This window comes from Streptomyces sp. NPDC026500 (genome assembly GCF_055567635.1).
In genome coordinates, this window is the sequence record NZ_JBVHQB010000020.1 from 54,690 (window position 1) to 170,032 (window position 115,343).

The 115,343-nt window shown below is 70.5% G+C and carries 86 protein-coding genes, 1 tRNA gene, 1 other RNA gene and 1 pseudogene (2 of these 89 cut by a window edge); 32 read left to right on the forward strand and 57 right to left on the reverse strand.

The window, feature by feature from the left end; translation table 11 throughout:
• From ACZ4N5_RS30995 to ACZ4N5_RS31010, 4 genes are all read right to left on the reverse strand, one after another.
• Positions 1-128, reverse strand: partial view of a YlbL family protein gene (locus ACZ4N5_RS30995; RefSeq protein ID WP_467760349.1) — the 5' end (the start) only. Its footprint begins 661 nt before the window's first position; 128 of the gene's 789 nt are visible here — the first part of the coding sequence; it begins with the start codon at positions 126-128; its stop codon lies beyond the left edge, outside the window.
• 204 nt (positions 129-332) lie between these two features.
• The gene (locus tag ACZ4N5_RS31000; RefSeq protein WP_261708962.1) at positions 333-974 is read right to left on the reverse strand and encodes an IclR family transcriptional regulator; all 642 of its coding nucleotides are present in this window, start codon (positions 972-974) and stop codon (positions 333-335) included.
• A gap of 590 nt (positions 975-1,564) precedes the next feature.
• Positions 1,565-3,367 (reverse strand): DEAD/DEAH box helicase, encoded by a 1,803-nt coding sequence (locus ACZ4N5_RS31005; RefSeq protein WP_467760350.1) that lies wholly within the window; start codon positions 3,365-3,367, stop codon positions 1,565-1,567.
• Positions 3,368-3,702: 335 nt separating this feature from the next.
• Positions 3,703-5,139 carry an MFS transporter gene (locus ACZ4N5_RS31010; RefSeq protein WP_467760351.1) on the reverse strand — a complete coding sequence of 479 codons (1,437 nt, stop codon included), beginning with the start codon at positions 5,137-5,139 and terminating at the stop codon, positions 3,703-3,705.
• Positions 5,140-5,413: 274 nt separating this feature from the next.
• Between ACZ4N5_RS31010 and ACZ4N5_RS31015 the strand changes: the two genes are divergently transcribed.
• A tRNA-Cys gene (locus ACZ4N5_RS31015) sits at positions 5,414-5,485 on the forward strand.
• A gap of 98 nt (positions 5,486-5,583) precedes the next feature.
• Here ACZ4N5_RS31015 and ACZ4N5_RS31020 read toward each other — a convergent pair.
• The 8 genes from ACZ4N5_RS31020 to ACZ4N5_RS31055 all read right to left on the reverse strand — a co-directional run bounded on the left by ACZ4N5_RS31020 (position 5,584) and on the right by ACZ4N5_RS31055 (position 15,773).
• Positions 5,584-6,750: an SUKH-4 family immunity protein gene (locus ACZ4N5_RS31020; RefSeq protein ID WP_467760352.1), complete on the reverse strand. Its 1,167-nt coding sequence runs from the start codon at positions 6,748-6,750 to the stop codon at positions 5,584-5,586.
• A gap of 224 nt (positions 6,751-6,974) precedes the next feature.
• Positions 6,975-7,160, reverse strand: a complete 186-nt coding sequence (locus tag ACZ4N5_RS31025; RefSeq protein ID WP_467760353.1) for a hypothetical protein — start codon at positions 7,158-7,160, stop codon at positions 6,975-6,977.
• A complete protein-coding gene (locus ACZ4N5_RS31030) occupies positions 7,157-9,463 on the reverse strand; it encodes a xanthine dehydrogenase family protein molybdopterin-binding subunit (RefSeq protein ID WP_467760354.1) in 2,307 nt (768 codons plus the stop codon). The genes ACZ4N5_RS31025 and ACZ4N5_RS31030 overlap by 4 nt, the downstream gene beginning before the upstream one ends.
• Positions 9,460-10,929 carry a (2Fe-2S)-binding protein gene (locus tag ACZ4N5_RS31035; protein ID WP_467760355.1) on the reverse strand — a complete coding sequence of 490 codons (1,470 nt, stop codon included), beginning with the start codon at positions 10,927-10,929 and terminating at the stop codon, positions 9,460-9,462. Before ACZ4N5_RS31035 ends, ACZ4N5_RS31030 begins: the two co-directional genes overlap by 4 nt.
• On the reverse strand, positions 10,926-11,819 hold the full coding sequence (locus ACZ4N5_RS31040) for an FAD binding domain-containing protein (protein WP_356781042.1): 894 nt from the start codon (positions 11,817-11,819) through the stop codon (positions 10,926-10,928). The genes ACZ4N5_RS31035 and ACZ4N5_RS31040 overlap by 4 nt, the downstream gene beginning before the upstream one ends.
• Positions 11,820-12,100: 281 nt before the next feature.
• On the reverse strand, positions 12,101-13,759 hold the full coding sequence (locus tag ACZ4N5_RS31045; RefSeq protein ID WP_467760356.1) for a beta-N-acetylhexosaminidase: 1,659 nt from the start codon (positions 13,757-13,759) through the stop codon (positions 12,101-12,103).
• A 1,058-nt stretch (positions 13,760-14,817) separates the two neighbouring features.
• Complete coding sequence (locus ACZ4N5_RS31050) at positions 14,818-15,114, reverse strand: DUF3039 domain-containing protein (RefSeq protein ID WP_103554931.1); 297 nt, start codon at positions 15,112-15,114, stop codon at positions 14,818-14,820.
• A gap of 86 nt (positions 15,115-15,200) precedes the next feature.
• Positions 15,201-15,773, reverse strand: coding sequence for a YqgE/AlgH family protein (locus ACZ4N5_RS31055; protein WP_467760357.1), 573 nt, complete (start codon positions 15,771-15,773; stop codon positions 15,201-15,203).
• 280 nt (positions 15,774-16,053) lie between these two features.
• Here ACZ4N5_RS31055 and murA point away from each other — a divergent pair, with 280 nt between their 5' ends.
• Positions 16,054-17,394, forward strand: a complete 1,341-nt coding sequence (murA, locus tag ACZ4N5_RS31060; RefSeq protein ID WP_328555266.1) for a UDP-N-acetylglucosamine 1-carboxyvinyltransferase — start codon at positions 16,054-16,056, stop codon at positions 17,392-17,394.
• 273 nt (positions 17,395-17,667) lie between these two features.
• Here murA and ACZ4N5_RS31065 read toward each other — a convergent pair whose 3' ends face one another.
• The 9 genes from ACZ4N5_RS31065 to ACZ4N5_RS31105 all read right to left on the reverse strand — a co-directional run bounded on the left by ACZ4N5_RS31065 (position 17,668) and on the right by ACZ4N5_RS31105 (position 28,804).
• Positions 17,668-17,949 carry an HU family DNA-binding protein gene (locus ACZ4N5_RS31065; protein WP_103549419.1) on the reverse strand — a complete coding sequence of 94 codons (282 nt, stop codon included), beginning with the start codon at positions 17,947-17,949 and terminating at the stop codon, positions 17,668-17,670.
• 373 nt (positions 17,950-18,322) lie between these two features.
• On the reverse strand, positions 18,323-19,747 hold the full coding sequence (locus ACZ4N5_RS31070) for an NAD-dependent malic enzyme (RefSeq protein WP_467760358.1): 1,425 nt from the start codon (positions 19,745-19,747) through the stop codon (positions 18,323-18,325).
• 484 nt (positions 19,748-20,231) lie between these two features.
• Positions 20,232-22,622, reverse strand: a complete 2,391-nt coding sequence (locus ACZ4N5_RS31075; protein ID WP_467760359.1) for a HelD family protein — start codon at positions 22,620-22,622, stop codon at positions 20,232-20,234.
• Between the two features lie 83 nt (positions 22,623-22,705).
• Positions 22,706-23,488, reverse strand: a complete 783-nt coding sequence (locus ACZ4N5_RS31080) for an anti-sigma factor family protein (protein WP_467760360.1) — start codon at positions 23,486-23,488, stop codon at positions 22,706-22,708.
• Positions 23,489-23,526: 38 nt separating this feature from the next.
• Positions 23,527-24,057 carry a sigma-70 family RNA polymerase sigma factor gene (locus tag ACZ4N5_RS31085; RefSeq protein ID WP_467760361.1) on the reverse strand — a complete coding sequence of 177 codons (531 nt, stop codon included), beginning with the start codon at positions 24,055-24,057 and terminating at the stop codon, positions 23,527-23,529.
• A 225-nt stretch (positions 24,058-24,282) separates the two neighbouring features.
• Positions 24,283-24,870, reverse strand: coding sequence for a CGNR zinc finger domain-containing protein (locus tag ACZ4N5_RS31090; RefSeq protein ID WP_467760362.1), 588 nt, complete (start codon positions 24,868-24,870; stop codon positions 24,283-24,285).
• A gap of 550 nt (positions 24,871-25,420) precedes the next feature.
• Entirely contained in the window at positions 25,421-26,572 is a 1,152-nt protein-coding gene (locus ACZ4N5_RS31095) for a uroporphyrinogen-III synthase (protein ID WP_467760433.1), read from the reverse strand.
• Between the two features lie 123 nt (positions 26,573-26,695).
• Positions 26,696-28,078 (reverse strand): nitrate/nitrite transporter, encoded by a 1,383-nt coding sequence (locus ACZ4N5_RS31100; protein WP_467760363.1) that lies wholly within the window; start codon positions 28,076-28,078, stop codon positions 26,696-26,698.
• Positions 28,079-28,348: 270 nt separating this feature from the next.
• Complete coding sequence (locus tag ACZ4N5_RS31105; protein WP_467760364.1) at positions 28,349-28,804, reverse strand: SgcJ/EcaC family oxidoreductase; 456 nt, start codon at positions 28,802-28,804, stop codon at positions 28,349-28,351.
• Positions 28,805-28,996: 192 nt separating this feature from the next.
• On the opposite strand from ACZ4N5_RS31105, the gene ACZ4N5_RS31110 reads away from it, so the two are divergent.
• Positions 28,997-30,043, forward strand: coding sequence for a sigma-70 family RNA polymerase sigma factor (locus ACZ4N5_RS31110; protein ID WP_467760365.1), 1,047 nt, complete (start codon positions 28,997-28,999; stop codon positions 30,041-30,043).
• A 6-nt stretch (positions 30,044-30,049) separates the two neighbouring features.
• Here ACZ4N5_RS31110 and ACZ4N5_RS31115 read toward each other — a convergent pair whose 3' ends face one another.
• Positions 30,050-31,279: a hypothetical protein gene (locus ACZ4N5_RS31115; protein ID WP_467760366.1), complete on the reverse strand. Its 1,230-nt coding sequence runs from the start codon at positions 31,277-31,279 to the stop codon at positions 30,050-30,052.
• Between the two features lie 335 nt (positions 31,280-31,614).
• Here ACZ4N5_RS31115 and ACZ4N5_RS31120 point away from each other — a divergent pair, with 335 nt between their 5' ends.
• Positions 31,615-32,058, forward strand: coding sequence for a hypothetical protein (locus ACZ4N5_RS31120; RefSeq protein ID WP_467760367.1), 444 nt, complete (start codon positions 31,615-31,617; stop codon positions 32,056-32,058).
• Here the strand turns inward: ACZ4N5_RS31120 and ACZ4N5_RS31125 are convergent.
• The 16 genes from ACZ4N5_RS31125 to ACZ4N5_RS31200 all read right to left on the reverse strand — a co-directional run bounded on the left by ACZ4N5_RS31125 (position 32,041) and on the right by ACZ4N5_RS31200 (position 48,203).
• Entirely contained in the window at positions 32,041-32,643 is a 603-nt protein-coding gene (locus ACZ4N5_RS31125) for a hypothetical protein (protein ID WP_467760368.1), read from the reverse strand. The genes ACZ4N5_RS31120 and ACZ4N5_RS31125 overlap by 18 nt on opposite strands.
• Positions 32,644-32,648: 5 nt before the next feature.
• Positions 32,649-34,040 (reverse strand): hypothetical protein, encoded by a 1,392-nt coding sequence (locus ACZ4N5_RS31130; RefSeq protein WP_467760369.1) that lies wholly within the window; start codon positions 34,038-34,040, stop codon positions 32,649-32,651.
• On the reverse strand, positions 34,037-34,339 hold the full coding sequence (locus ACZ4N5_RS31135) for a hypothetical protein (RefSeq protein ID WP_467760370.1): 303 nt from the start codon (positions 34,337-34,339) through the stop codon (positions 34,037-34,039). The genes ACZ4N5_RS31130 and ACZ4N5_RS31135 overlap by 4 nt, the downstream gene beginning before the upstream one ends.
• Positions 34,332-34,961 (reverse strand): hypothetical protein, encoded by a 630-nt coding sequence (locus ACZ4N5_RS31140; protein WP_467760371.1) that lies wholly within the window; start codon positions 34,959-34,961, stop codon positions 34,332-34,334. The genes ACZ4N5_RS31135 and ACZ4N5_RS31140 overlap by 8 nt, the downstream gene beginning before the upstream one ends.
• Positions 34,962-34,996: 35 nt before the next feature.
• Positions 34,997-36,079 (reverse strand): hypothetical protein, encoded by a 1,083-nt coding sequence (locus ACZ4N5_RS31145; protein WP_467760372.1) that lies wholly within the window; start codon positions 36,077-36,079, stop codon positions 34,997-34,999.
• The gene (locus tag ACZ4N5_RS31150) at positions 36,025-36,681 is read right to left on the reverse strand and encodes a hypothetical protein (RefSeq protein WP_467760373.1); all 657 of its coding nucleotides are present in this window, start codon (positions 36,679-36,681) and stop codon (positions 36,025-36,027) included. The genes ACZ4N5_RS31145 and ACZ4N5_RS31150 overlap by 55 nt, the downstream gene beginning before the upstream one ends.
• Before the next feature lie 285 nt (positions 36,682-36,966).
• Positions 36,967-37,656 (reverse strand): hypothetical protein, encoded by a 690-nt coding sequence (locus ACZ4N5_RS31155; protein ID WP_467760374.1) that lies wholly within the window; start codon positions 37,654-37,656, stop codon positions 36,967-36,969.
• A 19-nt stretch (positions 37,657-37,675) separates the two neighbouring features.
• Positions 37,676-38,299, reverse strand: a complete 624-nt coding sequence (locus tag ACZ4N5_RS31160; protein ID WP_467760375.1) for a hypothetical protein — start codon at positions 38,297-38,299, stop codon at positions 37,676-37,678.
• 89 nt (positions 38,300-38,388) lie between these two features.
• On the reverse strand, positions 38,389-39,729 hold the full coding sequence (locus tag ACZ4N5_RS31165) for a zinc ribbon domain-containing protein (protein ID WP_467760376.1): 1,341 nt from the start codon (positions 39,727-39,729) through the stop codon (positions 38,389-38,391).
• Positions 39,726-40,043, reverse strand: coding sequence for a hypothetical protein (locus ACZ4N5_RS31170; RefSeq protein WP_467760377.1), 318 nt, complete (start codon positions 40,041-40,043; stop codon positions 39,726-39,728). The genes ACZ4N5_RS31165 and ACZ4N5_RS31170 overlap by 4 nt, the downstream gene beginning before the upstream one ends.
• Before the next feature lie 44 nt (positions 40,044-40,087).
• Positions 40,088-41,134, reverse strand: a complete 1,047-nt coding sequence (locus ACZ4N5_RS31175) for a hypothetical protein (RefSeq protein ID WP_467760378.1) — start codon at positions 41,132-41,134, stop codon at positions 40,088-40,090.
• A complete protein-coding gene (locus tag ACZ4N5_RS31180) occupies positions 41,122-41,778 on the reverse strand; it encodes a hypothetical protein (protein ID WP_467760379.1) in 657 nt (218 codons plus the stop codon). Before ACZ4N5_RS31180 ends, ACZ4N5_RS31175 begins: the two co-directional genes overlap by 13 nt.
• A gap of 381 nt (positions 41,779-42,159) precedes the next feature.
• On the reverse strand, positions 42,160-43,539 hold the full coding sequence (locus tag ACZ4N5_RS31185; RefSeq protein WP_467760380.1) for an acyltransferase family protein: 1,380 nt from the start codon (positions 43,537-43,539) through the stop codon (positions 42,160-42,162).
• The gene (locus ACZ4N5_RS31190; protein ID WP_467760381.1) at positions 43,536-45,767 is read right to left on the reverse strand and encodes a glycosyltransferase; all 2,232 of its coding nucleotides are present in this window, start codon (positions 45,765-45,767) and stop codon (positions 43,536-43,538) included. Before ACZ4N5_RS31190 ends, ACZ4N5_RS31185 begins: the two co-directional genes overlap by 4 nt.
• A 112-nt stretch (positions 45,768-45,879) precedes the next feature.
• On the reverse strand, positions 45,880-46,899 hold the full coding sequence (locus ACZ4N5_RS31195) for a hypothetical protein (protein WP_467760382.1): 1,020 nt from the start codon (positions 46,897-46,899) through the stop codon (positions 45,880-45,882).
• 311 nt (positions 46,900-47,210) lie between these two features.
• Positions 47,211-48,203, reverse strand: coding sequence for a LysR family transcriptional regulator (locus tag ACZ4N5_RS31200; protein WP_467760383.1), 993 nt, complete (start codon positions 48,201-48,203; stop codon positions 47,211-47,213).
• 83 nt (positions 48,204-48,286) lie between these two features.
• On the opposite strand from ACZ4N5_RS31200, the gene ACZ4N5_RS31205 reads away from it, so the two are divergent.
• From ACZ4N5_RS31205 to ACZ4N5_RS31240, 8 genes and pseudogenes are all read left to right on the forward strand, one after another.
• Positions 48,287-49,702, forward strand: a complete 1,416-nt coding sequence (locus ACZ4N5_RS31205) for an MFS transporter (RefSeq protein WP_467760384.1) — start codon at positions 48,287-48,289, stop codon at positions 49,700-49,702.
• Between the two features lie 283 nt (positions 49,703-49,985).
• Positions 49,986-51,281 carry an ABC transporter substrate-binding protein gene (locus ACZ4N5_RS31210; RefSeq protein WP_467760385.1) on the forward strand — a complete coding sequence of 432 codons (1,296 nt, stop codon included), beginning with the start codon at positions 49,986-49,988 and terminating at the stop codon, positions 51,279-51,281.
• Complete coding sequence (locus ACZ4N5_RS31215; RefSeq protein ID WP_467760386.1) at positions 51,278-52,246, forward strand: carbohydrate ABC transporter permease; 969 nt, start codon at positions 51,278-51,280, stop codon at positions 52,244-52,246. Before ACZ4N5_RS31210 ends, ACZ4N5_RS31215 begins: the two co-directional genes overlap by 4 nt.
• Entirely contained in the window at positions 52,243-53,064 is an 822-nt protein-coding gene (locus tag ACZ4N5_RS31220) for a carbohydrate ABC transporter permease (protein ID WP_467760387.1), read from the forward strand. The genes ACZ4N5_RS31215 and ACZ4N5_RS31220 overlap by 4 nt, the downstream gene beginning before the upstream one ends.
• An 11-nt stretch (positions 53,065-53,075) precedes the next feature.
• Complete coding sequence (yicI, locus tag ACZ4N5_RS31225; RefSeq protein WP_467760388.1) at positions 53,076-55,331, forward strand: alpha-xylosidase; 2,256 nt, start codon at positions 53,076-53,078, stop codon at positions 55,329-55,331.
• The gene (locus ACZ4N5_RS31230) at positions 55,331-56,344 is read left to right on the forward strand and encodes a LacI family DNA-binding transcriptional regulator (RefSeq protein WP_467760389.1); all 1,014 of its coding nucleotides are present in this window, start codon (positions 55,331-55,333) and stop codon (positions 56,342-56,344) included. Before yicI ends, ACZ4N5_RS31230 begins: the two co-directional genes overlap by 1 nt.
• 11 nt (positions 56,345-56,355) lie before the next feature.
• A pseudogene (locus ACZ4N5_RS31235) lies at positions 56,356-58,545 on the forward strand (glycoside hydrolase family 3 C-terminal domain-containing protein); the annotation flags it as partial.
• A 66-nt stretch (positions 58,546-58,611) separates the two neighbouring features.
• Positions 58,612-59,283, forward strand: coding sequence for a fibronectin type III-like domain-contianing protein (locus ACZ4N5_RS31240; protein WP_467760434.1), 672 nt, complete (start codon positions 58,612-58,614; stop codon positions 59,281-59,283).
• Positions 59,284-59,385: 102 nt separating this feature from the next.
• Here ACZ4N5_RS31240 and ssrA read toward each other — a convergent pair.
• The 5 genes from ssrA to ftsE form a co-directional block, all read right to left on the reverse strand.
• Positions 59,386-59,774, reverse strand: a transfer-messenger RNA (tmRNA) gene (gene ssrA, locus ACZ4N5_RS31245).
• 161 nt (positions 59,775-59,935) lie between these two features.
• On the reverse strand, positions 59,936-60,469 hold the full coding sequence (smpB, locus tag ACZ4N5_RS31250) for an SsrA-binding protein SmpB (RefSeq protein ID WP_467760435.1): 534 nt from the start codon (positions 60,467-60,469) through the stop codon (positions 59,936-59,938).
• Between the two features lie 81 nt (positions 60,470-60,550).
• Positions 60,551-61,717, reverse strand: a complete 1,167-nt coding sequence (locus ACZ4N5_RS31255; RefSeq protein ID WP_467760390.1) for a S41 family peptidase — start codon at positions 61,715-61,717, stop codon at positions 60,551-60,553.
• Between the two features lie 67 nt (positions 61,718-61,784).
• On the reverse strand, positions 61,785-62,705 hold the full coding sequence (ftsX, locus tag ACZ4N5_RS31260) for a permease-like cell division protein FtsX (RefSeq protein WP_467760391.1): 921 nt from the start codon (positions 62,703-62,705) through the stop codon (positions 61,785-61,787).
• Positions 62,706-62,738: 33 nt separating this feature from the next.
• Positions 62,739-63,428: a cell division ATP-binding protein FtsE gene (ftsE, locus tag ACZ4N5_RS31265; protein ID WP_328555238.1), complete on the reverse strand. Its 690-nt coding sequence runs from the start codon at positions 63,426-63,428 to the stop codon at positions 62,739-62,741.
• A gap of 301 nt (positions 63,429-63,729) precedes the next feature.
• Between ftsE and ACZ4N5_RS31270 the strand changes: the two genes are divergently transcribed.
• A complete protein-coding gene (locus tag ACZ4N5_RS31270; RefSeq protein ID WP_028805018.1) occupies positions 63,730-63,921 on the forward strand; it encodes a hypothetical protein in 192 nt (63 codons plus the stop codon).
• Positions 63,922-64,017: 96 nt separating this feature from the next.
• On the opposite strand, the gene ACZ4N5_RS31275 is transcribed toward ACZ4N5_RS31270, so the two are convergent.
• From ACZ4N5_RS31275 to ACZ4N5_RS31290, 4 genes are all read right to left on the reverse strand, one after another.
• Complete coding sequence (locus ACZ4N5_RS31275) at positions 64,018-64,605, reverse strand: hypothetical protein (RefSeq protein WP_467760392.1); 588 nt, start codon at positions 64,603-64,605, stop codon at positions 64,018-64,020.
• A 336-nt stretch (positions 64,606-64,941) separates the two neighbouring features.
• Positions 64,942-66,048, reverse strand: a complete 1,107-nt coding sequence (gene prfB, locus ACZ4N5_RS31280; RefSeq protein WP_467760393.1) for a peptide chain release factor 2 — start codon at positions 66,046-66,048, stop codon at positions 64,942-64,944.
• 79 nt (positions 66,049-66,127) lie between these two features.
• Complete coding sequence (locus tag ACZ4N5_RS31285) at positions 66,128-67,372, reverse strand: serine/threonine-protein kinase (protein WP_467760394.1); 1,245 nt, start codon at positions 67,370-67,372, stop codon at positions 66,128-66,130.
• A gap of 105 nt (positions 67,373-67,477) precedes the next feature.
• The gene (locus ACZ4N5_RS31290; protein ID WP_467760395.1) at positions 67,478-69,124 is read right to left on the reverse strand and encodes a serine/threonine-protein kinase; all 1,647 of its coding nucleotides are present in this window, start codon (positions 69,122-69,124) and stop codon (positions 67,478-67,480) included.
• Between the two features lie 497 nt (positions 69,125-69,621).
• Here ACZ4N5_RS31290 and ACZ4N5_RS31295 point away from each other — a divergent pair, with 497 nt between their 5' ends.
• The 9 genes from ACZ4N5_RS31295 (at position 69,622) to ACZ4N5_RS31335 (ending at position 87,958) form a co-directional block, all read left to right on the forward strand.
• Positions 69,622-73,623 carry an FHA domain-containing protein gene (locus ACZ4N5_RS31295; protein ID WP_467760396.1) on the forward strand — a complete coding sequence of 1,334 codons (4,002 nt, stop codon included), beginning with the start codon at positions 69,622-69,624 and terminating at the stop codon, positions 73,621-73,623.
• A gap of 548 nt (positions 73,624-74,171) precedes the next feature.
• Entirely contained in the window at positions 74,172-75,581 is a 1,410-nt protein-coding gene (locus ACZ4N5_RS31300) for an ABC transporter substrate-binding protein (RefSeq protein WP_467760397.1), read from the forward strand.
• A gap of 7 nt (positions 75,582-75,588) precedes the next feature.
• Complete coding sequence (locus ACZ4N5_RS31305) at positions 75,589-76,929, forward strand: carbohydrate ABC transporter permease (protein ID WP_467760398.1); 1,341 nt, start codon at positions 75,589-75,591, stop codon at positions 76,927-76,929.
• On the forward strand, positions 76,926-77,837 hold the full coding sequence (locus ACZ4N5_RS31310; RefSeq protein ID WP_467760399.1) for a carbohydrate ABC transporter permease: 912 nt from the start codon (positions 76,926-76,928) through the stop codon (positions 77,835-77,837). Before ACZ4N5_RS31305 ends, ACZ4N5_RS31310 begins: the two co-directional genes overlap by 4 nt.
• A gap of 151 nt (positions 77,838-77,988) precedes the next feature.
• Complete coding sequence (locus tag ACZ4N5_RS31315) at positions 77,989-80,298, forward strand: bifunctional glycosyltransferase/CDP-glycerol:glycerophosphate glycerophosphotransferase (protein WP_467760400.1); 2,310 nt, start codon at positions 77,989-77,991, stop codon at positions 80,296-80,298.
• A 124-nt stretch (positions 80,299-80,422) separates the two neighbouring features.
• Positions 80,423-82,582, forward strand: a complete 2,160-nt coding sequence (locus ACZ4N5_RS31320) for a bifunctional glycosyltransferase/CDP-glycerol:glycerophosphate glycerophosphotransferase (RefSeq protein ID WP_467760401.1) — start codon at positions 80,423-80,425, stop codon at positions 82,580-82,582.
• Between the two features lies 1 nt (position 82,583).
• Positions 82,584-84,806, forward strand: a complete 2,223-nt coding sequence (locus ACZ4N5_RS31325) for a bifunctional glycosyltransferase/CDP-glycerol:glycerophosphate glycerophosphotransferase (RefSeq protein WP_467760402.1) — start codon at positions 82,584-82,586, stop codon at positions 84,804-84,806.
• A 122-nt stretch (positions 84,807-84,928) separates the two neighbouring features.
• Positions 84,929-86,185 carry a hypothetical protein gene (locus ACZ4N5_RS31330; RefSeq protein WP_467760436.1) on the forward strand — a complete coding sequence of 419 codons (1,257 nt, stop codon included), beginning with the start codon at positions 84,929-84,931 and terminating at the stop codon, positions 86,183-86,185.
• A gap of 84 nt (positions 86,186-86,269) precedes the next feature.
• Positions 86,270-87,958 carry a hypothetical protein gene (locus tag ACZ4N5_RS31335; protein ID WP_467760403.1) on the forward strand — a complete coding sequence of 563 codons (1,689 nt, stop codon included), beginning with the start codon at positions 86,270-86,272 and terminating at the stop codon, positions 87,956-87,958.
• A gap of 19 nt (positions 87,959-87,977) precedes the next feature.
• Here ACZ4N5_RS31335 and ACZ4N5_RS31340 read toward each other — a convergent pair whose 3' ends face one another.
• The gene (locus ACZ4N5_RS31340; RefSeq protein ID WP_467760404.1) at positions 87,978-88,391 is read right to left on the reverse strand and encodes an organic hydroperoxide resistance protein; all 414 of its coding nucleotides are present in this window, start codon (positions 88,389-88,391) and stop codon (positions 87,978-87,980) included.
• A 125-nt stretch (positions 88,392-88,516) separates the two neighbouring features.
• Between ACZ4N5_RS31340 and ACZ4N5_RS31345 the strand changes: the two genes are divergently transcribed.
• Positions 88,517-89,014: a MarR family winged helix-turn-helix transcriptional regulator gene (locus ACZ4N5_RS31345; RefSeq protein WP_467760405.1), complete on the forward strand. Its 498-nt coding sequence runs from the start codon at positions 88,517-88,519 to the stop codon at positions 89,012-89,014.
• Here ACZ4N5_RS31345 and ACZ4N5_RS31350 read toward each other — a convergent pair.
• Entirely contained in the window at positions 88,908-90,497 is a 1,590-nt protein-coding gene (locus ACZ4N5_RS31350; protein ID WP_467760406.1) for a glycosyltransferase family 39 protein, read from the reverse strand. The two genes, ACZ4N5_RS31345 and ACZ4N5_RS31350, sit on opposite strands and share 107 nt — an antisense overlap.
• A gap of 93 nt (positions 90,498-90,590) precedes the next feature.
• Between ACZ4N5_RS31350 and ACZ4N5_RS31355 the strand changes: the two genes are divergently transcribed.
• The 5 genes from ACZ4N5_RS31355 (at position 90,591) to ACZ4N5_RS31375 (ending at position 96,362) form a co-directional block, all read left to right on the forward strand.
• Positions 90,591-91,859, forward strand: coding sequence for a glycosyltransferase 87 family protein (locus ACZ4N5_RS31355; RefSeq protein ID WP_467760407.1), 1,269 nt, complete (start codon positions 90,591-90,593; stop codon positions 91,857-91,859).
• 55 nt (positions 91,860-91,914) lie between these two features.
• On the forward strand, positions 91,915-93,510 hold the full coding sequence (locus ACZ4N5_RS31360; RefSeq protein WP_467760437.1) for a glycosyltransferase family 2 protein: 1,596 nt from the start codon (positions 91,915-91,917) through the stop codon (positions 93,508-93,510).
• A gap of 119 nt (positions 93,511-93,629) precedes the next feature.
• Positions 93,630-94,622 carry a UDP-glucose 4-epimerase GalE gene (galE, locus tag ACZ4N5_RS31365; protein WP_467760408.1) on the forward strand — a complete coding sequence of 331 codons (993 nt, stop codon included), beginning with the start codon at positions 93,630-93,632 and terminating at the stop codon, positions 94,620-94,622.
• Between the two features lie 81 nt (positions 94,623-94,703).
• Positions 94,704-95,648, forward strand: coding sequence for an ADP-ribosylglycohydrolase family protein (locus ACZ4N5_RS31370; protein WP_467760409.1), 945 nt, complete (start codon positions 94,704-94,706; stop codon positions 95,646-95,648).
• A gap of 45 nt (positions 95,649-95,693) precedes the next feature.
• Positions 95,694-96,362, forward strand: coding sequence for a class I SAM-dependent methyltransferase (locus tag ACZ4N5_RS31375; RefSeq protein ID WP_467760410.1), 669 nt, complete (start codon positions 95,694-95,696; stop codon positions 96,360-96,362).
• An 82-nt stretch (positions 96,363-96,444) separates the two neighbouring features.
• On the opposite strand, the gene ACZ4N5_RS31380 is transcribed toward ACZ4N5_RS31375, so the two are convergent.
• A complete protein-coding gene (locus tag ACZ4N5_RS31380; RefSeq protein ID WP_467760411.1) occupies positions 96,445-97,113 on the reverse strand; it encodes a TetR/AcrR family transcriptional regulator in 669 nt (222 codons plus the stop codon).
• A gap of 162 nt (positions 97,114-97,275) precedes the next feature.
• Here ACZ4N5_RS31380 and ACZ4N5_RS31385 point away from each other — a divergent pair, with 162 nt between their 5' ends.
• Together ACZ4N5_RS31385 and ACZ4N5_RS31390 are read left to right on the forward strand one after the other, a co-directional pair.
• Complete coding sequence (locus ACZ4N5_RS31385; RefSeq protein WP_467760412.1) at positions 97,276-98,196, forward strand: ABC transporter permease; 921 nt, start codon at positions 97,276-97,278, stop codon at positions 98,194-98,196.
• 16 nt (positions 98,197-98,212) lie between these two features.
• The gene (locus ACZ4N5_RS31390; RefSeq protein WP_467760438.1) at positions 98,213-99,031 is read left to right on the forward strand and encodes an ABC transporter ATP-binding protein; all 819 of its coding nucleotides are present in this window, start codon (positions 98,213-98,215) and stop codon (positions 99,029-99,031) included.
• A gap of 79 nt (positions 99,032-99,110) precedes the next feature.
• On the opposite strand, the gene ACZ4N5_RS31395 is transcribed toward ACZ4N5_RS31390, so the two are convergent.
• The 4 genes from ACZ4N5_RS31395 to ACZ4N5_RS31410 form a co-directional block, all read right to left on the reverse strand.
• Positions 99,111-100,262, reverse strand: a complete 1,152-nt coding sequence (locus tag ACZ4N5_RS31395; RefSeq protein ID WP_467760413.1) for a glycosyltransferase — start codon at positions 100,260-100,262, stop codon at positions 99,111-99,113.
• Entirely contained in the window at positions 100,259-103,087 is a 2,829-nt protein-coding gene (locus tag ACZ4N5_RS31400) for a bifunctional glycosyltransferase/CDP-glycerol:glycerophosphate glycerophosphotransferase (RefSeq protein ID WP_467760439.1), read from the reverse strand. Before ACZ4N5_RS31400 ends, ACZ4N5_RS31395 begins: the two co-directional genes overlap by 4 nt.
• A 244-nt stretch (positions 103,088-103,331) precedes the next feature.
• Positions 103,332-103,835, reverse strand: coding sequence for a GtrA family protein (locus ACZ4N5_RS31405; protein WP_467760414.1), 504 nt, complete (start codon positions 103,833-103,835; stop codon positions 103,332-103,334).
• Positions 103,836-104,092: 257 nt separating this feature from the next.
• Positions 104,093-109,030 carry an NAD-glutamate dehydrogenase gene (locus ACZ4N5_RS31410; protein ID WP_467760415.1) on the reverse strand — a complete coding sequence of 1,646 codons (4,938 nt, stop codon included), beginning with the start codon at positions 109,028-109,030 and terminating at the stop codon, positions 104,093-104,095.
• A gap of 626 nt (positions 109,031-109,656) precedes the next feature.
• Between ACZ4N5_RS31410 and ACZ4N5_RS31415 the strand changes: the two genes are divergently transcribed.
• Positions 109,657-110,223 (forward strand): DJ-1/PfpI family protein, encoded by a 567-nt coding sequence (locus ACZ4N5_RS31415; protein WP_355854875.1) that lies wholly within the window; start codon positions 109,657-109,659, stop codon positions 110,221-110,223.
• Positions 110,224-110,388: 165 nt separating this feature from the next.
• Here ACZ4N5_RS31415 and ACZ4N5_RS31420 read toward each other — a convergent pair whose 3' ends face one another.
• Both ACZ4N5_RS31420 and ACZ4N5_RS31425 read right to left on the reverse strand, forming a co-directional pair.
• On the reverse strand, positions 110,389-111,054 hold the full coding sequence (locus ACZ4N5_RS31420; protein ID WP_467760416.1) for an HAD family hydrolase: 666 nt from the start codon (positions 111,052-111,054) through the stop codon (positions 110,389-110,391).
• A gap of 57 nt (positions 111,055-111,111) precedes the next feature.
• On the reverse strand, positions 111,112-111,627 hold the full coding sequence (locus tag ACZ4N5_RS31425) for a DUF6912 family protein (RefSeq protein ID WP_467760417.1): 516 nt from the start codon (positions 111,625-111,627) through the stop codon (positions 111,112-111,114).
• Between the two features lie 987 nt (positions 111,628-112,614).
• On the opposite strand from ACZ4N5_RS31425, the gene ACZ4N5_RS31430 reads away from it, so the two are divergent.
• Positions 112,615-112,881, forward strand: coding sequence for an Rv3235 family protein (locus ACZ4N5_RS31430; protein ID WP_467760418.1), 267 nt, complete (start codon positions 112,615-112,617; stop codon positions 112,879-112,881).
• A 115-nt stretch (positions 112,882-112,996) separates the two neighbouring features.
• On the opposite strand, the gene secA is transcribed toward ACZ4N5_RS31430, so the two are convergent.
• Positions 112,997-115,343, reverse strand: the 3' portion of a protein-coding gene (gene secA, locus ACZ4N5_RS31435; protein ID WP_467760419.1) for a preprotein translocase subunit SecA. It continues 497 nt past the right edge of the window; the window shows 2,347 of its 2,844 coding nt (coding positions 498-2,844); its start codon lies off the right edge, out of view; it ends in the stop codon at positions 112,997-112,999.

Sequence of the window (115,343 nt, forward strand, 5' to 3'; positions counted from 1 at the left end):
ACGTTCGCCGTCAGGCCGGGCTGCGCCAGGGAGAAGGGCAGCGGCGCGAACACCGCCGTGGCGAGCAGAGCCACGACGGGGAGGGCGCAGACGGCGACGGCCTTGGGGCGCGTGAGGCGAGAGAGCACGGGCTCAATCTAACGTCACCGCCCGGCGAGACCTCCGTACAGGTCCCGCGGAAGGGTCCTGCACCGGGCCGGGTGCCACGAGGTGCCGGGGGCGGGCCATGGGAGCGGAGGCGTACGGGCCGACCACCGGAGGCTGGGGACCGGAGGCCGGACGCGGACGCGCCAGGGATCGGAGCCACGCGTGGTCGGCGACCTCGGGGCGGGTCAGCGCAAGGCGTCCGCGACCTCTCGGGCCGCGTCGACCACGCGCGGGCCCACCCGCTCCGGTACGGCGTCGGCCAGCATGACGACACCCACGCTGCCCTCGACCCCCGTCACCCCGATCAGCGGCGCCGCGGCCCCGCTCGCGCCCGCCTCCAACTCCCCGTGGGTGAGCGTGTATCCGGGCTCTCCCACCGGTGCCTGCCGGGCGGCGAGGATCGCGCGGCCCGCGGCCCCCCGGTCCAGGGCGTGCCGGAAACCGGCGCGGTAGGCCACGTGGTAGTCCGTCCACGTCGGCTCGACGACGGCGACGGCGAGCGCCTCCGTCCCGTCGACCAGCGTCAGATGAGCTGTCGCCCCTATGTCCTCGGCCAGGGCTCGCAGCGCGGGCAGCGCGGCCTCCCGCACCAGGGGATGCACCTGGCGGCCCAGGCGCAGCACGCCGAGCCCGACCCGGGCACGGCCGCCCAGATCACGGCGTACGAGGGCGTGCTGCTCCAGCGTGGCGAGCAACCGGTACACCACGGTCCGGTTGACGCCCAGTTTGTTCGAGAGTTCGGTGACGGTCAGCCCGTGATCCGTATCGGCGAGCAACTTGAGGACACGCAGTCCCCGGTCGAGCGTCTGAGAGGTCTCCGCGGTCACGACGCCCACTCCTTAGTGGTGAGGTCGACGGCCCCCTCACGGCGGATGCGGCACCGAGTCCCTTCGGCGACGCGCTTCAGAGGCCGCCGGTCGGCTGGCGGCCCGGGCTCTTCCCGGGCGCAGTCGCTTCACGGCTGCGCTCCGCGGCGGCGCTGCCACGGGGCGTGTGCGTAGCGGGACAGTAGCGAGCCGGTCCGCTCAGCGGAAGTCTCCGTCCAGAATCCGGGCATCCGCTGGTACGGACTGATTCCGTTTGTCCCAGAACGTGGGGCGCGCGCCACGCGGCGTACACCGCCCGTGCACGCAGCGCACAGGCCGCCGCGCGCGCCTCCCGGGACAGAACGCGCCCCCTCGGTACGGCTTCGGCACCCCGTGCCACGGGTTCCGGATACCACCGGTTCCGGAGGTAACCGGTTCCCCATGTCACCCCGACCGATGGACGCCTGTGCCTGCGCGCCGGTTCCCGAAATCACCGACTTCCTGAAACCACCGCATTGCCGCATTGGGATGTCCCCACGTCCGGACATCGCCACGTCCGGAAGTCACCACGTCCGGACATCACCCGGTCCGCAAGCCACTCCGTTCGAACGTCACCGCATCCGGGTGGCCCACTCCTGGACCTTGGCGATCCGCTGCCGGAGCTGTCCGGCCGTCGCCTCCGCGCTCGGCGGGCCGCCGCAGACGCGGCGCAGCTCGGTGTGGATCACGCCGTGCGGCTTGCCGCTCTGGTGGACGTACGCGCCGACCATGGTGTTGAGCTGCTTGCGCAGTTCCAGCATCTCCTTGTGGGAGACCACGGGACGGCGCTCGGCGGGAAGTTCGAGGAGATCCGCCTCCTCGTCCGGCTTCCTGCGGCTGTGCGCGATCTGCCGGGCCTGCCGCTTCTGGAGCAGCAGTTGGACCTGGTCGGGTTCGAGGAGCCCGGGGATGCCGAGGTAGTCCTGTTCCTCCGCGCTTCCCGGGTGGGCCTGCATGCCGAACTCGGCACCGTCGTACAGGACCCGGTCGAAGACGGCCTCGGACTCCAGCGCCTCGAAGGAGAACTGCTCCTGCTCGCCGGTGTCCTCGTCCTGCTCCTTGTTCGCCTCCTCCATCTCCTGCTCGGATTCGGCGTACGGGTCCTCCTCGCCCTCCTTCTTGGGCTTGTCGAGGGCGTGGTCGCGCTCGACCTCCATCTCGTTGGCGAAGGTGAGGAGGTCGGGGACGGTCGGCAGGAACACGGACGCGGTCTCGCCGCGCCTGCGGGACCGTACGAAACGGCCGACGGCCTGGGCGAAGAAGAGGGGGGTCGAGATGGTGGTGGCGTACACACCGACGGCCAGGCGCGGCACGTCGACGCCTTCGGACACCATGCGGACGGCGACCATCCACCGGTCCTCGCTCGCGGCGAAGTCGTCGATGCGGTTCGAGGCCCCGGTGTCGTCGGACAGCACGAGCGTCGCCTTGGTGCCGGTGATCTCGCGGATCAGCTTGGCGTAGGCGCGGGCCGATTCCTGGTCGGAGGCGATGACGAGCGCCCCGGCGTCCGGGATGCCCTTGCGGACCTCGGTGAGCCGCTGGTCGGCGGCGCGCAGCACGCTCGGCATCCACTCGCCGCGCGGGTCGAGCGCGGTGCGCCAGGCCTGGCTGATGGCGTCCTTGGTCATCGGCTCGCCGAGCCGGGCGGCGATCTCGTCCCCCGCCTTGGTGCGCCAGCGCATGTTGCCGCTGTAGGAGAGGAAGATGACGGGCCGCACGACGTGGTCGGCCAGGGCGTTCCCGTACCCGTACGTGTAGTCGGCCGAAGAGCGCCGGATCCCGTCCTTCCCCTCCTCGTACGTGACGAAGGGGATGGGGTTGGTGTCGGACCGGAAGGGCGTACCCGTGAGCGCGAGCCGGCGGGTGGCCGGCTCGAACGCCTCCAGACAGGCCTCGCCCCACGACTTGCTGTCACCGGCGTGGTGGATCTCGTCGAGGATGACGAGGGTCTTGCGCTGCTCGGAGCGGTTGCGGTGCAGCATCGGCCGCACACCGACACCGGCGTACGTCACGGCGACGCCCTGGTACTCCTTGCTGAGCGGCCCGGCGCTGTACTCGGGATCGAGCTTGATCCCTATCCGCGCGGCCGCCTCGGCCCACTGCTTCTTCAGGTGCTCGGTCGGCGCGACGACGGTCACCTGCTGCACGATGTGGTGGTGCAGCAGCCAGGACGCGAGGGTCAGCGCGAACGTCGTCTTGCCGGCGCCGGGGGTGGCTACAGCGAGGAAGTCGCGCGGCTGCTCCTGGATGTACCTCTCCATCGCCCCCTGCTGCCAGGCACGCAGCTTGTTGGCGGTGCCCCAGGGGGCTCGGCCGGGGAAGGCGGGCGAGAGGTGATGCGAGTGCGTGGAGGCGCTGGCGGCGGTGGTAGTCACGGTCTCCGGTCTGGGTGTCGATTGGGAGCGTCCGGGTCCGCGCGGCGCGTCAGATGTGGCGTGACGGGAGGCCTGCGGGCGGCTCGGCTACGTATGACAACCGGGCCACCCTACCGGCGCCCGGCTCACGACGACGCGCGGACGAGGCCGCGGCACCCGTGGATGGGACTGACGTCACAGACCGCGCGGTGGCCCCGCGACCACCCCGGTTCCCCCTGTGTCCCCGCCGTCCCGTCGATGACCAGCCCGTACGCGGCGGCCCTGATCAAGGCCGCCCGGAACAGGACTGCCGGGGGCGCCCGCCGGAAACGGCGCGGTCGGAACGCCTTCCGTGCTCACCGTTCCCGGAGCCGGGTCGTCACCCAGGCCCCCACCAGCGCCACCCCCGCCATCGGCAGGAACACCACGGCGAAGGCGGCCGGATGGGAGCTGTGGGCGGCGGACGTCGTGGCGGTGGCCGTGTGGGCCACCGCGCCGCCGCCCAGGGCCGCGAAGGCGGCTCCGCCCACGGCGAGCAGCAGCACGTTGGACAGGGCGTCGGAGATCTGCAGGGCGGCCGAGTTGGCGCCGGCCTCCTCGGGGGCCGAGAGATGGAGCAGCAGCACGCTGGTCGAGGCGATCACCAGGCCCATCCCGAAGCAGCCGAACGCCCAGGCGACGGCGACGGTCCACACCGGCACGGCGGGGATCAGCACGCTCGGCGCGGCGGCGACGGCCGCCGCGACCAGCAGCATGCCGAGAAACATCAGGCGTTCCCGGTACGGCTCCACGCGCGGCCGCGCCTGCACCCAGGACCCCAGCGCCCAGGTCCCGCCGCCGGCCGCGAGCGAGAGCCCGGCGAGCGTCGGCGACAGCCCCCGCTGGGTGACCAGCATCAGCGGCACGAAGGACTCGGCGGCGATGAAGGCGCCGGCGGAGACCCCGCGCAGCAGCACCACGGACGGCAGCCCCCGCGCCGCCCGCCAGGTGCCGCGGGGCAGCAGCCCGCGCACGGCCGGGACGAGCAGGGCGGCACCGACGGCGGCGGGTACGAGGGAGAGCGGGCGCAGATCCTGGGCGGCGTACTGGATCAGCCCCGCGCCCAGCGCGATCGCGAACGCCAGCCGGATGCGCCGCCGGTCCAGCGGAGCGCGGTCGCCCGCTCCCGCGTGTCCCGACGCCCGCCGCCGTATCTGCGGCAGCGCGAGCGTGAGGGGAACGCCGACGAGCGCCGGAATCCCGATGAACACCCAGCGCCAGCCGAGGTGCTCGGTGACCGCGCCCGCGGCGAGGGGGCCGACCACGGACGGCACCACCCAGGCCGCCGCGAACGCCGCCATGATCGCCGGCCGCAGCCGCGCCGGATAGGCCCGCCCGACCACGACGTACAGCGCGACGATGACGAGCCCGCCACCGAACCCCTGGACGGCCCGACCGAGGATGAACACCCACATGCCGCCGGCCGTCCCGGACAGCAGCAGCCCCGCGGCGAACGCGCCGATGCCCGAGGCCAGCGAGACCAGCGGCCCGTCGCGGTCGGACCACTGACCGGCGAGCACCATCCCGAGCAGGCTCGTCGTGAAGTACCCGGAGAACGCGAACGCGTACAGGGCGACCCCGCCGAGCTCGCGTGCGGCGACGGGCATCGCCGTCCCCACGGCCGTCGCCTCGAACGCGATCACCAGCACCACGGACACGATGCCGATGCTGAGCGCCCGGTACGGCCGGCTCAGCACTCCACCCTCCGCCTCGGCCGGAACCGTGGCCACATCGCGCGCTTCCACTACTGTCATGCCCGTCAGCGTAAGGTGCGCACCCCGCCGTGACTCCTGTCCGAAGACGGTGATCACCCGGTCCTTTGGCCCTAGGACCACTCCCCCGAGCCCCCGCACGAGCCCGCCTGAAACCCCCGCACGGCCCCATCCCGATTCCGGCCGCCCCGTGGTTCATGAACGGCGTGTGGCAGTCGCGTTGCAGCGCCCCCGGAACCCTTGAGCCCGCTCCCGCACCCCGCCTACGGTCGACCCATCAGGTTCGGAACGAGTGAGCCGTGCCGCACCTGAGTCCAGCCGTGTGCCCGAGTGGTTCAGGGACTCGCCTGCAAAGCGAGTTACGCGGGTTCGATTCCCGCCACGGCTTCTGACTGTCCGACCAGGCAGAACAACAGGGCGGCACTCCTCCGGGAGTGCCGCCCTCTTGTCGTCCGTCTCAGCTCCCGTCCGAGTGGGGCCGGGGCGTCATGCATACAGCATGCCGCCCGCTTGGTCCTCGAATATCTCCGGCCAGTAGCGGCGGCCGTCGTCGCCCGGGAGGGTCGGGGTCCGGTCGCAGGCGGCGGGGTCGACTGTGGCGAGGGTCTCGGTCAGGGTGGCGGCGAGCTGTTCGTAGGAGTCGCTGAGGCCGTGGGCCGCGTCGACGGTCTTCTCGCGGTGGAGGAGCCAGAGGGTGAACGCCAGCGTGGAGATGTCCGCGTTGAGCGGGCGCAGGGTGAGGTCCGGCTCGCTCCAGGCGAGCACCGCGCCCGTGGTGCCGTCCACGACCAGGCTCGTGTCCTCCAGGAGGTAGCCGAGGCGTATCAGGCGGTCTGCGGCGGCCGGGAGCAGGCCGGCGGAGAACTCGTCGGGGCGCTCGTCCGCGTAGTACTCGGTGAGGGCCGGCAGCGGCACCTCCGTGTCCAGCTGGAAGAGGAAGCCGTCCTCGGGCAGGCCGGACTCCCGCAGGAAGCGGCGGGTCGGCTCGTGCGTCAGCGCGGGCGGGAAGTCGACGTCCTCGAAGCGCATGATCTCGCCCGCGCCGAACTCCTCGTCCAGCAGCCGCTTCGGCAGGCCGAGGACGAGCCCGTCACCCGGTCCGGCGATCCGGGCGAGCGGGCGGATCAGCGACGCCATCCGCCAGTACGGCGGTACGTCCTCGCCCGCGGCGTCCTCGAACACGGCGCTCAGCCGGTCCGACACCTCCGCGACCGCCTTCGGACCGAACGGGCCCGGCCGGCCCCGGGACATGGTCAGTTCCTCGGTGGCCGCCGCGAAGCGCAGCAGTGCCTCCAGGGAGGGCGCCAGGGGCGAGAGGTCCAGTTGGGCGGGGTTCCGCTGGACGTAGGTCGAGGAGACCTCGCCCGTCGTCCCGTCCAGCACGATCGACTCCAGGTCCCGGTCCAGGCTGCGCAGCGCCCCGATGACGAGCTGGTCGCGCAGTTCCTCGGCGAGCTTTTCGGCGTCGCCCGCCAGGTCGGCGACGGTGCGCAGGCCGTGCTCCCGCAGCGCGCCGAATCCGAGCAGTGTGCCCTCGCACGTCAGTCCGGGGCCGGTGAGCCGGTCCCGGGTGCCCGCGTGTGTGACGTACGGATGCAGCTCGTCGCCAGTCAGTGTGATCACGCCGCCGACATCGGTGTCCGTCGTACTCATGGCTCCCCCGCACATGTGAACGCATCGTGCTCCCCCGCAGGGAACGGCCGGTCGTCCCACGGCAGTTCCCCACTGAGCCAGAACCATACGCCGCCCCACTGACAACGCCGGGAACACGCGGGAACGGGCCCCCCACGGAACGGAGACGGTGTGACGGGCGCGCGGTGACCGGGCGCGCGGTGACCGGGCGCGCGGTGACGGGGCGCGTGGTGACGCGGCGCGCGTCAGGTGAAGTAGACGCCGCCCAGGACGACGACCACGGCCGCCAGGACGAACAGCAGCACCCAGATCAGCAGCTTCCCCACGCTGGGCGGGGGTTCGTAGCGCGGCTGTCCGGCCTCGGCGCCGGGGATCGACGGCTCGGCGCCGTTCGGCGAGGGTTCGCCCGTCGTCGGCTCCTGCGTGCTCACGAGGCCGTCACCACCGCCGCCTGCGGGCGGATCGGCAGACGGTTGACCGGCCGGCCGGTGGCCGCCCGTACGGCGGACGCGATGGCCGCGGGCGAGGTCACGACCGGCACCGCGCTGACGGCCTTGGCGCCGAAGGGGGCGACGACGTCGCGCTCCTCGACCAGTTTGACGATGCGGATGTCGGGCGCGTCCAGGGCGGTCGGCAGGGCGTAGCCGGTGAGGTCGGGGTGCCGGACCAGGCCGCGGGCCGTCCGAAGGTTCTCGGTCAGCGCGGCGCCGACGCCCTGGGTGACGCCCGCCTCGATGCGGGCCGTCAGCTGTGCCGGGTTGAGGATCCGGCCGACGTCCTGGGCGAGCGCCAGCTCCACGACCCGTACGGAGCCCAGTTCGATGTCGACGTCCACCACCGCGCGGATGGCGCAGAAGGCGAGGCCCACGAAGGCGTCGCCCTGGCCGGCCTCGTCCAGTGGTTCGGTCGGGTGCGGGCGGCACTGCGCGGTCGCCCACAGCTCCTTGCCGTCCATCGCCTCGGTGACCGTGGTCGACAGCACACCGTCGTACGACGTGATCTTGCCGTCGGTGATCTGGAGCAGCTCGGTGGACATGCCGAACTTGTGCGCCAGCGGTTGCAGCAGTTGCGTACGGACCATCTTGGCCGCGCGCTCCACCGCTCCGCCGGACACCCAGGTGTGCCGGCCGCGGCAGCTCGGACCCGCCGGGGGCTGGTCGGTGTCGACCGGGGCCACGTGCACCTCGTCGATACCGAGCGTCTCCTGGACGATCTGCCGGGCGAGCGTGGTGAAGCCCTGGCCGGTCTCCACGGCCGCGCAGAGCACCGTGGCAACGCCGTCGTGGACCTTCACGGTGGCCGTCGAGACCTCGTCGGCGCCCTCGGCGCCGAGCATGTGCACCATGCCGAGCGCGTAGCCGACACCGCGGCGTACGGCACCGGGTTCGCCCGCGCCCTCGGGGCCGCCGGGCAGCAGCCACTCGTCCTCGGGCGTGTCCTTGGGGAGGGCCGGCAGCGGGTAGTCGCGTACGGCCTGGAGCAGCTCGGCGACGGGCGCCGGGCAGGTCACCGTCTGGCCGGTCGGCAGGACGTCTCCCGTGGCCATGGCGTTGCGCAGACGCAGTTCCGCGGGGTCGACGCCGAGTTTCTTGGCGAGTTTGTCCATCTGGGCCTCGTAGGCGGCGCAGACCTGGAGGGCGCCCTCACCGCGCACATGCCCCGAGGGCGGGTTGTTGGTGCGCACGGCCCAGCCCTCGATGAAGGCGTTCGGGACGACGTACGGGCCGCAGGCGAAGGAGACCGCGGCGGCCAGGGACTCGCCGGAGGTGTCGGCGTAGGCGCCCGCGTCGAGCAGGATCTGTGCCTCGACCTTGACCAGCATGCCGTCGGCGTCGGCGTGGTGCCGGTAGCGCAGCAGGGTCGGGTGCCGGTGGGCGTGGCCGAGGAAGGACTCCTCGCGCGTAGCGGTGAGTTTCACCGGGCAGCCGGTCGTCAGGGCGAGCAGGCCGAGCGCGAGCTGGAAGCCCTGGTCCTCGCGGTCCGCGGAGGCTCCGGGGACGCCGGTGACGACGACCTTCACGCGCGCGGGTTCGAGGCCGTAACAGGCGGCGGCCGCGTCGCGGTCGCTGTGCGGGTCGGTGGAGGCGATGTAGAGCTCGACGCCGCCGTCGGGGCGGGGCACGGCGAGTCCGGCCTCGGCGCCGATGGGGGCGGGGTCCTGGCGGCCGATCCGGTACAGGCCCTCGACGACGATCTCGCCGACCGCGTCCGGGTCTCCGTGGCGCAGCGGGATGTGGCGGATCAGGTTGCCGTCGGGGTGCAGGGGTTCGGCCTCGAAGGCCTGCTCCGGGTCGGTGACCGGTTCGAGCACCTCGTACTCGACGATGACGGCGGCGGCGGCCATCCGCGCGGTGTCCGGGTGGTCGGCGGCGACGGCCGCGATGGGCTCCCCATGGTGGCGTACGACCTCGGAGGCGAACACCGGGCGGTCGGCTCTGCCGCGGCCGTGCATCGGGGTGCCGGGCACGTCCTCGTGGGTGATGACGGCGCGTACGCCGGGCATCTCGCGCGCGTGGCTGGTGTCGATGGACAGGATGCGCGCGTGCGGGTGGGGCGAGCGGAGCACGGCGGCCCACAGCAGGCCCTCGGCCCACAGGTCGGCGGCGTAGGGGAACGTGCCCTCCGTCTTGGCGCGGTCCTCGGTGGCGGGCAGCGAGACGCCGAGTCCGTGCGGCAGGGGCTCGGGGCCTGGCTCGTGCGCCGCCGGTGTCGCGGTCGCGGCTTGGTTGGTCACGCCTGGCCTCCGTCCTGGCCGTACGGCTGTTCGTGCTGTGCCGGGGAACCGTAGGCGGCGTTGTCCTCGTACGCGGACGGGTGGACGCCACCGGCACCGGGGCCGGCCTGGTGCGGGATGCGGGCCTCGTCCGCGTCGGGGACGGCTTCGGCCGCGGCGGCGGAGTGCGCCTCGCGTTCGGCGACGACCTCGCGCACCGCGTCCAGGACGCCGCGGTAGCCGGAGCAGCGGCACAGGTTGCCGCACAGGGCCTGGCGGGTCTCCAGCTCGCTCGGCGCGGGGTTGCCCTCCAGCAGGTCGTGCAGGGTCATCGCCATGCCGGGGACGCAGAAACCGCACTGCACGGCGCCGCACTTGGCGAGTGCCCGCTGGACGTCGGAGGGCTGTCCGTCGGCGGCCAGGCCCTCGACCGTGCGGACCTCGCTGCCGGCGGCGGTGACGCCGGGTACCAGGCACGACGCCACGAGCCGGCCGTCCACCTGGACGTTGCAGGCGCCGCACTCGCCCTGCGAGCAGCCGTCCTTGGCGCCCGCGAGGCCGAGCCGCTCGCGCAGCACGTAGAGCAGTGACTCGCCGATCCAGGCGTCGGTGACCGGCCGGTCGGCGCCGTTGACGCGCAGGACGTAGGAGGCGAGGGGGTGTTCGTCGTGGGCGGCCGGGGCGAAGTGGTCCGCGTCCGGCTCTTCGTCGCCCGTCCCGTCGGCCTCGTGTGCCGGATCGAACTCGGACACCTCGCGTGTCCCTGCGGTCACCGGTTCGGGGTCGGCGACGGGCTCAGGGGCCTCGTCGGCCGGCTGTATGGGCCGCTGGGCGGCCCGCGCGGGCGAATCGGGCTCCGGGTGCCCCGCGCGCTCCGCGGGGGCCTCAGCGACCGTTTCGCGCGCGTCGGCGGTCCAGGGCTGTCCGATCTCGTTGGCCCAGGGTGCGGACGCGCCGCCGGGGAGCGTGGCGGGCGGCGTGCCGCCCCACTGCTCGACGAGTGCCGAAGTGGTGAACTCGCCCGATTCGTCCGGAAGGTCGCCCCCGGCCACCGGAATCGACCACTGCCCCGTCACGTCGTGCCCGGGACCGTGCCCTTGGCCCTGTCCGGCGCCGTCACGGGCGGCGTCGTCGAATTCCCACTGTCCGGTGGACCCGGGGTGGTACGAGAAGCGGTCGTCGTGGGAGCCGGGTCCCGGCTGTGCGGCGTTCGGATCCGGCCACGGGGCGCTGCCGCCCTGCCCGGCCCACCTTCCGCCGGCCGTCGGGTCCGCCGCCTCGGGCGGGGCGGGCGTCACGGCGATCTGCGGGGGCACATAGCCGTGTCCGGGCGCCGCGAGCGGCTCCCGGGCGGCGAGGAGGGCCTCGATGCCCCCTTCGGGGAGTTTGACGAAGGCGGTGGCGCCGTCGTCGTAGTCGCCCTGGGGCAGCGGATCCCAGCGGCTGCCGCTCCGCGGAGCGGCCTCTTCGTGCTGGTCGTCGGTCACGACAGTGCCCTCCCAAGTGCTCGTCGGGCCAGCGCGGCGACGGTGCGCCGCAGATGCAGTACGGCGGGCGGAAGCGGTGTCAGGGATCCGTCCTCGGCGGGGACGGGGTCGGGGATGCAGGCCGCGGCCACGTACTCGCCGAACGCGGCCAGCGCCTCCGGGACGATGGCGCGGTTGTTGTCCCAGTCGATCAGCTGGGCCACCCACGCCTCGGCGTCCAGGGGCCGCAGCGGCATCGGCGCTATGGCGCCGACGGCGCACCGCACGCCGCGCCGGGCCGGGTCGAGGACGACCGCCACGGAGGCGATGGCGCGTCCGGGTCCGGTGCGTCCGGTGGCCTTCAGGAACACCTGCGGGGCGTGCAGCAGCGGCACACGCACGTAGCCGATGAGCTCTCCGCCGCGGAGCATGTCCACGCCGGCGAGCAGGTGCGACACGGGGATCTCGCGGCGGGCTCCGCCCGGCCCCGCGATGATCAACGTGGCTTCCAGGGCGGCCAGTACGGGCAGCGCGTCCCCCGTGGGGGCGGCCGAGGCGATGTTGCCGCCGAGGGTGCCGGCGTTGCGGATCTGCGGCGGTCCGGCCGCCCGCGCGGCGGCGGCGAGCGCCGGGATGAGGGCGGCGAAGTCGGGGCGGCCCATACGGGCGTGCGTGAGGCCCGCGCCGAGCAGCGCGTGGCCGTCCTGGTACTGCCAGCCGCGGATCTCGCTGATCCGGCCGAGGCCGACGAGCGCGGCCGGCCTCAGCTGTCCGGAGTTGACCGCGGCCATCAGATCCGTGCCGCCCGCCACCGGAACGGCCGTGGGCATGGCGGACAGCGCCGCCACCGCCTCGTCCAGCGAGACGGGCAGCGTCACGGCCTGCGCCGTCTGCAGTGCGTGCGTGGTCAAACCGGTTGCCCCTTCCCGCTGCCCCACCTGGTCCCACCTGTGCTGCCGTACGGTACGTGCTGACAGGGCGGACGTGGCAACTCTGGCACATCTTCCCCGGCCCTCGACGCGGGGGTCCGCTAGGAGGCATTCGCCCCTCTCACCAGGGAGATGGCCGGTTTTCGCACGGCATCACCGGTGGGCGCGACTTGTCACCCTTCGGTGACCCTTGGGGGTCTTTTTTCCTTGGGGGGCAACGGTGCCAGGGCACTGGCCCCGTTGCCCACCGGTCGTGAGCCGTCTCACACGTTCGGGGGCGCTCCCTCGATCGGGCGTCCGAGCACCCCGGGTCGCCGCTGCCACGGCCGCGGTCCCGTGGGCGGGCGGTAGGCGACTCCGAGGGCGTCGAGTCGCTCGTAGTGGGCGCCCATCCGCCGCTCGAATCCGGCGAAGTCCCGCTCCGCCGGGGCCGGCAGCCGGCTCCAGGCGACCTCGGCGAAGGCGGCGAGCCTCGGGAACGCCTGGTAGTCGACGCGCGAGTGGTCCTCCATCACCTCGGTCCACACGTTGGCCTGGGTGCCCAGCACATGCCGTGCCTCCGCCTCGGTGAGCTGCGGCGGAACCGGCTCGAAGCGGTAGACGTCCTCCAGAGTGCGTACATAGGCGATCGGCACCGGTTCGTCCTCGCCCTCGGCCTGCCGGTAGTCCAAGTACACGTGCTGCTCGGGGCACATGACGACGTCGTGGCCCGCGCGCGCGGCCGTGACGCCGCCCTGGTAGCCGCGCCACGACGACACCGCGGCGCCCGGCGCGAGACCGCCCTCCAGGATCTCGTCCCAGCCGATCAGCCGACGCCCGCGCGCGGACAGCCAGTTGTCGAAGTGCCGGATGAACCAGGACTGCAACGCGTCCTCGTCGGCGAGCCCGAGTTCCCTGATGCGGGCCTGGGCGGTGGCCGACCGCTTCCACTGGTCCTTGGCGCACTCGTCGCCCCCGATGTGGAAGAAACCCGAGAACTCCGGGAAGCGCGCGGGGTCCGCCGGGAACAGGTCGAGGAGTTCCTCGAACACCCCCTCGTAGAAGCGCAGGGTGTTGTCAGTGGGGGCGAGTACGTTTTTGGAGACGCCCCAGTTGTCCCAGACGGTCAGGGAGGTCGTGTCGATGACGTCGGTGTTGCCCAGTTCCGGATACGCGGCGATGGCTGCCTGCGAGTGGCCGGGGATGTCGATTTCGGGGACGACGGCGATATGCCGTTCGGCCGCGTACGCGACGATCTCGCGGATGTCGTCCTGTGTGTAGAAGCCTCCGTGCGGCTTCTCCTCCCACAGTGGCGAGGCCCGGTGGCCGAATTTGGTGCGCGCCCGCCAGGAACCGATCTCCGTCAGCCTCGGATAGCGCTTGATCTGAACACGCCATCCCTGATCGTCGGTGAGATGGAAGTGGAAGACGTTGAGTTTGTGAGCGGCCAGCAGGTCGAGGTAGCGCAGGACGCCTTCCTTGGGCATGAAGTGCCGGGAGACATCGAGCATCAGGCCGCGCCAGCGGAATCGGGGTGCGTCCTCGATGGTCCGGTGCTCGATTTCGTACGTCGACCGCGGATGGATCGGGGCGCGGCGAAAAGCGTCGGGGCCGAGCAGTTGACGCAGTGTCTGCGCGCCCCAGAAGACCCCGGCCGCGTCGCCGCCGCGGATCTCGACGCCGTCGTCGCCGACGCCGAGCCGGTACGCCTCGGGTTCCAGGGTGTCGTCGAGGAGCAGGCGTACGGCGCCCGGAGCGTCCTGCGGCCCAGGTCGCAGCGGTAGTCCGAGTGCGGCGCCGAGCGCCGAGCGCAGCCAGCGCTCGGCGGTGTCCGTGCCGGGCACGGCCCACAAGGTGGTGTCCGCGTCCAGCGCGAACCGCCCGTGCGTGGCGCGTTCGACGACGAGGGGCGCCGGAATCAGGCCCGTATCCATCATGTCCATCCGTCCTTCAGTCCTTTACCGCCGCCGAGGCCGGAGACGAGTCGCTGCTGTACGCGTACGAAGAAGATCGGCACTTGAATCGTCATCACCGTGGAGGCCGCCGCCATACCGTCCGGTCGGGCTCCACCGGCTTACGGAAGACGCGGAGGGCCGCCGGGCGGGGCACCGCCGGATGGCGCTGAAGAGGAAGGACTTGGGGAACGGGAAGCCGTTCCCGGCCGGGGCGAAGGAAAACATCCCGGCGGTCACGAACCCGGTGAGGACGAGCGGGAAAGGCATCCGCCGGAGGAATCGCGTGCGGCTCGCTCCCTCGATGTCCGCGGCAGCCTCCGACGCGTCCCGGACGGCCTTGGCGAACCCCGTGGCACCCGGATCGCGAAAGGGCGGCCGGAAGGTCGTACGCGGCCGGGTGGGCGAGCCCGTCGTGTTCGGCCGGCCGAAGTCCCGCGGAAGGAAGAACGGGAGCGACAAGAGGGAGATCACCGGCGCCTCGAAGGGCATCGCCCGGGCCGCCGGGAACATGATCCGTGAGGTGAAGGGGACGCGGAAGCGGAATCGTCTCACCGCTTTCCCCGAAAGAAGCCCGACGAGCGCCGGGACGACCACCGCGGAGCCCGCCGCGAGAAGACAGTTGAGCAAGTGTCGGCCGAATTCCCGCCGCCCGAACAGGCTCCGGAAGGAATCCGGGGAGGGCGGAAGCGTGCGGCGTCGGGGCTCGGTGGACTCCGTCCGCCCGGCCGCTTCGAAGGCGCCGAGCACCATCCGGCAGATGAGCGGTCGCCGTCCGGGCCGCGAGGGGTCCGAGCGCAGCGAGCTTCATCGAGCGTCCTCCAGCGAGGGGTGCGTTGCAGCATGCGCAATGGCCGTTTCGTACGGCACACCACCCCGGAGGCTACGGAGTACATGGACACGCTCGCAACAAGCGCAAGACTTCGCCGCGAGCAGCACGCCGACCGCCCTCCGCCCCTTCGCGTACGACAAGGCCGCGGCGCCCCTCACCAGGGGCGTCGCGGCCATGTTCGATCTACGCGGCGTACCGCGCCGGGGGAAGCCCGGCGTTACTTCTTGTCGCCGCCCTTGCCCTGGTCGCCACCGGCGCCCATGGACTCGAAGATCTCCTTGCACATGGGGCACACGGGGTACTTCTTCGGGTCGCGGCCCGGTACCCACACCTTGCCGCACAGCGCCACGACGGGCGTGCCGTCCAGCGCGCTCGCCATGATCTTGTCCTTCTGGACGTAATGGGCGAAGCGCTCGTGGTCCCCGTCGCCGTGCGACACCTGCGGCGTCGGCTCTACGAGGGTCCCCGTCCCCGTGCCTCGCTGGGGCTGGGTCTCAGGCTCAAGAGTGCTCATGGAGCCAAGGGTACTGGGGCTCGCACCCATCAGTTGAGGGAAGGGTCGCGTGCCGCTGGGGGACGGGTCGGGGGCCGGGGCGCCGGTCAGTTGAGGGACGGGTCGTCGGGGTACGTCGCCACCATGGCCAGTTCGCTGCGCTGGCGGCGCAGCACCTCGCGCCACAGGCGTTCCGGTGACGGGGAGGAGACGTCTCCGGGTTCGGATTCGACGACGTACCAGGCGCCCTCGACCAGTTCGTTCTCCAGCTGGCCGGGCCCCCAGCCCGCGTATCCGGCGAAGATGCGCAGGGAGCCCAGAGCCGAGGCGAGGAGCTCCGGCGGGGCCTCCAGGTCCACGAGACCGATCGCGCCGTGCACACGCCGCCAGCCGAGTGGCGCGCGCTCCCCGGCGATGCCGCCGGGGACGACCGCCACCCCCAGCGCCGAGTCCAGCGAGACGGGGCCGCCCTGGAAGACGACACCCGGTTCCCCGGCCAGTCCGGCCCAGTTCTCCAGGATGTCGCCGACACCCACCGGGGTCGGACGGTTGAGGACGACACCGAGGGAGCCCTCCTCGTCGTGGTCGAGGAGCAGCACCACCGCACGGTCGAAGTTCGGGTCCGCCAGGGCGGGCGTGGCCACGAGCAGCCGCCCTGTGAGCGAGGACACCTCGGTCATGCCAGACATGATCCCGCACATTCCCTTCATGTGGGGAGCCAATACGCGTACGGGAGTGAATGCAGCTCAGGGCGCAACGAAGCGTTGCCCGCGCACACCGGAGCCGATGACCCCGTGTGCCCGAATCGGAACGGTTCGTGTTGTGGCCAAGCTATGACGCAGCTGAGTCCTCTTTGGGCTTACTGCGCCGGGGTGGGCGGCCATTACCCTTGCTGTTCGGCACCCGTACGACCGGCCGGCCGACGACCACACCTGCCCAACTCATCGGAACGCGAGATACATGACCGTCAACGACGATGTCCTGCTTGTCCATGGCGGAACCCCGCTTGAGGGCGAGATCCGTGTCCGCGGTGCGAAGAATCTCGTACCGAAAGCCATGGTCGCCGCCCTGCTGGGCAGCGGACCGAGCCGGCTGCGCAATGTCCCCGACATCCGCGACGTACGTGTCGTACGCGGACTGCTGCAGTTGCACGGTGTGACCGTCCGCCCGGGTGAGGAGCCCGGTGAGCTGATCCTCGATCCCTCGCACGTCGAGAGCGCGAACGTCGCCGACATCGATGCCCACGCGGGCTCGTCGCGCATCCCGATCCTCTTCTGCGGCCCGCTGCTGCACCGGCTGGGCCACGCCTTCATCCCGGGCCTCGGCGGCTGTGACATCGGCGGCCGGCCGATCGACTTCCACTTCGAGGTGCTGCGGCAGTTCGGCGCGAAGATCGAGAAGCGGGAGGACGGCCAGTACCTGGAGGCCCCGCAGCGACTGCGCGGCACCAAGATCCAGCTGCCGTACCCGTCCGTGGGCGCGACCGAGCAGGTGCTGCTGACCGCGGTGCTCGCGGAGGGTGTCACGGAGCTCTCGAACGCGGCTGTGGAGCCGGAGATCGAGGACCTGATCTGCGTCCTGCAGAAGATGGGCGCCATCATCGCGATGGACACCGACCGGACGATCCGCATCACCGGTGTGGACTCGCTCGGCGGCTACACCCACGCGGCCCTCCCGGACCGCCTGGAGGCCGCCTCCTGGGCTTCCGCGGCTCTGGCGACCGAGGGAAACATCTACGTCCGCGGCGCCCAGCAGCGCTCGATGATGACGTTCCTGAACACCTACCGCAAGGTGGGCGGTGCCTTCGAGATCGACGACGAGGGCATCCGCTTCTGGCACCCGGGCTCGCAGCTCAAGTCCATCGCCCTGGAGACGGACGTCCACCCCGGCTTCCAGACGGACTGGCAGCAGCCGCTGGTCGTGGCCCTGACGCAGGCCACCGGCCTGTCGATCATCCACGAGACGGTGTACGAGTCCCGGCTGGGCTTCACGTCCGCGCTGAACCAGATGGGCGCGCACATCCAGCTCTACCGTGAGTGCCTCGGCGGCTCCAACTGCCGCTTCGGCCAGCGCAACTTCCTGCACTCCGCGGTCGTTTCGGGCCCGACGAAGCTCCAGGGCGCCGATCTGGTCATCCCCGACCTGCGCGGCGGCTTCTCGTACCTGATCGCGGCGCTGGCGGCGCAAGGCACGTCCCGCGTCCACGGCATCGAGCTGATCAACCGCGGCTACGAGAACTTCATGGAGAAGCTCGTGGAGCTCGGCGCGAAGGTCGAACTGCCGGGCAAGGCGCTCGGCTGACCCCAACCCCTCCGCTCCAGCGGCCGCTTTCCGGCTGGAGGTCCGGGGGCCCGCGGCGAGCCGCTGATGTCACAGCCCCCGGATGGACACAGCGTGGAGAAGCCCGTCGAGCTCGGCGCGAAGGTCGAACTGCCGGGCAAGGCGCCCGGCTGGACCTGGACGGCGTGGCAGACGTACGTACGACGATGGGGCGGCCCCCCTGAAAGGGGCCGCCCCATTGGCGTTGCTGCGCCTTGTACGCGTCCCGCGTGGGCGGGAACGTACAGGGCGGGCTTACTTGCCCTTGGCGGCTTCCTTGAGCTTGCTGCCCGCGGAGACCTTCACGCTGAAGCCGGCCGGGATCTGGATCGGGTCGCCGGTCTGCGGGTTGCGCGCGGTGCGAGCGGCACGGTGGGTGCGCTCGAAGGTCAGGAAGCCGGGGATGGTGACCTTCTCGTCGCCCTTGGCGACGATCTCGCCGACGGTCTCGGCGAAAGCGGCCAGAACGGCGTCGGCGTCCTTGCGGGTCACCTCGGCACGGTCGGCCAGCGCGGCCACCAGCTCACTGCGGTTCATGTTGTTACTCCCGTGTTCTTCTTGCTGTTGAGGCGTGCCACGCGGCGGAGCCGCATATCGGGCACAGTGAAGCCGATGCTGCCAGGGTCCTCGGTCGGCCCCCGGACCCGGGTCCGTAGCCAGACCGTCGCGCCCGAAGACGCATCCTGCCCCCACCTGCGGCGGGAAAGCCAATCCGGCACCCCTGGGAGTCACACGAACACCCTTGGGGGTCACACGAAGCAGCCCTGCGAGGCCTGAGCCTGGCCGCCACCCTAGAGGCGGCCACTGGCCCCGCGTTCCGCGACGCGCCGGGTTCCGGGCGGTCGTGGCGCCCGTCACAGACGGCACGACGGCCGCTGTGACGCGGGCGGAGGGCCCGGCTCGACCCGTGCTACACGGTCGTGTTGACCGCGCTCGCCGCCTTCGCCGCGTCGCGCACCGCTCCGGCGACCGCGCCCGCGACCTTGTCGTTGAAGACGCTGGGGATGATGTAGTTCGGGTTGAGCTCGTCCTCGGTCACCACGTTCGCGAGCGCGGTCGCGGCGGCCAGCATCATCTCCGTGTTGACGGTACGCGACTGGGCGTCCAGAAGGCCACGGAAGACGCCCGGGAACACCAGGACGTTGTTGATCTGGTTGGGGAAGTCGGAGCGGCCGGTGGCCACAACTGCGGCCGTCAGGCGGGCGATTGCCGGGTCGACCTCGGGGTCGGGGTTCGCGAGCGCGAACACGATGGCGTTCTCGGCCATCGCGGCCACGTCGTCGCCGTCGATCACGTTCGGGGCGGAGACGCCGATGAACACGTCGGCGTCGTGCACCGCTTCCTTCAACGTGCCCGTGAGACCTTCGGGGTTGGTGTTGTCGGCGATCCAGCGCAGCGGCGAGTCCGCGGCGGCGTCGACCAGGTCGGCGCGGTCCGCGTGCACGACACCGTGGATGTCGGCGACGACGGCGTTCTTCACACCCGCGGCGATCAGCAGTTTGAGGATGGCCGTACCGGCCGCTCCCGCACCCGACATCACGACCCGGATGTCGCTGATCGCCTTGCCCGCGACGCGAAGTGCGTTGGTCAGGGCGGCGAGGACGACGATGGCCGTGCCGTGCTGGTCGTCGTGGAAGACGGGGATGTCGAGGGCCTCGCGCAGCCGGGCCTCGATCTCGAAGCAGCGCGGCGCGGAGATGTCCTCCAGGTTGATGCCCGCGAAGCCCGGGGCGATCGCCTTCACGATCTCGACGATCGCGTCGGTGTCCTGGGTGTCCAGGCACAGCGGCCAGGCGTCGATGCCGGCGAAGCGCTTGAAGAGGGCCGCCTTGCCCTCCATGACGGGCAGCGCGGCCATCGGGCCGATGTTGCCGAGGCCCAGCACGGCGGAGCCGTCCGTCACGACCGCAACGGAATTGCGCTTGATCGTGAGGCGGCGGGCGTCCTCGGGGTTCTCGGCGATCGCCATGCACACACGGGCCACACCCGGGGTGTAGATCATCGAGAGGTCGTCACGGTTGCGGATCGGGTGCTTGGACTGCATCTCGATCTTGCCGCCGAGGTGCATGAGGAACGTACGGTCGGAGACCTTTCCGAGCGTCACGCCCTCGATGTGCCGCAGCTGCTCGACGATCTCGTCGGCGTGCGCGGTGGAGGTCGCCGCGATGGTGACGTCGATCCGGAGCTTCTCGTGGCCGGAGGCGGTCACGTCGAGGCCGGTCACCGAGCCTCCGTGGGACTCCACGGCCGTGGTGAGCTGGGAGACCGCGGTTCCGCTCGCGGGCACCTCCAGCCGGACCGTCATCGAGTAGGAGACGCTGGGCGCCGTTGCCATGGCCGACTTCCTCTGCTTTCACCGTGTGTCACTGCTTTGTGCCGTCCGATCGTCGCACCTACCCCTGAGTACGTGGTAGCCGCCCCGGATTGCGAACGTTTTGTTCGCCAGGGCCCGCCGTTTCGGAAAACCGATTCCACTCTACGAGACGGGGTCGGGCGACGAAAGAGGCCCACGTCACGGGTGACGTGGGCCTCTTCAGGTCCTTCGGTGAAGGACGACGTTCAATGACACCGACCCGCCATGCTCGCCTCGCGGCAAGTGGTCGCTCGTAGCGACGAAGGTTGGGCCCGGGGGCTTGGATCGGGCCGGTGCCACGTCAAAGGTAACAAAGGATTCCCGTAAGGCAATTCCCGTCCCGGGAGTTCTTTTCGGCCGGGACGGGCTGCGGGGCGGACGGGGCACGGCGGTCCGTGGACCGGACGTCCGGCTGCCCGTGGACCGGACGGGGGACGGGTACGGCGTCCGTCCCACGGGAGGTCCGTCAGTCGAGCAGGAGGTCGGGGACTCCGTTCGGGTCGGGGTCGTCGCGGTCGCTGGAGACGACGGTCAGCTGCTGCGTGGCCCGGGTCAGGGCGACGTACAGGACACGCAGTCCGGCGGGCGACTCGTCCGCGATCTCCGCGGGCGATACGACCACCGTCGCGTCGTACTCCAGCCCCTTGGCCTCCAGGCTTCCCAGGGCCACCACACGGTCCCCGAGCCCGGCGAGCCAGCGGGCGGCCTCCTCGCGCCGGTTCATGGCGACGACGACGCCCACGGTGCCGTCGACCCGGTCGAGGAGATGGGCGGCCTCGGCGCGCACGGTCTGCGCCAGGGAGTCCCGTACGACCGCGAACCGCGGCTCGACGCCCGTGGACCGCACCGCGGACGGCGACTCGGAGCCCGGCATGGCGAGGGCGAGGACCTTGGCGGCCAGCTCGGCGATCTCCGCCGGGTTGCGGTAGTTGACGGTGAGGGTGAAGCGGCGCCTGGGACGGGTGCCGAGCGCCTCGTCACGGGCCTCCGCCGCCTCGTCGGGGTCGGACCAGGAGGACTGGGCCGGGTCGCCCACGACCGTCCAGGTGGCGTGCCGGCCGCGTCGGCCGACCATCCGCCACTGCATGGGCGTGAGGTCCTGCGCCTCGTCGACGATGACGTGCGCGTACTCGGTCCGCTCCTGCGCCAGCCGCTCGGCGCGTTCGCGTTGCGTCTCCTCGCGCTGGGGCATGAGCTCCTCGAGACCCGTGAGGTGGGCCAGCGGGTCCAGCTCGCGCCGCTTCCTGGGCCGGGCGGGCGCCCCGACGATCGCCTCGAGCTCGTCGAGCATCGCCACGTCGTGCACCGAGAACCCGTCCCGCTTGAGCGAGCGCGCCACCCGGCGGACCTCGCCGGGGTTGAGGATCCGGCGCGCCCAGCGCCCGAGCCGCCGCTCGTCGGCCATGGCGGCCAGCACCCCGCGCGGGGTCAGCTCCGGCCACCAGGCGTCCAGGAACGCCAGGAAGCTGTCCTCGGAGGTGACGTCCTCGTCGAACGACGACCGCAGCTCGGCGGACAGCTCCGGGTCCGAGTGCCGGGTCCCGGCGCCCGACCGGGCCCACAGCGCGTCGAGCAGCAGCCTGCGGGCACGCGGCCGCAGCAGGTTGACCGGCGCGGTCCCGCTGAGCGCGTTGTGCTTGATCCGGTCCAGCTCGGCGGACTCCAGCTCCAGCCGACGCCCGAAGGCGACGACCCGCAGCCGGGTGGGGGGACCCGTGGGGGCCGCGTCCGGCTCCCCGAAGGCGAGCTGGCCGGAATTGCCCCCGGCCGCCCCGGCCGGCGCCTCCAGCGCCCCGCGCGCCGCCTTCCGCAGCACTCTCAGCATCCGGTGCGAGCCCTTGGCGCGGGCCACCGCCGGGGAGTCGTACAGCGTGGCGCCCACGCCGTCGACGAGCGAACCGATCGCGCGGATCGCGACCTGCCCCTCCTCGCCGAGCGAGGGCAGCACGCCCTCGGTGTAGGCGACGAGCAGCGGGGTCGGCGAGACGATCAGGATGCCGCCCGCGTACCGGCGGCGGTCCTGGTAGAGGAGGTAGGCGGCCCGGTGCAGGGCCACCGCCGTCTTGCCGGTGCCGGGCCCGCCCTCGACATAGGTCACGGACGCGGCGGGCGCGCGGATCACCATGTCCTGCTCGGCCTGGATGGACGCCACGATGTCCCGCATGGTGTGACTGCGGGCCTGCCCGAGCGCGGCCATGAGCGCGCCGTCGCCGATGACGGGGAGCTCACGGCCGTCGAGCGAGGCCGTCACCTCCGGGCGCATCAGGTCGTCCTCGACACCGAGGACCCTGCGGCCCTTGGAGCGGATGACCCGGCGGCGTACGACCCGGCCGGGGTCGACCGGGGTGGAGCGGTAGAACGGGGCCGCGGCGGGCGCCCGCCAGTCGATCACCAGCGGCGCGTAGTCGGCGTCCAGGACGCCGATACGGCCGATGTGGAGCGTCTCCGCGATGTCGGCCGTGTTGTCCTCGCGGACGGCGCCCTCGGCGGGTTCCACCGCCGTGTAGGCGCCGTCGGGACCCTTCGTGCCGTCCTTCCCGCGGAGCAGGTCGATACGGCCGAAGAGAAAGTCCTCGAACTCGTTGTTGAGACGGTTGAGGTGGATTCCTGCGCGGAACACCTGGGCATCCCGCTCCGCGAGCGCCCCTGGTGTTCCGACGTGACCGCGCTGGGCGGCGTCGTGCATCAGGAACTCGGCCTCGTGGATCTTCTCCTCGAGGCGCCGGTAGACCCGGTCCAGATGTTCTTGTTCGACGCTGATCTCACGGTCCCGTACGGAGTCGTCCTTGACGGATTCGTCCGGTACGGATGAGTGGACCGAGCCGAGCGCGGTTTCCTGCTGAGCCTGAGCGGCCACCGGGCCCCCTTCTGACGTGCTGGGCAGCCGTCAACCGTACGCGAAGGGAGGCCCGCCGGGCTACGTCCGCGCCCGGAACCCGCTCACGCGTTCACCTCGACCAGCCGCTTCCCCTCGAAGGTCATGACCTCGAAGTGATCGATCTGGTTCGGTGTGAAGGCCGCGCCGCCGTGCACGTACAGGGGCTGCTTGGCCTCCGCGTTGTTCGTGTTGGGCAGGCCGTAACCCCGATCCGGGACCGCCCAGGAGGTCACCGTCTCACGCTCGCCGTTCTTGCCGACGGCGATCAGGGAGCACTTCAGCGGGCCCTTGACGTTCTTGAGCTGGAGGACGGCGTGGGTGCCCCAGTCCTTCGGCTCGATGGCGACGACGGCGTTGACCTTGGTCTTCGGGTCCGTGGCCTCCGTCTTGTCCGTCATGACGTCGAAGGCGGCCTTGGCCGGGCTGGTGGCGTGCGCCTGCGGCATGTTCGTGCCGGTGTCGCTGCCGCCGTTGACCGCCATGACGGTCAGCGGACCGCCGATGATCAGCGCGGCCGCGGCCGCCACCAGGTACATGCCGCGGCGGCGCTTCTGGGCGCGCCGCGCCGAGACCTCGTCGACCAGCCGCTCCGCGAGCCGTGGGCTCGGGCGGGCCGAGAGGGACTCCGCGATGGCCGGACTGCCCTGCGAGGCGGGCAGGTCGGCGAGGGCGGCGAGCATCGGCTCCATCCCGGCGAGCTCGTCGAGCTGCTGGGCGCACCACTCGCAGCTGGCGAGATGCTCCTCGAAGGCTGTCGCCTCCGCGTCGTCGAGAATGCCGAGGGCGTAGGCGCCGACAGTCTCGTGAATGTCCCCGGACCCTTGCTGTCCTCTTGGACCTTGCATGGCTCCCGGACCACCTGTTCCGTAACCCCCGTACGTGTTCATGCCGTCACCCCCCGCTCCTCCAGCGCAAGCTTCATCGACCGCAGGGCGTAGAAAACCCGTGAGCGCACAGTGCCGCTGGGAATGCCGAGCGTTTCGGCCGCCTCGTTGACGGTACGCCCTTTGAAGTATGTTTCGACCAGTACTTCCCTGTGAGCAGGGGTCAGGTCGTCCAGCGCGTCCGACAGTGTCATCAGCCACAACGCCTTGTCGATCTCGTCCTCCGCGGGGATGACCTCCAGCGGCGACGGGTCGACCTCCTGCGGCCGGGCCTGCCGACTGCGGTGGCCGTCGATGACGATGCGTCGGGCGACCGTCACCAGCCAGGGGCGTACCGAACCGGTCGCTCGATTGAGCTGGCCGGCGTTCTTCCAGGCACGGATGAGTGTTTCCTGCACAACGTCCTCGGCGCGCTGCCGGTCTCCGGCGACCAGGCGCAGCACATAGGCCAGCAACGGCCCGGCATGCTCCCGGTACAACGCACGCATCAGCTCCTCGTCGGGTTCGGTCGACGAAGCCTGCTGAGACATGCGATGTCGGGCCCTTGGCCTGTGTTCATCAGCCACGGCTGAATCCTTGCGCACGCCTACCTCCGGTGTCCGGGGGTTCCCCCAGTCGGTCGCTCATCACCGGGTACGTGTGTAGGTACGCGGGTGTTCAAAGTGTTCAGGGTTTTTTCTGTTGAAGATGTGTAGACAACGAAAAGAATGCGTATTGATCACCTCGGGTTACTGGAAGATCACGTACGGGTGTGATCAGGCGCGCGCCAGAGCCGCCCGCCGCCGGTGCCGGGCAACTCGCTCCCGATTGCCGCACACCTCACTGGAACACCAGCGTCGGCGTCGGCCGCGCGATGTGTCGAGGTAGACGATCGGACAGTTGTCACCCTCACACTGTCTCAGACTCGCCCGCGCCGGCGGATCGGTGAGCAGATCGAGGGCGTCCCGGGCCACCACGGAGAGCAGTTCGGCACAGTTTGGCGGGGTGTGCAGCCCGCGGCGCAGCGAGCCGTCGTCGGCGCGGACGGCCCAGGGGGCGGGCGGCGCGGCGAGGGCAACGGCGTTGACACGGCAGAGCGCGCTGTCCGCGGGCCGCCCGTCCAGCTCGCCGCGCACCAACTGGGCGATATGTCCGCGCAGTTCCTGGAAGCCGAGCAGCCAGGTGGCGTCCACGGCGGCCAGCTGGGTGCCCACGGGCACCAGCCCGGACGCGATGACCCAGGCGCTCAACCGGGCGGCCGAGTCGAGGCGTTCCTCGGGATGGGTGGTCGCCGTCAGGTCCAGGCAGATCCGCCCGGAGTCGAACCGCAGCTCGTACGAGGCTGTGGCCATGCCCGATGCCATGCGCCTGTCACCGCCTTGGGGTCACCTGCCGTCGTACCCCCTACAGTGCATGCCCCGACGCCCCGCCGGAAGACTCAGCACCGGCCCCGTACCGGACGTGTACCGGACATGCACCGGGCGGGAGTTCAGGACGGTGCCGTCGACGTCGCGGCGGACCGCGTGGGGGACGGCCGCGCCATCACCGATCCAGCCGCCGTACGGGGCGGGTTCGACGGCACCCGGGTGGATCGAGGGCGCGTGGATGGTTCGAGGACGCTTGGACGGCTCCGGGACTCTTGGGCGGCCGGAAACTCGGTGCCGGCCCTGCTGCTGACGCTCACGGCGGCGGCCGCCTCGCCCGTGTCCTGTGCCCGTACCGGTGCCGGTGCCGGTGCCGGTGCCGGTGCCGGTGCCGGTGCCGGTGTTGGTGCCGGTGTTGGTGCCGGTGCCGGTGCCGGTGTTGGTGCCGGTGTTGGTGCCGGTGCCGGTGCCGGTGTTGGTGCCGGTGTTGGTGCCGGTGTTGGTGCCTGTGCCGGTGTTGGTGTTGGTGCCCGTGTTGGTGTTGGTGGTCTCAGTCGTCGGCGTACTTGGAGTCCGCGGCCGGGTCGAGCGCGAGCCGGTAGCCCCGCTTGACGACCGTCTGGATCAGCTTGGGGGCGCCAAGTGCCGTACGCAGCCTGGCCATCGCGGTCTCCACGGCGTGCTCGTCGCGGCCGGATCCGGGCAGCGCGCGCAGCAGTTCGGCCCGCGCCACCACCCAGCCGGGCCGCCTCACGAGGGCCCGCAGCAGCGACATCCCGGCGGGCGGCACGGGCCGCAGCGACCCGTCCACGAGCACGGCGTGCCCCCGGATCTCCACGCGGTGCCCGGCGACGGGCAACGCCCGTGCCCGGCCGGGCAGTTCCTGGCAGAGAAGCTGTACGAGGGGGCCGAGCCGGAATCGTTCGGGCTGGACGGTGTCGATACCGTGGGCCTGCAACGGCAGCGCGGTGACCGGGCCGACGCAGGCGGGCAGGACGTCGTGGTGCAGTGCGGCGAGGAGTTCGGTCTGCAGACCCCGGTCCTCGGCCCTGGACAGCAGGGAGGCGGCGGCGGGCGCGCTGGTGAAGGTGAGCGCGTCCAGGCCGCGGGTGAGGGCCGCGTCGAGCAGCCGGTCGACGGGCCCGATGTCCTCCGGCGGCATCCACCGGTACACGGGCACGGGAACGACCTCGGCGCCGGCGGCCCGCAGCGACTCGACGAACCCGGGCAGCGGTTCGCCGTGCAGCTGTACGGCGATACGGCGGCCGTCGACGCCTTCTTCGAGCAGCCGATCGAGCACCTCGGCCATCGACTCGGAGGACGGCGACCACTCCTCGGTCAGCCCCTGGGCGCGGATGGCGCCCTTGACCTTGGGCCCGCGGGCGAGCAACTCCACGCCCCGCAGCCCTGCGAGCAGTTCCTCGCCGAGGCCCCATCCGTCGGCGGCCTCGACCCATCCGCGGAATCCGATGGCGGTGGTGGCCACCACCACGTCCGGCGCGTTGTCGACCAATTCCTTGGTGGCGGTGAGCAGTTCGCTGTCGTCGGCGAGCGGCACGATCCGCAGGGCCGGCGCGTGCACGACGGTGGCCCCGCGCCGCTGGAGCAGCGCGCCGAGCTCGTCGGCCCGGCGCGCGGCGGTCACCCCCACGGTGAACCCGGAGAGAGGACCGTGGTCGGATCGCTGCTGTTCGTCGTACATGGCTCTCGTCTCGCGCTCGTCGAGTCGTCGTACGGGGTCAGTGCTGTCGTACGTCCGCGGCTGATCCGAGCCTGTCAACGGACCGTGACAGGCTCGGATCAAGGCGATGTCGGGCGTGTTACGTCACACCTCGGCGTAGCTGAGCTGGGACTTCGCCTCGGCGCTGGCACTCGCTCGGGTCTCGGCGCCGGCCGGGCGGCGAAGGTATACGGCCCAGGTGACCCCGAAGGCGACCGCGTAGAAGACGAGGAAGGTGACGAAGGCGCCGGTGCCGGAGCCGGAGTCGAGGAACGACTGCCGGAAGGCGAGGTTGATGCCGACCCCGCCGAGCGCGCCCACCGCACCGATGAGCCCCATGGCGGCACCGGAGAGCCGGCGTCCGTATCGGGCGGCCTCTTCCCCTTCGAGCCCCGCGTCCAGGGCCTTCTTCTGGAAGATGCCGGGGATCATCTTGTACGTCGACCCGTTGCCGAGCCCGCTGAGCACGAAGAGCACCACGAAGACGCTGACGAACAGCGGCAGCGACTTCTCGCTGCTGGCGACCACGAGGATCCCGGTCGCGGCGGCCATCCCCACGAAGTTCCACAGGGTGATCCTGGCGCCGCCGTAGCGGTCGGCGAGCCAGCCGCCGACGGGCCGGATCAGCGAACCGAGCAGCGGGCCGATGAAGGTGAGGTAGGCGGCCTGGAGCGGCGTACGTCCGAACTCGACCTGGAGCACCTGCCCGAAGGCGAAGGCGTAGCCGATGAACGACCCGAACGTCCCGATGTACAGGAACGCCATGATCCAGGTGTGCGCGTCCCTCGCGGCGTCCAGGGCGGCGCCGGTGTCGTTCTTCACGGAGGCGATGTTGTCCATGAAGAGGGCGGCGAGGACGGCGGCCACCACGATGAGCGGGATGTAGATCCCGAGGAGCACCCGCGGCCCGCCGCTCGCCCCGATGATGGCGAGCGCGACCAACTGGATGACGGGGACGCCGATGTTGCCGCCGCCCGCGTTGAGGCCGAGCGCCCAGCCCTTCTTCCGCAGCGGGAAGAAGGCGTTGATGTTGGTCATGCTGGAGGCGAAGTTGCCGCCGCCGATACCGGCCAGCAGACCCACCACGAGGAAGGTGGTGAACGAGGTGCCCGGCTCCATCACCACGAACGCGGCGACCGTCGGCACGAGCAGCAGACTCGCGGACACGATGGTCCAGTTCCGGCCACCGAAGAGCGCGACGGCGAAGGTGTAGGGCACCCGCACGACCGCGCCGACCAGCGTCACCATCGAGGTGAGCAGGAACTTGTCGGCCGGGGTGAGCCCGTACTCCGGTCCCATGAACAGGACCATCACCGACCACAGGGTCCAGACGGAGAACCCGATGTGCTCGGACAGCACGGAGAACAGCAGGTTCCGCCGGGCGACCTTCTCCCCCTTCTCCGCCCAGAAGGCCTCGTCCTCCGGATCCCACTCCTCGATCCAGCGACCGCCCCGCGCAGGGGCCGTACTCGTGGCTGGGGCAGTCATCTCACGCCTCCGTTGGTTCTCCGGGCTTACTGGGCTGCTGTTTCCCGAAGGTAGGGAGGACGCGTTTCCGGCCCTGTGGCTGTTAGTGACCGGAAGGGAACGTTGCTCTCACCCGGTCCCGGACCCGACGGTGAGGACGGGGCGGAACCGGGTGAGGGGCGCCCGGGGCGGGGCGAAACCGGGTGAGGGCGCGTCCGCGGCGGGGCGGGACCGGGCCAGGGCGTCCGGGGCGGGGCCGGACGGGCCAGGTGGGGCCGGTCGGCGCGTCCGTCAGACGGCGGCGTTGTGGTACGAGGTGATGGCCCAGGTCCCGGCGGCGGGATCCCGGACGAGCACCCAGGTCGCACGGTGGTGCCGGTCGGCGGGCACTTCACTCTCACCGGCAAGCAGAATCCCGGCCTCGCTGATGACGACGGCGGTGTCGGGATGCGGGAAGCGGATCCGCCGGGGCTCGTCGAGCGGCCGGGAACCCTTCAGCGGTCCCGCGAACCCGGCCGCGATGTAAGCACGGATCTCCTCCCGCCCGTCGTTGAAGACGCCCGGCATCACGACCGTCGCGTCCTCGGTGTACAGCTCGGCGAACGCGTCGGCGTCGTAGTCCGCCCAGGCGGAGTAGAGACGGTCGAGGACGGCGCGGATGTCCTGGCTGTTCTCGGTGCTGTTGTCAGTGCTGTTGTCAGTGCTGTTGTCGGTGGCGCTGTCAGTGGCGCTGTCGGTGGCGTTCATGGTGATCCTTCTCCTCGGACTGGTTCGGTGCCGGTACGTACCTCCGCGGACGCCGGAACTCATCGGTGCCGGGACGATGAGTTCGGACGGGCCCGGAGGTAGGTACCGGTGAATGACGGGATTCGAAGTGCCGGGACCCGAGGGAACCGAACCGCCGGGGAACGGTGCCGCCGAGAAGCCGAGGAGCAGACCATGGAGACGCGCGACGACGACGGCCCCGACCGCCCCGACGGCCTCGACGGCCTCGACGGCCGCGACGGTTTCGAGGAACGGACGGCCCCCTACCGCCGCGAGCTGCTGACCCACTGCTACCGGATGCTCGGTTCGGTGCACGAGGCCGAGGACCTGGTGCAGGAGACGATGCTTCGGGCCTGGCTCGCGTACGACCGCTACGACGCCGACCGGGCGTCCCTGCGCACCTGGCTGTACCGCATCGCCACCAACACATGTCTGACCGCGCTGCGCGGCCGCGCCCGCAGACCCCTGCCGTCGGGCCTGGTCGGCGCGCTGGAGGATCCGGGGGCGCCGATGACACTGGGGGCGGAGGTGCCGTGGCTGGAACCGTTCCCGGATCGGGGCGCGACCGGGCTCGCCCTCGGCGTCGGGGCCACGACCGGGGATCCCGCGGGCGTGGTCGTCGCCCGGGGCAGCCTGCGCCTCGCGCTGATCGCCGCGATGCAGCTGCTGCCCCCGCGCCAGCGGGCGGTCCTCATCCTGCGCGACGTACTGGCCTGGCCGGCGACCGAGGTGGCCGAAGCCCTCGGCACGTCGACCGCCTCAGTGAACAGCGCGCTCCAGCGGGCCCGCGCACGACTCGGTGAGGCCGGCCTGACGGAGGACGAGGTGACGGAACCGCCGGACCATGAGCAGCGCGCGGTGATCGACCGCTATCTGCGCGCCTTCGAGGACGCCGACCTCGACGCCCTGCGCACCCTGCTCACCCAGGACGTCGTCCTGGAGATGCCCCCGGTCCTCAACTGGTACGTCGGCCCCGACGCCTATGTCGCCTTCATCGCCCGCGTCTTCGCGATGCGCGGCAAGGACTGGCGCCTGCGGCCCACCTCGGCGAACGGACAACCCGCACTGGCGGCATACGTCCGCGCCCCCGGCGACGACAAGCACCGCCTCCACACCCTGCAGGTCTTCACGGCGGACCAGGGCGCGGTGAGCCACACGGTGGTCTTCCGACTCCCCACGGTTTTCGCGGCATTCGGGCTGCCTGAGATCTGGGAGACGTAGACGCGCCTACTGCCGCGGACTCCGGGGCGGGTTGCCCGGCTGGTCGGCATACGGATTGCCGAGCCCATCTGCGGCGGTGGTGGGGGGCTGCCGACTGTAGGGGCCGGGAAGTTGGGATCCGTAGGAACCGGGGGCCGGGGGGTGGGGGTGCGGCTGCGGCTGCGGCTGCGGCTGCGGGTGCGGGTGCGGGTGCGGGTGAGCCTGGTCCGGGGCTTGGGGCTGAACCGGGGCTTGGGGCTGAGCCGGGGCTTGGGCCGGGCCGGCGTACGGGGCCTGGCTCGGGTGTGGGGCCTGGCCGGAGTACGGCGTTTGACCGGGGTGCGGGGCCTGACCAGGGTGCGGAGCCTGACCGGGGTGCGGGGTTTGGCCGGGGTGCGGGGCCTGACCAGGGTGCGGGACCTGGCCGGCGTACGGGGCCTGGCCGGGGTTCGGAGCCTGGGGAGCGTACGGGGCCTGACCAGGGAGCGGGACTTGGCCGGCGTACGGGGTCTGACCGGGGTGCGGGGCCTGGCCGGGGTTCGGAGCCTGGGGAGCGTACGGGGCCTGACCAGGGTTCGGGACCTGGCCGGCGTACGGGGTCTGACCGGCGTACGGGGCCTGACCGGCGTACGGGGTGTACGGGCCGGCCGGCTGTCCGCCGTAGCCCGCCGTCGGCGGCAGATACCGCACCCGCCCGCCCTCCTCCGTCACGGGCGCGAACCCCGCCGCCCGCAGCAACGCCGCGAACTTGGCGTTCCGCTTGCGTGTGACGACCAGACCGACAGCGAGGACGACCATCAGCGCGGCCCACAGGACACCGGCCACCGTGAAAGCGCCGGAGCCCCCGCCCGCCCGTACCCCGAGGGCGGCGCACCCGACGGTGAGACCGACCGCCGCGTACACCATCCGCTTCTCGGCGTTCTTGCCGGTGAGGTCGAAGTTGATACGGGCCTTGAGGAGCTCCAGCGCGTCAGGGACGACAGGCGGCAACGACACCCCGTCGCCGGCCTGCGGATACTGCGCCCAGTTCTGCGCGGCACGCGCCTGGGCCTGCGGGCCCGGGTCGGGCACGATGAGCATCGTGAGCGCGTTGTTGCGGCCGCTGCCCTGGCGTACGTCCGCGTACTCGTAGCCGAACTGCTGGGCGATGAAGGCGAGTCGGGCGAGCTTCTTCACCGAGGCCATGGGGCTTGTGAGCTGCACCGCTTGCCCCGCGGCCATCAACCGGAACATCTGCCGGATCTGCCGTTTACTCACGCCGCCCCCAACTCCCCACCGAACCAGCCTGTTCACACCAGCAACGGCCCCACCTTTTCACGCACCCCTCCTCCACAGAACAGGGAGGCAACCCGATTTACTGGGTCTTGAAGCGATTTTGACGGGGCGGCGGAACGAGGACGGCTGGCCCCAGAGACAGTCACCGACATGGACCGCCTCCGTAGCGCCGACTATCGTCAATCGCACTTCGCAAAGGAACGGGAGACTCCATGTCCGCTGGATCAGGACCCGGACGGCCCGCGGCGAGGAGCCCTCGACACTCGAAGGTCCAAAATGCCGCGTTCACTGCAGGACTCATTCTCGTTCTGTCGACCATGACCCTCGGAGCCTTCGCGGGCGTTTCCCTGACCACCAGCCTGGCGGACGATTCCTTCCTCTCCCACGCGGTGCCAGAAGACGGACGCAGCGGTCTCGTGATCGGCGGCATTGGTATGGGCGGCCTGACCGGGCTATTCCTCCCTCTGATCCTTTTTGGTCTCGTGCGGGGGACGGAGGAGAAGCCACGACTTCGGCCCTCCGAGGCTTTCCGAAAGGTCCTGGCCATTCTTGTCTTTGGTGTGTATCTGCTGGCCGTGTCCGTAATCGTCGCCCAACTCGGCTGGGTCCTCCCCGAAGGCCTGACCGTACTCTTGAGCGTCTTCATCATCGGCTTCAGCTGGATGCCTCTGGCCCTGATCCCATGGGAGAGATTCGGGCTTACCGATGTGGGGGCACGGCTTGGCTCACGGAGCGGGTCGGACTCACACAAGCCTGATTGATTCAGCCAAGGCATCGGCCACTGTCGCCATTTCATCGCCGAGCCCGAGAGAAGTCCAGAGCAGACGGGATTCCAACGCCGCCGGGTGCAGGCGAGGCAGGATGTAGTGGGCCACGCCTTCCAGTACTTCACCGCCTGAGGATTCAGGGGCACTCGGCTCCAGACGATGGACCCGTATCGCAGATCCCAGAGGAAGATCGACTTCCGAGATCGCGGGCTTCCCGAAGAAGGGCCCTTCAGCCAGCTCAGCCTCCTTCCGGAAGGCTTCCAGGCACAGCAGTTCCGGGGAGACATGCAGTTCTCTCACGGTATAGCTTGCCAACACGGAGCCACCCGGGGGGACCAGCAGCGCTGCGCAGAGTGCCTGCTGGCGGATCGCAGCGGCCCAGTACCACAGCACATCCTCAGCGAACGCGTCGTGCCGATCGGACGGAGCATCCGCGCCGAGGTGCTCTTGGGCGACGGAACGAGCCCAGACCTGCGGACGGACAGTGTCGAGGTCGAAGACCAGCCAACTCTCGGGCGCGGGCAACTCGATCCTGCACTCACGCCAGTTTCGGCCCGAGGCCTCCACACGAGATGCCACGGCAGTCACCGTCCCGCAAGAGCGGCGTCAGAGCCGGTGACATCAATCTGCGGCTCACCCTCGAACAGTCCCTTGAAACTGTACGAGTCGGAACTCGCCCCGGTGCCAGTGGCGGCGAGGGCCCAGGAGTTGTAGTGCATTGCCTGCTTGAAAGCATCGGGCGTTCCAATGAAGTCAAGGTCCGCCGAGCTGACGTTCCTCATGCGGCCGAGCTCGTCCACCATGCCCGGCCCTACATACATGCTGGCCAGGCCACGCGCTCCACCGGCGTGCCAGGCATTGCGGACCGCTGAGACGTTGTCACCCACCTTGAAGACATCGCGCCAATTGCTCCGGATGGTGCCGAGGTCATCCACAAAGGAACGTGGTAGCCCCTTGAAAGCGGCTCCGAGGCTGACGTCCGGCCGCACCGAGCGAGCAACGGCTCCGGCGCGCGCGCCCACCATCTCCTCGACGAGAGCTCGACGGGCCACTGAGGTGAGCCCGGGATTCCAACCACGCACGTACTGTGTCGCCGCCGTCCAGACCTTGCTGCGTCCGACTGTGGCCGCGAGCTTCGATCCCGCCGAGAAGACGCGCCCGATACCGAATGTCGCCAGCCCGAGGACGTCCAAGGCCACGTCCTGCCACGATCCATCGCCGTTGATCAAGAGCAGCACATGGCAAATGAGCGACAGAGCGGTCATGGCGAGCGCGATGGTGCCGAGGACACCGGCGATCGCCTGTCCAATGATGGGGATCCACCCGACCAGGAGCGACACCACTCCGCATACGGCTGCGACGGCCCCGGCGATTTTACTGATGAAGGTCAGCGAATCGCGCAGATCGTCCAACCAGCTGTCGTTGAGGCCATCGCCCTCTGCCACGTCATGGATACGCTTCGCCGCCGTGTCGCCCGCGCTCTTGTGGCGGGACTTCAGCTTAGCCAGCTTGCCGCGCAGCCCATCCAACCCGTCTTGCAGGTCGGTCACTTTCTTGTCGAGTTTGTCCTGGCCGTCATCGTCCGTGCCCTCGGGCGCGTTGTCGGCTCGGGACTTCGCCGATGCCAAGTCCGCCGCTTGCGTTTCGGCCTGCCCGAGAAGCCCGTCCGCCTCCTTCTGGATCGTCTCGAGATCTGTGTAGTACTCCTTGAGTGCGGCACCGGCCTCTTCATAGCGACCGTACGCCTTGCTAACCGTCTTCGCGGTGTCGCTGGCCTTCTCGGCGAATTCCCGCCCCGCCTTCGAATCCCAGCTTTTCTGATCTCCGACTCGACGCAGTGCGGCTGCGGTGTCGGAGATCGTCTTGGCCGTAGTGGTGAAACGGCGCGCCAGCGACTTCAGGTCGTGCACGTCGCCGGGAACAGGGTCACTGCTCTCGTCCAGCGCTTCCCAACGGTAATCGGCCGGACGGCTCACTTCTTCTGCCCCTTGCCGACCAGAGCGTTGTAGAGCGCGGTGTCGAGTTCGACGTACGCCTTGGACGCTTCCTTGGCGATCGTCCCCAGCGCCTCGATGTCCTTGATCATCTTATTGCGGTTGTCGTCCCAGTCATCGGAAAAGTCCTGCAGCCTCTCGTGCAAGAGCTTGTGCCCGACGACGCGCAGGTCGTAGGACTCCATGAGTTTGTCGAGCCCCTCGAACTCCGTTGCCACCGTTCGCAGTCCGGTTCCGACTTCGTGCAGATCGGTGGTGGACACTCTGAGACGCTCACTCATCCGGGGTCCCCTTCACGTCGTCGTTCCGCGGTTGCCAGCGCAGAGTGCCTGCGATCGCGTCGAAGAGCTCTACCATCGCGTCCGCGATCGGCTCCATCGGAGTGCTGAACGTGAGCATCAAGGACTGGTCACCCCCGGGCACCGGCACGAAGTACTCAACGATGGTGTCGTCGAACTCCGATCCCAATTTCCTTGATTCACGCGTTCGTTCGGTACGTCGCCGCCTGGCGGCCTGTCCTGCCGCTGGCAGCCTCACAGGTGCCACTTCACCCTTTCCGGCGAGGGCGGCGACGGCATCGAGGCTGTCGAACCGTTGATGAACGCAGGAGACGAGGAGTGAGGCGGACAACGGGATGCCGGCAGCCTCCAAGAACGACAGGTAAAGCACCACGCCGCCTTGGTCGACTCCCGTAAGAGCAGCACCCATCAGCTGCTCCTCGGCCTGCCGACGCAGAACAGGCTGATCGTCAACACCAGCGAACTGCCGCCGGATCAGCGCGCTCACAGACGCCTCCCGATGCTCCTGCGACTGAAGCGGGATGCGATACCAGTCCTCGGGCGTGATCAAACCGAATACGCCACTGCCGCTGGCAGGCTGGGGTGGTGTCAATTTTCCGCTCACTCCGCTTCTGTCCACCACTGGGGCACACCTGTCTCTCAGCGGTTGACGGACTGGATCTCCTGCACGACGACGTCCTGATCCGCCCCGAAGGTGCCGTCCGGCAGGTTCCGCTCGTCGGGCACACCGGTGCCCGTCCAGTGGATCTTCCAGGTGATGGTCGCCCGTAGCTTGTACGAGCCATCCCCGGAGGAACGGAGGTACTTCACCCCGCAGGGAGGCGTCTGTTTGGCCTTGCCCCTCGCGTACGCCTCACCGATGTGATCGCCGGTTATCTCGCAGACGCCCGAAGCGGGATACGTCTGCGCATCCGCCGTCCCCGGCTCGATCTTCAGCGAGACCGGCTCCGCCGTCGTCGTCGCCGTCACACCGAGCAGCGGCACCGACGCGGTCACCGACACGGGCTTGAACTTCGCCGTGTCCAACCACGCCCACGTCGGCAGATTCACCTTCGTCGTACCCGCAGGAGCCAGGTCCACCTTCGTCGACGGCACCCGTATCTCCGCGTACGCCAACTGCGCCAACATCTCCGGAGTAATCGCCTCCGGAACATCCGCCGGCGGAGCAACGCCCTTGTCGACCCAGAAAATGTCCTTCGTGCAGTCCAGCGCACGCGGGTCGCCCTCGCGGCCTTCAGCGACGTACGAGTCCCACCAGTACCCCTTGTCGGCCTTGTCCTTGTTGAAATCCTTGTACGGGTGCCCGTTCACATATTTGTCGCGCTGCTCCGCATCCCACTGATACCCCGTCGAATCGACTCCCCAGATCGACTCCTTGTACTTCTGCAGCTGATCCGGCGTGTACTTCGGGGCGTAATAGCAGGCAGGAGGAGTCCAACTGCCTGACGCAGCCGTCACCGCGCCGACAGAGTCACCCGACCCGTTCTTCGAACGATCGAAGACCACAACACCCGCAGTCGCGGAGACATCCTGGCCCTTCTGGCCACCGTCTACCTGCGTCTCGGAACCCGTGCCCTTACCACCCGGGACAATGTCCGCCCAGACGTCCGAGGCGCTTCCGAGCACCAGAACGCCCGCCAGCAGAGCGGCACGAACGGTGTTCCTCGCTACGGCTGACACTGAGCCGCCCCCCTTGTGGAGATGATCTGCGACGTCCGCCATACACCCTCGGAGCTCTTGTCCAAGCGCGTGTTGTAAAGGACATAGCTGTTCTTGGTGACCGGCGTCTTGTTGATCTTGTTGGTCTTCTTGTCCTTGCTGTAGCCCTTGCTCTCGTCCGCACAGAACGTGAGTGAAGCCGAAGATTTGCTCTCAAGGGTCACGGTGCGCTTGAAGTACCGCGCCTCACCGGTGAGTGTGGAACCCGTGTCCTTGAACTGCTGGACCCAGGTCAGCGCGGCTTCGAGAGCCTTTCCCGTGTTGTAGTACCCGAGCGCCTCACCCTTGGGATCCGTCCCGGCGATCGCTGCGTCAACGGCTCGCATGCGCTCCGCGTTGTCGGCGAGAACCGCGTCCTTGATGGAGTCGCCGGTCTTCGATCCTTCGAAGGTCAGCGTGAGGTCCGACGGCAACTCGATCTTCGGTCGCCCCGCGGATTGCGTCGCGCTCGGGCCGGGCGCAGCCGACGTCGCGCTCCCGGTGTCCGCGCCGGCGATCTTGTCATTGGCCTTCGGCTCGTCGCCACCCCCGCCGCACGCGGTCAGAAGCAGCGCGGCTGTCGCTCCGGCAGCGGCTGTGGCAAGCAGGCGGGGACGGCGGTTCACGGCAGACTCCTGTGCGGCGTGGGGTGCGGAAGGGCAGCAACACGCTATCGGGGGCCCGTGCGACGACACCAGAGCGAATGGTGCCAAGCGAGTAACAGACCATGGACAAAGCGGCCCATAGCTCGGCCAACTGGCGCCCGAAAACCTTCCATTGAGTGACGCTCATCGGCGAGAGGGTTCACCGAGTTGGCGTCCGCAAAGCGCTGACTTCAACAGCTCCGACGAACTGATCGTCATGTTCTCGCCAGTCGTGCCCTCTTGAGCAACTGGTCTCCATGTCCACGGTCAAGACGCCTCACGGGTGGACGCGACCAACGGACTGTCGAAGGTGGCCAGGGTCGCGATGTGGCGGAGGATCGCACGGTACTGCTCACGGCGTCCGACCGCCGTCGTGCTCAGCGTGAACACAGCCAGTCGCTTGCAGTCCGGATGCGGCAGGTGAGCGCGGAACTGGACCAAGGGCACCTGCGGGAGACCGTCGGCGGCCCTGGGGGCATGAACGGTTTCACTGAATGTGGCAGGTCCACAGGGAAGTTCGACATATTCGATGCGCGCCTGCGGGTCGAGTTCGCTCACCGCACGGGCAGCCGTCACGGCTCGCGGTGACACCGCCGTTGCCCGCCAGGAGACGGTGAAGAACGACAACAGCGGCCGGCCGCTGTTCGTCGCACCCTCATCGACGTCATCCCGGTGCAGTCCGATCGAGCAATGGACAGTTCCTGCTTCCCTGAGGGCACCGAGCAGTTGCTGCCCCTGTGCGAACTGAGCGATGAACTGCTGCCGGGCCATCTCGTCGGGAGCCGCCTGAAGAACGGGCGCGAGGGCGGTGCGCAGATCACAGGCACCTGGGGAGTCGGGTGCGGGAATCAGCGCGTCGAGGGGCACAGCGGTGAAGCCCGCGGGTTCCGCGAACCAGATATCGGCGTCAGGGTCTTCGGCCGAGTAGGCGACGGTGAAGCAGGGGGCGGTGGTCATCGTGTCCTGTCGGGGCGAGTCAGTACGTACGCGGGTGCGGGTGCACCACGTCGGGAACGTGGGCGCCGGAACGGCGGGCACGTTCGAGGGCTGCCGGGCTTGCGTTCCAGTCGGTGGGCTCGATGCCCCGCCGGCCCGTGGCCGTGCGCTGATAAAGCAGATGCAGCCTCTTGGGTGCCTCGCCCTTGCGGCTGGCGGCCGCGATGACGGCGATGAAGCGGGGATCACCGGCGAACCAGAGCGGCTCGATCTGCGCTTTCAGCTCCGGTTTCGTACGAGCGGTGCCGAAGCGTCGCATCCACCAGAAGGTACGCATGCCGGAAAGGAAGAGCAGAGGGATCTGTTCCTCCGGCGCCTCAGGATTGGGCAACTCCAGCCACATTTCGTCCTCTTGTACCCCCGGATGCTTGTTCCGGCCTCGGGGAACGCCGGCGAGGAGCTGCCAGGGGTATTGCCGGAGGACGCGTTGGATGTAGATGGAGGGGCGGATGTAGGCGAGTTGGAGGACGGCTCGGAACGCTGAATAGAGAAGGACCGGAATGAATAGGAAACCGTAGCCAGGGCTCAGAAACGAGACAAGCACTCCTAGTGAGCCGATCCAGACTGCGGTCCAACCCAGTAGTCGAGCAACAATCATGATCATGTGTTGCATCCAAGTCCGTCGGGTCGGTGGATGATCCCAAGCGGTCGGGTACTTGGTGGGGTCCATAGAGTGAGAGCCTCCTGCTCGGGCTAGAAGACGTGACGGGCAATATCGAAAAGGGCTCCGCCATCAAGAGCCAGCCGTAGTCCATCGATGCCCGCCACGGAGCCGTCTTTGATTCCGTCATCGTCCGTGTCTACGGCGGTCATGGCCAAACCGAAGCCCGCGGTCGTCACGCCGACTGAAGCAGACGTGACCTCGACGGCTCTGGTGATTTGGGCTGCTCGGGCACCTCGAATCGTGAAGCCGAGCAAGGAGTTGTCCAGGTCGGAGATGGCCTGCGCATGCTCCATCGTCCCGCCTCCGAACCGGGCCACGCGTTGACCGATTGTGAGGGCCTCTCCTGCTTCGCCAGTAGCCCTCAGTGCGGTTGCCGCGCCCTTCCCAGCCGCACCAAGGCCAGGCAGTGCACCGAGGACATCTCCCCCGACAGTGACGAAGTTGCTCCAGAAATCCGTGTCGAGCTCACCTTTGGTGAACCCGTCCTTGAGCGATGCCCACACGGTTGGATCCTGGGTGATCCGGACCGACAACGACGTCGCGCTCAACGCCGCAGCGGCAAGCAGCAGTGCTGCGGCAACTGTCCCGCCGGACACGACAAACAGCGCAACCAGACCGATTACCGCTGCCACCGTGCTCAAGATGTCCGGCAGATTCTCAGTGAGCCAGTCGAGTGCTGAGTCGAACCAGCCCGGCTCGTGTGGGGTCAGTTTGTTCGTGGCGTCGCGGATCTTGCCCGCTCGATGCTGAGCCTGGTGCTCGTGCTCGTCCGCGAGTTCGCGCGCCTTGCCACGGATCTTGCGAAGGGCATCCTCGGCGTCGTCCACCGCCGTGTTCGCCTTGGTCAGTGCCTTCTGCGCCTCGTCATGTCCGGCACCCTTCCCATGAAGGTCAGGGCTGTCACCCGCCTTCGACGCGTGACCCTTCGCCCGGTCCACGGCGGCCTGCGCGTCCGTCGCGTCCTGTTCGAGTCGCTTCGCCCGCCGCTGGAAGTCGTCGAGTTCGCCTTCCCACCGGCCGAGTTGTCCGGCCGCTTTGCGGATGGAGTGGGCGGCGTTCTTCAGGTTCAGGGGAAGCGGGCCGCCGTCCAACTGCTCGCGGAAGGCGACGGCCGCGTCACCCTTCCAGTAGCTGCCGTCCATCAGCCTGGTGACGAGCTCATGCGTCTCTTCGAGAACCTTGGCGCACCTCGTGAGCTTCTTGCGCAGACCGCTCACGGTTTCCGTGCTGCCCGGCACCGGATTGAACCCGAGATGCGGGTGGTCGGGGTTGGGGATGTGCGGGGCCGACTTGAGGCCCTGTGGCTTGTCGCGGTCGGCGAGGGACCGCGGGTCGAGTGCGGCTCCTGTGTCCTCGGGCTGGTACGTCACCTCGTACCGCCGCCCCTGCCGTCCACGGCCTTCTTCAGGGCTTGTTCCAGGGCCCTGTCCACCTCGCGGTAGCTGTCCCGGCTCTTGCCGATGATCTTGGCCAGGTCCTCGGTCTGCTCACCGATCTGATCGGCTCCGTACTTCCAGTTGTCCTGGAAGTCCTCGCAGGCACAGTCGAGATCGTCCGTGCCCAGACCGGTGACCGTGGCGTCCTCCAACGCCCTGCGCAGGCCTTTCAACGACTCGGTCGACGCCCTGAGCATCTTCATGAAGTGCGACAGCTCATCGCCGTCAACGGCCAACCGCTCCGCCACGCGCCCTGCCTCTTCCGGAACTCAGTGAGTCCGGAAGGCCGGGCTCAGTGGTTGATGGACTGGATCTCTTGCACGACGACGTCCTGATCCGCCCCGAAGGTGCCGTCCGGCAGGTTCCGCTCGTCGGGCACACCGGTGCCCGTCCAGTGGATCTTCCAGGTGATGGTCGCCCGTAGCTTGTACGAGCCATCCCCGGAGGAACGGAGGTACTTCACCCCGCAGGGAGGCGTCTGTTTGGCCTTGCCCCTCGCGTACGCCTCACCGATGTGATCGCCGGTTATCTCGCAGACGCCCGAAGCGGGATACGTCTGCGCATCCGCCGTCCCCGGCTCGATCTTCAGCGAGACGGGCTCCGCCGTCGTCGTCGCCGTCACACCGAGCAGCGGCACCGACGCGGTCACCGACACCGGCTTGAACTTCGCCGTGTCCAACCACGCCCACGTCGGCAGATTCACCTTCGTCGTACCCGCAGGAGCCAGGTCCACCTTCGTCGACGGCACCCGTATCTCCGCATACGCCAACTGCGCCAACATCTCCGGAGTAATCGCCTCCGGAACATCCGCCGGCGGAGCAACGCCCTTGTCGACCCAGAAGATCGGCTTGTCGCACGTGAGCGCACCCGGGTCGCCCTCACGACCCTGAGTCACGTACGAGTCCCACCAATAGCCCTTGTCGGCCTTGGCCTTGTTGAAATCCTTGTACTCGCCGCCGTTGACGTACTTGTTCCGCTGCTCCAAGTCCCACTCGGACCCGGTCGACTCGGCATTCCAGATCGGCTCCAAGTACTTCTGCAGCTGATCCGGCGTGTACTTCGGGGCGTAATAGCAGGCGGGGGGAGTCCAGTTGCCTGACGCAGCCGTGACCGGGCCGGCAGAGTCACCCGACCCGTTCTTCGAACGATCGAAGACGACAGCACCCGCAGTCGCGGACAGGTTGCCGTTGCGGTCCGAGTCACCTGAAGCATTGGTATTCGAGCCATTGGTGCTGCCACCGTGCCCGTATCCTGCGAAGGCTTGGGGCGCGCAGATCATCATGGCCGCGGAAACGACGACGGCAACTGTTCCGGTCTTTCGATACGTCAGGACTGGCATGCGGTGCTCCCCCGCTGCGATGTCAGCTTCTCCGTGATCCAGATGTCCTGCTTGTTGACCCGAAGGAGGCTGCTGTAGAGGACGTAGTTGTCCTTCGACTTCGCAGTCACATCGGTCTTGCCAGTCTTCACGCTCTTGTTGTAGGCCTTGTTCTGATCTTCACAGTAGACAAAGCCCGCCGTTCCATCGGAGTTGATCTTCACCTTGGAGTTGTAGTAGCGCTTCGCGCCGGTGATGCGGTCCTTGTAGTCCACGAACTCCTGGATGAACTTCTGACTCCCGGCTGCCGCCGTGCCTTCGGAGTAGAAGCGGTACGCCTTATGCAGCGGGTCCTGTTCAGCAATGGCCATGTCCACGGCTTTGATGAACTGCTCGCTGTCGTTCAGCACCGCATCCTTGTCCTTGTCGCCCGTCTTGGGCCACTCGAAGGTGTACGTCAGATCCGACGGCAACTCGATCTTCGGTCGCCCCGCGGATTGCGTCGCGCTCGGGCCGGGCGCAGCCGACGTCGCGCTCCCGGTGTCCGCGCCGGCGATCTTGTCGTTGGCCTTCGGCTCGTCGCCACCCCCGCCGCACGCGGTCAGAAGCAGCGCGGCTGTCGCTCCGGCAGCGGCTGTGGCAAGCAGGCGGGGACGGCGGTTCACGGCAGACTCCTGTGCGGCGTGGGGTGCGAAAGGGCAACAACACGCTATCGGGGGCCCGTGCGACGACACCAGAAAGAATGGCGCCAAGCGGGTAACAGGAGCTGGATATAGAGGTCCATAACGTGATCAACTGGCCGTCGAGAACCTTCGATTGAGTGACATCGAGGGCCGAAGGCCGATGGCCGAGGGACGGTGGCCGAGGGACGGTGCGCGGCGCCGAGTCGGCCGCCGCAAGCCCCGGACCGGAGGACACCGTCGGACCAGAGGGCCGTCCCCAGACCGGAAGGCGTCCCAGACCAGAGGGCGTCCCCAGGCCCGAAGGCGTCCCAGACCAAAGGGCGCCCCCCGATCCGGGGAGCGCCCTCGTCACTCAGTTTTCGCTCAGACCTTTCCCCGACGCCCGCGTGCCGAGTGGCCGTTGGACTTTCGGCCGGTGGCGCCGTTCGGCCAGAGTCGGGGGCTTCGCTTTGCCGCGATGTCCTCGATCCAGCCGAAGGCCATGATGGTCAGGCCGATCAACGGCCACACCAGGACGAACATCCACAGCATGTACGTCGCGTCGAGGGCCGACACCGCGCGGTCGCTCTGCATGAAGGGGAGGTTGTACGCCTGGTCGAGGATCGGGACCGTGGCCATGATGAGCATGTTGTGCCAGAGGTAGATCGTGACCGCGCGGTTGTTGGACAGCGTGATCAGTTTGTCCCACTTGGCGAGGCGGCCCGGCAGTTGCTGCCAGGACGGGCTGTACTGGAGCAGGATCACCACGAACCCGAAGGACCACATCGCGTCGGCCAGCGGGATGTCGTTCAAGTCCCAGCCGTCGGGGCCCAGATGACCCGACGCCCACCACAGGGCGAAGGCCATCGCCATGGCCGAGCACGAGACGGCGATGTAGCGCGGGACCTTCGCCAGCATCCCCTCGTGGTGGGCGAAGCCCAGGACCCAGCAGCCGCCGTAGACGGCGAAGTCGGTGATGGCGTTGCCCGTTTCGCCGGGGATGGTGACCAGCCCGGTGCCGACCACCGCCGTCAGGGCGAGGGGAGCCAGCAGGGTCGCCCACGGAACGCGGCGGAACGCCCACAGCAGGAGCGGGGACGCGACCACGAACCACAGGTACGCGCGCAGGTACCAGAGCACTCCCGCGCCCTGCACCGCCCAGTCGCTCTCCAGCAGGCCGGACTGGGAGCCGAGGTGCCAGGGGAACGGCGGGGCGCCGATCGGGACGATGTAGTTGAGCAGCTCGATCGGGCCCCAGGTACCGCCGAGGTCCGGGTCCTTCGCGGGGTTCCAGCCGCCCGCGAACATCATGGTCAGCGCCACCGCGCTGAACGCCCAGAGCGGGGGCAGCAGTCGCCTCAGGCGTCCCCGGATCACACTCAGCGGCGGCCGGCTCAGCGAGCGCGCCATCAGCGAGCCCGCCAGCGCGAACATCACGCCCATGGAGGGGAAGAGGACCGTCAGCCACGCCCAGCCGAACAGGTGGTACACGACCACGCGGACCAGGGCTATGGAGCGGAGCAGGTCCAGGTAGCGGTCACGGCCGGGGCGGCGCGGAGCGGACTGCTGTCCGGGATCCGAGCCCGGTGCAGTCTCCGGTACCGGGGTCGGATCAGGGCGCGGCCCCGAGTCCGGACCGGCCTCCGGCTGCGGGCGCAGCCAGTCGTCCGACGGCGCTCCCGGGTACGGACGCGGATGCGGGACCGCCGCCTTCGGGGTGCCCAGCGGCGGAGTCGCCCCCACCGGGTACTCGTGCGTGGTCATCCGACCGGCCTCCGTTCGTTCCCGCTGTGTGACGCCCGCTGCTGCGGGACCGCTCCCGGCGCCCCCACGACGCCCGTGCGGCGCAGCTTCTGCCAGCGCAGCCGGCCGCCGGTGAGGGCGGTGATCCAGGACTGCAGCAGGACGACGTACATCAACTGCCGGTAGAGGATCTGCTGGAGGGGGAGGGAGATCAGATGGGTCATGCGTTCCTTGTCCAGGCGGAACGCGTACGCCGCGCACACCAGCTGGATGGCCAGGACACCGAGCCAGGCGACGACCGTCTTCTGGGTCGGGCCGAAGACGACGCCGTACAGGAGGAAGACGTCGATCAGGGGCGCGAGGAGCGGGGCCAGGACCATGAAGAGCGACACGAGAGGCAGGCCGACCCGGCCGAAGCGGCCCGACGGACCCCGTTCGACCAGGGCCCCGCGGTGCTTCCAGATCGCCTGCATGGTGCCGTACGACCAGCGGTAGCGCTGGGACCAGAGCTGCTGGACGGACTCCGGCGCCTCTGTCCAGGCCCGCGCCTTCTCGGCGTAGACGACGCGCCAGCCGTCGCGGTGGAGGGCCATCGTGATGTCGGTGTCCTCGGCGAGCGTGTCGTCGCTCATGCCGCCGACGCGCTCCAGGGCCGATCGGCGGAAGGCTCCCACCGCGCCCGGGATCGTCGGCATGCAGCGCAGGATGTCGTACATACGACGGTCCAGGTTGAAGCCCATCACGTACTCGATGTGCTGCCAGGCGCCGATGAGGGAGTCGCGGTTGCCGACCTTGGCGTTGCCCGCGACCGCCCCGACCCGCGGGTCGGCGAAGGGCTGGACGAGCTCGCGGACGGTCGCCGGTTCGAAGACGGTGTCGCCGTCCATCATCACGATGATGTCGTGGCTGGCGTTCGCCAGACCCCGGTTGAGGGCCGCGGGCTTGCCGGCGTTCTGCTGGCGTACCACGCGTACGTTCCGCAGGTGCATGTCCTCGACGATGCGGGCGGTGCCGTCACTCGATCCGTCGTCGATGACGATGATCTCGACGGGATGCTCGCTCGTCATGAGGGAGTTCACGGTGTTCTCGATGCACTTGGCCTCGTTGTACGCCGGGACCAGTACCGACACCGGGTCGGTGACCTGTGCCGGGCCCCAGCGGAAGTCCTTGCGGCGAACCCGGCGGGCGTGTGCGGCCGAGAGCAGGAGCATCATGCCGAAGCGGGTGAACACCAGCACACCGATGATCGCGATGCAGACGATCAGGACGTCGGTGGTCTTCTCCGCGGCCTGGACCAGGAAGATCCAGGCCTTGCCCTTCCACAGGTCGAGGCCCGTCACCGGGGTGTGCGCGCTCGGCGCGTTGAGCGCCTCGGTGAGGTTCTCGAAGTCGTAGCCCTGCTCCTGGAGTTCGGGCACGAACTTGTCCAGCGCCTGCACGGTCTGATGGCGGTCGCCGCCCGAGTCGTGCATCAGGACGATGGCGCCCTTGCCGCCCTTGGGCGTGGCCCGGCGGATGATCTCGTCGACGCCCGGCTTCTGCCAGTCCTCACTGTCGGTGTTGTTCACGACGGTGATGTAGCCGCGGGTGCCGACGTACTGCGTCACCGGCCAGGACTTGTCGTCCATGGCGTCGGCGAACGAGGAGTACGGGGGACGGAAGAGCGAGGTGCGGATGCCCGCGGCGCCCTCCAGTGCCAGCTGGCTCTGGGACAGCTCCCAGTCGATCCGGCTCTTGGACTGGTACGACAGGTCGGGGTGGTTGAACGTGTGCAGGCCGACCTCGTGGCCCTCCCGCACCATGCGCGCGACGAGATCCGGGTAGCGCGAGGCCATGGTGCCGGTGACGAAGAAGACCGCGTGGGCGTGGTGCGCCTTGAGGACGTCCAGGACCTGGGGGGTCCAGGTGGGGTCGGGGCCGTCGTCGAAGGTGAGGACCAGACGGTGGTCCGGGACGCTCAGGCTGGTCGTACGGCCGCTGCGGGTGTCGATGACCGGGCCGCCGTCGAGGATCTTCTCCGGCACCTTGTCGGTGGCCGCCTCGGGCCGGATGCGGTGGTCGGCGAGGATCTCGCTGTGCACGTAGCCGCGCAGCATCAGCATCGCCATCAGGGCGACCAGGATGGTCGTCGGCAGCAGAAAACGCATGGGCAGGCGTCGGCGCCGGGCGTTGCGGTCGTGCTTCGGGGCGGTACCGGAGTCATGACCCGGTGCGCTGGGCGCTGGACCGCGACGGCTGGTGCGGAACATCAGAGGAGGTTCTCCGGGGACGAGAGGGAGCGGGAGTACGGGGAACCGAGGAGGCTCGGCTGCCTGGACTCCCGATGGTTCTGCCCGGCGGTTGTCCGCCGGAGAGGGCCACTCATTGGGTGGTTGCCCCCGCTCCGGCGGACCCTCCGGTGCCCGCGGTCTCCGTGGGAGCCGGCGTGCTGCCGGGGGTGGTCGCCGGGGTGGAGACCGGGGGCGGGTCGGCCACCGAGGAGGACGGGTTCGGGTCGGGGTCCGGGGCCTCGGTGGTGACGCCGGGCTTCGGCTTCTTGGTCGCCGATGTGGTGGGCTCGGGATCGCTGGACGCGCCCGGGGCGGTGGCGTCGGCCGAGGCGCCGGGGGTGACGGCCGAGCCGGTTGAGGTCGTCGTGCCGTCGCCGGGCGTCGCCACCGCGCCGGGCGCCGTGGCGACGCCCTTGCCGGAAGGATTCACCGACAGGGAGGGCAGCGGCGAGGTGTCGACCTGGCCGGCGGGCTGGTCCTCCTCCTGGCCCGGCACCGGGAGCCAGGGCGCGTTCGAGTTGCCCGACAGGAGCGTGGCGACGATCACGACGGCGTAGACCGCGCACGCCACGGCGACGAGCATGCCGAGCCGGCGGAAGCGGCGGCTGCGGCGGCCGGACTCGTCGACGAAGACGGGGCCGTCCGGGGTCGTCGGGGCGCCCTTGGCCTGCTGGACGAGCCAGTCGTCCAGTTTGCGGCCCGCGGCGTCGAGTTGGATGGTGACCTCGTGCGGATCGTGGCTGTTCGCCGGTTCGTCGGGGTGCTCCCAGGAAGCGGGCAGCGGACGGTCGAAGTCCGGCGTGGAACCGGGGAGCAGCTCGGACTCCGGACCGTCGGCGAAGAAGGGCCGCGTCTTCGTGGTAGGGGCGGGGGAGGGTGCGGCCTGCGCCGGGCGGTCGAGGCCGAACCACGCCCCGGACTCACGCTCGGACGGCGATCCCGCCTCGGGCCAACGGCCGGAGAACGCGTCGGACCCCCGGCCGGGAAACGCGTCGCTCTCCGGCGCGCGACCGACGAGCAGCTCGGTCTCCGGCTCCGGGGTTCGCTCGGAACGTCCGCCGACTGCTCGCTCGGCGCGTTCCCCACGCTCAGGACTGATGCCAACTCCCATATTCGGCCACGAAACCGATCTGCCGGCCTCCGGCCCGGCGATCGGCTCCCCGGCTTCTCGCCCAGGTGATGGATCGACTGGGCGTCCGTCCCGCTGATAGATGTTTCGTCCAGCTGGTTGGGCGTCTTTCCGCCAGTTCTCGACGCGCACGTGCATCCCCCCACAGGACTGCTCACGGGTGCGCGACGACTCCGGGCAAATGCTGTCTATGTCGTCCGGGCCGAGCCCCCACTCGACCCGAGCGCCCCCCAATATCACACTGCGCCCGGACCCAGAATGTAGCGCATGCGTGGGACTCGTGCGGTTACGTCTCATGTACCTCTCATGAAAATGAGGGCATCGATGGCTGGAATCCACCCTTCCTGGGGACTCAGGAGCCACTTCTCTTCGCTCGCGAGTTCGTTGGCAGCTTGTATGAGCGCGTCGATCCCTGGATGAACGAGCCCCTTGCGCCACACCAGTGACACAGGTGACAGGGGAACGGGGTCGACGAGGGGCCTAGACACCGTCCCGGTCATGGCCGGAAACTCCACTACGGCGAGGACCGGATTCCGCCTCTTCGCCATGATCCGCCGGAATTCCTCGGCTCCGACAGCCACCGGTGCGGGTGACGCGAGTCTGATCCCCCGTCCCTCGAACAGGTGATGTGCGAGGTCGGTCCACTCCAGCGTCCGGGGGTTTCCCGCTCCCGCGTACACGGTCTCGCCCGCGAGCGCGGACAGCGGCACCGCGTCCAGCGCCGCGAGGTGATGGTCCTCGGGCAGGACGACGGCCATCGGCTCGTAGCGCACGATCCGCTGCTCCAGCCGGGCCCGCACGGCCGGGTCGAGTCCCGCGAACCGGCCGAAGGACGCGTCCAGGCGGCCGGCGAGCAGGTCCGCCGCCGCGCCCGTGAGCCCGCTCTCGTAACGGGCCATCAGTTCGCTGCCGGGGGCGAGGTCGCGGGCCCGGTCGAGGATGCGGCTGGAGACCAGGCCGGGGGAATTGACATCGACGAGCAGCGGTCTCTCCTCGCCGCCACGCCGTACGAAGGCGTCCAGCAGGGCGTCGTGCGCCTCCAGCACGCGGCGCGCGTACGGCAGCAGCCGCTCGGCCTCCGCCGTCGGCGTCACCTGCCGGGTCGTCCGCACGAACAGCTCCGTCCCGAGCTCCCGCTCCAGCCGGCGTATGTCGCGGCTCAGGGACTGCTGGGCGACATACATCCGGGCGGCGGCGCGGGTGAAGTGCAACTCCTCGGCGACGGCGAGGAACGCGCGCAGCAGGCGGGGGTCCAGATGACCGGGAAAGAGGCGTTGACCAGGCATCACGCGAACCTACAACCCAGGTGCGTCAATCGCGACCGAGTAAGTGTTGGACCGTTCCCGGGGAGCCGGGCGACGGTTCACCCATGTCGCCGCTCACCCCCTACCGCCGTCTCTTCGCGCATCCCGGCACCCGTGCCTTCACCCTCGGAAACCTCGTCGCACGGCTGCCCATGGGCATGTTCAGCGTGAGCGCGGTCATCATGATCGCGAGTTCGCGGGGCTCGTACGCGCTCGCCGGCGCCGTCACGGCGACGGGTCTCGCGGCGACGGCGGTGGTCGCTCCCTGGACCGCGCGGCTCGTCGACCGGCACGGGCAGGCCCGGGTGGCCGTGCCCGCCACGGCCTTCGCGCTGCTCGGCGGGATCGGACTGGTGGTGTGCGTGCGCCTCGGCGCGCCCGACTGGACCCTCTTCGCCGCGTACGCCGCCACCGCCACGACCCCCAACACGGGCGGGATGTCCCGCGCGCGCTGGGCCCACCTCCTCAAGGGCGACGCGGCGGCGCTGCACACCGCGAACTCCTTCGAGCAGGCCGTCGACGAGCTGTGCTTCATGCTGGGCCCGGTGCTCGCGGCCCTTCTGTGCGGGACGGTTTCGCCGGAGGCGGGCATGCTCGTGGGGTCCGCGCTGCTGATGACGGGCGTGCTGCTCTTCACCGCGCAGCGTTCGACGCAGCCGCCGCCCCAGCCGCGCGCGACGTCCGCGTCGCCCGCTCTCGCGCCCGGGATGCCTCCGCTGCTTCTCTCCTTCCTCGCCACCGGCGCGGTGTTCGGCGCGATGGAGGTGGTGACGATCGCGTTCGCGGACGAGCGGGGGCACCGGTCCGCCGCGGGCGCGGTACTCGCCCTCCAGGCGGCGGGGTCGTGCGTGGCGGGCCTGGTGTACGGCGCGATGAAGGGGGGCGCGTCCGCCTCCCCCGAGCAATCGACCCCGGTCGACCGGGAAGCGGCTTCCCCCGAGCCCGCGCACCCGCTCGACGACCGCACGGCACGCTCCCCGGAACTCGCGAACCCGCTCGACGACCGCACGGCGTCCGCACACTCCACGGAGCACTCGGCCCCGCTCGACGCCGAGGCGCTCTCGGCGCGGCGGTACGCGGTGTGCGTCGGCGCCATGGCGGTGCTGCTGACGCTGCCCCTCCTCGCGGTCCGGCTCACCGGTTCGCTCCTGGTGCTCGCGGGTGCGCTGCTCGTGGCCGGCATGGCGACCGCCCCGACGATGGTCACCGGCATGACGCTGGTCCAGCGGCGCACGCCCGAGGGCCGGCTGAACGAGGGCATGACCCTCGCGGTGACCGGCCTGCTGGGCGGGATCGCGGGCGGCTCGGCGGGCGGCGGATGGGTGGTGGAGCACGTGTCACCGGCCGCGGGGTACGCGGTGCCGGTCGCGGCGGCGACGGTCGCGCTCGTCGTCGCCGTGCTGGGCGCGAGGACCGCGAGGACGAGGACGGTCCGGCACCGGGAGCAATGCCCTGAGCTCCACCCGGCGAACACCCCGTAGCCCGACCGGACAAACACCTCACCGTCCAACCCGGCAGACATCCCGGGGTCCGGCCCGGCAGACATCCCCTGTCCGGCCCGGCAAGCATCCCGGGGTCCGACCCCGCAGACACCCCACCGTCCGGCCCGTCGAACCCCCGCCCCAATTCCGGCTCAGCCCATTGACGCGCTCCCGGCCCCCACATACCTTCCCCCGTCGAAGCGCTTCGACGTCACGCATCGAAACGATTCGACGTGTGATGCGTGGCGGCCCGATACCCATCCAACTCCTCTGGAGGCAGTGGATGTTGACGACACGACGGCGTGTGGCGGCGGCAGCGGCGGTGGCCTTGGCGGGCGCCCTGCTGGCGACGTCCTGCGGCGGCTCGGACAGTGGTTCCTCGGACGGCAAGACACTGAGGCTGTGGCACTACGAAGGGCCGGACAGCGCGATGCGGATGGCCTGGAAGGAGGCCATCAAGGAATTCGAAGCGCAACACCCGGGCGTGAAGGTGAAGTTCGAGGAGAAGGGCTTCGAGCAGATCCAGAAGACGGCGCCCATGGTCCTCAACTCGAACGACGCCCCCGACATCATGGAGTACAACAAGGGCAACGCGACCGCCGGACTCCTGTCCAAGCAGGGGCTTCTCACCGATCTCAGCGCCGAAGTGACCAAGCGCGGCTGGGACAAGGAGATCAGCGGCGGGGTGCGGACCATCAGCCAGTACGACTCCAACGGGGTCATGGGCTCCGGCAAGTGGTACGGCGTGCCCGACTACGCCGAGTACACGATGGTGTTCTACAACAAGGACCTCTTCAAGAAGTACGGCATCGCCCAGCCCACCACCCTGGCCGAACTCACCTCCGCGATGGACAAGTTCGTCGCGAAGGGCATCACCCCGCTCGCCGACGCGGGCGCCGAGTACATGGCCCAGCAGTACCTCTACCAGCTGGCCCTGTCCAAGGCCGACCGCTCCTGGGTCGACACGTACGAGCTCTACAAGGGCAAGGCGGACTTCCACGACGCGGCCTGGACGTACGCGGCGACCACGTTCGCCGACTGGGTGAAGAAGGGCTACATCGGCAAGAAGTCCAGCGGGCTCAAGGCCGAGGACGCGGGCGTCTCCTTCATCCAGGGCAAGAGCCCGATCCTGTTCTCCGGCAGCTGGTGGTACGGCCGCTTCAAGACGGAGAACAAGTTCGACTGGGGCACCTTCCTGTGGCCCGAGAGCAACCTCACGCTCGGCTCCGGCGGCAACATCTGGGTCGTCCCCAAGGGCGCGAAGAACAAGAACCTCGCCTACGACTTCATCGACATCACGCTGTCGAAGAAGATCCAGAACCTGCTGGGCAACCAGGGCGGGGTCCCGGTGGCGGCCGATCCCGCCGCCATCACGGACCCCCAGGCCAAGACGCTGATCGGCGACTTCAACACCCTCTCCGGGAAGGACGGTCTCGCCTTCTATCCGGACTGGCCCGTCGCCGGCTTCTACGACGTCCTCGTCTCGGAGACACAGAAGCTGATCACCGGGAGCGAGAAACCGGACGACTACCTGTCCGCGCTGCAGAAGGCGTACGACAAGGGCGTACCGAAGACATGACGGTCACCGTCGAGCGGGGCGGCCGGGTCGCCCGCGGCCACCACGGCGCCGCGACGCGCCCGCGCCGTCCCCGCACGTCCTACGCCCTCTTCCTGCTCCCGGGGTTCGTCGCGTTCCTCGTGGTCGTCGTCGTCCCCTTCCTGATGAACACCGGTGTGAGCTTCACCGACTGGCAGGGGGTCGGCAGTCCCACCTGGTCGGGGCTCGCCAACTACCGCGAGCTGATGGGCGATTCCGAGTTCTGGGCGTCCTTCCGGCACAGCCTGTTCATGGTCGTCGCGATGGCCGTCGTGCCGACCGCCCTCGGACTCGTCCTCGCCGCCGCCCTGTTCGACTTCGTCGCCAAGCACTTCGGGACGCGGACGGCGGCCGTGCTCCGCGCCTGCTTCTACCTTCCCCAGGTCCTGCCGATCGCCGTCGCGGGCATCGTGTGGAGCTGGATCCTCGCGCCCGACAACGGCTCGCTCAACGAACTGCTGAAGGCCGTCGGCCTCGGTTCCTGGCAGCAGGACTGGCTGGGCGACCCCGACCTCGCGCTCTACAGCGTCATGGGCGTGATGGTGTGGGTGCAGATCGGCTTCCCGCTCGTCGTCTTCATGGCGGGGCTGCAACGGGTGGACCCGCAGCTGTACGAGGCCGCCGAGCTGGACGGCGCGGGCTGGTGGCGGCGGTTCTGGCACATCACGCTGCCGCAGATCCGCCCGGAGATCTCGGTCGTCCTCCTGTGGTGCACGATCGCCGCGCTGAAGGTGTTCGGGGCGGTGTCCGTCCTGACGAAGGGCGGTCCCGGCGGCGCCACCGACGTGCCGTCGTACTTCTCCTTCACGACCTTCTTCGAGAAGACGCAGGTCGGCTACGGCGCCGCGATCTCCACCGTTCTGACCGTGATCATCCTGGCCCTGGCGATGATCGGGCTGAAGTTCCAGACACGCGCCGAGGACGCCGAGGAAGGGATCCGCGTATGACCGCCCTCCGTCGCTACCCGGTTCTCGTGGCCCTCGTCATCGGCGCGCTGTTCATGGTTCTGCCGTTCGCCGTCGTCGCGGTCAACGCGGTCAAGTCGCCCGCCGAGTACTCCGCGCACGGGCCCCTCAGCCTCCCCCGCGGCCTCTACCTCGACGGCCTCAAGGACTTCTGGCAGCGCGTCGACTTCGGGCAGAAGCTCATCAACTCGGTCCTGATCTCCGGCTCGGTGGCGGTCGGGGCCGCCGTCCTGTCGGTCCTCAACGCGTACGCGATCGGCATCGGCCGGATCAGGGGCCGCACCTGGGTGCTCGCCTTCTTCGTCCTCGCGAACACGCTGCCCCAGGAGGCGCTGGTCTATCCGGTCTACTACCTGAGCAAGCAGGCCGGCCTCTACGACACCAGGCTCAGCGTGATCATCGTGTTCACCGTGATCCAGGCGGCCTTCGGCACCTACCTCCTCTCCTCCGTCCTCGGGCGGTTCCCGCGCGAGATCATCGAGGCCGCGCGGATCGACGGGGCGAACCAGTGGCAGGTGCTGTGGCGGATCGTGGTCCCGGTCAGCCGCCCCACGATCGGTGTGCTACTCGTCTTCTTCTTCATCTGGACGTGGAACGAGTTCCTGCTGCCGCTGGTCATGCTGATCTCCAACGACAACCAGACGGTGTCGGTGGCCCTCGGTGTCCTCCAGGGCCAGCGTCTGATGGACGCCACGATGACGAACGCGGCCGCCCTGCTTGGCGTCCTGCCCGCCATCGTCTTCTTCCTGCTCTTCCAGCGGACCCTCACCCGCGGCATCGCCGTCGGCGCAGTCAAGTAAGGAGTAGGACAGTGAAGTTCACGGACGGCTACTGGCTGCTGCGCGAGGGTGTCACCGCGGCCCACCCGGTCGAGGTCCTCGATGTGACCTCGGGTCCCGGCGGCCTGGAGATCCACGCGCCGACGCAGCCCATCCGGCACCGCGGCGACCTGCTGAAGGGACCGGTCGTGACGATCAGCGCCCATGCGCCGATGCCCGACGTCATCGGCGTCACGTTCACCCACTTCCAGGGCGAGGAGCCACGGGGACCCCGGTTCGAGGTGCGCGGAGCCGAGTTCACACCGCTCGCGGAGTACGACGACAGCCACGCGACCCTGACCTCGGGCGCCCTGTCCGTGCGGGTCGCCCGGACCAGCCCCTGGCACATCGACTTCCTCGCGCACGGCCGCACCCTCACCAGCAGTGGCCCCAAGGGCATGGGCATCATGCGGGACGCGACCGGCGCCCACTATCTGCGCGAGCAGCTGAACCTCGGGGTCGGCACGCAGGTCTTCGGTCTCGGCGAGCGGTTCGGGCCGCTCGTCAAGAACGGGCAGGTCGTGGACATGTGGAACGCGGACGGCGGCACGGCCACCGAACAGGCCTACAAGAACGTGCCGTTCTATCTGACGGACGCGGGCTACGGCGTCTTCGTGGACCACCCGGGCCGGGTCTCCTTCGAGGTCGGCTCGGAGGCGGTCTCCCGGGTCCAGTTCAGCGCCGAGACGCAGCAGTTGACGTACTACGTCATCCACGGACCGACCCCGAAGGACATCCTGCGCAAGTACACGGCGCTCACCGGGCGTCCGGCGCTGCCGCCCGCGTGGTCCTTCGGCCTGTGGCTGTCGACGTCCTTCACCACCTCCTACGACGAGGACACCGTCACCTCCTTCATCGACGGCATGCGCGAGCGTGAACTCCCGCTGTCCGTCTTCCACTTCGACTGCTTCTGGATGCGCGAGTTCAACTGGTGCGACTTCCGGTGGGATCCGCGGGTGTTCCCCGATCCGGAGGGGATGCTGGCGCGGCTGAAGGACAAGGGACTGCGGATCTGCGTCTGGATCAACCCGTACATCGCGCAGCGCTCACCGCTGTTCGCGGAGGGGCGGGCCCTCGGACATCTGCTCAAGCGGCCCGACGGAAGCGTCTGGCAGTGGGACCTGTGGCAGCCGGGCATGGCTCTGGTCGACTTCACCAGCCCGGCCGCCCGGGACTGGTACGCGGCGAAGCTGGAGGCGCTGCTCGAACAGGGCGTCGACTGCTTCAAGACCGACTTCGGCGAGCGGGTCCCGGTGGATGTGGCGTACGCCGACGGCGCCGACCCGGAGCGGATGCACAACTACTACACGTACCTCTACAACCAGACCGTCTTCGATGTGCTCCGCAAACACCGGGGGGAGCACGAGGCCGTCGTCTTCGCCCGCTCGGCGACCACGGGGAGCCAGCAGTTCCCGGTGCACTGGGGCGGCGACTGCGAGGCGACGTACGCGTCGATGGCCGAGTCGCTGCGCGGCGGGCTCAGTCTCGGCATGTCGGGGTTCGGGTTCTGGAGCCATGACATCGGCGGCTTCGAGGGGACACCGACGCCCGCGCTGTTCAAGCGGTGGATCGCCTTCGGACTGCTGTCCTCGCACAGCAGGCTGCACGGCTCGTCCTCGTACCGCGTGCCCTGGCTCTTCGACGAGGAGGCCGTGGACGTCCTGCGGCTGTTCACCCGGCTGAAGCTCGGCCTCATGCCGTATCTGTACGAGGCCGCCCGCACCGCCCACGCGGAGGGCGTGCCGATGATGCGGGCGATGGTCCTGGAGTTCCCGGACGATCCGGCGTGCGCGCATCTGGAACGGCAGTACATGCTCGGCCCGGATCTGCTGGTCGCGCCCGTCTTCAGCGACGACGGGGACGTCTCGTACTACGTGCCCGAGGGCACCTGGACCCCCTATCTCGGCGGGCCGCCGGTGACCGGACCGCGCTGGGTGCGCGAGCGGCACGGCTTCCTGAGCGTGCCGCTGCTCGTGCGGCCGGGCGCGGTGATCCCGGTGGGCGCGGTGGACGACCGCCCCGAGTACGACTACGCCGACGGGGTCACCCTGCGCGCGTACGACCTGAAGCGGGGCGCCAGGGTGACGGTGCAGGTCGACGGGGTGACCTTCACCGTCGTACGTGAGGGGCACACCCTGCGCGCGTCCTGCGCCGATCCCTCGGCGCCCTGGGGGCTGGCCGCGGGCGGGCGCGAGGTGCGGGCCGGCGCCGGGACGGGCTTCCTCTCCCTGGACCTGGAGTCCGAGTGATGGTCAAGATCACCGATGTGGCGCGGCACGCCGGGGTCTCCCCCAGCACCGTCTCGTACGCCCTCAGCGGCAAGCGGCCGATCTCCGAGGCGACCCGGCAGCGCGTCGAGGAGAGCATCCGCCGCCTCGGCTACCGCCCGCACGCGGGGGCCAGGGCGCTGGCCAGCAGCCGGTCGAACGTCCTCGCACTGGTCGTCCCGCTGCGGGCCGGCATCCATGTGCCGGTGGTGATGCAGTTCGCGGTGTCGGTGGTGACAGCGGCCCGGCTGCACGACCACGACGTCCTGCTGCTCACGCAGGAGGAGGGCGAGGACGGGTTGCGCCGGGTCGCGGACACCGCGCTGGTGGACGCGCTGATCGTGATGGACGTGCAACTCCACGATCCCCGGCTGCCGTTGCTGCGCGCGCTGGACCGGCCGTCGGTGCTCATCGGTTTCCCGGCCGCCGCCGACGGGCTCACCTGCATCGACCTGGACTTCAAGGCGGCCGGTGAGCTGTGCGTGGAGCGGCTCGCGGGACTCGGGCACCGGGTCGTCGCGCTGGTCGGGTCGCCGCCGGAGGTGTATGTGCGGGGCACGGCGTTCGCGCAGCGGGTGGTGCAGGGGTTCACCGCCGCCGCCGACCGGGGCGGCCTGGCCTCGTCCGTCCACCCCTGCGAGGCCTCCCCCGCGGCGGCGCGCCGGGTCGCCGAGCAACTGCTACGCGAACAGCCCGCGTTGACGGGGGTCGTCGTCCACAACGAGCCGGTTCTCGAGCCGCTGATCGACGCCTTCGAGCAGCTCGGCCTGCGGGTTCCGGCCGATCTGTCCGTCACCGCCATCTGTCCGGACGAACTCGCCGAGAGCCTGCGCGTCCCGGTCACCTCCATCGCCATCCCGTCCACCGAAGTGGGCGCGCGGGCAGTCGAGTTGCTCATGAACAAGCTGAACGGCGCGCCCGCCGCGGAGGCGACCCTGCTCACCCCCCGGATGACGGAGCGCGCCAGCACCGCACCCCGCACGCTGACTTCCTGAGGAGACGTGTCATGGGCATAGGCAAGAAAAGAAGAAGACCTGGAGCTGCGGCCCTGGTGACCACGGCGCTCGCGCTGATCGCGGGCCTGGCCACCACCACGGGTCCCGCCACCGCGTCCGCGTACTCCGCTCCCTTCCGCGATCCGCGGCTGCCCGTCGCCGACCGCGTCGACGACCTGCTGGGCAGGCTCACCCTCGACGAGCGGATCTCCCTGCTCCACCAGTACGAGCCCGCGATCCCCCGCCTCGGCATCCAGGCGTTCCGCACCGGGACCGAGGCCCTGCACGGGGTCGCCTGGCTGGGGAAGGCCACGGTGTTCCCGCAGGCGGTCGGGCTCGCCTCGACCTGGGACCCGGCCCTGATCGAGCGGGTCGGTTCGGCGGTCGGCGACGAGGCGCGCGGCTTCCAGCAGCAGCGCCCGGACGGCTGGGGCCTCAACCTGTGGGCGCCGGTGGTGAACCTGCTGCGCGATCCGCGCTGGGGCCGCAACGAGGAGGGCTACTCCGAGGACCCCTATCTCACCGGCTCGATCTCGACCGCGTACGGCGAGGGTCTGACGGGCGGTGACCCCGACCATCTGAAGACGGCGCCCACGCTCAAGCACTACCTCGCCAACAACAACGAGGTGCACCGGGCGACGACGTCCTCCGACCTGCGGCCGCGCGTGCTGCACGAGTACGACGAGGCGGCCTTCGCACCGGCGGTCGAGGCGGACGCGGCGACCGGCGTCATGTCCTCGTACAACCTGGTCAACGGCCGCCCCGACACGGTCAATCCGGATCTGGACGACGTCGTGCGGGGCTGGACGGACCGGGACCTCATGAACGTCACCGACGCCTTCGCCCCCGGCAATCTGCTGCCCGCCACCCAGAACTACTACCCCACCTTCGCCGAGGGCGACGCGGCCGCGCTGAAGGCGGGCATCGACAGCTTCACGGACAACAGCGCGGACCCGGAACCCACCACCACGGCCGTCAAGTCGGCGCTTTCCGCAGGCCTGTTGAAGGAGTCGGACGTCGACACCGCCGTCTCCCACATCCTCGCGATCCGTGTCCGGCTCGGCGAGTTCGAGCCGAACGGCGGGAAGTACGGGGCGATCGACGCGTCCGTCATCGACAGCCCGGCGCACCGGAAGCTGGCCCGCGAGGCGGCCACCGAGGCGGCGGTCCTGCTGAAGAACGACAACACGCTTCCGCTGAAGGCGACTTCGGGCGCAAGGGTCGCCGTCGTCGGTCCCCTCGCCGACACCCTCTACACCGACTGGTACTCGGGCACCCTGCCCTACGCGGTCACGCCCAAGGCCGGCATCGAGGCGAAGCTCGGCACCCCCGTGGCGAGCAGCGAGGGCGCGGACCGCGTCGCGCTGCGGGACACGGCCACGGGAGAGTACGTCACGGCGGGGGCCTCCGAGGCGGGAGCGGCCCTGAAGGAGAGCGCGGAGAGCGGAACGGCCGGCCAGTTCGACGTCTTCGACTGGGGCTCCGGCATCGTGACGCTGCGCTCGGCCGCCAACGGAAAGTACGTCGGTTACAACTGGTCGGGCTTCGTCAACGACCAGACCCAGCCCAACGGCTGGTACGTGCAGCAGCAGTTCAAGCTGGAGCGGCAGGGCGACGGGACGTATCTGCTGCGGTACGCGGGCTACGAGACCGGCGAGTCCTGGTGGTCGAGTCCCGTCTACCTCGGGCCGACAGGCGACGACGGCACCCTCGGTCTGGTCACGAAGGACCAGGCGGCGCACTACGCCAAGGACGTCGTCCGCAGCGGGGTCGACGACGCCGTGGCCGCGGTGAAGGGCAAGGACACGGCGGTGGTCGTGGTCGGCTCGATGCCCTCGATCAACGGCCGCGAGGACCACGACCGCACCGACATGGGTCTCGCCCCCTCCCAGGAAGCCCTGGTCAGGGCGGTGCACGCGGCCAACCCGAAGACGGTCGTGGTCGTCGAGAACAGCTAACCGACCACCCTCGGCTCCCTCCAGGACGAGGTTCCGGCCCTGCTGTGGACCACGCACGCCGGCCAGGAGACCGGCAACGCGCTCGCCGACCTGCTCTACGGCGACGCGAATCCGTCCGGCCGCCTCACCCAGACCTGGTACCGCTCGGAGTCGGACCTTCCGTCGATCCTCGACTACGACATCATCAAGTCGGCCCGTACCTACCAGTACTTCACGGGCCGGCCGCTCTATCCCTTCGGCTACGGCCTGTCGTACACCTCGTTCCGCTACGGCGGACTGAAACGCGTCGACGGCGGTTACGAGGTCGCCGTGACCAATACCGGCGGGCGCGCAGGCGACGAGGTCGTCCAGCTCTACACGCACCAGCGGGTGTCGCGCGACAAACAGCCGCTGAAGCAGCTGAAATCGTACGCGCGGGTGGCGCTGAAACCGGGCGAGACGAAGACCGTGCGATTGCCGCTGCGTACGAAGGACCTGGCCCACTGGGATGTCACGCGCTCGCGGTGGGTGGTGGAGAGCGGGACGTACGACGTGCTGGCCGGCGCGTCGGCGGCGGACATCCGCTCCCGCGCGGCCCTTCAGGTGCGGGGCGAGACGATCCCGCCGCGGGACCTCGCCCGCACCACCCGTGCCGAGAACTTCGACGACTACTCCGGCGTCCGTCTCGTCGACGAGTCGAAGGCACGCGGCACGGCGGTGGGCTCGGCGGCCGACGGCGCCTGGCTGAAGTTCGCGGACACCCGACCGGTCGACGGGGCAACGGAGTTCAGTGCCCGCGTGGCCGGTGGCGCCGGCACCGTCGAGGTCCGCCTCGGCTCCCCGACCGGGACCCTCCTCGGCACGGCGTACCCGGACGCCACCTCGTCGCCGTACGCCTACGAGACGGTGACCGCCGCTCTGAAGAACGCGCCGAGGGGCCGCCAGGACGTGTACCTGGTGCTGAGCGGGGGCCTTCGACTGTCGACGTTCACCCTGCGCTGACCGCCCCGGACGCCAGGAGTACACGACGAAGGCCCCGCTGCCTGAGCAGCGGGGCCTTCGTCACGATATTCAATTGGACGCTATTCAATTAAAACATGGGATGAGTGGAGATGGCGGGAATCGAACCCGCGTCCAACGGTGCAAAATCAGGGCTTCTCCGTGTGCAGTTCGCTGTGATTTTCTCAGCCCCGGCAATCACGCGAACAAGTCGCCGACGGGCTCAGTCACTGTTTGATTTCCCAGCGAACCCCGTGACCGGGCTCGATGGTTTAGTCCCCTAGATTATGCCAGGATCCGGGTCGGGAACACTCCCGGGCTGACACCCATTAAGGGTCCCTCACTCACTGCTTATTAGGCAGCGAGGGCGAAGGACTGGGAATCGCTCTTGGAATTGGCGATTATTTTTTGCGACATATGGTTTACGAGATCATTGCCGCTTCCTCGACACGCTTCCCCTGCTTCAACAGCCGCTGTCGAAACCGATCATCCCCATGTTGATTTTTCAAAGCTCGGCCCCTCCGGGGAGGAACCTCGCACCCTCTGTGGGGTGCAGTGCCATCGTACGTGACCAACGCACGACGGTGCCAGCCTATTCCGGCGGGCCCGCTCAGCCCGCCGCGCCGCTCCGCCCGCCGCTCGGTCGCTCGGCGGGTTACTCGCCGCGCTGCTTCCGCTTGACCGCCGCGATCGCCCGGTCCGACTCGCGCCGGTCCTGCTTCTCACGCAGGGTCTGCCGCTTGTCGTACTCCTTCTTGCCTCGGGCGAGCGCGATCTCCGCCTTCGCCCGGCCGTCCTTGAAGTACAGGGCGAGCGGCACGATCGTGTGACCCGTCTCCTGGGTCTTCGCCTCCAGCTTGTCGATCTCCTCGCGGTGCAGGAGGAGCTTGCGCTTGCGGCGCACGGTGTGGTTGGTCCAGGTGCCCTGGCTGTACTCCGGGATGTGGGCGTTGTGCAGCCACGCCTCGTTCCCGTCGATCTGGACGAAGCCGTCGGCCAGCGAGGCGCGCCCCTGGCGCAGCGACTTCACCTCTGTGCCGGTCAGGACGAGCCCGGCCTCGTAGGTGTCGATGATCGCGTAGTCGTGCCGCGCCTTCTTGTTCTGCGCGACGATCTTGCGCTTGCCGTCCTTGGCCTTGCCGGAGCCCTGGCCGCCCTGCTTGGGCTGGGACTCCTTCGGTACGTACATTCCCTTGCTCATAGTGCTGGCCATTTTCGCACTACAGGGGGGCTCGGGGGAAAGCCGATTACCAGGCCGGCGGTCCGGAGGTCACGAAGGGTCCCCGAGGCCGCTCAGTACGGTCTCGGCCCGCTTCAGCGATTCCGTGTCCGCCTCCAGATCGGGGGTGATGCCCCGGCCGTCGACGGAGCGCCCCGCGGGGGTGCGGTAGTGCCCGACGGTCAGCTCGGCCACGGAGCCGTCGGGCAGCCGGCTCGGCATCTGGACCGAGCCCTTGCCGAAGGTCCTGGACCCCACGACGACCGCCCGCCCACGGTCCTGGAGGGCACCGGTGAGCAGCTCGGCGGCGCTCATCGTGCCGCCGTCGACGAGCGCGACCAGGGGTCTGGCGGTGTCGCCGCCGGAGTCCGCGTGCAGGGCGCGCTGCGCGCCGTTCACGTCGTACGTGGCGACGAGGCCGCCGTCGAGGAAGACGGAGGCGGTGGTGACGGCCTCGGTGACCAGGCCGCCGGAGTTGCCGCGCAGGTCGAGGACGATCCCGGCCCGGCCAGGCGCCCGGCCGACGGCGGCCCGTACGGCGTCGCCCACACCCTTGGTGAAGGCGTCGACCTTGATCAGGGTGACATCGCCGGGAAGCCTGCTGACGGTCACGGAGTCCGTGGAGAGCCTGGCGCGGCGCAGGGTCCGGCTCCACGACTGCGTGCCGCGCTCCAGGCCGAGGGAGACCTTCGTGCCGGCGGTCGCCTCGTCCGCGTCGCCGCGCAGTAACGAGACGACCTCGGTGACCGGCCTGCCGTCCACCTTCGCGCCGTCGACGGTGCGCAGCCGGTCGCCCTTGCGGATGCCCGCGGCGGCGGCGGGTGAGCCGGCGCTGACGCGGGTGACCTCGATGCGCCCGTCGCGCTCGCGGCGGGCCCACAGGCCGACGCCGGTGTACTGGCCGTCGAGGGCTTCCTCGAACTCCTCGTACTCGCCCTGGGAGTAGACGGCGCCCCAGCGGTCTCCGCTGCGGCTGACGGCGCGCTCGGCGGCCTCCATGGGGGACTTGCCGTCGGCCATCGCCTCGGCGGCGGCCTCGGCGACCTCGTCGTGGTGGCGTGCCGATGCCGAACCGGGCGTCGGGGCCGCGGTCTTCCGGGCGGGGTCGGAGAACGATCCGGTCGCCGCACCGGCGACGAGGACACTCGTGAACACCAATGTCAGGGCCGCCCCGCGGCGGATGCGGCGGGGCTCGCAGAACAGGTCACGGCCTGACATGCCGGTGAGTCTAGGACAACGCGAAGGGCCGCACCGCCGGTTGACGGTACGGCCCTCTTGGCATGCGTCACACCTTCAGGTACTTGCGCAACGCGAAGAACGCGGCCACAGCCGGCATCAGCAGGCTCGTCGCGAGGATGAGCGGGAGCTTGGTCAACACGGCGTCCCAGCCGATGAAGTTGATCAGATTCAGCTTATGGGACAGCGCCAGACCGTGGTCGATGATGAAGTACCGGGCGATCAGCAGGAAGCCGCAGGCGACACCGCCGCCGATGAGCCCGGCGACCGAGGCCTCCGCGATGAACGGCGCCTGGATGTAGAAGCCGGAGGCGCCGACGAGCCGCATGATGCCCGTCTCACGCCGCCGGCTGAACGCCGAGACGCGCACGGTGTTGACGATCAGCATCAGCGCGACGACGAGCATCATCGCCATCACCGCGCGCGCGGCCCAGTTCATGCCGTTCAGGAGCCCGAACAGGTTGTCCAGGATGCCCTTCTGGTCCTGCACGGACTGCACGCCGTCACGGCCGTCGAAGGCGGTCGCGATGACCTGGTACTTCTCCGGGTCCTTCAGCTTGATCCGGTACGACTCCTGCATCTGGTCCGGCGTGAGGGAGCTGGCCAGCGGGGAGTCGCCGAACTGCTCCTTGTAGTGCTTGTACGCCTGGTCCGAGGACTCGTAGGTGACCTTCTGGACGACCGTGGACATCTTGTCCAGGTCGGCGACGATCTGCTTCTTCTGGTCACTGGTCACGGCGCCCTTGGCGCAGTGGGGGTCGGACTCGGCGTCGCTCTTGTTGCAGAGGAAGATCGAGACGTTGACCTTGTCGTACCAGTAGCCCTTCATGGTGTTCACCTGGTCGCTCATCAGGAGCGAGCCGCCGAACAGGGCGAGCGAGAGGGCGACCGAGACGACGACCGCGAAGGTCATGGTCAGGTTGCGGCGGAGACCGACACCGATCTCCGACAGAACGAACTGCGCGCGCATGGCGTCTTCCTCAGACCTTTCCGTGGACGATGATCAGTGCTGGTAGCCGTAGACGCCGCGTGCCTGGTCGCGGACGAGACGGCCCTGCTCCAGCTCGATGACGCGCTTGCGCATCTGGTCCACGATGTTCTGGTCGTGCGTCGCCATCAGGACCGTGGTGCCCGTCCGGTTGATCCGGTCGAGCAGTTTCATGATGCCCACCGAGGTCTGCGGGTCGAGGTTTCCGGTCGGCTCGTCGGCGATGAGGAGCTTGGGCCGGTTCACGAAGGCTCTCGCGATGGCCACACGCTGCTGCTCACCACCGGACAGCTCGCCGGGCATCCGGTCCTCCTTGCCGCCCAGGCCGACGAGGTCGAGCACCTGGGGCACGGACTTGCGGATCTCACCGCGGGACTTGCCGATGACCTCCTGGGCGAAGGCCACGTTCTCGGCGACCGTCTTGTTGGGCAGCAGACGGAAGTCCTGGAACACGGTCCCCAGCTGGCGGCGCATCTGCGGCACCTTCCAGTTGGAGAGGCGCGCGAGGTCCTTGCCCAGGACGTGCACCTGGCCTTGGCTGGTCCGCTCCTCGCGGAGGATCAGCCGCAGGAAGGTGGACTTTCCGGAGCCGGAGGACCCCACGAGGAACACGAATTCTCCGCGCTCGACCTCCAGGGAGACATCCCTGAGAGCGGGGCGGGTCTGCTTGGGGTAGACCTTGGAGACATTGTCGAATCGGATCACGGGTGCACCACGGGTCGCCGGGGGTAGGTGTGCGTGACCATACGCGAACCGGGTGTGCGAGCGCAGTCGGCGTACGGGGTTGCGCGCGGCTTGCACGATTTGTCACGGATCTGAGGCGCGTTTCACACCTGATCCGAGCGCCTCACGGCACTCCGGTCGGGGCAGGATAAGGCGAGCCGCGCCGAAATCCGCGGAACCTGGCACAGTGGTAGGGGAACGGTTGCGTTCGCCGAAGCGTTAAGAGAGCGATGTGTACGCGAGAACGTTGCGTACGCGGAGACGTCGCAAGGAGGGTCGGCGCATGACGTACGACCGATTGGTATGCGCTAACTGCGCGGCACCTGTCAGCGAGGGCCGCTGCCCCGTCTGCCGCGCGAACCGGGAGCGACTCCAGCAGGAGAGCCCCTTCGCGGGACTCAATCCCATGGCACTGATCGCCCTGCTCGCGGTGCTGATCGCGGCGCTGGCACTCGTGGCCCACCAGACGGTGTGAGAGCCGCGCGGACGGCCCCGCACGGCCGCCGACATCCCTGAACGCGAGAAGGGCCCGGAGCGAGCTGCTCCGGGCCCTTCGTCGTACGGGTGTGCGTCAGGCGGCAGCGCCGCCGCGGCCACCGGCGAGGCGCGGCAGCAGACGGAAGCCGATACCACCGGCGACCATCGTGGCGGCACCGACGAGCAGGAACACGGTCTGGCCGGCACCCGTCTCGGCCAGCGCGCCGTCCTTGCCCTGGGCCGTGGTGTCCGAGCCGGTGTCGGTGAGGGCGGAGGAGCCCTCTTCCTGGGCGGTGGACCCACCGTTGGGGTCGTTCTCGTTGCCGGAGCCGGAGTTGCCGGAACCGGAGTTGCCGTCCGCGGGCGCGGAGGACGAGCCGGAGGTGGGCTCCTCCGTCGGCTCGGTCGGGTTTCCGGTGGGCGTGGTGGCGGTCGGGGCCGGTGACGTCGGCGTCGTCTCGGTCGGGGCCGGTGACGTCGGCGTCGTCTCGGTCGGAGCCGGCGAGGTCGGCGTCGTCTCGGTGGGAGCCGGCGAGGTCGGGATACCCGTGCCGGACGGGTCCGGGGTCGGGCCGTCGGCGCCGGTCGCCGAGGCGACACCCGCCGCGGTGAGTGAAGCACCGGCGGCGATCATCACGCCGGCGGCTATCCGTGCCGCGCGGATCCGCGTCTTCTTGGTCATCTGCCTGCTACCCCCAGTAGCTGATCGTCAATGGAGCAGCGCCCGGAGCCACGGCGTCACAGGAGGTTTCGCTCGACCCCCCGGTTCACATGCGCCCCGGAGATACGCATGCCACACGTCACCCTTCCCAGTTTTCAAAGCAACGTCAAGGTCGTTGCGTACGCGATGTCCGGAACCACATCGTTTGCCTGGCGTGCGAACAGCCGACTGTGACATAAAACCCAGACAACCCCTACAACAAAGGCAACTGCCGCCCGATGGACGGCAGTTGCCTTGTCGACAAAGAGGTTTTGGAGAGGGCGGAAAGGGCCCGCCGACACCGCGCCTCGCGCGTTCCTACTTCTCCTGCTGCTTGCGCCAGCGAATTCCGGCCTCCAGGAAGCCGTCGATCTCGCCACCGAACACGGCCTCGGGGTTGCCGACTTCGAACTCGGTGCGCAGGTCCTTGACCATCTGGTACGGGTGCAGGACGTACGAACGCATCTGGTTTCCCCAGGAGTTGCCGCCGTCGCCCTTGAGGGCGTCCATCGCGGCCTGCTCCTCCTGCCGGCGCCGCTCAAGGAGCTTGGCCTGCAGAACGTTCATGGCCGAGGCCTTGTTCTGGATCTGCGACCGCTCGTTCTGGCACGAGACGACGATGCCGGTGGCGAGGTGGGTCAGGCGCACCGCGGAGTCGGTGGTGTTGACGCCCTGGCCGCCGGGACCGGACGAGCGGTACACGTCGATCCGCAGCTCGGACTCGTCGATCTCGATGTGGTCGGTCTGCTCGACGACCGGCAGGATCTCGACACCGGCGAAGGACGTCTGGCGGCGCCCCTGGTTGTCGAACGGCGAGATGCGCACCAGCCGGTGCGTGCCCTGCTCCACGGAGAGCGTGCCGTACGCGTACGGCACGTGGACGGCGAAGGTGGTGGACTTGATGCCCGCCTCTTCCGCGTACGAGGTCTCGTAGAGCTCCGTCTTGTAGCCGTGCCGCTCGGCCCAGCGCAGGTACATGCGCTGGAGCTTCTCGGCGAAGTCGGAGGCGTCGACGCCGCCGGCCTCGGCACGGATGGTGACGACGGCCTCACGGGAGTCGTACTCGCCGGACAGGAGCGTGCGGACCTCCATCTCGTCCAGCGCCTTCTTGACGGCGACGAGCTCGGCGTCGGCCTCGGCACGGGTGTCCGGGTCGTCCTCCTCCTCGGCCATCTCGAAGAGCACGCTCAGATCGTCGATGCGCCCGCGGAGCGCCTCGGCCTTCCTGACCTCCGCCTGGAGGTGGCTCAGCTTGCTGGTGATCTTCTGCGCCTCGTCCGGGTCGTCCCACAGGGACGGCGCGGCCGCCTGCTCCTCGAGCACGGCGACATCTGCCCTCAGCTTGTCGAGGTCCAGGACGGCCTCGATCGACTCCATGGTCGAGGAGAGGGACTTGAGCTCTTCGGATACATCGACGACTGCCACGCCTCCAGCGTAACGGTTACGACAACCGGGCCTCGCCCCTCGCCCCGGAGGGGCCCCGCATCGCCCGTACCCAGGGGGGTCAGGGGGAGGCCGGGGCCGAGTTCTTCGTGTCCTGGGGGGTCGCGTCGGCGCCGTCGTCGGAGGTGGCGAGCCAGGTACCGACGCCCACCGCGGCGACCAGCACGGCCGCCGCCGTCCCCAGGGTGATGCGCCGCCGGCGGGCGGAGGCGCGGTGCCGGGCGGATCCGGGACGGGGCGCGCCCGCCGCGCGGGGCGCCCGAGCGGTTCCCCGGGCCCCGCCGGCCAGCTCGTCGGGCGCCGGCACGCGCATCGAGGTGTGGGTGTCCCGGTTCGAGTCGGGTGCGGCCCCCGGCACAAGGGGTACGGCCCCGCGCCGCTCGCGCGCCGCTGCGGGCGCGGGCGGTTCCGAGGTCTCCTCGTACTCGTCGTCCCCGTCCGCGGACTCCGCGTCCGGCGAGTCCACGTCCAGCGGCGGCATCCCGGCCAGCAGCGGCAGCTGCTCCCGCAGCCGCGCCCCCATCTCGGACGCCCGCAGCCGGGACGCGGGCGCCTTGGCCAGGCACTGCACGATCAGCTGCCACAGCTCGTCCGGGATGCCCGGGAGCGGGACCACGGTCTCCGTGACGTGGCGGCGCAGGACGGCGCCGGGGTGTCCGCCCCCGAAGGGCGTGAACCCGGCGAGCAGCTCGTAGAGCACGGTCGCCAGCGCGTAGATGTCGACGGCGGCGCGCGGCGGCAGGCCCTCGATGATCTCGGGCGCCAGGTAGTCGGGTGTACCGATGATCTTGGTGACCCGGGTCCGGCGCGGCGAGTCGATGAGCTTGGCCACACCGAAGTCGGTCAGGAGGGCCGGGTGGGAGCCGCCGGGGCCGAGCGGGCCCTGCATGTCGAGCAGGACGTTCTCCGGCTTCACGTCGCGGTGGACGACCCCGGCCGCGTGCGCGGCGGCGAGTCCGTCCGCGACGTCGGCGACGATCGCGACCGCGGCCTCGGGGGCGAGCCGCCGCTCCCGGTCGAGCCGGGTGCGCAGGTCGGTGCCCCGTACGAGGTCCATGACGAGGGCGAGGTCGTTTCCGTCCACCACCAGGTCGCGCACCGCCACCACGTGGGGATCGTCGAGACCGAGCAGTGCGGTGCGCTCCTGCACGAAGCGCCCCACCAGCTCCTGGTCGGACGCGAGGTCCTCGCGCAGCAGCTTGATGGCGACGGGCCCCTCGGGTCCCTCGCCCAGCCACACCGTGCCGGCGCTCCCCCGCCCCAGGATCTGGTGCGCGGTGTACCTGCTGCCGATCTTGCGTGCCAAGACTGCTCCTACAGACGCGTGTTGCCGCTTAAAGTACGCGCCCGCGGAGCCAACCTTCACTCCCGAGACCGAAATCACCCGTCAGATATCGACAAATCCCCAGAGTCAGTTGCTCGAGGAGGTCTTTGAGCTGAGATCGCCGATCCAGCTGCTGACCTGGTCGTACCTGTGGGTCAGCTCGCCCCAGAAACTCCTGGTGGACCCGATCCAGTGCTGGAGGGGACTGAATTCCCAGACCAGCCAGCCGGCGACGAACAGGATGATGATCGTGAACAGGCACCCCTTGAGACAGCCGAGCCCGGGGATCTTCATGGGGTTGGAGCTGCGCTGACGGGGCTCGCGCGGCTGACGCGGCGCGGGCTGCTGGGGCTCGGGCGCGTACCGCTGCGGCTGGGGCTGCTGCTGGGGCGCCGGGGCGTAGCGCTGCGGCTGCTGCTGGTGCTGCGGCGCGTACTGCTGCTGCTGCGGATGGCCGTATCCGGGCGGCGGCTGCTGGCCGCGCTGCGGACGCTGCTGCTGCGGTCGTGCGACCTGCCGCTGGGGGCGGCGGCGCAGCGGGTCCTCGTTCGGGTCGAGGTACTGGACCTGAGTCTGTTCGTTGCGGTCACGGGCCGCGCGCAGCTGGTTCTGCCAGGGGTGCGGGTCCTCGCCCTGGCCGGGCTGTCCGCCCGGTCCGCCCGGCTGGTGCTGCGGCACGGGCGGCAGCACGGCGGTCGGGTCGGCCGCGCCGGAGGTGTGCGGCAGCACGCTGGTCGCGCCGTACGGGTCGTAGGAGGCCGCGCCCTGCGGCAGCACCTGTGTGGGGTCGGCCGCGCCGGGCATGTCCGGGACGTGCGCCGGGGCCGGGTCGGGGGCGAGCAGGGCGCCCACGCCATCGGCGGCGGCGATCTGCGCCGGGGTCGCGTGCACCCCGACACCGGCGGCGACGGCACGCAGTCCGCGCGCGAGGTTCTCGGCGCTGGGCCGCTCGTCCGGGTTCTTGCGCAGGCAGCGCTCTATGACCGTCCACAGCGGGTCCGGGACGGTCGAGGGGCGGCGCGGTTCGGCGCTCAGGTGCTGGTGCAGCACTTCGAGGGCGGACCCGCCGGCGAACGGCGGGCGCCCGGTGACCAGCTCGTACATCAAGATGCCCGCGCCGTAGATGTCGACGGCGGACGTCTGCGGGCGTCCCTCCGCGGACTCCGGGGCGACATACGCGGGCGTGCCGACGAATTCGTGGGTGCGGGTGAGGCCGGGGGAATCGGCGAGCCGCGCGATGCCGAAGTCGGTCAGCATCGGGTGCATCCCGCCGGCGTCCTGCTTGAGCAGGACGTTCGCGGGCTTCAGGTCGCGGTGTACGACGCCGTCGGCGTGGCTGGCGGCGAGCGCGTCGGCGACCTGGGCGGTGAGGAGGGCGGCGGCGACGGGCGAGAACGGCCCGTTCTCGCGCAGGTAGCGGTGCAGGTCGGGGCCGTCGACCAGGTCCATGACGAGGGCGAGGAGATCGCCTTCGACGACGAGGTCGCGTACGCGCACGATGTTCGGGTGGGTCAGGCGCAGCAGCACCGACCGCTCACGGAGGAACCGCATCACGATGTCGGCGTCGCTCGCGAGCTCTTCCTTCAGGACCTTGATCGCCACGGTCTCGCCGGGCTGCCCGGCGACGGCCGCCTCGGCGCCCGCGGTCTCCCGCTGGCGGGCTCGCCAGACCGTGCCTGTGGCGCCGCGCCCCAGCGGCTCCTCAAGGAGGTACTTGCTCCCTACCGGCCGCACGTCATGCGCTCCCTGTTGCTTGCTTGCCTGGTCCGTCCACCGTGATCACCGTGGTACAGGAGTTTCCGACCCACTGTAGTGCCGCCCTGCCCAGCACAGGGCTGTCCTCCTCGTGTGCTTTCCCATAGGTCCCATGCGCACCTGTGGTCCGCATAAGCGCTTACGTATGCACTCCCGTCGATGTTCGACGGCCCACGGAAAGTCGCTCGCTCGTGTTCGACGGAAAGACGCTCACTCCGGTCACTTGGTTGCCGGGGCCGGGCGTGACCGATCTCAAGCGGACAGCCGCCGGGCACTGGTCAGGCACTTTTACGGGCAGAGCCGACCAATCAAGATCACTTACGGGTGGGGGGCGGGCGTGTTGTCGGTGGCAGGTGCGAGGATGCCCCCAGTACTGGCCGACGTGCCCGTGTGCGGTGGGGGGATCTGCGGTGGGGGACCGCAGCGCAGCCTCGTTCTCGTCGCGGACACCTGCGCGGAAGGGACCCCTGACGGCGATGCAGATCCGGCTGACCGTCGTAGACCCGCTGGGCCCGCCCTCGGAGCCGCGGGGGCGAGCCACCGCCTGCGATGTGCTGGTCACCGCGCCCGCCGGGACGGCGCTGGCCGCGGTCGCGTCGGGGCTGGCCGCGGCGGTCGGGGGAAGCGGGGGTGCCTCCCAGGGCGAGCGGGGCCGTGAGCCCGGCGGGGGCCAGATCGTGCTCTACGCGGGCGCCGAGCGGCTCGACGCCCAGCGCTGCACCCTCGGTGAGCCACCGCTGACCGACGGCGCCGTGCTCTGTCTGGGCGCACCCGCCGAGCCCGGTCCCGACCTGGACGGCGTCTCGGCCCAGCTCCACGTGGTCGGGGGACCCGACGCCGGCGGCGTGCATCTGCTGCACGGCGGCCAGATCCGCGTCGGCCGCTCCGCGGACGCCGACGTACCCCTGGACGACCCCGACGTGTCCCGCCTGCACTGCGCGGTCACCGTCACCCCCGAGGGCCGCGTCTCGGTCGCCGACATCGGCTCCACGAACGGCACGACGCTCGACGGCTCCCGCGTCGGCAGCCGCCCGGTCCCCTTCGCGGAGGGCGCCCTGCTGCGCGTCGGCGAGTCCGCCCTGCGGCTCGCCCCGCCGGGAGGTCCGGGCGTCGTGGAGACGGCTCCGGACGGCGAAGGCCATGTAAGGGTGCGGGCCGGGTCGGCCGAGGACGGCCGCTCCGGGGTCGACGGGTTCGACGGGCACGGCGACCCGGCGGGCGCCGGCACCGCCGCCCGGCCGGACACGGCCTCCGCGCCTCCGGTCCGCTCCCCCGCGGAGGTCTCGCGGGGCGGCTCCGCCACCGCGCCGAACACGCCCTCCTCCGCTTCGCCGGGTTCCCCGCAGGGCGCGCAGCCCCCGCGCGGTGCCGTGCCCCACGCGCGCGGGGAGAGCGCCTCCCTCGCGCAGGGAGGTGCCCTTCCGCCGGTGGGCGAGACGCACCACGCCTACGGGACCGCGGAGTGGGGGGCCTCCGGTGGCGGCGTCCCCGGAGCGCTGGAGCACGGACGGGCGGTGCCCCTGGCCGTGCCGGAACAGGGCGGGGCACCCCGGATCGAGAGCAAGCCGCGGGGCGCGACGGCGGCGGGCCGCGGTTCCGGCCCCGGCGCGTCCACGCGCGGGGCGGGTCGCCCCGACGGTCCCACGGAGACCCCCGGTGAACGGCCCGGGACGGAGGCCGCCGCAGCGGGGACCTTCGCCCCCGGGGCCGCCGACGCGTCCGGCACCCTCGGACCGGGCCTCCCGGGTGCACGCAAAGGCACGCCGCCGCGCGGCACGGACATCCCGCCGGGGGTGCGCAGGCGGGGCGGCATCGGTGCGTGGGCCCGGCGTCTGGCCGGCGGCCGCGGAGGACCGGCCGGGACCGCGCAGGAGGCGTACGACGACGGAACCGTCGCGGTGGACGAACTCCCTCCCGCCGTGAGGCGGTCGCCCGAGAGCTGGCCCGACCCGGCGACGCTGCTGCTCACCGCGCTGGGTCCGGGTCCCCGGCTGTGGGAGCGGGGCCCCGGACACCCCGAGGCGCTGACGGTGCGTCTGGGCACGGCCGACCGGACGGCGCCGGACGGCTCGGGCCTGCTCCCCGCGGTACCGGTGACCGCCGGGCTGCGGGAGGCCGGCTCACTGGGCCTGGCCGGACCGCGCGCGCGTCTCGCGGGGCTGGCCCGCGCGGTCGTCGCGCAGCTCGCGGCGCTGCACTCCCCCGACACCCTGGAAATCGTCCTCATCAGCACCGACCGGGCCCGCACGGTGGAGGAGCGCAGCGCCGAGTGGTCCTGGCTCGGCTGGCTCCCCCATCTGCGCCCCGCCCACGGCCAGGACTGCCGACTCCTCCTCGCGTACGACCGCGAGCAGGCGGCGGCCCGCACCGACGAACTCCTGCGCCGCCTGGAGGACCACCTGGCGGAGGCGGTGGGCGCGCCGGGCGGCCGTGACCCGCTGCCCAGAAGCGCCGGCGGGACGGTTCCGGCCGCCCGGTCCGGGACGCACGACGACGGCGAGCGCGTCGCCCCGGTCGCCGACGACGGCCCGCGGGGCGCGCTGCGGCGGCCCTCCTGGGCGCGGGAGGACGGCACGGACGACGGCTACGACGGCCCGTACACGGTGGTCGTCGTGGACGGGGACCCCGGGGGCGCCGACCTGCGGGAGGCCGTGATGCGCCTCGCGCACGAGGGCTCGCGGGCCGGAATCCATCTGGTGTGCCTCGCCGAGACCGCGGCGGCGTCGCCCGCGTCGCCGGTGACGGAGACGTACGAAGCGGCCTGCGAGGCCTCGCCGGCCTTCCGCGAGTGCGGGGCGGTGGCGCTGCTCAGCGGCGACGTGGCCACGGCACTGCGGCTGATGCGGGTGGCACCGGGCGGTTCGGGCGAGCGCGCCCCGGACGGAGCGCCGCGCGCCGGGTCCTTCCACACCGACTCCCGGTACGGCGGACTCGACGGCGCCGGACCCGACCGCGGCGGACGGGGACCCACCGGGCCCGCGCACACCGGATCACCGCGCTCCGGGCCCGCGCACACGGCGCCGTCGCACTCCGGCCCCCGGCAGGACGGATCCACCCACACGGGCATCCCGCACCCCGGATCCGCAAGGCGAACGGGTCCCGCAGGCACGGCCGGACCCGCCGACGCCACCGCGCCGCGCACGGGCCGTACGTCCTCCGGAACGGCCGGACAGCTGCCGCGCGGCCCAGTGGGGCACGGCACCGTCGCCGCCGTGGACGCCGTGTCCCTCGCCTGGGCCGAGCGGTTCGCCCGGTCCCTCGCGCCCCTGCGGACGGACGGAGCGCTCGGGGACCGGCACACGCGCGTCTCGGCGCCCTTGCCCCAGATGGCGCGCCTGCTCGACGAGTTGGGGCTGGCGCGGGCCACCCCCGCCTCCCTGATGGCGCGTTGGGCGGACGCCGCGGACGACTCCGAGGCGTTCGGCGGCCGGGCGCGGGCCGTGCTCGGCGCCGGACCGCGCGGACCCGTCGCCGTCGACCTGCCCGTCGAGGGCCCGCACCTGCTGATCGAGGGGCCGCCCGGCAGCGGCCGTACGGAACTGCTGCGCTCGGTCGCCGCGTCCCTCGCCGCCGCCGAGCGGCCCGACCGGCTCGGAATAGTCCTGATGGACGGACGCGACGGCACGGGAGGCCATGGCGCGGCGAACGGCGGGGAAGGGCTTCAGGTCTGCACGGACCTGCCGCACGTCACCACCCATCTCACGGCCAACGACCCTGTTCGGATGCGGGAGTTCGCGCAGTCGCTGAGTGCGGAGCTGAAGCGGCGGTCCGAGCTGCTGGGCAGGCTCGGCTTCGCCGAGTGGCACGCGGGGCGCACGGTGCCCGGCCGGATCGTGGCCCAGCGCTCCGCCGGGCCCTCGTCGGGCGCGAACTCGTCCCTGGGCGCCTCTGACCTCGACACACCGCCCAGCTCGACGCTGCGGCTGCGGCCCGCCGCCGCGCGGCAGCGGACGGAGCCGGGGCCGGCGCTGGCCCGCCTGGTCGTGGTCGTCGACGACCTGGACGCCCTGCTGTCACCGCCGCTCGGATCCCCGGGACGCCCGGCTGCCGGTTCGGTCGTCCGGGCTCTGGAGGCCGTCGCCCGGGAAGGGGACCGGCTCGGGGTGCACCTCGTGGCGGCGTCCGGGGTCGGCGGCCGTACGGCGGCGTCGGAACTGGCGCGTTCCGCCGCGCTGCGCGTCACGCTCGACGCACCGCTGCCCGGGCCCGAGGAACCCGCCCCCGGGCGGGGCCGGCTGCTCCGTCCGGACGGCCGGGAGACACCGTTCCAGGGCGGGCGGGTGACCGGGCGCATTCCCCGTACGGCCACACTCCGCCCCACGGTCGTCCCCCTGGAGTGGCACCGCATGGGCGACCCGCCGGCCCGCCGCCCGGTCCGCGAGCTGGGAAACGGACCCACGGACCTGGCTCTGCTCGCCAGCGCCCTGGAGCGAGCCGCGCGTTCCGTCTCCGCGGTCGAGGTGCCCTCACTGCTCTAGGGCCTGTCTGACACTTCACGTCGGATCGGGCCCCGGCGTCTGGTGCCCTGCATCGCAAGGCGGAGGGTCGCCCTCGTACCGGGCGTACTCGGGCGTGCCCGACAACGCGGCGAGGCGCGGTGCGGCCAGGGGCCGCGGGCCCGGCGGGAACCGCCAGACATGCCCTAGCCCACACGTCACGGGACCGGCACCGCTTGGGTCCGCGCGTCACCGGACCGGCACCACTTCGGCCCACACGTCACCGGACCGGCACCGCTTCGGCCCGCGCGTCACGGGATGCGCGGACCTTCGGCCCGCACGTCACGGGGATTCTTCGGGACTCGCGCGTCACCGCGCGGGTCCCGTCGCTGTACGCGGACCGGGGCCACGGGGAAGGCCTGCTCGCCCCTTCGGCACGCTTCGGCATCCGTGACCCCACGTCACGACCCAATCACGATCGCCCACTTGACAGCACCGGCGGTCTTGCCGCCCCCGAGCGACCTGGCGTAGACCGGAGCGCACGGGGCAGCCGCTTTGACGTTCAACGAAGAACGAAGAACGGGGCAGTGATGCGCAGCAATCCTCAGATACGCAGGTCGCCCGATCACTCCACGCGCCGCTCGCGCAGAGCCGCACAGGCCGCCGCGGCCGCCGTCGTCGCGGGTGCTCTCACGCTCACGGCGTGCGGTGGCGGCAACGACGACAAGGGCAAGGGAAACGACAAGGGCACGGAGAGCAGTGGCGCCGGCGCGGGCTCCGTCACCCTCCCCAAGCTCGACGGCGCCACCCTGGAAGTCGCCGCCGTGTGGACCGGGGCGGAACAGGCCAACTTCAAGAAGGTGCTCGCGGAGTTCGAGAAGCGCACGGGCGCGAAGGTCACCTTCGTACCGGCGCAGGACCCGATCATCAACTTCCTCGGTTCGAAGATCGCGGGCGGAGCGCCCCCGGACGTGGCGCTGCTCCCCCAGGTCGGCGCGGTCAAGCAGGCCGTCGAGAAGAAGTGGGCCAAGCCCGTCGGCGCGGACGCGCAGGCGCAGTTGACGAAGAACTACTCACAGGGCTGGCAGGACCTCGGCAAGGTCGACGGCAAGCAGTACGCCGTGTACTTCAAGGCCGCCAACAAGTCGCTGGTCTGGTACAACACCAAGGTCTTCGAGAACGCGGGGGCCAAGGAGCCCAAGACCTGGAAGGAGTTCCTGACCGCCGCGCAGACGATCTACGACTCCGGGGTCACCCCCGTCTCGGTCGGCGGCGCCGACGGCTGGACGCTCACCGACTGGTTCGAGAACATCTATCTCTCCCAGGCGGGACCCGAGAAGTACGACCAGCTCGCACAGCACAAGATCAAGTGGACGGATCCGTCCGTGAAGGACGCGCTGACCACGCTCGCCCAGGTGTGGGGCAACAAGAACTTCGTCGCGGGCGGCGCGGACGGCGCCCTCCAGACGGAGTTCCCGGCCTCGGTGACCCAGACGTTCACCGGCGGCGACCAGCCGAAGGCGGGCATGGTCTTCGAGGGTGACTTCGTGGGCGTCAACATCGCGGAGACCAAGGCGAAGATCGGGACGGACGCGAAGGTGTTCCCGTTCCCGGCCGTGGGCGACAAGGCGCCCGTGGTGAGCGGCGGCGACGCGGCCGTGCTGCTGAAGGAGTCCAAGGCGGGCCAGGCGCTGCTGACCTTCCTCGCCTCGCCCGACGCGGCGACGATCTGGGCGAAGCTCGGCGGCTATCTCTCCCCCGACAAGAACGTGGCCGACTCCGCCTATCCGAACGCTGTCCAGCAGTCCATGGCCAGGGCGCTGATCGCGGCGGGCGACGACTTCCGCTTCGACATGTCCGACCAGGCACCGCAGGCCTTCGGCGGAACGCCCGGCAAGGGCGAGTGGAAGGACCTGCAGGACTTCCTGAAGAACCCGAAGAACGTGGCGGGGACACAGGCGAAGCTCGAATCGGACGCCGCAGCGGCCTACAAGGGCTGATCCGGCCATGACGTCGGCAACGGCCGGAGGCACCGCACCGGTGCCCCCGGCCCGTACACGCAAGAGCGTGACCGGGACCCGCAGGACGGTGGTGGCGCTGTTCCTGCTGCCCGCCCTGGTGCTGCTCGGCGCGCTCGTGGTCTACCCGATCGGGTACTCGGTCGTCCGCAGCTTCTACGACCAACAGGGCGAGGGGTTCGCCGGGTTCGACAATTACAAGGCGCTGTTCACCGACGACGGCATCCGCACCGCGCTCAAGAACAACATCATCTGGGTGGTGTTCGCCCCGACGGTCGCGACCGCCCTGGGGCTCATCTTCGCGGTGCTCACCGAACGGGTGCGCTGGGGAACGGCGTTCAAGCTGGTCGTCTTCATGCCGATGGCGATCTCGATGCTCGCGGCGGGCATCATCTTCCGGCTGGTGTACGACCAGGATCCGGCCAAGGGCGTCGCGAACGCGGTGTGGGTGGGGGTGCACGACACCTTCGCCCCGTCGTCGGCGTTCCCGAAGGCCCATCCGGGCCGGCAGTCGCCGCTGGAGGCCGAGAACGGCGGATTCATCACCCGGGGGGCCGTGCACACCGGACAGCCCGTCACCCTCCCGCTCGTCGGTGTCGCCCCGGACCAGATGCCGGGTGGCGCCAAGAAGGCCGTCCGGGCCGCGTCCGAGCCGGGCAGGATCACCGGGACGGCATGGCAGGACTTCACCCGCGGCAAGGGCGTCGGCCGGCTCGGCCAGGTGGACCCGGGCGAGCTGGGCTACTCCGGGATGAGGATCGAGGCAGTCAAGGACGGCAAGGTCGTCGACACGGCGAAGGTCGGTGACGACGGCACGTTCTCGCTCTCGGGCACGGCGGACGGAGCCAGGCTGCGGCTCCCGGCGAGCAACTTCAAGGAGCCGTACAACGGCGTCGACTGGCTCGGCCCGTCCCTGGTCACCCCGGCCATCATCGGTTCGTACGTCTGGATGTGGGCGGGCTTCGCGATGGTGCTGATCGCGGCGGGGCTCGCGGGCGTGCCGCGCGAACTGCTCGAGGCGGCCAGGGTCGACGGGGCGAACGAGTGGCAGGTGTTCCGCAGGGTCACCGTGCCGCTGCTCGCGCCGGTGCTCGCGGTGGTCGCCGTGACCCTGATGATCAACGTGCTGAAGGTCTTCGACCTGGTCTTCATCATCGCGCCGGGCTCCTCCCAGGACGACGCGAACGTGCTGGCCCTGGAGCTGTACCGCAAGGGCTTCTCGGAGGATCAGCCGGGCATCGCGAGCGCCATCGCGGTGTTCCTGCTTCTCCTGGTGATCCCGGTGATGCTGTTCAACGTACGGCGGCTCAGGCGGGAGGTGCGGCGATGACCACGCATGCCGGACGGCTGGCGGAGACCGTGCCCGCCGCGGCGGTGAACAGGGCGAGGCCCTCGCTCGGTTCACGGATCGCGAGCGGTGTCAGCGGGGGCGTCGTCCGTGTCTTCCTGCTGCTCGTCGGCCTGTTCTGGCTGGTGCCGACGATCGGGCTCCTGCTGTCGTCGCTGCGCAGGCCCGAAGACATGAGCGCGAGCGGCTGGTGGAAGGTGTTCAGCGCTCCCTCGCAGCTCACCGTGGACAGCTACCAGAAGCTCCTGGAGAACAGCGACATCACCAACTCGCTGCTCAACACCGTGCTGATCACGGTCCCGGCGACCCTCCTGGTCGTCGTCATCGGCTCGCTCGCGGGCTACGCCTTCGCCTGGATGGAGTTCCCGGGCCGCGACTGGTGGTTCCTCGGCGTGGTCGGGCTGCTGGTCGTTCCGGTGCAGGTGGCGCTGATCCCGATCGCCGAACTCTTCGGGAAGATCGGCATCTTCGGGTCGATCACCGGCGTGGTCCTCTTCCACGTCGGATACGGCCTGCCCTTCGCGGTGTTCCTGCTGCGGAACTTCTTCGCGGAGATCCCGCGGGAGCTCCTGGAGGCGGCCCGGCTGGACGGCGCGGGTGAACTGCGCCTGTTCGTACGGGTCGTGATGCCGCTCGGCGGCCCTGCCATCGCCTCGCTGGGGATCTTCCAGTTCCTGTGGGTGTGGAACGACATGCTGGTCGCGCTGGTGTTCTCCGACTCGGGGAGCCAGCCCATCACGGTCGCCCTCCAGACGCAGGTACGCCAGTTCGGCAACAACATCGACGTGCTGGCGCCCGGCGCCTTCATCTCGATGGTGATCCCGCTGGCCGTGTTCTTCGCGTTCCAGCGGCAGTTCGTGTCCGGAGTGATGGCGGGCGCGGTCAAGTAGGCCGATCCCAGCAGCGTTTGAGGGGCGGGCCGGACACCGGCCCGCCCCTCGCCGTTCACCCGGCATCCCCCGGATGCCACATCTGGCGTAACCAAGTCACCCCTTCGGCCGTTTCCGGGCAGGTATGCCCGCGCCGACCCATGGATGTCCCGTGCCCAGGTTCAGTGTCATCGTCCCCGTGTACAAGGTTCAGGCGTACCTGCACGAGTGCCTTGAATCCGTCCTCGAACAGTCCTACCTGGATCTCGAACTCATCGCGGTCGACGACTGTTCGCCCGACGCCTGCGGGGCCGTCATCGACGAGTTCGCGGCCCGCGACGCCCGCGTCCTCGCCGTGCACCTGCCGGAGAACGTGGGGCTCGGGCGCGCCCGCAACGCCGGTCTCGAACGCGCCACCGGCGACTACCTGATCTTCCTGGACAGCGACGACAGTCTCACTCCGGACGCGCTGCGGGCCATCGCCGACCGGCTGAAGGAGACCGGCGAACCGGACGTCCTGGTCTACGACTACGCGCGTACGTTCTGGTCGGGCGAGGTCGTTCGGAACCAGGTCTCGGCGCAGCTGACCGAGGAGGGCCCGGCACCGTTCCGGCTGGACGAGCGGCCCGGACTGCTCCGGCTGCTGATGGTGGTGTGGAACAAGGCGTACCGCCGGGAGTTCGTCGAGCGGGCGAGCCTCACCTTCCCGCCCGGGTACTACGAGGACACGCCCTGGACGTATCCGGCGCTGCTGTCCGCCGAGACGATCGCCACCCTCGACCGGGTCTGTGTGCACTACCGCCAGCGGCGGCACGGCAGCATCCTCGGCACCAGCAGCCGTAAGCATTTCGACGTCTTCGAGCAGTACGACCGCGTCTTCGCGCATGTCGACGCGCACCCGGAGCTGGACCGGTGGCGCCCGGTGCTGTTCCGGCGCATGGTCGACCACTTCGCCACGGTGTTCGTGAAGCGGGGCCGGCTGCCGCGCGCCGCCCGGGCCGAATTCCTGCGCAAGGCCCGTGCGTACTACCGCCGTTACCGCGTCCCGGGCGCACCGGCCGGCCCGCGCACCCGCCTGCGGCACGCGCTGGTCGGGCTCGGCACGCATCGCACGTACCGTCTGTTCTCCTTCCTGTCGCGGATCCGCAAGAGAGCCGTTCGGCTGACCGCCGGGCTGCTGCGCGCGGTGCGCGGCGCCGCGCTCCGGTTCCACTACCGCGTGCAGCTCCGTCTCCCGCTGCGCGCCGACCGTGCCGTGTTCTCCAGCTACTGGGGCCGGGGCCACGGCTGCAATCCGGGGGCCCTGGAGTCCGCGTTCCGCAGTTTCGCGCCGCACATCCGCACGGCGTGGATCGCGCACGCCGAACACCACGACACGATCCCGGCCGCGACGGCCCGGCTGCGTCCCGGCACGGCGGGTTACTGGACGGCGCTCGCCCGATCCAAGTACCTGGTGAACAACGTCAACTTCGACCGGCGGCTGGTCAAGCGGCCCGGCCAGATCATGATCCAGACGCAGCACGGGACGCCGCTCAAGCGGATGGGGCTCGACCTCCAGGACCGCCCGGCCGCCGCGCGCGGCACCGACTTCGCCGAACTGCTGCGCAGCGCCGACAAGTGGGACTACTGCCTGTCCGCCAACCGCCACTCCACGCTGGTCTGGGAGCGCGCGTTCCCCTCCTCGTACACGACGCTGGAGTACGGGCTGCCGCGCAACGACGTCTTCCAGCAGGCGACTTCGGCCGACGTGGAGGGGATGCGCGAGTCGCTCGGCATCCCCGCGGGCGCGGTAGCCGTGCTGTACGCGCCGACCTACCGCGACTACCGGCGCACCCAGCGCCGCGCCCTGGACCTGGAGCGGGTGCTGCGCCGGCTGGGTCCGCGCTTCGTGGTGCTGACCCGCGCCCATCACACGTACGGGGCGCCGCTCACGGACACGGCGGGCGGCCGGCTGATCGACGTGTCGGGGCATCCGAGCATCGAGTCGCTGTGCCTCGCCTCGGACGTACTGGTCACCGACTACTCGTCCCTGATGTTCGACTACGCGGTCCTGGACCGGCCGATCGTCGTCCTCGCGGACGACTGGGAGGCGTACGAGGCGGCCCGCGGCACCTACTTCGACCCGCGCGCCTTCCCGCCGGGCGCGGTCGCGCGCAGCGAGGACGAGCTGATCGACATCTTCGCGACCGGTCACTGGCGCGGCTCGCGCTCCGCGCAGCTGCGGGCCGCGTTCCGCGAGCGGTTCTGCCCGTACGACGACGGGCGCGCCGCCGAACGCGTGGTACGGCACGTGGTGCTCGGCGAGACGGCCTCGGTGCCGCCGTTCGTCCCGCCGGCCGAGCGCCGCCCGGTCCCCTCGGCCGCGGCGTCCCTCCCCCGCGTTGCGGGCTCCGCCCTGCCGGCGAGCACCCCCGCCGTCGCCCGGCCGCTCGGGAGCGTTCCCGCTCAGGGTGGTGCCGTTCCCGTGACCGAGACCCTCTGAACCGGAGTCCGCGTGCCCTCCAGTCCGTCGCGGCCCACGCCCACCCGGCCCTCCACCTGGCGGCCGACCGGGCGCCCCGGGCGATGAATCCCCCCGTTCGGCGCCCCTTGAGAGAAAGAGCAGAATGCCCCGCTTCAGCGTCATCGTGCCCACCTTCAAAGTCGCCGGGCGACTGGCCCGCGCGCTGGACTCGGTCCTGACCCAGTCCTTCGGCGACTTCGAGCTGATCCCGGTCTGCGACGAGCCGGACTCCCCCGCCGCGACGGTCGCCGCCGCGTACGCGGAGCGGGACTCCCGGGTGGCCCCGGTCCATTCGCCGCCGTCGGGCGGGCTGAGCGCGGCGCGCAACGCCGGGATCGCGGCCGCGAAGGGCGCGTACGTGCTCTTCCTCGACGGCGACGACGACCTGCTGCCGGGCGCGCTGGACGCCCTGGACGCGGGGCTCCCGGCCGATGTGGACGTCCTCTGGTTCGGGCATCAGCGGGTGCACTGGTGGGAGGGCGAGCCGAGCGTCCCCCCGCTCGACAAGGCCCCGGAGGTGCTGGGCGTGCACGTTCCGGCGTGGAGCGCCGCGTACCGCCGCGGCTTCATCGCCGAGCACGGACTCGCCTTCCCCGAAGGGCATTTCACGGACACGGGCTGGGGCGGTCTGGTGACGGTGGCGGCCGAGCGGTCGGCCCTGCTGCGCACGGTCTGCGTACGGCATCACCTGCGCCGCCAGGGCAGCCGGCTCAACGCGCCGGGCGAGCACCACTTCGAACTCCTCGACCAGGTCGAACGGGTCCTCGTCCGGGCCTCGGAACAGACCCTGCCGGCGGCCCGGTCGAAGGCGCTGTTCGGCCAGCTCTTCTCCCAGGTCCTGAAGACCGCGGCGCACCCCGCCCGGCTGCCCGCGCGCCGCCGCCGTGCCTTCTTCCGCCGGGCGGGCAAGCTCTACCGGCGCCACCGCCCTGCCGGATTCCGGGTGCCGGCGGGCAGTCTCGGTGTCCAGCACCGGCTGCTCGCGGCGGGCGCGTACAGCGCGTTCCGTGCGCTGCGCGGCACGAACCGGGCCGTCTCCGGGGTGGCCCGGCGGGTGCCCCGCGGGAGGACGCTGCGCACCCGCGCGCTCTACACCGTCCAGCTGAGCCGCCCGCTCGACGAGAACCTCGCGGTGTACTGCGCCTACTGGGGCCGGGGTTACGCCTGCAACCCGGCGGCGATCCACGCCAAGGCCCGCGAACTCGCCCCGCACATCCGCTCGGTGTTCCTCGTGGAGCCGGAGGCGGTGGACGCGCTGCCGAAGGACATCGAGCACGCGGTGATCGGCAGCCGGCGCGGCTGGGAGGTGCTGGCCCGCGCCAAGTACCTCGTCAACAACGCCAACTTCGCGGACGGGGTGGTCAAACGCCCCGGCAGCGTCCACGTCCAGACCCAGCACGGCACACCGCTGAAGAAGATGGGCGTCGACCAGTCGACGTATCCGGTGGTGGCCGCCGCGACCGGCAGCTTCACCAAGCTGCTGTCCCGGGTGGACCGCTGGGACTACAACCTCTCCTCCAACCGGCACTCCACCCAGATGTGGGAGCGGGCCTTCCCGGGCGGCTACGAGGCGCTGGAGTACGGCTATCCGCGCAACGACGTCTACTGCACGGCGACCGCCGAGGACGTCGCCGAGGTCCGCGAACGGCTCGGGGTGCCCGAGGGCACGACGGCGCTGCTGTACGCGCCCACGCACCGCGACTACAGCACCGGCTTCGAGTCCCGGCTCGACCTGGAGGCCTTCTGCGAGGAGATCGGCGAGCAGTTCGTCGTCCTGCTGCGCGCCCACTACTTCTACGACGAGGGGCGCGGGCGCGGCTCCGGGCGGATCATCGACGTGACCGGGCACCGGTCCTCCGAGGACGTCTGTCTGGCCGCCGACGCGCTGATCACGGACTACTCGTCGATCATGTTCGACTACGCCAACCTCGACCGCCCGATCGTCGTGTACGCGGACGACTGGGAGGTCTACCGGGAGACGCGGGGCGTCTACTTCGACGTGATGGAGGAGCCGCCGGGCCGGGTGGCGCGCACCCCGGGAGAGCTGGCCGCGCTCTTCACCGACGGCTCCTACGCGGATCCGGCCGCCGCCGCGCTGCGGGCCCGGTTCCGGGAGCGCTTCTGCCAGTTCGACGACGGCAGGGCCGCCGAGCGGGTCGTGCGCAGAGTGCTGCTGGGTGAACCCCCCGAGGCGATCCCGCCCGTCCTGCCGCTCGCCGAACGCGTCCCGGCTCCCGCCGCGTCCACCCTCGTAAGGAGCTGACGTGCCCCGCTTCAGCATCATCGTCCCCGTCTTCAAGGTGCAGGGCTTTCTTCGCGAGTGCCTCGACTCGGTCCTGGAGCAGTCGTACACGGACATCGAGGTCATCGCCGTCGACGACTGTTCCCCGGACGGCTGCGGCGCGATCCTCGACGAGTACGCGGCCCGCGATCCGCGCGTACGGGTGCTGCACCTGCCGGAGAACGTGGGGCTCGGCCGCGCCCGCAACGCCGGAATGCCGCTCGCCGGCGGGGACTACCTCTTCTTCCTCGACAGCGACGACACCCTCACGCCGGGCGCGCTGCGCGCCGTCGCCGACCGCCTGGACGAGACCGCCGACCCGGATGTGCTGGTCTTCGACTACGCGCGCACCTACTGGTGGGGCGGCACCCGCAGGAACGTGCTCGCGCGGGTGCTCGCGGAGGCCGGTGCCGGCACCTTCTCGGCGGCCGAACACCCGGAGATCCTGGACCTGTTGATGGTGGTGTGGAACAAGGTCTACCGCCGCGCGTTCGTCGAACGGGAGGGCTTCGCCTTCCCGCCCGGGTACTACGAGGACACGCCCTGGACGTTCCCGGTGATGCTCAGCGCGGAGCGGATCGCGACGCTGGACCGGATCTGTCTGGCCTACCGCCAGCGCCGTCAGGGCAACATCCTGTCCACCACCAGCCGCAAGCACTTCGACATCCACGACCAGTACGAGCGGGTCTTCGCGTTCGTCGATTCCCGCCCGGCCCTGTCGGACTGGCGCCCGTATCTGCACCACAAGATGGGCGAGCACTGCCTCGACATCCTCTCCAAGGAGGACCGGCTTCCGGAGGAGGACAAGGCCGAGTTCTTCCGGCTGACGGCCGCGCTCTTCCGCAAGCACAAGAGCGGTCCCGTGCCGTCCGAACTGCGCGTCCTGGAGGGTGGTTTCACGCGCTACCGGGTGCGCGGGCAGGCGGCCCGCGCGGGCCGGGAACTCGGCCGGCGCGGGCAGCAGGCGCGCCGGATCGTCGCCGCGCGCGTCAAGCACGGCTGGTCCGCGGTCCACGAACACCGGCCGCTGGACCCGCACTTGGCGGTGTACTCGGCGTTCTCGCACCGGGGGGTCCTCGGTGATCCCGCGGCGGTGTACACAGCGGCCCGGGAGCTCGCCCCGCAGCTGCGCGGAGTGTGGGTGGTGCGCGACGAGGAGCAGGCCGCGCTGCTGCCGCCGGGGACCGAGCACGTCCTCCTCGACTCGCTGCGCTACCGCCAGGTCACCGCGCGGGCCACGTACTTCGTGAACAACGTCAACTGGCCCGGTTCCGTGATCAAGCGCCCCGGCAGCGTCCACATCCACACCCACCAGGGCACTCCGCTGAAGTACATGGGCGCGGACCTGCTGCACAAGCCGGGTGCCCGGCACGGACTCGATGTGCCGCAGATGCTGCGCCGGGCCGACCGCTGGGACTACAGCCTGGTCGCCAACCGGCACTCGGAGCTGGTCTGGGACCGCGCCTACCCCTGCCACTTCACCTCGCTGCGCAGCGGCAGCCCGCGCAACGACGTCCTCGTGCGGGCCCGGCCCGAGGACGGGGCGGCGGTCCGCGCCCGTCTCGGGATCCCGGCCGGCAACCGGGTGGTGCTGTACGCGCCGACGCGTCGCGACTATCTCCGCGGCGGCCATGTCGACCGTCTCGACCTGGCCCGGTTCGCGGACGATCTCGGCGCGGACCACACCCTTGTCGTTCGGCTGCATCCCTCGCTCGCGGACGGTCCGCCGCGCGGGATGGGGCTGGCCGAACTGCACCGGCGCGGCGAGGTGGTCGACGCGACCGACGAACCGTGCGTCGAGGATCTGATGCTCGCCTCCGACGCCCTGGTGACCGACTACTCGGCCCTGATGTTCGACTACGCCAACCTGGACCGGCCGATCGTGCTCCTCACGGACGACTGGGGCGCGTACGCGGCGAGCCGGGGCGCGTACTTCGACATCACGGCCGACGCGCCGGGCCATGTGGCCCGCTCGCAGCGGGAGTTGGCTTGGCTGTTCGCGTCGGGGGCTTGGCAGGACGGCGAGTCGGCGCGGCGGCGGACGGGATTCCGGTCGCGGTTCTGCGAGTTCGACGACGGCCGGGCCGCCGAGCGGGTGGTGCGGACGCTGATGCTCGGCGAACGGGCCGCAGAACGGGCGGCGGTCGTCCCGGGGCCCGCGAAGGCGGACCACGACGTCCTCACCTCCTCATGGGCGGCCCGGTGAAAGGCCCCGTGAAGGTCCACGTGAACGACACCACGAGCGACACCGTGAGCTCCTCCGTGACCGCGCGTTCCCGCCGGATCCGGGCGCGGGTCCTGCGGACACCCCGCTCCGCCCGCGCCCGGGTGATCCTGATCGCCGTCGTCTTCGCGGTCCTCCAACTCGCCAACGTCACTTCCCGGGACACCCCCGACACCAAGAACTACCTCTCGTACGCGCTGAGTCTGCGCGGCGAGAACAAGCAGGAGGCCGCAGCGCTGACGATCGACTACGTCTGCGCGGGAAAGGCGTCCGTCGCCCGGCGCAACCAGGCCGTCGACGTGGTGCGCTTCCACCGCGCGAGTCCGACCCGGCAGGTCATCGAGGAGTGCCGGCGCGACGAGTGGCGGGGCGTGTCCGCGCGGCTCGCGGCCGGGCAGACGGCGGGACACACCGTGCCGTTCATGTCGGCCCGCTTCATGCGGATCTTCGAGGCGCGTCCCGGGTATCCGGTGCTGCTGCTGCCGTTCATCACGGCTCTGGGGGTGAAGTGGGGCCTGTGGGCGTCGGGGGTCGCCGTCACGGTGGCCGGGGGCGTCCTCCTCTTCCTCGTCCTGCGCACCCTGCGCGTCTCCACCGGCGCGGCGCTGACCGGGCAGGCGCTCTTCTACGTCCTGCCGTGCGGTACGACCGCGATGCGCCCGATGACCGAGGGCCTGATGATGGCCGTGACCCTGGCGGCCCTGTGGGGCTGCGCCCTGGTACTGGAAGGCCGTGCGCGGGCCGGGATCTGGCTGGTCGGCGGTTCCCTGGCGGTCCTCTTCACGGTGAAGCACTCGCAGGCGCTCTTCCTCGGGCTGTGCCTGACCACTGCCTGCGCGGTGCTCCTGGCGCGCCGGCGCCGGTTGGACGGGCCGCTGCGGACCCTCGGGGTGGTGGCGGGCTGCGGCGTGCTGGCCACCGTGCTGCTCGCGAGGGCGCTGCACTACCCGTCCGAGTCGGAGAGCGTGCAGGACCTGCTGACGGATCACTACGCGCGCCCCGACCGCGCCCATCCGTGGTCGGAGTTCCTCCATATGGAGGTCGCCTTCTGGGTGGAGTGGGTGCGCCGCCAGTTCTGGGAGCCGCTGTTCCTGACGGCCGTGGTCGCGGCCGCGTGGGGGGCGCTGCGCCGGCACCCCGCCTTCGCCGGTTTCCTGCTGGCGGCGGCGGGCACCGGGGTGCTCAACCAGGCCGCGCACCCCGACATCACCGTCTGGGGCGCCCGGCTGATCGTGCTGCTGTGGCTGCTGCCGGCGGTGGGTCTTCCGCTGCTCCTCGACGCGGTCGTCCTGCCGGGCGCGCGGGCGCTCGGCGGCACGGTTCCGGGGCAGTCGCGCGGAGACACCGAGGTCGCCCGATGAGGTGATCTTGGGCTAGGCCGCCGATCCGGGCGGGCATATACGGCAGATGCCGGAAACCGCCACTCCCGTCTCCCCCGCCGCCCGATGAGCGCCGATGTCGTCTCCCGGCGGCGCGGGGCCGTCCGCGGTGCGACCGCGCTGCGCGCCAAAGGCACCTGGCGTCCGACGCCGTACCAGGTCTTCGGTGGCCTGTTCTGGCTGGTGATGACGCTCGCCCACTGGCGGATCCCGCTGTGCTGCGACGCGGGCCAGCACGCGGCGGTCGTCGAACGGCTGCGGGCGAACCTGCTCCACCCGCGGCACCCGATGGCGGACCTGCCGGGCGCGGGCAGCCCGTACTACTCGCCGTACGCGGTGGCACAGGGCGCCTTCGCCCGGCTGACCGGTCTCGGCGGCTGGGTGGTGGTGCGGTTGTCGGGGCCCGTCAATCTGCTCGTGCTGCTGACCGGCATCGGCCGCTTCACGCGGGTGCTGACACCCCGCCGCTGGGCGCCGGTCCTCTGTCTGTTCGCGATGGTGCTGCTGTGGGGCACCGAGCGGGCCTGGTGGAGCGGCTACCTCGGGCTGATGTCGATGACCGGCAACCTCGGCTATCCCTCGACGTTCGCCATCGGGCTGGCCTTCTGGGCCTGGGCGTTCACGGGTACGCGCGCGGCGGGCACCGGCGGCCCCGTCCGGTACGTGGGCCCGAGCGGCCTCAGGAGCTGGTGGGGGTACGCGGCTCTCGGCGCCCTGTACGGACTGATCCTGCTCGTGCATCCGATCACGTCGGTCGCGGCTGTGCTCGGCGCGGTGGCGTTCGTGGCGGGCGGGCAGCGCGGATGGCGGCCGGCCGTGGCGGGCCGGTGGCTGCTGACGGGTGCGGTGGCGTTCCTCGTCGCGTACGGCTGGCCGTACTTCGACGTCTTCGCGCTGACCGGGGACCGCAGCGTGGACGCCATGCACGAGCGGCTGTACGAGGGGATGCCCGGACACTTCTGGCTGGCACTGACCGGGGTGCCCGCACTGTGGCTCCGGGCCCGGCGCGCCCGGCGGAGCGAGGGTCACGGCTGGCGCGATCCCCTGGTGCTGATGTTCGCGCTGGAGTGCGCGGCGGTGGCGTACGGCTGGGTGAGCGGGCACTACACGTACGGCAGGATCCTGGGGCTGACGCTGGTGCCGCTCCAGTTCGCGCTCGGAGTGGAGCTGGCGGCGTCCCGGCCGTGGGGACCGGGGCGGCGGCTGCTGGGCGGCGTCGCGGCCGCCTGCGCGCTGGCCGGCTTCCTCACCGTGCAGGCGGGGGCGGTGGTGCCGCGCTCGCTCGACCCGGTCGGCTTCGACCAGCCGCCGCGCTGGCCGACGTACGACTGGGCGGCACGGCACATCCGGCCCGGCGAGGCGGTCATCGCGGACGGGTACTACTCCGTCCATCTGATCGCGGGTTACGGCCCGGATCTCGCCGCGCCCGCCTGGCCCGACCCCGCCCTCGACGAGGGCGAGCGGCTGCGCAGGCTCGCGGCGGTCCGCGCCTACCTCGCCCCGTCCTCGACCCGGGCCGGGCGCACCACCCTCGCCCGCCGGTACCACGTCCGCTGGCTGCTGCTGACGCGCTGGCGGCGGGTGCCCGAGGAGGCGACGGTGGTGGCGTGGAGCCGGGAGACCGGCGAGGTGCTGGCCCGGATCGGCACGGGGTCCGGCCCGGAAACGGGCACCCGCGCCCGTGCCCGCACAGGCACGGACGCGGACACGGCGGCCGGTACGGAGGCCGGTGCCGCGGTCCGCCCTGCCCGATGACGGGCCGCCCGACGACGAGTTACTCGATGACGAGCTCGACGGGGATGTTGCCGCGGGTCGCGTTGGAGTAGGGGCAGACCTGGTGGGCCTGCTCGACCAGCTTGCGGCCGGTCGCCTCGTCCACGGTGTCGGGCAGCTCGACGCGGAGCGTGACGGCCAGGCCGAAGCCCTCGCCCTGCTTGCCGATGCCGACCTCGCCGGTCACGGCGGCCTGGCTGACGTCGACCTTGGCGGCGCGGCCGACCAGGCCGAGGGCGCTCGCGAAACAGGCGGCGTAGCCGGCGGCGAACAGCTGCTCGGGGTTGGTCCCCTGGCCGCTGCCGCCCATCTCCACCGGAATGCCCAGCTGGAGGTCGAGCGTGCCGTCGGAGCTGACGGCGCGGCCCTCGCGGCCGTGGGTGGCGGTGGCGACAGCGGTGTAGAGCGCGTCCATGGGGACCATCCCTCTCAAGTCGAAATCCTGGCGGGGACCGCCGGTCCGGCGGCCCCACGACCAGAATTAGAGCACGCAATTCAGTTGTGCACAACTAAATTGCTGGCAAGAGCTATCCTGGGCACATGACCGCAACGCCCGCCCCGAGCCCCCAGGCCCCCGCGGCAGGGGACTTCCTCCGCCTCGACGAGCAGATCTGCTTCTCGCTGAACGCCGCCTCACGCGCCTTCGGCGGCGTCTACCGCGTACTCCTGAAGGACCTCGGGCTCACCTACCCGCAGTACCTGGTGATGCTGGTGCTCTGGGAGCACGGCGAGCTGCCCGTGAAGAAGGTCGGCGAGCATCTGCGCCTCGACTCCGGGACCCTGTCGCCGCTGCTGAAGCGGCTGGAGGCGGCGGGGCTCGTACGGCGGGAGCGCAGCGCGCGGGACGAGCGGTCCGTGCAGGTGGGGCTCACCGAGGAGGGCGCCGCGCTCCGGGAGCGCGCGCTGTCCGTGCCGCGCCGGATCGCGGCCGCTACCGGGGCGGACCTGGAGGAGATCCGAGAGCTCCGGGCCCGGCTCGACCGACTGACGGCAGCGCTGGACGAGGCCGCCCTGTCGGAGGCGCCGGGATGTACGTAGGCCTGCGCACATAGAGGCGCAGCATCACACCTCCGCGGACCACCTGCTCGCGGGGCACGAACTCCTCGTCGACCACGGCGAGTTTGGCGCGCTCGGTCGCGCTGCCCGGGTCCCAGGCCCGATGCGTCGCGAAGACTGCGGCGACCAGCCACACGTGGTCGAGCCGGTCCAGCCTGCGGCGCAGTTCACCGGGGTCCGCCTCCTGGCCGTACAGCGTGCCGGAGGCGGGGGCGGGGGCGCTCAGCGCGATGTCGCGGATCCCGCGGAAGCCCTTCGGGTACGCCAGTGCCGCGCGCCGCGCGAGCGACGGCAGGAACAGCACCGGATCGCCGGGGCGCAGTTCGCGGTGGGCGACGGCGGAGACGTCGGCCAGGTTGTCGGGGCGGCGGTCGGGACTGCGGTCCTGGCGCAGCAGCGGAAGCTGTACGGCGAGGACGAGGGTCACGGCGAGGACGCCGGTGAGGACCGCGTGGGGCAGGGGCCGCGGCAGCCTCGTCGCGAGGTGGTCGGCTCCGGCGGCCGCGAGCAGCGGGGCTCCGGCGAGGGCGAAGAGGACGTAACGCTCGTCGTAGAGCGGCCGCCAGTGCGACACCGTCAGCAGCACCGCCGGGGGCACCGCCAGCAGGGGGAGGGCGACGGCCGGGAGCGAGAGCGTGCCGCGCGGGGTCCGCGCCGGCCGCAGGGCGAGGGCGATGAGGACCAGGTACGGCACGATCACGAGCAGGGCCGGGCCGGTGAACATCCCGAGCAGGCGCTCCGCGCTCCCGAGGGTGGTGCGGGACAGCCAGGCGACCTGCGCGGACTGGCCCCGGGAGACCAGGACCAGGGGCATCAGCGCCAGGGTCACGGCCGCCGCGGCGAGGAGCCAGGCCCGCCACACCCGCGCCGGTACGCGGGCGAGCGCCAGCGTCGCGGCATGGGCGAGGAGCAGGAGCAGGGCCATTTCGTGCAGCAGGCAGGTGGCGGCGGCCGTCGCTCCGTACGCGCACCAGGGTCCGGGCCGGGCGGACCGGGCGGCCCGCACCAGCAGCACGGTCGCTCCGGCCGCCCCGGAAGCGACGAGCGCGTAGGAGCGGCCCTCCTGGGCGAAGTGACCGGTCATGGGCGTGACGGCGTACAGCAGGCCCGCCCACAGGCCGACGCGCGGGCGGCACAGTCGCACGCCGAGGGCGGCCACGAGCCCGGCGGTCGCGGCGGCGCCGCAGACGGAGGGCAGGCGCAGGGCGATCTCACCGGGGTGCGGGGCGAGGACGGCGTGCATGAGGAGGTAGTACAGGCCGTGCACGGCGTCCACGGTGTGCAGAAGACGCCAGATCTGGGGCACCGAGCGCCGCGCGACCTGGAAGGTCACCGCCTCGTCGCGCCACATGCCGCCGCGGTCGAGCCCCCAGAGTCCGATCACGAGCATGACCAGCACCGGCAGAAGGACGGCCACCGCCTCCGGACGCCGAGCCGCCGACCGCCTCACCCACGCGTGCACCATGGGGGCGATTTTTTGCTATTAACCAACCTTTGACCGGTATTGACGGCGTATCGCGCCGTATCACCCATCCATGCGGCTTACGATCCGGGCTTGATGAGCGTCTTCCGGAACCACCGCCCGCTTGCCCTCGCCGCCGCCTGGCTCGCCACCCGTGCCCTGATGCTGTGGCTGCTCGCCCACGACCATCTCGCCCCGCTCGGCAGGGGCGGGGTGTCCCGTGAGGTGGGTCATCTGTACTTCCACTGGTACGGCGTCCTGTCGCAGGGCGCGTTCCCGGCGGGCGACCGGCTGTGGCAGTACCCGCCGGGCGCCGGCCCGGTGCTGCTGGCGCCCGGACTGCTGCCGTGGCTGACGTACTTCACCGCGTTCGTGGCCTGCACGCTCGCCGCCGACGCGGTGATCGCCGTCGTCCTCACGCGCGCGGGGCGGCGGCCCGGCCGCAGTCTGCGCGGTGCCTGGCTGTGGGTGCTGGGCCTGCCCCTCCTGCTGCACATCCCGCTCGCCCGGTACGACGTTCAGGTCACCGCCTTCGCCGTCGTCTCCCTGCTGGCGCTCTCGCGCCGCCCGCGTGTGTGCGGCGCGTTCGCCGCGATGGGGGCGCTGGTCAAGGTCTGGCCCGCGCTGGCGCTGATCGGGACCCCCCGGGGCCGCACCACCCGCGAGGTGTGGACGTCGGCGGCGGTCACCGCGGCCGCGCTGCTCGCGGTCCTCGCGGCCGTCTTCAGCGGCCCGTTCGACTTCCTGCGCCAGCAGAGCGGCCGGGGTGTGCAGATCGAGTCCCTCGGCGGCACGCTGCTGGGCTTCGCGCGCCGCGCCGGATGGCCGGGGACGGTCCGCTACCAGTACGGCGCGATGGAGTTCGTCGGGCCGTACGTCGGCGTGGTCGCGGCCTGCTCGCTCGCCCTGACGGTCGCCGCGTTCGGGCTCGTGCTGCTGTGGCGGGTACGGGCACGGCGCTGGACGACGGCCACCCCGTACGACGCGGCGCTCACCGCCGTCCTGCTGTTCACCGTGACGAGCCGGGTGATCAGCCCCCAGTACATGGTGTGGCTGCTGGGCCTCGCCGCCGTCTGCCTGACGTCGCGGCACACCACGCAACGCCCGGTCGCCGCGCTGATCGTGGCGGCGACGGCGGTCAGCTCGGTGGTGTACCCAGGGCTCTACGGCGACGTGGTGCGCAGCACCTGGACGGGTTGTCTGCTGATGCTCGTACGAAATGGCCTGCTGGCGACGGCTGCTGGAGTGTCGCTCCTACGGCTGTGGCGGTCGGGCCTGGCCACGGCCACCGCGGACCGCACCCGTCCGACCGGCAACGCGCGGAATCCACACCGGATTCCCGCCGGGCTCCGAACAAGACAGTGACTGCCTCTTAACGGAGAATTACTCGCAATCCTTACGATTCCGGCTCGTGGATCATATGAACCCTCACCAGGCGAAGGTCGGCGTCGTCGTCATCGGGTACGACGACGCCGCTCATGTCGCGGACGCCGTGCGCTCGGCGCTCGCCCAAGGCCCGGCCGTCCGCGAGGTGATCGCCGTGGACGACTGCTCGACGGACGGCAGCGCGGCCCTCCTCGACGCCCTCGCCGACGCGGAGCCGCGTCTGAGGGTGATCCACCGCCCGACCAACAGCGGCGGCTGCGGCAGCCCGCGCAACGACGGCATCGACGCGGCCACGGCCCCGTACGTGATGTTCCTGGACAGCGACGACGTCCTGCCGCCCGGCGCGGTGGACGCGCTGCTCGGCGCCGCCGAGGAACACGACGTCCAGGTCGCGTCCGGACTGTGCGTGCGCCGCGAACTCCCCTCGGGCCGCGAGGTCCCCTGGGAACGCGCACTGTACGCGCGGCCCGCCCTGATCGTCCGCCCCTCGCGTCGCCTCCGTCTCACCCACGACACGCTGTGCGTCAACAAGCTGTACCGCACCGACTTTCTGCGCGAGCACGGCATCCGCTTCCCCGAAGGCCACTACCCCTACGAGGACTTCGTGTTCACCGCGCGGGTGCTGGCCGCCGCGCCGCGCATCGCGCTGATCCCCGACACGGTGTACATCTGGCACGTCCGGCGCACCGCCGACCGCCTGTCCATCTCGCTCGACCGCGCCGATGTCGACAACTGGCGAGCACGGACCGAGGCGAACCAGGCGGCGTACGAGATCCTCCTGAGCGCCGGGGAGAAACAGCTCGCGTGGGCCGTGCACGCCAAGTTCCTCGACCACGAGCTGCAGATGTACGCGCGCGAGCTGGAACTGCGCACCCCCGAGTACCGCACCGCCTGGTGGGACCTCACGCGCGCCTACCTGTCGAGGTTCGACGCGGCCGACTTCACCGTCAATCCGGCCGCCCCCGGCCGCCTCGTCGCCCGCGTGGTCCTCGCCTCCCCCGCCCCGCGCGACCTGCCCCGCCTCAAGGAACTGGCGGCCCGCCCGGCACGGCTGCTGCCGCCCTACACCCGCACCGCCGACGGCACCCCCGTCTGGTCCTCCGACCTCCCCCAGGTCACCCTGGACCACTTCCTCGGCCGGCCGGCCCACCTCCTGCCCGCCGCCGTCGACGCGGAACTGCGGCCGCGGGCGCGGGGCACCCGGCTGCGGCTGCGCCTGCACGAGCTGTACGGACGGATGGCGGAGGCGGGTCCCGCCTCGGTGGACGTGGAGTTCGTCCACCGGGAGCAGGGACGGGTGGGCCTGAGCGGCACCGCGCCCCTGGTGGCCGACCGTTACGGCGACACCTGGTCGGCGGAGACACCGGTGGAACTGTCGGCACTGGGCGCGGGCACCTGGGATCTGCGCCTGACCGTGCTCTTTCGCGACGGCACGAGCCGGGAGGTGTCGGCGCACGCGCGCGGCGGCCCCGGCCTGCTGAGCCGCCGCGCGGTTCCGGACGTTCACCACGGTGTTCTCCTCGTACAGCCGTACCGGACGCACGCGGGGGCACTGGGTCTGCGGACGGCGTCCGGTTGGCGAGGAATGACCGAAGTGGTGTCCCGAAGGCTCCGTCGCCTGCTTCACTGATACGCGGAAGCGGAGACGCGACGCGCGAACGCGGACACCGCACGCGCGCCCCGCCCCTCCCCGACCGCACGGCACACGCGACAGCACCACGAGCTCACTGACGAGGGGAACGGCCGCACATGACCTGGCTGATCACCGGCGGCGCCGGTTACATCGGAGCGCACGTCGTCCGCGCGCTGCGCGAGGCGGGCGAGCAGGCCCTGGTGTACGACGACCTGTCCACGGGGATCGCGGAGCGGGTGCCGTCGGACGTTCCCATGGTGGTCGGCTCGACCCTGGACGGCGAGCTGCTGGCCCGGACGCTCACGGAGCACTCCGTCACCGGTGTCGTCCATCTGGCGGCGAAGAAGCAGGTCGGCGAGTCCGTGGACCTGCCCCTGCACTACTACCGGGAGAACGTCGAGGGCCTGCGCGTCCTGCTGGAGGCCGTGACCGCGCCCTCCGCGGCCACCTCCGTGTCCTCCTTCGTCTTCTCCTCCTCGGCCGCGGTGTACGGGATGCCGGACGTGGAGCTGGTGACGGAGGAGACACCGTGCGTGCCGATGAGCCCGTACGGCGAGACGAAGCTGGCGGGCGAGTGGCTGGTGCGCGCGACCGGCCGCGCCACGGGTCTGTCCACGGCCTCCCTGCGCTACTTCAACGTGGCCGGCTCGGCGACCCCCGAACTGGCCGACGTGGGCGTCTTCAACCTCGTTCCCATGGTCTTCGAGAAGCTGACGGAGAACGCTCCGCCGCGCATCTTCGGCGACGACTACCCGACGCCCGACGGCACCTGCGTCCGCGACTACATCCACGTGGTCGACCTGGCCGAGGCGCATGTGGCCGCGGCCCGCGCCCTCCAGTCCTCCCCCGGCACCGCCCTGACCCTCAACATCGGCCGCGGCGAGGGTGTTTCGGTCCGCGAGATGATCGACCGCATCAACGCCCTCACCGGCTACGACCGGCCCCCCGTCACCACCCCGCGCCGCCCCGGCGACCCGGCCCGCGTCGTCGCCTCCGCCGACCGCATCTCCGTCGAACTGGGCTGGAAGGCCCGTTACGACGTCGAGGACATGATCACCTCGGCCTGGTCCGGCTGGATCCGCCACCACCCGGGCGCAAGCCGGACCTAGGGCCGGACCGGCCCCTGAACTCCGTTTCCCGGACGCCCCCTTGCCCTCGCCCCTTCCCGCTCGCCGGCCTACGCTCGCCGCATGACCGCCACCGGCACCATCCTCGGCTCCGCGGTGGGCGACGCGCTGGGCGCGCCGTTCGAGTTCGGCCCGGAAGGCGCGTTCACGCGACGCTTCCCGGCACCCGGGCAGGGCGGGGAGATGTGCGGGGGCGGCGGCTGGGACCCGGGTGAGGCGACCGACGACACGCAGATGGCCGTCCTGGTCGGCGAGTCGCTGGTCCGGCACGGCCGCCTCGAACTCCCGGACATGTTCGACCGGTTCCGGCGGTGGGCGGCGGCCGACCCCAAGGACATCGGCCTGCAGACCGAAGCGGTCCTGACGAGCGGGGACCCGTGGGACACGGCAGCCGCCCTGCACTTCCAGGTCAACCAACGCGCCGCCGGGAACGGCTCGTTGATGCGGGCGTCGACGTCCGCCGTGTTCTTCGCCCCGTACGGCCGGGACGCCACGATGTCCGCCGCCCGCCGCATCGCCGCGCTCACCCACGGCGACCGCGCCGCCTGGGAGGGCACGGCGATCCTCCACGAACTGATCCGCGTCGCCCTGCTCGGGCACGACCCCCTCACCGCGCTCCCGGACACCCTCGACGCCGTCCACCCGGACCACCGGACCCGGTACGGCACGGTCCTCGCCGCCGACTGGCACCCCGACAGGGCAACGGAGTTCAACGGCGCCGTATGGCCCTGTCTGGGCTCGGCCGTATGGGCACTGCGGACCACGGACTCCTACGAGGACGCAGTACGCGCGGCGATCGACCTCGGCGGCGACACGGACACCGTCGCGGCGGTGACGGGCGCGCTCGCGGGAGCGGTACACGGAGAGGGCGCCTTGCCCACGCGTTGGACCGAGGTGCTGCACGTACCCCTGCCGGGTTCGGGCGGGCGGGTGCTGCGGGCGGCCGAACTCACGGACCTCGCACAGCGGTTGGCGGAGGAACCGCCCGCCGGGGAGCGCATGCCCTGAGCGAACGGCACCCCTGGCCCGGACGCTGTCCCTACCCTCGGTGCCATGGGATCCAGGGCGCCGTACGACGCGCACGCCGACTGGTACAACGAGTTCATGTCCGCGGGCACGGCCGGGGAGTACATCGAGCGGGTGCACGCCGCGATCGGGGAACTGCTGGGCCCCGGCACGGGAACCTGCCTGGACATCTGCTGTGGCACGGGGGCCCACGCTCCGGCCCTGGCGGGACAGGGCTGGACACCCGTGGGCGTGGATCTGTCCGGGGGCCAACTGCGGCATGCGGTGGGGCGGTTGCCGGTGGCGCGGGCCGACGCCACCGCGCTGCCCCTCGCCGACGGTTCGCTGCCCGCCGCCGCGTGCGTACTCGCCCACACCGACATGCCGGACTACGCCGCCGTCCTGGGGGAAGTGGCCCGCGTACTGCGGCCCGGCGGACGTTTCGTGCACCTCGGGGTGCACCCGTGCTTCATCGGCGCGTTCGCCGACTGGAGCGAGCGTCCGAGGATCGTCGTCGACGAACGGTACGCCGACCGCTCCCGCAGCTTCGCCGCGTGGAACCCGGCCGGCGTCCGGGCCCGGGTCGGCGCCTGGCACCTGCCGCTCGCGGACCTCCTCAACGCCACCACCGCGGCCGGCCTCCGGCTGGTGCGCACCGCCGAGGCGGGTCCGGGCGGAGTCCCCGATCTGTTCGGCCTCCTGGCCGTGAAGAACTGAAGAACTCAAGGAGCGAAGGACCGGAGAACCGGAGCAGCGGAGGAAGGGGCAGGCTGCAGGCCGGCGGACCGACCCGCTCGGGTCAGAGCGCCTTCAGCGCCGCCGCTGTCGCGCGGGCCAGGCTGGCCAGGTAGCCCTTCGGGACCTTGGGACCGCGGACCACCACCGCGCGCCAGTAGAGCGGGCCGGACATCAGGTCCAGCGCGAGTTCGACGTCGATCCCCTCACGGATCTCGCCCCGCGCCACGGCCGACGCGACGATCCCGCTCGACACCGACTGCTGGCCCTCCCGCAGCGCCTGCTGCATGGCGTCCGCGATCTCGGGGTTGCGGGCCGCCTCGGCCTGGAGGTCGGGGATGATCTGGCCGGCGACCGGGTGCCGCAGGGCGCGCGAGGTGACCTCGTACAGCAGCCGCAGGTCACCCTCCAGGGAGCCGGTGTCCGGCGCGGGAAGCCCCTGGACCGCGACCGCCGAGACCAGGTCGAGCACGAGATGGAGCTTGGAACGCCAGCGGCGGTACACCGCGGTCTTGCCGACCCCCGCGCGGCGGGCGATGCCCTCGATGGACATCCGGGCATAGCCGACGGACGCGAGCTCCTCGAAGACGGCGGCGCGGATCGCCTCGGTGACATCCTCGCGAAGGACGGCCGCACCGGCGGGAGCCCGGCGACGCCGGGCCTTCCCGGCGGCAGGCGCGGGCGTGGCGGCACTCGCGGCTGTATCGGCGTTCGTCGTCATACGGACCAGCATAGGGCGTTACGACGAAACGGTTGCGTTCCGACGTCGACTGGGCCTACTCTCGCGTTACGACGATACGGTCCCGTTCCGACGCAGGAAAACGGCAGGAAGCGCCGTGGGAAATGTCCGGGACGGACCGCGCGCGCCCCCACCCCCCGAGCGAAAGCAACGGATGTGAGCCAGGTTCTCAACACACCGCCCCCGACAGCGACGCCGGCCTCCCCCGCCGACGACGCCGCGGCCCTCGCCGCCCGGTACGGCCTCACCGTCAGCGGCGCACGCCCGAGCCTGCCCGCGTACGTCCGCCAGCTGTGGGCACGGCGCCACTTCATCACCGCCTTCGCCACCGCCAAGCTCACCTCGCAGTACAGCCAGGCCAAGCTGGGCCAGGTGTGGCAGGTGATGACCCCGCTGCTGAACGCGGCCGTCTACTACTTCATCTTCGGTGTCCTGCTCGGCACCAAGCACGGCGTGCCGGACTACATCCCCTTCCTAGTCACCGGCGTCTTCATCTGGACCTTCACCCAGAGCTCGATCATGGCCGGCACCCGGGCGATCTCCGGCAGCCTCGGCCTGGTCCGCGCCCTGCACTTCCCGCGCGCCGCGCTGCCGGTGTCGTACGCCATCCAGCAGCTCCAGCAGCTGCTGTTCTCGATGGCCGCGCTGGTCGTCATCCTGCTGTGCTTCGGCGTCCCGCTGAGCGTCTCGTGGCTGCTCGCGGTGCCCGTGCTGGTGCTCCAGTTCACGTTCAACGCGGGCGTCGCGATGATCATGGCCCGGATGGGCGCCAAGACGCCGGACATCGCGCAGCTCATGCCGTTCATCCTGCGCACCTGGATGTACGTCTCGGGTGTCATGTGGAGCATCGACAAGGTCCTCAGCCACAGCAGCCTGCCGCGCTGGGCGATGGTCGCGCTGGAGAGCAACCCGGCGGCTGTCTACATCGACCTGATGCGTTTCTCGCTGATCGACAGCTTCCACGCGCACCAGCTGCCGCACCATGTCTGGGCGCTCGCGGTGGGCTGGGCGCTGGTCGTCGGCGTCGGCGGCTTCATCTACTTCTGGAAGGCTGAGGAGACCTACGGCCGTGGCTGACATCATCGCGCAGGACATCCAGCCGCAGAACGCCGGGAGCACGGCCGGGACCACCCCGGCCGACGCCGAGCGCGTCCCCACCGTCATCGCGGACCACGTCGACATCGTCTACCGCGTGAACGGCACCGGCGCCGGGCGGGGCAGTGCCACCGCCGCCCTCAACCGCATGCTGCGCCGCAAGCAGTCCGAGAAGGCTTCGGGCGTCCGCACGGTGCACGCGGTCAAGTGCGTCTCCTTCACCGCCTACCGCGGCGAGGCCATCGGTCTGATCGGCACCAACGGCTCCGGCAAGTCCACGCTGCTCAAGGCGGTCGCGGGACTGCTCCCGGTGGAGAACGGCAAGATCTACACCGACGGCCAGCCCTCGCTGCTCGGCGTCAACGCGGCCCTGATGAACGACCTGACCGGCGAGCGGAACGTCTACCTCGGCGGCCTCGCGATGGGCATGTCCCGCGAGCAGGTCAGGGAGCGCTACCAGGAGATCGTCGACTTCTCGGGCATCAACGAGAAGGGCGACTTCATCACCCTGCCCATGCGGACCTACTCCTCCGGCATGGCGGCCCGGCTGCGCTTCTCCATCGCGGCGGCCAAGGACCACGACGTCCTGATGATCGACGAGGCCCTCGCGACCGGTGACCGCTCCTTCCAGAAGCGGTCCGAGGCCCGCATCCGCGAGCTGCGCAAGACCGCGGGCACGGTGTTCCTGGTCAGCCACAACAACAAGTCGATCCGCGACACCTGCGACCGCGTGCTGTGGCTGGAGCGCGGCGAGCTGCGCATGGACGGCCCGACCGAGGACGTCATCAAGGAGTACGAGAAGTTCACGGGCAAGTAGTCACGCGGGCGCGTGAGCAACGACCTGAGGCGAAGCCGAAACGGCTCCGCCTCAGGTCGTTGCGCGCACCGGCGGCCGGTCAGCGCTCCAGGAACGCGAACAGTCCCTCCCACTTGCGGACGACCTCGTCCGTCGCGAAGCGCTGGATGTTCGCGCGCGCCGCCTCACCCATGGAGTCCCGCAGGGCCTTGTCGGACATCAGCGTGTCCAGCCGACGGGCCAGTTCACCGGTGTTGCCGAGGGTGGCCAGCAGGCCGTCCTCACCGTCCCGGATGATCTCGTGGACGCCGGGCGCGCAGTCGAAGGCGGCGCACGGCAGGCCGGTGGCCATGGCTTCCATGAGGGCGAGCGGGAAGCCCTCGCCCCGGGAGGAGAGCACGAAGACCGAACCGCTGCGCAGCGCGCCCGGCACATCGCTCGTCCGGCCCATCCAGTCGACGGAGTCGTCGAGCCCCAGGGCCGTGCACTGCTTCTTCAGGATCTCCTCGTCCTCGCCGGAGCCGTAGATCCGCAGCCGCCAGTCGGGGTGGCGCGGGGCGGTCTCGGCCCAGGCGTCGAGGAGCATGTCGATGCCTTTCTGGTCGTGCAGCCGGCCGACGCTGACGACGACGTTCCCGGTGCGCGGCGAGGGCACCTCGGGCATGAACGGAATCGGGTTCGGCATGAAGGACGCGTTGTTCATGCCCTGCCCGATCCACAGGTCGGCGTCCTCGCGGGTGAGCGCCAGCATCCGGTCGACGTCCTGGTAGTGCTTCAGGACGCGCCGGAAGCGCGAGGTCTTCCGGGAGTACGCGTAGGACTCGTGGCTCATCCCGATGACGGTCAGCCCGTTGGTGTCGGCGAGCGCCACCCATTCCATGGCCCACACCTGGGTGACGATCACGACGGCGCCGGGCCGCGCGGCCCGGAACAGCGCGGTCAGCTCGGCGGCCCGCTCCCGCATGCCCGCCGCCCGCTGGGCACGCAGCCTCCGCTTCGTGACGTCGAGCCGCCCCTTGATCCCACGCGCGGGTCCGACGCTCGGCGGATGGACGTCGTACAACGTCGTGGTGGGGTACGGGACTTCGCCCAGTTCCTGGGGGACGGCGGGCTCGGTGATGCCCACGACGTGCACGCGGTGACCGCGCTCGGTGAACAGCCGGGCCATCTGGTGCGACCAGCTGGTCACCCCGCCCAGCTCGTCGACGCTGTTGGAGACGAAGAAGATGTCCCGCTGCGCATGGCCGGTCATCCACGCCTCCATTGTCCGAAGAACTCGTCGACGACACTGCGGGCCGCCGTTCCCTCGTCGTACTCGCCGAACTCGGCGGTGAACTGCTCGCGTCTGGGCGCGTACTTGACGGTCTGTTCCTCCAGCGAGGCGAGCACCGCGTGCAGTTCGTCCTCGGTCCGCACGACGGGGCCCGGCGCCCGCTCCAGCAGGTCGAAGTAGGTGCCGCGGTCCTCGTGCACATACGCGTCGTAGTCGTACGCGAAGAAGAACAGCGGGCGGTCGAGGAGGGCGTAGTCGAACATCACGGACGAGTAGTCGGTGATCAGCCCGTCGGCGAGGGCGAGCAGCGGGGTCACGTCGTGGTGCGCGGTGACGTCGATGACGCGGCCGCGCACGGAGGGCGGGAGAACGACGTGGTTCAGGTAGTGGGAGCGGACGAGGAGGACGTAGCGGTCGCCGAACGCGTCGGCGAAGCGCTCGACGTCGAAGGGCAGCTCGAACCGCCGCTGTCCGCTGCCGCGGCTGCGGAAGGTCGGCGCGTAGAGGAGGATCTGCTTGTCCTCGGGGATGCCCAACTCGGCTGCCAGCGGGCCGCGTTCGCGCCGCCCGTCGGCCTCCTCCCGCTGTCTCGCCTGCACGAGCGCGTCGTTGCGCGGGTAGCCGACCCGCAGCAGGGTCCGCTCCTGGAGCCGGAACGCCCGCGCGAGGGTGCGCACATCGTGCTCGGAGCGGATCAGGAACCGGTCGAAGCGGTCCAGCGTGCGCTGCTGTTCGGCCTGCTCCTCACGGGACTTGAGCTTCCACTCGGCCTCGTCGAAGCCCATCCGCTTGAGCGCGGAGCCGTGCCAGGTCTGGATGTAGGTCGTGTGCGGCCGCTTGGCCAGCTTCAGCGGGTAGCTCTGGTTGTCGACCCAGTACTCGGCCTGCGCGAGTGCCCTCAGATAGGGCAGCGACCAGCGGCGTACGAGGGTGGCGTCGTCCGGGAAGCCGGCCGGATCGCCGGTGTACGCCCAGACCGGCTCGAACTCCAGGCCCTGGCGGCGCATCTCCTCGTAGATCGCCCGGGGGCTGTCGCTGTACTGGCGGCCCAGGTGGCTCTCGAAGACGACGAGCCCCTTGCGGACGGGCAGCCGGCTGAACACCTCGTGGTAGAGGCGGATCTTCGTGTCCCCCGAGGTGAGTTTCTTGCGCAGGGAACGGGCCTTGCGGTAGCCCGTCTTGGCGAGCGTGCCGGCCCGGCCGTGCACACCGCGCTGCAGGAGGACGTTCGTCTTCTTGTCGGGGACCAGCCGGAAGGACAGGTGCCCGCGCGAGGAGACGACCGGCTCGATACGGTCGGCGACCAGTCGGGTGAGCCGGGGCCGGACGGGCAACTGCCCGGCGGCCAGGTCGGGTTCGGCCGCGGTGAGCCGGGTGGTGGTGCGTACGCCGTCGACGTCGAGGTGAAGCCGTACGTCCCACACCGCGTCCACGATGCCCAGCGGCCGCACGGCCGTGAGGTCCGCCGACGTCTCCCAGGCGACGGACTCGCCCGCGTGCCACACGTTCGCCACGGGGAAGCGGAAGGTCTGGAAGCGCACCCCGGGGCGGCGGGCGTAGAACTCCAGTTCTCCGGTGAGCCGGGCGCCGGGCGGGATCACACCGAGCGGGTTGGTGATGCGCCCGGCGAGACGGACGGTTGTGCCGTTGCTCTCGTACGAGGTCAGCGCGTTGCGCAGGAACATCTTGTCGACCGGCTTGACGTGGTGGCCGAGGTCGGTGACGTCCAGGACGTGCCGGCCGAAGGGGTCGTCGAGATGCTCGGCGCACCAGTACACCCGGCCGTCGCGCTCGACGAGCGGCGAGGAGATCTTGTCGCGGTTGGCGAGCGTGTCCACGGCGGGCAGCAGGTTGTTCCAGTCGCTCACCTGGAGGAGATAGGCGCAGATGGCGTGGATGGGCTCGGCCTCGTCGAAGGCGGCGCGGTCGATCGACTCCAGGTACTGCCGGGCGATCGCCGCGAACTCCTCGCGGAAGGCGGCGTCCCGGAAGGGCAGTTCACGCATGTGCAGCACGAGGTCGTGCTTGAGGAACTTGACGTCCTTGGCGAACTTCAGCTCCAGGAGCCCCTTGTCCGCGAGGAGTTGGTCGACCCTCCGGTGGATCTCCATGCGGTGCGTGAAGTTGGCGATCTCGTCACGCCGGTTGCTGATGGACTTGGCCGCCGCCTTGTCGGCGACCCGCCAGTCGTACACACGGTTGGGGATGAGGGTGATGCGGCGGGCGGTGGCGTACGCCTGGGCGGAGAAGAGCAGGTCCTCGTAGTGGATGCCGACCGGGAAGCGCAGCCCCTCGTCGAGCAGGAACCGCCGGCGGTAGCACTTGTTGGTCGACAGGGTGTCGAAGACCAGCAGGTCGGGCAGCTCGGAGATCGACTCCAGGGTGCGGGTGCGCTCGTACAGCCAGGGGTACCACTTCACCTCCTTGCCGGTGCGCGAGTCGACGTGCACGCGCACGCACAGGCCGGAGACCAGGTCCGCGCCGGTGGCCTCGGCGGCCTCCAGCATGTTGCGGCAGGCGTTGCGCTCCAGGACGTCGTCGCTGTCGAGGAAGAGGAGGTAGGTGCCGCGGGCCTCGGTGATGCCACGGTTGCGGGGGGCGCCGCAGCCGCCGCTGTTCTCGGGCAGTTGGAAGGCCCGGACCCGGCCGGGGTGTGCGGCGGCCAGTCCGCGCGCCACCTCGTACGAGCCGTCGGTGCTCCGGTCGTCGACGACGACGACCTCGACGTCGTGCAGCGTCTGGTCCAGGACGGAGCGCACGGCCGTGGGCAGCCGGGCGGCATCGTTGTAGACGATGACGACCACGGAGACGGCCGGCCGGTCCGTCCCGGACCCGGCGGACCCGGCCGTGAAAGCGGCGGGCTCGGGCCCGTACTCCGACGGTCCTGTCCCTTGCCCGGGGGGCTCCGTCCGGTGCTCGGACGGCCCGGTCACGGGCCGGGAGTGTTCTGCCCCGGGGTCGGTGGGCTCGGTCCCGTGTTCAGCGAACGCACGACGTTGATCCACATTCATCCTATTGATCGTAGACATTGCGACCTGTTTAAGGACGTTATCGGCCGTTCTTCGCGTGTTGGAAGACCCATGTCCGGTACACCACGAAGCGGAACGCCGAGGCCAGCACGATCGACAGCGCCTTGGCGACGTTCGAGCCGAGCGGACCGCTCATCCCCAGGCCGTGATAGCCGAGATAGAACAACGCGCTCTCCATGACGACACCGAGCCCGCTGAACGCGAAGAAGAGGGCGATCTGGCGACGGGTGCGCGAGGCCCGGTCCCGGTAGGCGAAGAAGCGGAAGCCGAGGTAGTTCGTCCCCATGGCGACACAGCTGGCGACCACCGTGGCGGCCATCGGGGCCCACTTCAGGCCGTGCAGCGCCAGGTTGAAGAAGAGGATGTTGACGACGACTCCGCTGCCGCCGACGACCGAGAAACGGGCCACTTCCAGGACGAGCCGGCTGACTTTCCGGGCCTTGGGAGCCTTCGGGGCTCTCCGGGGGCCGATGACGGGCGGGGTCGCCACAGGGGCCCGCCGTTCGGTGAGGTGCACTGTCACGGGTCCAGATCCTCCACGCGTCTGTCCGTCGGTGAAGCCGCCGGTCGGGCCGTCAGCAGAGCCAACCTTAAGCTAAATGTCCTATTTACCAGGTATAGGTAAATTACGAGCCGGAGTTTCGCCAGAGACAGGCAAGAAAGAACGACCGCAGCCCCACACGCAAATGGGGGCGCCCCGGGTCGTGATGACCCGGGGCGCCCCCGTTCGCGTACCGCCCGGGCAGGAACGCCCGGGAACTACCTTTTGGGACCCACCGCCTAGGAATGCGTGCGCAACAGCGTCCGCATCGTCCGCATCGCCACCGACAGGTTGGCGAGGTCGAACGAGTCCGAACCCTGGATCTCCTCCAGGGTGGTGCGGGCCCGCCCGAGGATGGCCGTGTTCTTCTCCTGCCATGCCTCGAAGCGCTGCTCGGGAGTGGAGGTCCCGTTGCCCACCGCGAGGACGTCCGCGGTGAGCGCCGCGTGCGCCGCGTACAGGTCCTCGCGGATCGACGCGCGGGCCATGGACTGCCAGCGGTCGGCGCGCGGCAGCTCGATGATGCGGTCCATGAGCCGGGTGATGCCGAGCCGGTCGGCGAGGTCGTAGTAGACCTCGGCGACGGCCATCGGGTCCTTGCCCATGCGGTCGGCCACCGAGACGATGTCCAGCGCCGGGAAGGCTGAGGAGAACCCGGCCACGCGAGTGGCGAGTTCGTCCGGCACACCGGCACTCGACAGCTCGTCGTAGATCTGCTGGTACCACTCCAGGTCCGTGCCGCGGAGCAGCTTGGGCAGCTCCGACCACACCTGCTCGACACCGTCACTGAAGAAGGTGATCGTCTCGGCGAGCTGGAGCGGCTGCGGCCGGTTGTTGAGCAGCCAGCGGGTGCCGCGCTCGACGAGGCGGCGCGAGTGCAGCCGGATCCGGGTCTGGACGTCGGCGGCGACGACATTGTCGAGCGCCTCCACCGCGTCCCACACCGCGCTGGAGTTGAAGATCGCGCGGGCCGCGGTCTGCGCCCGGACGATCTCCTCCAGCGAGGCACCCGTCTCCTCGCGGAGACGGTGCAGGAAGCTCGTGCCGCCCGTGTTGACCGTGTCGTTGACCAGGACGGTCGTCACGATCTCGCGGCTCAGCGCGTGCCCCTCGATCTGCTCGCGGAACTTGTCGCGCAGCGCCGTCGGGAAGTAGGCGTGCAGCAGGCTCTGCAGATACGGGTCGTCGGGCAGCGAGGTGGCGAGCAGCTCCACGGAGACCGTGATCTTCGTGTACGCGAGGAGGACCGCCGTCTCCGGACCGGTCAGCCCCTGACCGGAGTTGAGCCGCTCGCGGATCTGCCGCTCGCTGGGCAGGAACTCCAGGGCCCGGTCGAGATGCCCCTCACGGACCAGATGGCGGAGGAACCGCTGCTGGGCGTGGAGCATGCTCGGGGACTGGGCCAGCGCGTTGGCGATCGCCGTGTTCTGCGCGTAGTTGTTGCGCAGCACCAGGGCGCCGACCTCGTCGGTCATCTCGGCGAGCAGCTTGTTGCGCTGCTTGACGGTCAGATCGCCGTTGGCCACCACCGCGTTGAGCAGGATCTTGATGTTCACCTCGTGGTCGGAGGTGTCCACGCCCGCGCTGTTGTCGATGGCATCGGTGTTGATCTTGCCGCCGTGCTGGGCGAACTCGATCCGGCCGAGCTGGGTCAGACCCAGGTTGCCGCCCTCGCCGACGACCTTGACGCGCAGGTCCCCGCCGTCGACGCGGATCGCGTCGTTGGCCTTGTCGCCGACGTCAGCGTGCGACTCGGCGGACGACTTCACATAGGTGCCGATGCCGCCGTTCCACAGCAGGTCGACGGGCGCCTGGAGGATGGCCTTCATCAGGTCGGCTGGCGTCATCTTCGCGGCGCCGGACTCGAGGCCGAGGGCCTCGCGGACGTGCGCGTTGACCGGGATGGCCTTGGCGGTGCGCGGGAAGACGCCGCCGCCGGCCGAGATCAGCTCGGTGTTGTAGTCGGCCCACGAGGAGCGCGGCAGTTCGAACAGGCGGCGGCGCTCGGCGTACGAGGTCTCCGCGTCCGGGTTCGGGTCGATGAAGATGTGCCGGTGGTCGAACGCGGCGACCAGGCGGATGTGCTCGGAGAGCAGCATGCCGTTTCCGAACACGTCGCCGGACATGTCTCCGACGCCGACCACGGTGAAGTCCTGCGTCTGGGTGTTGACGCCCAGCTCCCGGAAGTGCCGCTTCACGGACTCCCAGGCACCGCGGGCGGTGATGCCCATCTTCTTGTGGTCGTATCCGGCGGAGCCGCCGGAGGCGAAGGCGTCGCCGAGCCAGAAGTCGTACGCCTGGGCGACCTCGTTGGCGATGTCCGAGAACGTCGCCGTGCCCTTGTCGGCGGCGACCACGAGGTAGGTGTCGTCCTCGTCGTGCCGGACGACGTCGGCGGGCGGGACGATCTCTCCGGCCACCATGTTGTCGGTGATGTCGAGCAGCGCGGAGATGAAGGTCCGGTAGCTGCGGATGCCCTCGGCCAGCCAGGCGTCACGGTCCACGGACGGGTCGGGCAGCTGCTTGGCGACGAAGCCGCCCTTGGCGCCGACCGGCACGATGACGGTGTTCTTCACCATCTGGGCCTTGACCAGACCGAGGATCTCCGTGCGGAAGTCCTCACGCCGGTCGGACCAGCGCAGACCACCGCGGGCGACCTTGCCGAAGCGCAGGTGCACACCCTCGACGCGCGGCGAGTACACCCAGATCTCGAACGCCGGGCGCGGCGCCGGGAGGTCCGGGATGGCCGTCGGGTCGAACTTCATGGAGACGTACTCGTGCGGCCGGCCGCCGACCGCCTGCTGGAAGAAGTTCGTGCGCAGGGTCGCCTTGATCAGGTTGAGGAAGGACCGCAGGATCCGGTCCTCGTCCAGCGAGGCGACCTGGTCGAGCGCGGCGTCCAGCTCCTCCATCAGGGCGTCGGTCAGCTCGACGCCGGCGCGCTGGCGCTCCGGCGACATCCGCGCCTCGAACAGCGAGACCAGCAGCCGGGTGGTGTGGACGTTGTTGCGGAGGGTGTCCTCCATGTAGTCCTGGCTGAAGGTGGAACCGGCCTGGCGCAGGTACTTCGCGTAGGCGCGCAGCACCATCGACTGCCGCCAGGTCAGCCCGGCGCTCAGCACGAGGGCGTTGAAACCGTCGTTCTCGGCCTGTCCGGTCCAGGTGGCGGCGAAGGCCTCCTGGAACCGCTCGCGTCCGTCGTCGCCGAGGGAGTCACCGTTGCCGTTCAGGGACTTGGGCAGGCGCAGCCCGAAGTCGTAGATCCACGCGGTCGTACGGTCCGAGCAGCGCAGTTCGTACGGCCGCTCGTCGGTGACCTCGACGCCCATGCGGTTCAGCGCGGGCAGGACCGCCGAGAGCGAGACCTGCTCACCGGTGCGGTAGATCTTGAAACGGCGCTCGCCGGGTGCCGCGCCCACGGGCTCGTACAGGCTGAGCGCGAAGTCCTTGCTGGGCTCCTTCCCGAGTGCCTGGAGGTGGACCAGGTCGGCAACGGCGGAGCGCGGGGAGTGGTCGGCCTTGTAGCCCTCGGGGAAGGCGTTGCCGTACCGGCGCAGCAGTTCGGCGGCGCGCTCCTCGCCGCACTCGGCGGTCAGCGCCTCCGCGAAGCCGTCGGCCCAGGAGCGGGCGGCCTCGACGAGTCGCGCCTCGATGCGCTCCTTGTCGGAGTCGGAGAGCTGCGGCAGCTCGGTGCCCGGCTCGACGCGGACCACGAAGTGCAGCCGGGACAGGATCGACTCGGTGTTCCAGGCCGTGAAGTCGACGCTGGTGCCGTTGAGCTCTTCCTTGAGGATGTCGATGATCCGCAGGCGCACACCGGTGGTGTAGCGGTCGCGAGGAAGGTAGACGAGCGCCGAGTAGTAGCGCCCGTACTCGTCCTGGCGCAGGTAGAGCCGCAGCCGGCGCCGCTCCTGGAGGTACAGGACGGACGTCACGATCGCCCGGAGCTCGTCGGCGGGGGTCTGGAACAGCTCGTCGCGCGGGTACGTCTCCATGATCTGGAGGAGGTCGCGCCCGTCGTGGCTGTTGGGCGAGAACCCGGCACCGCGCAGGACTTCCTCGACCTTGCGGCGGACGACGGGCACCCGGCGCACGGACTCGGTGTACGCGGCGGAGGAGAACAGGCCCAGGAAGCGGCGCTCCCCGATGACGTCACCGTTCTCGTCGAACTTCTTGACCCCGACGTAGTCCAGGTACGACGGGCGGTGCACGGTGGCCCGGCTGTTCGCCTTGGTCAGGATCAGCAGCTTGTGCTCGCGGGCCTTGGCGCGGGCGTCCGCGGGCAGCCGCTCGAAGGACGGGCTGACCGGGTGGCTGTCCTCGCCGTGCTGCGGGTCGGACCGCAGGATGCCGAGCCCGGTGCCGGGGACGGCGGCCAGCGAGTCGTCGTCGCGCAGCTGGTACTCGCGGTACCCGAGGAAGGTGAAGTGGTCGCCGGAGAGCCAGCGCAGCAGCTCACGGGCCTCCTCGACCTCCTGGTCGCGCAGATCGTCGGCGGTCGGCTCCTTGGGGAGCTCCTCCGCGATCCGCAGCGCCGCGTCGCGCATCTTCTCCCAGTCCTCGACGGCCTCACGGACGTCGGACAGGACGCGCAGCAGGTCGGCGGTGATCTGCTTCAGGTCGGCCCGGTCGGTCTCGCGGTCGATCTCGACGTGGATCCACGACTCGACGTGCGCGTCGTGCGGCAGCTCCTCGACGGAGGGCCGCGTGGGCAGCACCTCGATGAGCTCGCCGGTGAGGTTGCGCCGCACGACGAACTGCGGGTGGATGACGACGTGGATGCCGCGTCCCTGGCGGGACAGCTCGTTGGTCACCGAGTCGACGAGGAAGGGCATGTCGTCGGTGACCACCTCGACGACGGAGTGGCTGCAGGTCCAGCCGTTCTCCTCGACGGTGGGCGTGTGCACGCGCACGTTGGCCGTGCCCTGCGGGCGGTTCTCGGCCAGTCTGTAGTGGGAGAAGGCCGCTCCGAAGACATCGACCGGGTCGCGGTCGGTGAGGTCCTCCGGGGCCGTGTGCAGGTAGTAGCGCTGGAGGAACGCGAGCACGGTGTCCCGGTCGGGGGTGCCCTCGCCCGTCGTCCCAGTCGGTAGGTGCCCCCCGACCGGGCTGTTCTCAGCTACCCGGGCGGCCCGTTCGAGCAGCTCGGCCTTGGCTTCGTCCAGCTTGGTCTGCATTGTCCTCTGGCTCCTGTCGCGCGCCGTTGCGTGACGTTGAAGGAAGTTCGGTCTCGTCGCTTCCGACGCAACGCCGTGACGCGGGGTGTCCGGTCTGCTTCGACGCTATGCCGCAAGGTGAGATGGGCGGGGGGGTATCGGCCATTCTCGACGGCCCCGAAGACTGTGACGCTGCTCTCGGCGACGTCCGTTCCCGGGGTGCCATCGACGTACGGAGTGCGTTGCCGCCGGCGCTCGCCGCGTTTCCGCTCGCGCATACGGCCGCCGCCATGATCCCGTCCCGCCCGTGAAGATCAGCGATAGCCGCCCGGTCACGGATGTCGTCCGTGCGCTCCGGGCGCGGGGCAGGGGCGACGATGCCCCCGCGAGATATCGCGCTGATCACGCCACCAGGCTATCGCCCCCGACCCGGGGGTCGTCATGAGCCGTATGTGTACAAAACCGGGGGTGGAACTTTGACACTATGCACAGGGACGAATGGGGCGATGGCATGCAGTGTGGGCCGACTGCGGGCTACCGTCGTCCTACGGGCAGTGTTCTGCCCCTTGGCAAGCACCTCCCCCGGAGGCAGGTTGACCGGGACGGCGAACGGAACGCGCAAGGACGGCCGACGGGAGCGCAGCACCATGGCAGCGAAGATCCTCATTGTCACCGGCGACGCGGCGGAGTCACTGGAAGTCCTCTATCCCTACCAGCGCCTGCGCGAGGAGGGTTACGAGGTCCACATCGCGGCCCCCACCCGCAAGAAGCTGCAGTTCGTGATCCACGACTTCGAGCCCGGCTTCGACACCTACACCGAGAAGCTCGGCTACACCTGGCCCGCGGACCTCGCGTTCGCGGAGGTCGACCCCGGCGCGTACGTCGCCCTGGTCATCCCCGGCGGACGCGCCCCGGAGTACCTGCGCAACGACCTCGAACTCCGCAAGATCCTCAAGGCCTTCTTCGACGCGGACAAGCCGGTGGCCCAGATCTGCCACGGTCCCCTGCTGACCGCGGCCGTCGACAGCCTGAGCGGCCGCCGGGTCACCGCCTACCCCGCGCTCGAACTCGACATGCAGGCGGCGGGCGCGACCTTCCAGGACGCGGAGGCCGTCGTGGACGGCACCCTGGTCTCCGCCCGCGCCTGGCCGGACCACTCCGCCTGGATGCGCGAGTTCCTCAAAGTGCTGCGCTCGAAGGCCCCGGTGAACTGACGGGCACGACCACACGGGGGCCTGGCACACGGCCCCCGTGTGGCTTTCGTGCGGCTCCCGGACCGCCCCTCGGACAAGCCTCCGGACAGACCCTGCGGCGAGCTCCCGGACAGACCTACCGACCGGCTTCTGGACAGGCCTCCGGGCCGACGCCCGGGCAGGCTCTCAGGCCGCCCATCGCCCGGCCTCCTCGACGGCCTCCTCCAGGCTGTCCACTACGGGAACGCCGGCCTCCTCCAGGCTGGCGCGACTGTGGGAACCCCCGGTGTAGAGGACCGCCCCGGCCCCGACGTGCCGGGCGGCCATCGCGTCGTCCACGGCGTCGCCGATCACCACCACGCGGGCCGCTTCGACACCCGCGATCGCCCCGAGGTGTCGCACCATGTGCTCGGCCTTGCTGCCACCGGAGGGACCGGTCCGCCCGTCGACCCGTACGAAGTGCGGCTCGATCCCGAAGCCCCGCACCAGGGGGACCAGCTCCTCGTGCCCGTACATGCTCAGGAGGGACTGGCTGCGACCCGCCGCTTCCCAGCCCGCGAGCAGTGCGGGCACCCCGGCGGTGAGCGCGCACATTCTGCGGTGCTCCGTGTAGTACCGGTGGAACGTGTCGTCCATGATCTGCCACTCGGCGTCCGTGGGCAGCCGACCCATCAGCCGCTCGTAGAACTTCGGCACGGGCACGCAGTACAACGTCCGATACAGCTCCAGCGTGATCGGCTCAAGACCCAGTTCGGCGAATGCCGCGTTCGTCGCCCCGATGATCGCGTCATTGTCGTGGAACAGCGTTCCGTTCCAGTCCCACACAATGTGCGCGTTTCCTTGCTTCCCCATATCAAGAAAGTACCCGCCGCCACTGACAACACTTCACCGCGGGCGGAAACCGGGCGGTTACTCCCCGAGTCCGACCAGGTTGGGAATCTCCTGCGTGGCGAACCACAGCAGTACGTGGTCCTCGGCCCCGTCGACCACGAACTGCGCGTCGTCGTCCCCCACGTCCGCCGCGCCCAGCGCGTCCGCCGCCGCGGTCACATCCGCCTCGGCGTCCACCGAGTCGACGTGCACGGCGGCCGCCTTGGACAGCGGCACGTCCTGGGAGACCCGTACCTCGCCGAGTGCCGTGGGATCGAGCCCCCGGTCGGGGTCGGCGACCGCGGCCCGGTCCGGAACGTCGACCGCGACGACGACCCGGCGCCGTACGGCCCCCGGATCGACCGCCAGGAGCCGCAGCGAGGCGAGTGCGGCACGGCTCAGCGCCGCGTACTCCAGTTCCTCGATGTCGTCGGAGAGGTACCACTCGCGCAGGGCGGGCGTGACCGCGTACGCGACGAACGGTCCCGCCTCCAGCTCTCCCGTCTTGTACGCCTCGGCGAGACCGGAGAGGGTCAGGGGGACGTAGACGCGCATGGCTGGCCGCTTTCGTAGTCGGGGCTCCGAGGGTCACGCAGTCCGAGCACTCCGGGGAGGGCGGTCCCGCGCCTCCGGGAGGGCCTTCAGGATACGTGCGGGCGTCCCCTTTCGAGTTCCTGGCCGCACCCTCCGTGGCGTCAACTCCGCGCCCGCGATTCACCCGGTACTCCCCTTTGCCGCCAAGGGTCCCGCCCCTCCCGGCAACCCTGATAGGTGAACTCTCCGGCCGCCGCGACGCACGCCCGCCGTCCTTGCGCGGGGCCGTTCCCGCCTCGTACAAGATCCCCAACACGAAAGTTACCGACCGGTATCAATCGGCCCAACGGCGAACGGGGACGACGTATGAACAAGGTGATGACCAGGACAGGGCGCCACCCGGGCACCCGCCCGCCCGGCCGTCAGGACACCCGCCGCCCCGGCAGCACCCCACCCCGCACGCCGGGCACGGGCACCCCCACCAGGCCCCCGGGCGGCACCCCTCCCCAGGACACGAACTCGTCCCCCGCCCGCCCCACCAGCGCCCTGTCGTCCACGCGACCCCCGACCCGGCCGTCCCCGACGCCTCCCGCGGGCCGGACGGACGTGCCAGGACGGGCCGCGGACCGGGCGTCCGGACCGACCGGCGACCGCCCCTCGGCAGCAGGCTCTGCGGGCCGGCCGCACGCCGTACCGGGCACAGGCACAGGCACGGGCTCGGGCACGGGCACGGGCCATGGGACGGCGGCGGTGGCGGTGCCCGTGCCGACCGGAAGCCGACCGGCACCGGCACTCGCCACCGGCGATCCGGCGGCGACACGGACCACGGGCCACCCGTCGGCGGTACCGGGCGGCGGCAGGCCTCCGGCAACGGCGCGAGGCGGGGCCCGGCCGCTTGCCGCTAGGTCCGCCGAAGCGACTCGGCGCCCCGCTCCCCAGCCCCGTCCCACCGACGTCTTCGCCGAGCGCCTGCTGGCCGTACTGAGCGGTGCGCGTCCCGTCCACTGCATGCTGCGCCACACCGCGGGCCGCGCCTACGACGAACTGGCCTGGCTCGCCGAACGCGGCCCCCTCCGCACCCGCGGCGCCCGCCCCGTCGTGCGGGACATCGGCTACTACGTCGCGCGTCCCGGAGCCGTCGAGGCCTTCGCCCGCATCGGCGCCGGTGACCAGGTCCGCGCCATGGCCTTCCGGCTGGAGCAGGGCCCCGACCTCCGCTGGCGCTGCACAGCGATCGAACTCGGCGGCCCCCGTATGCCCCACCCGAAGGACTGAACGGCTCCGGTCCGTGGCCTCGGCAAACGCGAAGGGCCGGACACCAGGTGCCCGGCCCTTCCAGCGCGTTACCGGTCGCGGGCGGCGGCAGTCACCGGCCGCCCGCGACCTTCACTCACTTCTTGCGGCGACGCGCCGCGCCCTTCTGCGCCTTGCGGCGCTCCGCGCGCGTGAGGCCGTCCGCCTCGGAACGCACGGGCTCGTCGTCGCTGGCGAAGTCGCCCTCGATGATGCCGCCCTCGCCGTCCACGGTCGGCGCGGAGAAGTGCAGCCGGTCCGGCCGCTGCGGGGCGTCGAGCCCCTTGGCGCGGATCTCGGGCCGCATCGCCCCGGCGGGGACCGCCTCCTGCTTGGCGAGGGACGGCGCGGAGTCCTCGACCAGGACCTCCTCGACCTGCTGCTCGACCTGGACCTCCAGGTTGAACAGGTAGCCGACGGACTCCTCCTTGATGCCGTCCATCATGGCGCTGAACATGTCGAAGCCCTCGCGCTGGTACTCGACCAACGGGTCCTTCTGGGCCATCGCACGCAGGCCGATGCCCTCCTGGAGATAGTCCATCTCGTAGAGGTGCTCGCGCCACTTGCGGTCCAGGACCGACAGCACGACCCGACGCTCCAGCTCACGCATGATCTCGGAGCCGAGCTGCTCCTCGCGGGCCGCGTACTGGTCGTGGATGTCGTCCTTGATGGACTCGGAGATGAACTCGGCGGTCAGACCGGCACGGTCGCCGACCGTCTCCTCCATCTCCTCCACGGTGACCTTCACCGGGTAGAGCTGCTTGAAGGCGCCCCACAGCCGGTCGAGGTCCCACTCCTCGGCGAAGCCCTCGGCGGTCTCGGCCCCGATGTAGGCGTCGATGGTGTCGTCCATGAAGTGCTGGATCTGCTCCTCGAGGTCCTCGCCCTCCAGGACGCGACGGCGCTCGCCGTAGATGACCTCGCGCTGCCGGTTGAGCACCTCGTCGTACTTCAGGACGTTCTTGCGGGTCTCGAAGTTCTGCTGCTCGACCTGCGACTGGGCGGACGCGATGGCACGGGTGACCATCTTGTTCTCGATCGGCACGTCGTCCGGCACGTTCGCCATCGACATGACGCGCTCGACCATCTGTGCCTTGAAGAGGCGCATCAGGTCGTCGCCCAGGGAGAGGTAGAAGCGGGACTCGCCCGGGTCGCCCTGACGGCCGGAACGACCGCGCAGCTGGTTGTCGATACGCCGCGACTCGTGGCGCTCGGTACCGAGCACATAGAGGCCGCCGAGGTCCTTGACCTCTTCGAACTCCGCCTTGACCGCCTTCTCGGCACGCTCCAGGGCGGCGGGCAGCGCGGCCGCCCACTCCTCGATGTGCTCCTCGGGGTCGAGGCCGCGCTGGCGCAGCTCCGCCTCGGCGAGGTCGTCCGGGTTGCCGCCGAGCTTGATGTCCGTACCGCGGCCGGCCATGTTCGTGGCGACGGTGACGGCGCCCCTGCGGCCGGCCTGGGCGACGATCGTCGCCTCCCGGTCGTGCTGCTTCGCGTTCAGCACCTCGTGCTGGATGCCGCGCTTGGAGAGCTGCTGCGAGAGGTACTCGGACTTCTCGACCGAGGTGGTGCCGACCAGGATCGGCTGGCCCTTCTCGTGCTTCTCCGCGATGTCGTCGACGACCGCCTCGAACTTGGCGACCTCGGTGCGGTAGATCAGGTCGGACTGGTCCTTGCGGACCATCGGCCTGTTGGTCGGGATCGGGACGACGCCGAGCTTGTAGATCTGGTGGAACTCGGCGGCCTCGGTCATCGCCGTACCGGTCATGCCGGAGAGACCGGGCATTTCCTTGCCGTTGTGGTCGTGGCGCTTGTAGAGACGGAAGAAGTTCTGGAGGGTGATCGTGGCGAGCGTCTGGTTCTCGTCCTTGATGTCCACCCCTTCCTTCGCCTCGATCGCCTGGTGCATGCCCTCGTTGTAGCGGCGGCCGGCGAGGATACGGCCGGTGTGCTCGTCGACGATCATGACTTCGCCGTCGATGACGACGTAGTCCTTGTCCTTCTTGAACAGTTCCTTCGCCTTGATGGCGTTGTTCAGGTAACCGACGAGCGGGGTGTTCACCGACTCGTAGAGGTTGTCGATGCCCAGCCAGTCCTCGACCTTGGCGACGCCGGGCTCGTGGATGGCGACGGTGCGCTTCTTCTCGTCGACCTCGTAGTCGCCGGTCTCCTCGATGCCCTTCAGGGAGTTGCCGGGCTCACCCTTCTTGAGGCGGGTGACCAGCTTGGCGAAGTCGCCGTACCACTTGGTGGCCTGGTCCGCCGGGCCGGAGATGATCAGCGGCGTACGGGCCTCGTCGACGAGGATGGAGTCGACCTCGTCGACGATCGCGAAGTTGTGGCCGCGCTGGACGAGCTCGTCCTGGGCCCACGCCATGTTGTCGCGCAGGTAGTCGAAGCCGAACTCGTTGTTCGTGCCGTACGTGATGTCGCACGCGTACTGC

Coding starts and splice junctions, on each gene's coding strand:
- smpB (WP_467760435.1), bottom strand. CDS start 60,469: ATGTACGTACCGAAGGAGTCCCAGCCCAAGCAGGGCGGCCAGGGCTCC.
- ACZ4N5_RS31300 (WP_467760397.1), top strand. CDS start 74,172: ATGCGCAGCAATCCTCAGATACGCAGGTCGCCCGATCACTCCACGCGC.
- ACZ4N5_RS31085 (WP_467760361.1), bottom strand. CDS start 24,057: ATGTCTCAGCAGGCTTCGTCGACCGAACCCGACGAGGAGCTGATGCGT.
- ACZ4N5_RS31375 (WP_467760410.1), top strand. CDS start 95,694: ATGGGATCCAGGGCGCCGTACGACGCGCACGCCGACTGGTACAACGAG.
- ACZ4N5_RS31415 (WP_355854875.1), top strand. CDS start 109,657: ATGGCAGCGAAGATCCTCATTGTCACCGGCGACGCGGCGGAGTCACTG.
- ACZ4N5_RS31190 (WP_467760381.1), bottom strand. CDS start 45,767: ATGTTCCGCACCAGCCGTCGCGGTCCAGCGCCCAGCGCACCGGGTCAT.
- ACZ4N5_RS31135 (WP_467760370.1), bottom strand. CDS start 34,339: ATGAGTGAGCGTCTCAGAGTGTCCACCACCGATCTGCACGAAGTCGGA.
- ACZ4N5_RS31320 (WP_467760401.1), top strand. CDS start 80,423: ATGCCCCGCTTCAGCGTCATCGTGCCCACCTTCAAAGTCGCCGGGCGA.
- ACZ4N5_RS31335 (WP_467760403.1), top strand. CDS start 86,270: ATGAGCGCCGATGTCGTCTCCCGGCGGCGCGGGGCCGTCCGCGGTGCG.
- ACZ4N5_RS31090 (WP_467760362.1), bottom strand. CDS start 24,870: ATGGCATCGGGCATGGCCACAGCCTCGTACGAGCTGCGGTTCGACTCC.
- ACZ4N5_RS31360 (WP_467760437.1), top strand. CDS start 91,915: ATGAACCCTCACCAGGCGAAGGTCGGCGTCGTCGTCATCGGGTACGAC.
- ACZ4N5_RS31355 (WP_467760407.1), top strand. CDS start 90,591: ATGAGCGTCTTCCGGAACCACCGCCCGCTTGCCCTCGCCGCCGCCTGG.
- ACZ4N5_RS31145 (WP_467760372.1), bottom strand. CDS start 36,079: ATGGCGGACGTCGCAGATCATCTCCACAAGGGGGGCGGCTCAGTGTCA.
- ACZ4N5_RS31395 (WP_467760413.1), bottom strand. CDS start 100,262: ATGACCGGCCATGCGCAGCGGGACATCTTCTTCGTCTCCAACAGCGTC.
- ACZ4N5_RS31205 (WP_467760384.1), top strand. CDS start 48,287: ATGTCGCCGCTCACCCCCTACCGCCGTCTCTTCGCGCATCCCGGCACC.
- ACZ4N5_RS31215 (WP_467760386.1), top strand. CDS start 51,278: ATGACGGTCACCGTCGAGCGGGGCGGCCGGGTCGCCCGCGGCCACCAC.
- ACZ4N5_RS31295 (WP_467760396.1), top strand. CDS start 69,622: ATGCAGATCCGGCTGACCGTCGTAGACCCGCTGGGCCCGCCCTCGGAG.
- ACZ4N5_RS31230 (WP_467760389.1), top strand. CDS start 55,331: ATGGTCAAGATCACCGATGTGGCGCGGCACGCCGGGGTCTCCCCCAGC.
- ACZ4N5_RS31105 (WP_467760364.1), bottom strand. CDS start 28,804: ATGAACGCCACCGACAGCGCCACTGACAGCGCCACCGACAACAGCACT.
- ACZ4N5_RS31275 (WP_467760392.1), bottom strand. CDS start 64,605: ATGACCAAGAAGACGCGGATCCGCGCGGCACGGATAGCCGCCGGCGTG.
- ACZ4N5_RS31175 (WP_467760378.1), bottom strand. CDS start 41,134: ATGCCAGTCCTGACGTATCGAAAGACCGGAACAGTTGCCGTCGTCGTT.
- ACZ4N5_RS31185 (WP_467760380.1), bottom strand. CDS start 43,539: ATGACCACGCACGAGTACCCGGTGGGGGCGACTCCGCCGCTGGGCACC.
- ACZ4N5_RS31380 (WP_467760411.1), bottom strand. CDS start 97,113: ATGCTGGTCCGTATGACGACGAACGCCGATACAGCCGCGAGTGCCGCC.
- ACZ4N5_RS31010 (WP_467760351.1), bottom strand. CDS start 5,139: ATGACAGTAGTGGAAGCGCGCGATGTGGCCACGGTTCCGGCCGAGGCG.
- galE (WP_467760408.1), top strand. CDS start 93,630: ATGACCTGGCTGATCACCGGCGGCGCCGGTTACATCGGAGCGCACGTC.
- ftsX (WP_467760391.1), bottom strand. CDS start 62,705: ATGCGCGCGCAGTTCGTTCTGTCGGAGATCGGTGTCGGTCTCCGCCGC.
- ACZ4N5_RS31200 (WP_467760383.1), bottom strand. CDS start 48,203: ATGCCTGGTCAACGCCTCTTTCCCGGTCATCTGGACCCCCGCCTGCTG.
- ACZ4N5_RS31155 (WP_467760374.1), bottom strand. CDS start 37,656: ATGACCACCGCCCCCTGCTTCACCGTCGCCTACTCGGCCGAAGACCCT.
- ACZ4N5_RS31070 (WP_467760358.1), bottom strand. CDS start 19,747: ATGGCAACGGCGCCCAGCGTCTCCTACTCGATGACGGTCCGGCTGGAG.
- ACZ4N5_RS31305 (WP_467760398.1), top strand. CDS start 75,589: ATGACGTCGGCAACGGCCGGAGGCACCGCACCGGTGCCCCCGGCCCGT.
- ACZ4N5_RS31160 (WP_467760375.1), bottom strand. CDS start 38,299: ATGATCATGATTGTTGCTCGACTACTGGGTTGGACCGCAGTCTGGATC.
- murA (WP_328555266.1), top strand. CDS start 16,054: ATGACCGTCAACGACGATGTCCTGCTTGTCCATGGCGGAACCCCGCTT.
- ACZ4N5_RS31310 (WP_467760399.1), top strand. CDS start 76,926: ATGACCACGCATGCCGGACGGCTGGCGGAGACCGTGCCCGCCGCGGCG.
- ACZ4N5_RS31210 (WP_467760385.1), top strand. CDS start 49,986: ATGTTGACGACACGACGGCGTGTGGCGGCGGCAGCGGCGGTGGCCTTG.
- ACZ4N5_RS31420 (WP_467760416.1), bottom strand. CDS start 111,054: ATGGGGAAGCAAGGAAACGCGCACATTGTGTGGGACTGGAACGGAACG.
- ACZ4N5_RS31050 (WP_103554931.1), bottom strand. CDS start 15,114: ATGAGCACTCTTGAGCCTGAGACCCAGCCCCAGCGAGGCACGGGGACG.
- ACZ4N5_RS31020 (WP_467760352.1), bottom strand. CDS start 6,750: ATGAGTACGACGGACACCGATGTCGGCGGCGTGATCACACTGACTGGC.
- ACZ4N5_RS31195 (WP_467760382.1), bottom strand. CDS start 46,899: ATGGGAGTTGGCATCAGTCCTGAGCGTGGGGAACGCGCCGAGCGAGCA.
- ACZ4N5_RS31340 (WP_467760404.1), bottom strand. CDS start 88,391: ATGGACGCGCTCTACACCGCTGTCGCCACCGCCACCCACGGCCGCGAG.
- ACZ4N5_RS31425 (WP_467760417.1), bottom strand. CDS start 111,627: ATGCGCGTCTACGTCCCCCTGACCCTCTCCGGTCTCGCCGAGGCGTAC.
- ACZ4N5_RS31255 (WP_467760390.1), bottom strand. CDS start 61,717: ATGTCAGGCCGTGACCTGTTCTGCGAGCCCCGCCGCATCCGCCGCGGG.
- ACZ4N5_RS31100 (WP_467760363.1), bottom strand. CDS start 28,078: ATGACTGCCCCAGCCACGAGTACGGCCCCTGCGCGGGGCGGTCGCTGG.
- ACZ4N5_RS31345 (WP_467760405.1), top strand. CDS start 88,517: ATGACCGCAACGCCCGCCCCGAGCCCCCAGGCCCCCGCGGCAGGGGAC.
- ACZ4N5_RS31410 (WP_467760415.1), bottom strand. CDS start 109,030: ATGCAGACCAAGCTGGACGAAGCCAAGGCCGAGCTGCTCGAACGGGCC.
- ACZ4N5_RS31370 (WP_467760409.1), top strand. CDS start 94,704: ATGACCGCCACCGGCACCATCCTCGGCTCCGCGGTGGGCGACGCGCTG.
- ACZ4N5_RS31080 (WP_467760360.1), bottom strand. CDS start 23,488: ATGCAAGGTCCAAGAGGACAGCAAGGGTCCGGGGACATTCACGAGACT.
- ACZ4N5_RS31220 (WP_467760387.1), top strand. CDS start 52,243: ATGACCGCCCTCCGTCGCTACCCGGTTCTCGTGGCCCTCGTCATCGGC.
- ACZ4N5_RS31065 (WP_103549419.1), bottom strand. CDS start 17,949: ATGAACCGCAGTGAGCTGGTGGCCGCGCTGGCCGACCGTGCCGAGGTG.
- ACZ4N5_RS31055 (WP_467760357.1), bottom strand. CDS start 15,773: ATGACCGAGGTGTCCTCGCTCACAGGGCGGCTGCTCGTGGCCACGCCC.
- ACZ4N5_RS31095 (WP_467760433.1), bottom strand. CDS start 26,572: ATGTACGACGAACAGCAGCGATCCGACCACGGTCCTCTCTCCGGGTTC.
- ACZ4N5_RS31120 (WP_467760367.1), top strand. CDS start 31,615: ATGACCCTCGGAGCCTTCGCGGGCGTTTCCCTGACCACCAGCCTGGCG.
- ACZ4N5_RS31270 (WP_028805018.1), top strand. CDS start 63,730: ATGACGTACGACCGATTGGTATGCGCTAACTGCGCGGCACCTGTCAGC.
- ACZ4N5_RS31045 (WP_467760356.1), bottom strand. CDS start 13,759: ATGGACATGATGGATACGGGCCTGATTCCGGCGCCCCTCGTCGTCGAA.
- ACZ4N5_RS31110 (WP_467760365.1), top strand. CDS start 28,997: ATGGAGACGCGCGACGACGACGGCCCCGACCGCCCCGACGGCCTCGAC.
- ACZ4N5_RS31430 (WP_467760418.1), top strand. CDS start 112,615: ATGCTGCGCCACACCGCGGGCCGCGCCTACGACGAACTGGCCTGGCTC.
- ACZ4N5_RS31350 (WP_467760406.1), bottom strand. CDS start 90,497: ATGGTGCACGCGTGGGTGAGGCGGTCGGCGGCTCGGCGTCCGGAGGCG.